This is a genomic window from Cellulomonas aerilata (assembly GCF_007991755.1).
Taxonomy (GTDB): Bacteria; Actinomycetota; Actinomycetes; order Actinomycetales; family Cellulomonadaceae; genus Pengzhenrongella; species Pengzhenrongella aerilata.
In genome coordinates this window covers 228,269-341,418 of the sequence record NZ_BJYY01000001.1, presented here as the reverse complement: position 1 = coordinate 341,418, position 113,150 = coordinate 228,269, and the positions used below count along the sequence as shown (strand labels likewise).

Genomic DNA, 113,150 nt, shown 5'->3' with positions numbered 1-113,150 from the left:
GGCGAGCTCGCCGGCCAGCGCTGACAGCACGGACGGGGCGTCACTGCCCCTGTGCCGTCCGGTCCAGCATGCCGGACGCGAGCCTCCGCCGCCGCCGCAGCGGCCGCACCGGGGCGCCACCGCGGCGGCTGCGACGGCCCGGCGCCGGTCACTCGTCCGGGTGAGGACCCGTCCACCGGCGCCTCCGCTGCGAACCACCCCCGACCGCAGCACGACACCGAGCGCGCGACCCGTCGCGCGGACTGGAGACCTCCATGCGCACCACCACCCGCCGCCTCGCCCTCGCCGGCGTCGGCGCCGCCCTGCTGCTCCCGGCCGGGATCGGCTCGGCGCTCGCGGCCGACGGCGACACGAACGCCAACCTCGCCCCCGTCGCGCTCAACGGCGTGCCCGCCAGCGGCACCGCGATGGCGTCCGTGCGCGGCACGACGCTGACGGTCACCATGGCCGCGAACGGCCTGCTCGCCGACGCCCCCCACGCCGCGCACATCCACTTCGGCGCCGAGGCGCGCAACGAGTGCCCGGCCGCCTCCGACGACGCCAGCGGCGACGGCACCCTGAACACCTCCGAGGGTGTCCCGGCGTACGGTGGCATCGTCGTGTCGCTGACCAAGACCGGCGACACCAGCCCGGCCAGCGGCCTCGCCGTCGACCGGTACGACACCGCCCCGGGCGGCGCGATCGCCTACCAGCGCGGGAGCATCGAGGTCGCCCCCGAGGTCGCCCAGGCGATCGTCGACGGCAAGTCCGTCGTCGTGATCCACGGTGTCGACCACGACGGCAACGGGACCTACAGCGGCTCGACCCCGTCCGACCTCGACCCGTCGCTGCCCACCGAGGCGACGGACCCCGCCCTGTGCGGTGTCCTCGCCGCCGCGCCGTCGGGCAGCGTCGCTGCCGGTGCCGGAGGCACCGCGGTCGGCGCCGGTGCGCAGGACGGCCTCATGCTCCTCGGTGGCGGCCTGCTCGCCGCCGGCGTCGGCGCGGCCGGCCTGGTCGCCCGTCGGGCCCGCGCCTCGGCCTGATGTCCGACCGTCCCCAGCACGACGGCCGCCGCCGGCTCACCCCGGTGGCGGCCGTCGTGGCGGCCGCCGCGACGGCACTCACCGGGGCCGCGGTCCTCGCCGTCGGCCTGCGCGGTCCGGACGACGGGCCACCCGCGGCGCCGGAGCGGACCGCCGTCGTGGCGGCACCCGACCCGTCCGCTGCCCCGCCGAGCCCGGCGGCGCCCGCGGCACCCGACCCCGGCCCCGCACCGCCGGTGGCGGCGGGTGCTCCGGCTGCCGACCTCGGGCCCGTCCTGCCGGCCTCCGACCCGGTGGCGCTCAGCATCCCCAGCATCGGCGTCGCGAGCGACGTCCTCGAGCCGCTCGCCCTCGACGCGGCCGGGGTGCTGCCGGCCCCGACCGACTACGCCCTGCCGGGCTGGTACACCGGCGGACCACGGCCCGGCCAGTTCGGCCCCGCCGTCGTCGCCGGTCACGTCGACGGGCCGGACGGTCCGGCGGTCTTCTACCGGCTCGGGGAGCTCGCGGTCGGTGCGAACGTGGAGGTCACCCGGGCCGACGGCACCGTGGCGACGTTCGTGGTCGACGCCGTCGAGCGCTACGCCAAGGCGGAGTTCCCCACGTCGCGCGTGTACGGCAACACCACCGACCGCGCCGAGCTGCGCCTGATCACCTGCGGCGGCGCGTTCGACCGGACGACCGGCCACTACGTCGACAACATCGTGGCGTACGCCCACCTGGTCTGAGCGGGCCGCCGCCCCGGGCCGGCGGGGACGCGGAGGTCGGCCCGGCAGGCGTCACGGGGCGCTGGCGTAGCGTGAGCCGGGTGAACCACGTCCCGGCCGCGCTGGTCGACCGCTTCGGCCGGGTGCACCGCGACCTGCGCATCTCGCTGACGGACCGCTGCTCGCTGCGCTGCACGTACTGCATGCCCGCCGACGGCGTGCCGTGGCTGGCGGCGTCGACGATGCTCTCCACCGACGAGCTCGTCCGGGTCGCGGCCGTCGCGGTGGGCCTGGGCGTCACGGAGATCCGGCTGACCGGGGGCGAGCCCCTGCTGCGGGCCGACGTCGTCGACGTCGTGCGGCGGATGGCGGCGCTCACCGGCCCCGCGGGCTCCCCGGAGGTCTCGCTCACCACGAACGCGCTGCGCCTGCCACGGCTCGCCGCCCCGCTCCGCGACGCCGGCCTCGCGCGGGTGAACATCAGCATCGACACCCTCGACCGCGAGCGCTTCCGGACGCTCACGCGCCGCGACCGCCTCGACGACACCCTGGCCGGGATCGCCGCCGCCAAGGCCGCCGGGTTCTCCCCGGTCAAGCTCAACGCGGTCGCGATGCGGGACGTGAACGACGACGAGGTCGTGGACCTGGTGCGGTTCGCCGTGGACGGCGGCTACGAGATGCGCTTCATCGAGCAGATGCCGCTCGACGCCGGCCACACCTGGGAGCGCACCCGGATGGTGACCCAGGCGGAGATCCTCGACGCGCTGTCGGCGGCGTTCACCCTGACCGAGGTGCCCGGCCGCGGGTCGGCGCCGGCGGAGCTGTGGTTCGTCGACGGCGGCCCGGCGACGGTCGGGGTGATCGCGTCCGTCACGGCGCCGTTCTGCGGGGCGTGCGACCGGGTCCGGCTCACCGCCGACGGGCAGCTGCGCTCGTGCCTGTTCGCCCGGTCGGAGACCGACCTGCGCACCCTGGTGCGGTCCGGCGCCGACGACGACGCCGTGGCCCAGGCGTTCCGTGACTGCCTGGCCGGCAAGCGGGCCGGGCACGACATCGACGACCCGACGTTCCTGCAGCCGCTGCGCCCGATGAGCGCGATCGGCGGCTGACGGCCTGCGCTGCCGCCGGCGTCCCGGCGGCGACCCCGCCGGCCGGATGCCGGGGTGGCCCCGGGCCGTCCGGCTCAGGCGTCGGGGTGCGCCGCCGCCCAGGCGGCCGTCGCCTCGGCGACCCGCGCCGCGGCGGCGTCCAGCGCCGCCCGGTCCCGCCCGCCGGAGCCGACGGCGACGCCCATGAGGAAGGTGGTCAGCGGGACCGCGGGCCGGGTCACGACGTGCGCGACGTCCCGGGTCAGGTCCAGCACGAGGTCGCGGTCCAGCACGCCGGGGTCGACCCCGAGCGCGGCCGCCACGAGGACGACCCATCGGTCCAGGTCAGCGGGGGTCGTGGCGGTCATGGCGGCTCCTCCTGCCGAGCACGGACTCCAGGCGCGCGACATCGTCCCACGTGTCCGCGTCCGCGCTCAGGCCGTCGTCGTCCGGCACGGGCGCCATCCGCAGCCGCGCGTGCAGGGCACGGACCGCCACCCCACGCACGCCCGTGCCGTCGTGCCCGGCGGCCCGCCCGCCCGCCTGCCCGAGGGAGGCGAGGGCCACCCGCAGCGCGGCGGGCCGGTGGACCGCGACGAGCTGGGCGTGGCCGTCGCGCACGAGGTGCGCACCGTCGACGCCGGGGTCCGCGAGCGCGGCGAGCAGGGCCGGGACGGCGCCGGCCGCGGCGGGGATGTCGCAGGCGAGGACGAGGACCGGGAGGTCGGGGCCCCGTTGGGTGTCGGGGTCGGTGCCGGCCGCGGTGCCGGCGCGGGCGCGGAGCCGGTCCAGCGCCGCGAGCCCGGCGTCGATCCCGGCGACCGGGCCGCCGAACGGCGGGTCCTCGAGCACCGCGACCACCCCGGGTCGAGCGAGCCGTGGCGGGCCGACCACCACGACGTGCCGCGCGCCGGCGGTGGCGTCCAGCGCCCGGTCGAGCAGCGAGCGGCCGGCCACCCGGACCTCCGGCTTGCTGACGCCGCCCAGCCGGCTGCCCCGACCGCCGGCGAGGACGATCGCGTCGAACGTCCGCGCGTCGGACGCTCCGGGGTCGGACGTCATCCGCGGCCCAGCCGCAGCACCGGCAGGACGTCCGCGGGCCGGACCTCCTCCACGTCCGCGGCGACCACCGCCAGGCCGTGCGCCCGCGCCAGCCCCGCGACCAGGTGCGAGCCCGAGCCGCCCGGCACGGCGCGCCGCGCGACCAGCCCCGCCCCGCCCGCGGCGCCGTGCACGCCGCGGGTGAGCGTGACGGGCATGTACTGCTCCCGCGCGGGGGGCGTGCGCCAGCCGTCCGCCACGACGGCCGTCTCGCGCTCCGCGTCGGGGTCGGGGTCGGCGAGGCCGCGCAGGCGCCGCAGCAGCGGCACCACGAAGACGTGGAAGGACACGAGCGCGCTGACCGGGTTCCCGGGGACCGCCACGACGGGTGTCCCACCGGGCAGCCGCCCCAGCCCCTGCGGCTTGCCCGGCTGCATCGCCACGGACACGAACTCCATGCCGGCGTGGTCGGCGAGCAGCTCCTTGACGACGTCGAACGCGCCCATGCTGACGCCGCCGGAGGTGAGCACCAGGTCGGGGCGGTCGTCCGGGGCCGCCCCGTCCCAGTCGGTGAGCACGCGGCGCAGGACGTCCACGTCGTCGGGCACGGCGCCCACCCGCAGCGCACGGCCCCCGGCGGCCCGGACCGCGGCGGCCAGCCCGAACGAGTTCGAGTCCGGGATCTGGCCGCGGCGCAACGGCTGCCCGGGCGGGACGAGCTCGCTGCCCGTCGACAGGACCGCGACCCGCGGCGCCCGGTGCACGAGCAGGTCGCCCGCGCCGACGGAGGCGGCGGCGGCGATCTGCGGCGCGCCGAGCAGGGTGCCGGCGGGGAGCACCAGGTCACCCGCGCCGACGTCCTCCCCGGCCCGGCGGACGTGTGCGCCCCGGCGCGGCGGGACGTCGATGCGGACGGTGTCCGTGCCGCCGTCGGTGGCCTCGACCGGCACGATGCTGTCGGCACCGGGCGGCAGCGGCGCACCGGTCATGATCCGCGCGGCCGTCCCCGGGACGACGTCGGGCTCGGCGTCGCTGCCGGCGGGCAGGTCGGCCAGGACGCGCAGGACCACCGGTCCGTCCGGGGCGCCGGCGACGTCCTCGGCGCGGACCGCGTACCCGTCCATCGCGGAGTTGTCCCAGCGCGGCAGGGCGGCGTCGGCCCGGACGTCCCCGGCCAGGACGCGTCCCTCGGCGGCGTCCAGCGGGACGCGCTCGGACGGCAGCGGCGCGACCAGCGCGAGGGCGGCGCGGCGGTGCTCGACGACGGTGCGCACGGTGGTCCTCCGGGTCCGGGTCGGGTGGGTCGGTCAGTACGTGGGCAGGGTCGGGTCGACGTCGGCGACCCAGGCGAGCACCCCGCCGCCCACGTGCCGCACGTCCGAGTACCCCGCGTCGAGCAGGGCGCGCCCGGCCTGCGCGGAGCGCACCCCGCTGTGGCAGTGCAGGACGACCGGGACGTCGCGCGGCAGGTCCGCGGTGCCGGCCAGGACGTCACCGAGGGGGATGCTCACCGCCCCGGGGATCGCGACCAGGGCCCGCTCGCCGGGCTCGCGCACGTCCACGAGCACGAACCGGTCACCGCCGCGGTCGCGGGCGGCGAGCCGCTCGGCCAGCCTCCGGGCGGTGACGGTCGGGACGTCCTCGGCCGGGGGTGGGGCGCCGTCGGGCGTGTGCGGCCCGGGACCCGGCACGCTCCCGTGCGAGCCTCCCCGCGACGCCGGCGGCGCGGGACCGTCCGCCGGCGCACCGGACAGCGGGACCTCCGACCAGCGGCCCGCGAGCGCGTCGAGGACGAGCACACGACCGAGCAGCGGCTCCCCGGCGCCGGTGAGGAGCTTGACGGCCTCGGTCGCCATGACGGACCCGACCTGCCCGCACAGTGCGCCGAGGACGCCACCCTCGGCGCACGACGGGACGCTGCCCGGCGGCGGTGCCTCGGGGAACAGGTCCCGCAGCTGGACGGCCGGGACGCCGTCGGGGGGCCGGCCCCAGAACACCGAGACCTGGGCGTCGAACCGGAGGACGGAGCCCCACACCTCCGGCAGGCCGAGGCGGACGCACGCGTCGTTCACCGCGTACCGCGTGGGGAAGTTGTCGGTCCCGTCCACGACCAGGTCGTACCCGGCGAGGATCTCCTCGGCGTTCGTGGCCGTGAGCCGCACGGGGTGGGCGACGACCCGGACGCCGCCGTCGATCGCGTGCACCGCGTCCCGGGCGCTGTCGACCTTGGGGCGGCCGACGTCGGCGGTGCCGTGCAGCACCTGGCGCTGGAGGTTGCTCAGCTCGACCTCGTCCGGGTCGACGATGCCGAGCGTGCCGACCCCCGCTGCGGCGAGGTACTGCAGCACCGGCGCACCCAGCCCCCCGGCGCCGACGACGCAGACCCGGGCGTTGGTCAGCCGGCGCTGCCCGACCTCGCCCACCCCGGGCAGCAGCAGGTGCCGCGACCAGCGGGTGACCGCCGCCGCGTCGAGCGGCGGACCCGGCTCGACCAGCGGGGGGACGCGCACGCCGCCCCGGGCGGGGCTCATCCGGGCTCCGGCGTGACCCGCAGCCAGACGACGCCGTGCGGCGGGAGCGTCAGCCCGTCCCCGATCCGCACCTCGCCCCCGGTGAGCAGGTCCTCGGCGACCGGCGGCAGCCCGGACAGCGTCCGGGCGTCCACGGTCTGCCCGTCGTCGGCCACGTTGGCGACCACGAGCACCACGGTGCGGCGCCCGTCGTGCCTCCCGGGTCGCTGGTAGGCCACCAGGTGCGGGTTGTGCGTGTCGAACGTGACCAGGGTGTTCCCGGCGAGCTCGGGGGTGGCCCGCCGGACGTCGACCAGCCGCCGCAGCCGGGCGTGCACCCGGCCCGCGTCGGTGGACGGGTCCAGCCGCTGGGCGTAGTCGCGGGCGGGGTAGCGCGGGCGGTGCACCCACCGGCTGTCGCCCGCGTGCCCGGGCTCGTCGGCGTAGGCGAGGTCGTTGAGCTGGCCGACCTCGTCGCCCAGGTACAGCAGCGGCACGCCTCCGGTGGACAGCACGATCGCGTGCGCGAGCACGATCCGGTCGACGGCGCCGGGGTCCCCCGCCTCCAGCCCCGCCAGCGACGCCGTCGTGCCGGCGATGCGGCAGTCCCCGGTGCGCGGGTTGTCGGCGAACGGCACCCCGCGGGCGAAGGACCCGGGGAACCGGTTGACGAAGAACTGGTTGAGGAACCGCCGGTGCGCGTACCCGTCGATGCCGAGCTCGGCGGCGTCCTCGTCGGCGAACGTCCAGCCGATGTCGTCGTGGCTGCGCACGTAGTTCACCCAGGCGGTGCCCGGCGGCAGCGCGTGACGGCGCTCGAGGGCCTGTTGGAGCAGCCGGGCGTCGCGGGTCGCGAGGCTGTTCCAGATCAGCGCCATCTGCAGCGGGTTGTAGGACAGCTGGCACTCCCCCGGAGACACGTACCGGATCACCTCGTCCGGGTGGACGATCGCCTCGGACTTGAAGAGCACCGCCGGGGCGGCGATCCGGCACACCGCGTTGAACGCCTGCAGCAGCACGTGCGCCTCGGGCTGGGACTCGCACGAGGTGCCCAGCCGCTTCCAGATGAACGCGACCGCGTCCATCCGCAGGATGTCCACGCCCCGGTTCGCGAGGAACAGCATCTCGCCGGCCATGGCCCGGAACACCGCAGGGTTGGCGTAGTTGAGGTCCCACTGGAACGAGTGGAACGTCGCCCACACCCACCGCACGCCCTGGCCGTCAGGCGTGGGGACCGGGACGAAGGAGCCCGGGTGGTCGTCGGGGAAGATCTCCCGCACCGTCCGCTCGTACGCGTCCGGCATGGTCCGGTCGGGGAAGAACCAGTAGAAGTCCTCGTGGTCGCGCTCCCCCGCCGCGGCACGCCGTGCCCACTCGTGCTCGTCGGACGTGTGGTTGAAGATGAAGTCGACGACCAGCGCGATGCCGTTCGCCCGCAGCTCGGCTGCCAGGTCCGTCAGCTGCGCCATGGTCCCCAGCGCGGGCGCGACGTCCCGGTAGCTGGAGACGGCGTAGCCGCCGTCGGAGTTCTCCTCCGGTGCCGCGAACAGCGGCATGAGGTGCAGGTAGGTCAGGCCGAGCTCGGTGAAGTACGGGATCCGGGCGCGCACCCCCTCCAGGTCCCCGGCGTAGCGGTCGACGTAGAGCACCCCGCCGAGCATCCGGTTGGACGTGAACCAGGTGGGGTCCGCCTCGCGGGCCGCGTCGAGCGCCCGGAGGTCGGCGGGACGCTCCTGCCAGCTCGTGGCCAGCTGCCCGGCGAGCAGGGCGAGCTCGGCGACGCTGCGCTCACCGGTGCCGTAGACCTGCTCGAACAGCCGCTCCAGCCGTGGCCACTCCCGGTCCAGCCGGGTCAGCAGCGTCGACCAGTCCGCGTCCGTGGTCCCGGGCAGGCGTGCGGCGGCGACCGCCACTCCGGCGGGGAAGGCGCCGCTCATGTCGCTCCTCGTGGTCGCGCTCCTCGTGGTCGTGCGGCCGGCTCGCCCGCGACCGAGCGGTCGCCCGTCGCGCGCCCCAGCCTCGTCCAGGTCCCCGCCGCGCGCATCCGTGGGGCCGGACGGCGTCGCGCGGGCCGACGCCGTCGCACCAGCGCCGGACGGCGTCATGCCCGGGCCCGGGCGACGTCGGCCAGCACGCGCTCCACGGTGCGGACCGCGAGCGCCGCGAAGGCCGGGTTGGTGTCGCGGTAGTACGGGACGATCAGCGCCGCCTGGTGCAGCGCGATGCCACGCGCCCGCTCCCACGTGCCGTCGTCCGCCTCCAGCGCCTGCCGGAGGACCTGCCGCCCGCGGAGCCCGAGCACCGCCCACGCCGCGAGCAGGTCGGTGGCCGGGTCCCCGCCGCCGACCCCGCCGAAGTCGATGACCGCGACCAGTCGTCCGTCACGGACCAGCAGGTTGGGTCGGAGCAGGTCACCGTGGATCCACACCGGGGCACCGGTCCACGGGGGGGCGTCCAGCGCGCGGTCCCACGCCGCGATCGCCGCGCGGGCGTCGAGGAGGTCCGGGACGGACGCGATCGCCGCGCGGGTCTGCGCGTCCAGCTCGCGCAACGGGCGCCTGCCGGCGACCGGGGCGCCGGTCGGGTCGATGCGCCGCAGCGCCGTGACGAACCCGGCCAGGGCCCGCGCCGCGGCCGCCTCGTCCGCGACGACGTCGTCGGCGTAGGTCTCGCCGTCGATCCACCGCAGCACCGCCCAGGGCAGCGGGAAGGTGTCGTCCGGGGTGCCCCACGCCACCGGCTCGGGGATCGCGAGCGGCAGGTGGGGGCCCAGCAGCGGCAGCCAGCGCCACTCCCGGTCCAGGCTCTCCGCCCAGTCCGGGACGCGCGGCACCCGGACGCACAGGTCGTCCCCGAGCCGGAACACGGCGTTGACGGTCCCCAGGGACCGGACCGGCCGCACGGGCAGCGACGCCAGGGCGGGCTGCTGGGCGGCCAGCAGCCGGCGGACGGTGTCCACGGTGACGACGATCTCCGCCGCTCGCGTCGTCATCGTGGGGGGCGCCCGCGGGTGGTCATGGCGTCGTTCTAGCAGAGCGCGGGCGCGCGATGCCGCGGCGGCGAGGCGCGGATCCGGCCCCTGCGCGCTCACGCGGCTCCCGTGCGTGGGGCTAGGCGGTCTCCAGGGCGCCGGGCCGGTCCGCCCGGCCGTCGCCGGCGAGGCCGCGGCGGTCGGTCCGCATCGCGCCGGCGAGCAGGACGAGCGCCGGCAGCAGCAGGAGGGCCGCCGCGACGTTGACCCCGCGGAAGCCACCGGCGGCCAGGACCGGCCCGGCCAGGGCCGCGGCGGCCGCGCCGGCGTAGCTCATCCCGGCGTCCGTCACGCCCTGCAGGGGCAGCCGGATGTCGCCAGGTGCGGTCGCCAGGATCGCGGACGACGCGATGACACCGGCCGACCAGCCCAGACCGAGGACCACGAGGGCCGTCGCGGTCACCGTGCCGCTGCCCGGGGACGCCGCCGCGACGAACCCCAGCGTCACCGCCACGGCCAGCACGCCCAGCCCGCCGGCGGCGAGCCGCAGCGGTCCCCAGCGGTCCGCGAGCCAGCCGAGCACCGGGCTCAGCGCGTACATGCCGAGCACGTGCAGGCTGATGACCACGCCGACGAGCTCGAGCGACATCCCGCCGTGCTGCATGTGCAGCGGCGTCATCACCATGACCATGACCATCACCGCGTGCGAGATCGCCAGCAGCCCGACGCCCAGGCGCATCACCGGGTCCGCGGCGGCCCGGCGCAGGGCGGTGAGCGCGCCGACGCGGGGCGGCGGCGTGCCGGGCGGCACGGGCGAGGGCGCCACGGTCGGCGGGTCCCCCACCGGGGACGCCGTGAGCGGGGTCGTCCCCGCCGGCAGGTCACCCGCAGGGTCGGACGCGACCGGCAGCGGGCGGAACAGCAGCGCCACCGCCACGGACGCGCCGGCGAAGGCCACGACGGAGAACAGGTACGGGCCGGCGAGGGCGGGCACCCCGACGCCCTCGCCCACGCGTGCACCGACCGCGGTGAGGTTCGGGCCGGCGACCGAGCCGATCGTCGTCGCCCACAGCACGACCGACATGACGCGTGCCCGGCCGGCCGGGGCGATGCCGTCCGCGGCGGCGTACCGCGCCTGGAGGTTGACGGCCTGGGCGACGCCGAACAGACCGAGCCCGACGAACAGCAGGACCAGCTGGGACAGCACCGCCGACGTGACCACGACGACCGCGCCCAGCACCGCGACCGCGTAGCCACCGGCGAGCGACCACCGGCGTCCGCGGCGGGCGGCGAGCGCGGCCAGCGGGACCGCCGCGACGGCGGCACCCAGGACGCCGGCCGCCTGCCCGAGCCCGGCGACGGAGGTGCCGCCCAGCCGCTCGGCGAGCAGACCACCGACCGCGATGCCGGACGCCACCCCCACCCCGCCCAGCACGTTGCTGGCGACGAGGACACCGGTGCTGCGCGCGTCGATCCGCGGGTGCCGGCCCATAGGGCCGAGGGTAGCGCCGGCCCCCGACGGCCTCCGCGGACGTCGCTGCGTCCGCGTCCGGTCCGCCCGCGGTCCGCCCGCGTGCCCGCCGCTCGCGGCACGATGGGCCGGCAGACCGACCGGCGACCGGGCCACCGGCACGCCGGCGCACCACCCGCAGAGGCAGGAGCAGACATGACCGACACCTCCGCGTTCGACGACGTCCAGGTGGAGGCGCTGCGCCGCACCGGCGGCCTCAAGTGGTCCCTCTACCCGGACAAGCTGGGCGCGTTCGTGGCGGAGATGGACTTCGGGACCGCCCCGCCGGTCGTCGAGGCGCTGCACGCGGCGGTGGACACCGGAGCCTTCGGCTACCTCACCCCGACGATGGCCGCGACGATGTCGCACGCCTACGCCCGGTGGGCGCAGGACCGGTACGGCTGGCCCGTGGCGCCGGACGACGTCCGTCCCGTGGCCGACGTCGTCCAGGCGCTCCAGATCGCGATCGAGCACTTCTCCCGCCCGGGCAGCGCGGTGATCGTGCCGGTCCCGTCCTACATGCCGTTCCTCACCGTCCCCCTCGCCCAGGGTCGGGAGATCATCCGGGTGCCGATGGTGCCGTCCGGCGACCGGCTGGGCTACGACCTCGACGCGCTGGACGCCGCCTTCCGGGCGGGCGGTGACCTGCTGGTCCTGTGCAACCCGCACAACCCGATCGGTCGCGTGCTGGAGCGGGCGGAGATGGTGGCGGTCGCCGAGGTGGTCGACCGGCACGGCGGGCGGGTGTTCTCCGACGAGATCCACGCGCCGCTGGTCTTCCCGGGGCACCGGCACGTGCCGTACGCGTCGATCGGCGAGGTCACGGCCGGGCACACCCTCACCGCGACGTCGGCGTCCAAGGCCTGGAACCTGCCGGGGACGAAGTGCGCCCAGGTCGTCCTGTCGAGCGACCCCGACCGGGCCCGCTGGTCGCAGATCGCGATGATGGCCGAGCACGGGGCGGCGAACCTGGGCGTCGTGGCGAACGCGGCGGCGTACTCCGCGGGCGCGCCGTGGCTCGCGCAGGTGCTGGGCTACCTGGACGGCAACCGTCGGGCGCTGACGGACCTCGTCGCCGAGCACCTGCCCGGCGTCGGTTACCGCCCGCCGGAGGGGACGTACCTCGCGTGGCTGGACTGCCGCGACGTCGGGCTCGCGGATCCCGCGGCCTTCTTCCTCGAGCACGCCGGCGTGGCGCTGGTCGACGGCGCCCTGAGCGGCGCCCCGGGGTTCGTCCGGTACAACTTCGCGACGCCGCGGCACCTGGTGGTCCGGGCGATGGAGCAGATGGGGGCGGCGCTGGCCCGGGGGTGAGCCGGGGCGGGCGCAGGGTCGGGGTGCGCCGGGGTCGGGTGGGCAGGTCCGGGTGCGCGCGATCAGGTGCGCGAGGTCACGGTGCGCTCCGTCAGGGTGCGCAGCAGCCGGCCCGGTCGTCGGCAGGTCCCGGCGTCCGCGCCGCGACGTCGAGGACCAGCTCGGCGACCCGGCCCCCTCCCGGCAGGCCGCTCGCGAACCCGCGCGCGGGCACGCCCACGGGCAGCAGCCGGTGCGCACCCACCGGCACCGCGGGGGTGTCGACGCCGGACGGGGCACCGCAGCACCCGCCGGACGCGGCCGTGTCCCTCCCGCTCGCGTCGACCGAGCAGACGCCGGTCTGCGGCAGGACGAGCCGGACGTCGTCGGCGGCGGCCAGGTCCCCGGCGAGGGCGGCCACGACGCTGCGCACCTGCTCGTTGCCGGTGGTGAGGAGGAACGTCGGCGCGCGGCCGTAGGACTTCATGCCGACGACGTAGAACCCCGGCTCGGGGTGCGCGAGGTCGCGGTGGCCGTGCGGTGGCACCGTCCCGCAGCTGTGGAAGGCCGGGTCGATCAGCGGCCCGAGGGTGCGCGGGGCCTCCAGCCCGGGGTCGAGGTCCAGGCGCAGCTCGGCGAGCACGGTCAGGTCCGGGCGGAAGCCCGTCGCGGCCACGACCTGGTGGACGCCGGCGAGCCGCACCGGTCCGGCGTCCGTGGTCCCCACCACGGTGACGGTGTCGCCCTGGCGGACGAGCTCCGTGGTCGCGAACCCGGTCACCAGCTCGACCACGCCGGACCCCACGAGCCCGCGCAGGTCCGTCCCGAGCCGGCCGCGCGCGGGCAGCTCGTCGCCGGCACCGCCGCCGTAGACGCGCCCCGGGTCCGCCGCCCGGATCGCCCAGAGGATGCGGGTCCCCGCCGCCTCCTCCGCCAGGCGGCCCAGGGCCAGCAGCGTGGACGCCGCGGAGTGGCCCGCGCCGACGACCAGCGTCGTCCGACCGGCGAAGCGCGCACGGTCCGTGCCCAGGACGTCCGGCAGCGGGCCGGTCAGCAGGTCGGCGACGTCGGCCTCACCGGTCGCCGGCAGCCCCGAGGCGCCGAGCGGGTTCGGGTGGTCCCAGGTGCCCGAGGCGTCGACGACCGCCCGTGCCCGCACCTCGCGGACGACGCCGGCGCCGTCCTGCACGCGCAGCACGAACGGACGCCGCTCACGGCCGACGCTGCGACTCTTGTCCATGCCGTCGCGGGCGACCGCGACCACCCGGTGGCCCAGGAGCACGCGGTCCCCCAGGAGCCCGGCGAGCGGCTCGAGGTAGTGCCGGACGATCTCGGCACCGGTGGGCGGCACGGGCGTGCTCGGCACCGACCAGCCCGTCGGGGCCAGGAGCACCGCAGCGGTGGGGTCGACGACGTACCGCCACGGCGTGAACGTGCGCACGTGCGCCCACTGCCGGACCGCCGCACCCACGGCCGTGCCCGCCTCCAGGACGACGAACGGCAGCCCACGGTCGGCGAGGTGCGCCGCCGCGGCGAGCCCGATCGGTCCGGCGCCGATCACGGCGACGGGCAGGGGCGCCGGCGTGCCGGCACCGGCGACGGCCGCGGGTGCGGTCGCGACGGTCGACGCGGTCGAGGTGGTGCTGCGGGCCATGGCCGTCCTCCCGGGGGATGAGCGTGACGTCGGGTAGTATCGATGTCTGTCGATGCTCGACCCTGGACCCGGCATCGACGATTGTCAATGTCTGGTCCCGAGGAGGTCCCGTGACCGTCGTCCGCGAGCTTCCGGTGCTGGCCATGCCGGCCGTCGAGCCGTGCTGCGCCCCGCTGCAGGACGTCCCGCTCGGGTCGGCCGACGCCGCCGAGCTCGCGCGCCGGTTCGCGGCCCTGGCGGATCCCGTCCGGCTGCGGCTGCTGAGCCTGCTGGCGACCTCCAAGGACGGCGCCGTGTGCGCGTGCGACCTCGTCGAGCCGGTCGGCAGGAGCCAGCCGACGGTCAGCCACCACCTGAAGATCCTGCGCGAGGCGGGACTGGTGACGAGCGAGCGGCGCGGCACCAACGTCTGGTACGCCGTCGTGCCGTCGGCGCTGGAGTCGCTCCGCCTGGCCCTGGGGTCCCCGCAGGTCTGAGGCGGGGTCGCGACCACGGCCGTCGCGGCCGGGTGCCTCCCGCCGCTCTCAACCTATAGCGCACCCCGGGCCTTGCGGCAACGCCGGGTCGGCGCGGGACAGTACTCCGGCGAGGCGCCGACCGGGGACCTCGGCGCCCCCGGAACGGGCGACGCACGTCGACGTCGTCGCCCGCCCGGGGCCGGTCCGCGCCCCGAGGGCGGCCCTCCGGTCCTCGTCCGCGCCCGGTGCGCGCGGCGAGCGACGTCGTCCGGCGGAAGGGAAGGGGCACTCATGATCGACGTGGTCGTCGCCGGTGGTGGACCGACGGGCCTGATGCTGGCGGCCGAGCTGCGGCTGCACGGCGTGCACGTGGTCGTCCTGGAGAGGGACGCGGAGCGGACCAGGCGCCCCGGCGCGCTCGGGCTGCACGCGCGCAGCGTCGAGGTCCTGGACCAGCGCGGGCTGCTGGAGCGCTTCCTCCCGCTCGGGACCCGGTACCCGGTCGGTGGCTTCGCCGGCATCGTCAAGCCGCCACCCACCGGGCTCGACACCGCGCACGCGTACGTCCTGGGCATCCCGCAGGACGTCACCGAGCGTCTGCTGGGCGACCGCGCCGCCGAGCTCGGCACGGAGGTCCGGTGGGGGAGCCGCCTGGCCGGGCTGACGCAGGACGACGACGGCGTGACCGCCGAGCTCGACGACGGGACGACCGTGCGTGCCCGCTACCTCGTCGGGTGCGACGGCGGCCGCAGCACGGTGCGCGCGCTGCTCGGCGTGGACTTCCCGGGTGAGCCGGCGTCCGCCGAGTGGCTGCTCGGCGAGGTCGAGCTGACCGCACCGCCGCAGACCGTGACCGCCGTGGTCACCGAGGTCCGCCGGACCCAGCTCGGGTTCGGCGCCGGCCCGCTCGGCGACGGGCTGTACCGGGTGGTCGTCCCTGCCGACGGCGTGACCGGCGACCGGTCGGTCCCACCGACCGTCGACGAGCTGCGCGAGCGGCTGCGGGCGGTGGCCGGCACCGACCTGGGCGCGCACTCACCGCGCTGGCTCTCCCGGTTCGGTGACGCGACCCGCCTGGCCGAGCGCTATCGCGTGGGTCGCGTCCTGCTGGCCGGTGACGCCGCCCACGTGCACCCGCCCCTCGGCGGTCAGGGCCTGAACCTGGGCCTGCAGGACGCGTTCAACCTCGGCTGGAAGCTCGCCGCCGCGGTCGACGGCTGGGCCCCGGAGGGGCTGCTGGACACCTACGGCACCGAGCGGCGACCGGTCGCCGCCGCCGTGCTGGACAGCACCCGCGCGCAGTCGGAGCTGCTGTCGCTCGAGCCCGGCGCGCAGGCGGTGCGACGGCTGCTCTCCGAGCTGATGGACCTGCCCGAGGTGCACCGGTACCTGACCGCCAGGGTCGCCGCGATCGATGTGCGGTACGACGTCGGCGCGGGGCACCCGCTGCTCGGCCGGCGGCTCCGGGACGTCCCGCTCACCGGTGGGCCGCTCTACGGGCTGATGCACCGCGGCCGCGGGCTGCTGCTCGACCGGACCGGACGGCTGTCCGTCGCGGGCTGGGAGGGCCGGGTCGACCACGTCGTCGACGGCAGCGAGGAGCTCGACGTGCCCGCGGTGCTGCTGCGCCCGGACGGGCACGTGGTCTGGGTCGGTGACGACCAGGAGGGCCTGGGCACCGGGCTCGCCGCGTGGTTCGGGGTGCCCGGCCGTCGTGGTCACCCCAGCGCGCGTCCGGGGCCGGTGGGGGCGGCGGTCGTCAGGCCACCCGCCCCAGCGCGATCGCGGCGTACATGAGGGCGGCCACCGTCTCGCCGTCCGTGATGGTGCCGTCGCGCACCATGTCGATCGCCCGCGCCCACGGCACCGTGCGCACCGCGGTGATGCCCTCCTCGGCCTGGTGCCGGCCGCTCCCGGCGGCGGGCCGCAGCCCGCGGGCGACGAACACGTGCTCCGGCGCGTGGCAGACCCCGTTGAGCGCGAACATCGACCCGACCTGCTGCCACTGCCGCGCCTCGAGCCCGGTCTCCTCCCGCAGCTCGCGCCGCGCAGCGGCGAGCAGGTCCTCGCCGTCCGACCCGCCCGCGGGGACCTCGAGCGACGCAGCCCCGGTCGTGTACCGGAAGACCTCGACGAGCACGACCTCGTCGTCGTCGGTGACCGGGACGACGAAGACCGCGGCGTGGCGCACCTCCATGACGCCGTAGATGCCGCGGCTGCCGTCGGGGCGGTCGACGTCGTCCTCCCGCACGCGGATCCAGCGGTTCTCGTAGACGACGGTCGACTCGTGCGTGCGCCACAGGCTCATCGGGTCAGCCTCCCAGAGGTGCCTCGCCCCGCCCCGCTCACCGGTCGTCGTCGCGCTCCGCCCACAGCGGGAAGACGTCGACGTAGACGCGCACCCGCTCCGGGCCCGGTTCCGCGCCGCCGCTCGGTGCGTCGTCGCCTGCGGCGTCGGGCGGGACCCGGTCCCCGTGCCCGCCCGCCTCGCGCCCGCGGCCGAGCTCGGCGAAGCGCTCGAGGACGGCCAGCACCTCGGTGTGCAGGTCGCGCGCCTCCTCGGGGGTCAGGCGCAGCGTGCTCTGGCTGTGCAGCGCCGCCTCCATCCACTCCGGCGGCGCCTGCTGCGCGACCGCCATCCAGCGGTCGAGCGCCTCGCTGCGGCTCTGCGCGACGGAGCTGAGCACCGCCTGCGCCGCCGGTCCGAGCGCCGGGTCGCCGGAGAGCTGGGACGCGTGGACCTGGAACGACCGGGACCGCCACCACCGCTCCCGGCCCGTGCCCCGACCCGGGTCGTCCTCCACCAGGCCGTGCCGGGCCAGCTGGCGCAGGTGGTAGCTGGTCTGCCCGGTGCTCTCCCCCAGGTGCCGTGCGAGCTGCGTGGCCGTGGCCGGTCCGTGGTCGTTGAGGTACCGGATCATCTGCAGCCGCAGCGGGTGCGCGTACGCCTTGAGACCCGACGCGTCCAGCTGAGGGGGCCCGGCCGACGCAGGTTCCGACCCGCTATTGCCAACAGACATCTGCATACCTATCTTTGCAAAGGAGGTTCTGCATAGGTTCCGCTGCCTACAGTACTGGAGCGCGTCATGGTCGATCACCCGGTCCTCGTCGCGTCGTCGCGCCGACCCTTCCACCACCTGCTGGGCCTCACGGGGCTGTCCAACCTGGCGGACGGCGTCCTCCAGGTCGGCGTCCCGCTGCTGGCCGTGACGATGACCCGCTCGCCCGCCCTCGTGTCGCTCCTCAGCGCCGCCGCCACGCTGCCCTGGCTGCTGCTCGCGATGCACGCGGGTGTGCTGGTCGACCGGCATGACCGCGTCCGCATCCTCGGCGTCGCGACGGCCGCACGGACGCTCGTGCTGGCCGCCGGGGTCGGCACGGCCGTGGCCGGCGTGCTCACCGTCCCGGTCGTGCTCGCGCTGCTGCTGGTGCTCGGCGTGGCCGAGGTCTTCGCCGACTCCGCCGCCGCCGCGCTGGTCCCCGCCGTGGTCCCGCGCGACCAGCTCGCCGCGGCCAACGGCCGGCTCCTGGGGGTCCAGCAGGTCGCCAACGCGTTCCTCGGTGCCCCGCTGGCCGGGGTGCTCGTGGGCGTGGGCAGCGCCGCCGTGCTCGGGCTCCCCGCCGCGCTGCTCGGGATCGCCACGCTCCTGGCCCTGCGTGGGCTGCGCGGCGTCACGGCCGGCGCCGTCCCACGCCGGCGCCCGCCGACGTCGATGCGCACCGAGCTCGCGGAGGGTGTCGCCTTCCTGTGGCGGCACCGGGTGCTGCGTCCCCTCGTGCTCACCGGCACGGTCCTGAACTTCGCCAGTGCCGGCTACTTCGCCGTCTTCGTGCTGTGGGTCGTCGGGCCGGGGTCGGCGGTGGGGCTCGACGCGGCGCTGTACGGCCCGCTCGCCGCCGCCCTCGCGGTCGGCGCGCTGGTCGGGGCCGCCGTCGCGGACCGGCTGCGGCGGTGGGTCGGCGAGCTGCGCCTCATCACGTCGGTGTGGCTGCTGGGCACCGTCCTGCTGGTGGTCCCGGTGGTGGTGCCGCACGTGGCCGCGATCGCGGTGACGTTCGCCCTCGTGGGCGGCACGACCATGGTCGGCAACGTCGTCGGCCAGACCATGCGCCAGCGCCTGGTCCCGGACGGGCTGCGCGGGCGGGTGGCGGGGGTGTCCCGGACGCTGTCCTTCGGCTCGATCCCGGTGGGCGCCGCGCTCGGCGGCGTGGTCGGGGAGGCGCTCGGGCTGCCGGCGGTGTTCCTCGGGGCGGTCGGGCTCTCGCTCGTCCTCGTCGTCTGGTTGGCGCGGACCGTCCCGGGTCGGGCGGTGGACGACGAGGCCGGCACGCGGCCGGAGGGTTCGGCGGACGCCCGGGACGCGACGGCGGACACCGCAGCCGGCCCCGCAGCCGATGCCGCGGCCGACCCGGCGCTCGCCCCGGCCGGGTGAACGCCGGGCGGGTGGCGTGTCGCTGCCGGGGAGCGCACGCCGCCCGGACCTACCCTGACGCGGCGCAGGCCCCTCGGAGTAGGCGTCCGAGGGGCCTCGCGTCACCGCACCCGCCGTCGACGCTTGGCCCGTCCGACCGGTCTGCCCGTCCGCAGGAGCCAGGTGCTCCGCGGACCTCAGGTGGCTCGGCGCCGCGGCCCCATCTCGATCGGGCGCCGACCTCGTGCCGGTCCCCCGGTCCCGCTCGTGCACAGGCTTGTCCACAGCATGTGTACGTCCACCCGGGGTGGGCGCACAGGTCTGTGGACAGCGGGTGTGCACGCGGCTCAGGCCCGGACGTCGTGCAGGTGGTGGACGACGTCGTGCAGGTAGTAACGCACCAGCGTCCGCACCGTGAAGACCGAGCCGTTCGACCGGCGCCCCGGACACCCGAGCTGGTCGGGCGTGACGTGGTCGAGGGCGTGCGCCAGGTCAGCGGCGGCGCTCCCCAGCTCGTCGGCGACCACCGCGGGGTCCTGCTCGCGGTACCGCTCCGCGACGGCGGTCGCGTCCTGGTCCCAGTTCTCGAACAGCGGGTCGTCGAGGTCGACCATGGCGCGCAGGCGTCCGAGGAACACCCGGTTCACGTCGCGCACGTGCGCCGCGTACTCCAGCGGGGACCACACGCCGGGCGCCGGCCGGTCCCGGGCTCCGGGCCGCGCCAGCGCCTCGCGCCACCGCGGGGTCAGCGAGCGCACGACCCCGGGGACGTCCCGCGGGTCGACGTCGGCCGCCACGAAGCCGCACTCGGGGCAGGGGCGCTCGAGCACCCAGGTCCAGTCCTTGGTGTCCGGCTCGACATCCGCGGGGTCGGCGGGGACGGCGCCGGCGACGTCCCGGGAACCGGTCGGCCCGTCCCCCGCGGGACCGGCGTCGGTCGGGTCAGCGGGTGCGGGCAGCGGTGCGTCGTCGGCCATGGCGGCAGGCTAGCGAGGCCGCCGGCGGGCGGGTGTGCGGGTTCACCCCGCCCAGGCCCGCGTGATCTGACACATCGTGTGAGACTGTCACCATGCCCAAGATCATCGGCGGGTCCCTGCACGAGCACCGTGAGCAGACACGCCAGCGCCTGTTCGCCGCGCTGTCGACGCTGATGGCCGAGAAGGGCTTCGACGCGATCAGCCTGGCGGACATCGCCGCCCATGCGGGCATGGGCCGGACCGCCGTCTACAACCACTTCCCCGACAAGGAGTCCCTGCTGCTCGGGTTCATCTCGCACGAGACCGAGCAGTACGTGGCGACGCTCGAGCAGGCGCTGCGGGGCGTGGAGGACCCGGTGGAGCAGCTGCGGACCTACGTGCGCCAGCAGACCCAGCTCACCCGGGTGTTCCACCTCGCGCCTGGCCCGGACCTGCGCACCGTCCTGTCGCGCGGGACGCAGCACCGGCTGCGCGAGCACGTCGCCGGCGTCGAGGGGATCCTGCGGCGCATCCTCCTGGCGGGCATCGACGCCGGCGTCCTCCCGCCGCAGGACATCGACACGACGGTGCCGCTGGTCCACGCGTGCCTGTCCGGCCGCGGCGTGCCCGACGGCGCGGACCGCGAGCGCGCGGTCCACGCCACCGAGACGTTCGTGCTGCGCGCCGTCGGCGCGCCCGCGCCCGCGCTGGTCTGACGGGCCGGGCCGGGCCGACCCGCCCGGCCCGCTCCCGTGGTCAGCCGAGCAGCGGCAGCGTCAGCGACGCCGCGGCGCCGGGGACCACCCGGACCGGGACACCCCAGTCCTGCGCGTTCAGGTGGCAGGCCGGGTACTCGATCGCCGGGTCCGCGTCGCAGCTGGCGGCGTGCGCCGTCACGTGGAGCACGCCCTCGGTCACCTCGGGGTTGATCCGCAGCTGCCGGACCAGGTCCACGCCGTCCCCGGTGCCGTCCAGCAGCAGCTCGGGCGGGGTCGAGGAGACCTGGAGCCGGGTGGAGGGACCGTAGCGGTCGTCGTACTTCTGCCCGGCCGCGGGCGTGAAGACGACGTCGAGCGCGAACGTGCCCGGGGCGACGTCGGTCACCGGCCGCTGGGTGCGGTGCGCCCCGGCGTCCAGGATCTCCCCTGCGACGTCCTTGGGCAGGCGCAGGCGCGTGAGCCGGTGCGCGGCGGACTCGACCACCAGCAGCTCGATGCCGTCCGGCGACGGCAGGACGACGAGGCCGCTGGGCTCGGCCAGGTCCCGCGCGAGCGTGGTGACCTGTCCGCCGTCGGCGCCGGGCGCGTAGCGGCGCACCGCCCCGTTGTAGGTGTCGGCGACGGCGATCGACCCGTCGGGCAGGACCGCGACGCCCAGCGGGTGCTGCAGCAGCGCCTGGTCGGCGGCGCCGTCGCGCAGGCCGAAGTCGAACAGCCCGGCACCCACGGCGGTCCCCGCCGCGCTGCGCTCGTCGCCGGCGCGGGAGACGGTGACGGCCAGGTAGTCGTCACCGACGGCGTCGTCGGCGGGCGCGAGGTCCAGGTACCGCAGCGCGGACACCTCGGAGTCGGCCAGCCACAGCCGGCCGTCGGGACCGGCGGCGAGCCCGGACGTCTGCGCGAACCACGCCTGGCCCAGCGGGCCGTCCTGCAGGCCCTCGTTCATCGTCCCGGCGAGCTGCTCGACCCGGCCCTCCCGCGGCTCGTACGCCCAGATCGTGTGGTTGCCGGCCATCGCCACGGCCACCGCCTGCGCCTGCGGCCACCAGGTGACGTCCCACGGCGAGGACAGCTTGGTCCCGCGCGGTCCCTCACCGGGTGAGTTGTCGGCGGCCCCGACCATGTACTGCTCCCCGGTGCCGGCCAGCGTCACGACGGACCCGTCCACCAGCCGCACGCCGCGCAGCGCGTGGTTCACGGTGTCGGCGACCACGACGTCGTAGCCGACCTGCGCCGCGACGTCGTCCGGCAGGAGCGCCAGGCCGTTGGGCTCGCTGAAGCGCGCCTCGTCGGGGCCGCCGTCGACCAGGCCGCGCTCACCGGAGCCGATGCGGCGGAGCAGGGTCTCGCCGTCCGCGTCGACCTCGGCGAGGGAGTGGTGGCCGGCGTCGGCGACCAGGAACGTCCCGCCCGGCAGGGCGAGCGCCTTGGCCGGGAAGCGCAGGGTGCCCGACGTCGGGGCGGGCGGCACGTACGGGCCGTCGCCCCGGTGCAGGGTGCCCTTGGCGTCGTGCTCGGTGACGAGCCCCTCGACGAGGATCTCCAGGTTGCGGGCATGCCCCTCGCCGGCCATCTGGGCGACGATGTAGCCCTCGGGGTCGATGACGACGAGCGTGGGCCACGCGCGGGCGGTGTACGCCGACCACGTGACGAGCTCGGGGTCGTCAAGGACCGGGTGGTGCACCTCGTAGCGCTCGACAGCGGCCGCCAGGGCGACCGGGTCCGCCTCGTGCACGAACTTCGGCGAGTGCACGCCGATGATCACGAGCTCGTCGCGGTGCCGCTCCTCGAGCTCGCGCAGCTCGTCCAGGACGTGCAGGCAGTTGATGCAGCAGAAGGTCCAGAAGTCCAGGACGACGACCTTGCCCCGCAGGTCGGCCAGGGTGATGGACCGGCCCCCGGTGTTGAGCCAGCCGCGGCCGACGAGCTCGGAGGCGCGGACGCGGGGCAGCTGCGCGGTCTTCTGTGTCACAGCGGTAGTGAACACGAGGGGGGCGCCGGGTATGCCGGGCCGTCCGCCGTGCGGTCAGGACGAGCCGCCGCCGCGTGCCCGGCGGCTCGCGGGGAGGCCGTAGCGCAGCAGTCCCACCAGGGTGCCCAGCACGAATCCCACGGTGGCGCCGGACAGCACCCGACCGGCGTCGCTGAACGCCTCGATCATCACGTTCCCGACGACGAGCAGCACCACGCCCCCGGCGAGCACGGTGCGGCCGGCGCGGCCGCCCAGCCAGAACGCGAGCCGCGCGACGAGCGCCGCGGACGCGGCGGCGATCAGCAGGGCGGCGACGACGACCGGGTCACCCATCGGTGGGCGGGTCAGCCGCCGGCGCGGATGGTGCCGCTGACGCGCACGTCGACGGGGACGCCCTCGACCTGACCGGGCACGCCGGTGCGGTCCGACTCCCGCTCCAGGTTGACCCGGACGTGGTACCCGTCAGCGCCTCGGGCGATCCCGACGCCCGAGACGCCGGAGCGTCCGGCCAGGTCGCTGCGGAGCCGTGCCTTCGCGGCGCGTGCTCGGTCCAGGTCAGCCATGTGCGCACCTCGCGTCGGTCGCCCGACGCGAGGTCCGCACCGGACACCTCAGCCCGCCAGCTCGGCTCCCAGGGCGTCCAGGACGGCGCCGATCGGGTTGAGGTAGGTCAATCCGTTGCCATTGTCGCCCCCCGCCTCGCTCCCGGCAAAGAGCAACCCGATCGCCACACCGTCGGTGCGGTACACGAGGGACCCGCTGTCACCCCCGCGGGAGAACGGCCGGGGGCCGTTGCTCTGCACCTCGACCTGGTTGTCGAAGCGCAGCTCGCCCATCTCGTCGCCGTACCCGACGACGACGTCGTCGAGCTCGATCGCCGTCACGTGCCCCTGGGTCAGCCCGGTCGTGCGCCCGATCTTGGCGACCTGCTCGGTCCCGTCGACCTCCGCGGTCTCGGTGACGAGGCCGACCGGGTAGGCGAGGTCGACGTCGGTGTCGTCGAGGCGGGCGATCGCCGCGTCGACGAGGTGGTCCTCGCCCGCCTGGAGCGGCACGAACCCGGCGAGGGTCCCGACCCGGTCCTGCGGGTCCTGCCCGCCGTCGGCCGGTCCGGGCTGCAGCACGGGGTCACCGGCCTTCGCGGACGGCGAGCCGACCAGCACGTGGAAGTTCGACAGCGCGTGCAGCACGCCGTCCACCCGGACGAAGGCGCCGAGCGTGCCGGCGCTGACGTCGACGTGGGCGATCGAGACGCCCGGGCGCAGCGGGCGGACGCGGTCGGTCTCCCCCAGGGCCTGGGCGGTGACGACCGGCGGCCGAGGCCCGGTCCCCTGCCGCGGGACGACGCTGATCCGACCCGTGCGGCGCACGTCCGCGACCGGGCCGACCTGCTCGGCCACCTTGCGGGCCACCATCCGGGCCGTCGGCACACCGAGGCGGTAGCGGACCGCCAGCCCGTACCCGCCGTCCGGCAGCGGCCGCAGCCCCAGACCCACCGCCGGGACCTGCGGACCGACGCTGCGCGCGTCGATCCGCTCCGCCAGCAGCTCCTCCACGTACCCCGCGATCTGGCGCTTGGTCTCGCGCGCCTCGTTCCTGTCCATATGGCCCCCCTGCCACCGTTCCGTGCCCGTGGTGCGAGTGTGCAGGACGCCACCCACACGGATCGGGCGTTCGGCGACGCACGTGGCGGGCAGGCGTCGCGGGACGGACGGCCGACCGGGCCAGCGCCCGGGGGGCACGCGGGCGGACGGTCCGGAAGGCAGGCGGCGTCAGTACGCGGGCGGCGGCGCCGGGGGCCGGCGGTCGTCGTGCCGCTCGATGACCTCGCGGTGGGTGGTGTTGGTGCGCTGGGCGTTGAGGACCAGCGAGATGATCAGCGCGAGCACCCCGGCGGCCATGCAGATGTAGCCGATCATCGCCAGGTCGATCGCGTCCACGCTGTCGCTGACGGCGAACGCCAGGATGGCGCCCACCACGATGAGGAAGATCCCTCCGCCGATACCCATGGCTCGCGTCCCTTCATCGGGGCCCGGTCCCCACCGGGCCTACGGGGAGCAGTCTGTCGGGCCGGTCGACCCGCCGCCCGCCGACGTGCGCCGGACCGGCGCAGGACGACCCGGACGGGTGAGCGTCCGGGTCGCCCGCGCAGGTCGGGCGGACCGGTCGGGCGTCAGCCCAGGACCTCCGGCAGCGTCCGCTCCTCCCCGAGCACGTGCTGGGCCAGGTAGGCCGACACCACCTCGTACCAGACGATCGCGTGCTGCGGCGTGAGCACCCAGTGGTTCTCGTCGGGGAAGTACAGGAACCGGTGCGGGGTGCGGCCCTCGTCGTCGGCCGGCAGCCCGGAGCGGCTGAGCAGCTCGTACCAGAGCCGCAGACCCTCGCCGATCGGGACGCGGTAGTCCTTGTCGCCGTGGATCACGAGCATGGGCGTGACGATCTGCTCCACGAACCGGTGCGGGGAGCTCTCCAGCGCCATGGCCTCGGTCATCTCGCGCGCCCAGTAGTACCCGGCGTCCGTCGTCGGGCCGAACTGGTCCAGCGCCCACAGGCTCGCGTGCGTGACGATCGCCCGGAAGCGGTCGGTGTGCCCGGCCACCCAGTTGGCCATGTACCCGCCGAACGACCCTCCCATCGCCGCGGTCCGGGTCTGGTCGATGTCCGGGCGGGCGCAGACGGCGTCGGTGATCGCCAGCAGGTCGGTGTAGGGCGCGCCGCCCCAGGCGCCCCAACCGCGCTGGACGAAGTCCTGCCCGTACCCGGTCGACAGAGCGGGGTCCGGCAGCAGCACCGCGTACCCCTGCGCGACCAGCAGCCACGGGTTCCAGCGCCACGACCACGCGTTCCACGACCCGAGCGGCCCGCCGTGGATCCACAGCAGCAGCGGCGCGGGCTCGCTCTCGCCGGCGCCCTCCGGGACGGCGAGCCAGGCGCGCACCCGCGAGCCGTCCTCGGCGGTGGTCTCCACCTCGGTCAGCAGCCCGGGCAGCTCCGGCAGCGGTGCGGGCGCCGGCAGGGCGACCGCCTCGACCGCACCGGCGGCCGCGGCGGCGAGGTCGATCCGCACCGGGTGGGCCGGCTCGAGGTAGGAGGTCCGCAGCGCGTACGCGGCGGAGCCGTCCGGGGCGACCTGCAGGTCGGTGAACGCCGCGTCGTCGCTGGTCACGCGCGCGACGTCGCCGGTCGCGACGTCGATGCGGAACACCGGCGACCGGCCGTCGTCGTCGGCGACCACCAGGACCGCCGAGGAGTCCGGCAGCCACTGGGCGCCGTGCGGCCAGCGGTCCCAGTCGGCGGCGAGCTCGCGCCAGTCGCCGCCGCCCAGCGGCACCAGCGCCAGGGTGACCCGCGGGGCGGCCTGCGGCGTGCTGATCGTCTCGCGGACGAAGGCGACCCAGGCGCCGTCCGGCGAGATCACGGGGGACGAGGCGTCGGCGTGCGGGTCGTCGACCAGGGTGCGGCGCTCACCGGACGCCACGTCGACGGCGACCAGCACGGTGCGCAGCGCGCCCCGGGCGGCCGGGCGGTTCCAGGCGGTGACCAGCGTGGCGCCGTCGGGCGAGAGGGACGACGAGGTCTCGCGCAGCGCGGACCCGGGCGCGGGGGTCAGGTCGCGCAGGTCCAGGCGAGGCTCGGCCTGCCCGGCGACGGGGGCGACGAGCTCGCCGGTGACGGGCGCGGTGAGCAGGTGCGGCTCGGCGGGGCCCAGGTCGTGGTCCCAGTACCGCACCGGGTAGCCGCTGTGCAGGATCGCGGCGACCTTCTTGTCCTTGCGGGCGGTGCGCAGGGCGTCGTCGTGCGCGGTGTCCCGCGCGGTGGGCAGGACGTCGGAGGTCACGACGACGACGTCGGCGTCCCGGGCGGTGACCGGCGCGCTCACACCGCCGGGGCGGGCGGCGACCACGCGGGCCTCCGCGCCGTCGGCCGGCAGCTGCCACAGGGCGGACGGTGCCTGGTCGTCGCCCTCGGCGCCGTCCGGGTCCGGGCGGGCCGAGGTGAACAGCAGGTCACCGGCCGCGGTGAACGCCGCGCCGGACTCGCCCTTGCGGGAGCGGGTCAGCCGGCGCGCCGCACGCTGACCCGCCGGGTCCACCTCCCACAGCGCGGACACGTAGCGGACGCGCTTGTCGTCCAGCGTCGACACCGACGTGACGAGTCGCGTGCCGTCGGGGGACAGCGTGAGGCCGCTCGTGCGGGGCAGCGCGACGTACTGCTCGAGGTCGTGGAACGGGGTGGCGGGGTCACCGGCCGGCGCAGCGCTCGGCGTCGTCGCCCCGCCGGTGGGTGAGGCGTCGGGCGCGGTCGGGGTCTCGGACGTGGTGGAGGTGTCGGAGGTCACGCCTGAGTCCTACCACGCGCCGCTGTCAGTCCCGGGCCGCGTCTCCACCGGGGGACCGCGCTGCGTCGCCGGCGGTCGCGCGTCCCGCCGGGTCCTTCGCCAGCCGGGCGAGCATCGCGTTGTACTCGTCCATCTCCACGTCCCCGTCGCGGTCGACCCGGCGGTCGCGCCGCCGGGCGACGCGCTCGTCGTCGCGCGACCAGGACAGCGCGACGATGATCGCCAGCGCGATGGTCGGTGCCTCCCCGATGCCCCAGGCGATCGCCCCGCCGCGCTGCTGGTCCTCGAGCGCGGACGGGCCCCAGTCGCGTCCCAGCACGCCGAACCAGTCCGGGACGAGCAGCACCTCGCCGCTCATCAGCGTGACGCCGAAGAACGCGTGGAACGCCATGGTGCCCAGCAGCAGGAGCAGCCGCTGCGGGTACGCCGGCCGGTGCGGGGCGGGGTCGACGCCGATCAGCGCGTTGACGAACAGGTACCCGGCGACGGTGAAGTGCACGACCATCGCCAGGTGCCCGACGTAGTGGCGCAGGGACAGCTCGAACAGGCCGGTGTAGTAGAACGCGAGCATCGAGACGACGAAGTTCGCGGCCGCGACCAGCGGCAGCGACAGGAACTGCGCGACGCGGCTGTTGACCAGGGTGAGCACCCACTCGCGGGGCCCGCGGGAGTCGTCGCGGCGCCCGGGCAGCGCCCGCAGGGCGAGCGTCACGGGCGCCGCGAGCGCGAGGAAGATCGGCGCGACCATCGCCAGCACCATGTGCTGGACCATGTGCACGCTGAACAGCACGTGGCCGTACGTCGCCAGGCCGCCCGACGTCGCCCACGCGATCAGCACCATGCCGGCCACCCACGAGGCGGTGCGCGCCCACGGCCACGCGTCGCCGCGACGGCGCAGCCGCAGCACCCAGCGCACGTAGACGACCACGGCGGCCAGGCACCCGGCGGCGAGCAGGATGTCCCAGCGCCACTGCGTCCACCAGGCGGTCCCGACCGGCTCCGGCGGCAGCGGGTGCCCCGTGACGATCTCGGCCGGGGTGGGGTCGGTGACGGGGTCGTCCGGTACCGGCGGGGCGGTGGACGCCAGCGCGACGGCGACCCCCGACACCAGGCCCATGAGCACCAGCTCGAGCGCCACCAGCCGCCACAGGAGCCCGGTCGCGCCGGGTGCGCGGTCGCCGTCCGGCCCGGTCAGCCGGGGGATCACCGAGCGCCGGTAGGACCACCCGGCGGCGCCGAGCATCACCAGGAGCACCACCTTGGCGACGAGCAGGGCGCCGTAGACGGAGCCCAGGCCGTCCCAGCTGCCGACCCGCAGGGCGGCGTTGACGACCCCGGACAGCGCGACGGCGGCGAAGCACCAGGCCGCGACCGGGGAGTAGCGCGCGACGGCGGGGCCGACGTCGGCGCCGAGCCGGCGGTTGAGCACGGCGAGGGCGGCGAGCCCACCGACCCACACCGCGGCGCCGACCAGGTGCAGGAAGAGCGAGGACACCGCGAGCTCGTGGTTGGACGCGCCCGACGCGTGCCCGGTCTGGGACTGCAGCACGAGGGCGACCAGCGCGAGCAGCGCGGCCCAGGCGGCGCCGGTCGGCGTGGCGACGAGCAGCGCGAGCGCGCTGGTCAGGGCCGCGACGATCGTGATGCCGAGGAGGGTCCGCCCCAGGGAGACCTGCCCGACGAACAGCGCGAGCTCGGAGCCGAAGGTCGGCCCGCCGAGCGGGCGCCCGGCGATGCGGGCGTAGCTCAGCACGAGCTGCACGACGCTCAGGGCGGTCCAGGCCGCGGCGGCCGCACCGGCGAGCGTGAGCACCGCGGGGTACGCACGGCCGTCGACGACGGCGCCCGACGTGGCCCGGCGGGCCGCCCGGCGGGCCTCGGCCGAGGCGGGGGCGTCGACCGGCTCCCGGCCGAGGTCGGCCCGTCGGGGCAGGATCCCCACGGCGAGGACGAGGGACCCGAGGGTGAGCGCGGCGGCCAGCTCGACGAGCGTCTCGGTGACCGGCAGCCCCCACCGGACCAGGGCGCCGGGGTCGCCGAGGACCGGGCGACCGGCCGCACCGGAGACGAGCAGGCCGACGACGACCGCCGCGACGCCCGCGACCGCGAGCAGGCCGAGCCGGGGCAGGTTCCAGCGCGTCAGCACACCGTCCAGGGTAGGCCGGTGCCGGCTCCGCCGAGGCCGCCGCGGGCTCGGCGGCGGGGTGGTGTGCAGCACGTCCGCGGCGCCGCCGGCGGAGGTCCGGGCCGGTCGGCCCGCGCCGGTCCGCGCGCCGTCGGCGCCCGGTCGCCCGCGCTCAGCCCCAGACCAGGCCCTGCGCCGGGTTCGCCAGCACCGCGGCGACGTCGGCCAGCACGCGCGAGCCGAGCCCGCCGTCGACGAGGCGGTGGTCGAAGGACAGCGCGAGCTGGGTCACCCAGCGCTTCTTGATCTTGCCCTTGTGCACCCACGGCTGCTCCCGGATCGCCCCGAGCGCGAGGATCGCGGCCTCGCCCGGGTTGAGGATCGGGGTACCGGTGTCGATGCCGAAGACGCCGACGTTCGTGATGGTGATCGTGCCGCCCGACATGTCCGCGGGGGTGGTCCGGCCGGCGCGCGCGGTGCCGGTGAGCTCCGCGATCGACTCCGCGAGCTCCTTGAGCCCGAGCCGGTGCGCGTCCTTGATGTTCGGCACGACGAGTCCGCGCGGGGTGGCGGCCGCGATCCCGAGGTTGACGTAGTGCTTGTAGACGATCTCCTGCGCCGCGTCGTCCCAGCTCGCGTTGATCTCCGGGTGCCGCCGGACCGCGAGCATGAGCGCCTTCGCCGCGATCAGCAGCGGGGTGACGCGCACGTCGGCGAACTCGCGGTCCTCGCGCAGCCGGGTCACCAGGTGCATCGTCTTGGTGACGTCGACCGTGTGGAAGACGGTCACGTGCGGGGCGGTGAAGGCGCTGGCGACCATCGCCTCGGCGGTCCGCTTGCGGACGGACTTCACCGGGACGCGCGTCTCGCGGCCGTCGGGCGAGACGGCGCCGGACGCGAGCCACGGCGAGTCGTCGCCGGGGTAGGTGGCGAGCGTGCGGGGCTCGGTCTCGGCCCCGTGGGCCAGCACGTCCTCGCGGGTGACGATCCCGCCGGGGCCGGTCGCGCTGACGCTGTCCAGGTCCACGCCGAGGTCCCGCGCGAGCTTGCGGACCGGGGGCTTGGCCAGGGCGTGCCGGGCCGGGCGTCCGGCGTCCGGGGCCGACGGCGGCGTCGCCGGGGCCTGCGGCGCGGCGACGGGGGCCGGCGCCGGGGCGGACGCGGGCGCGGCGGCGGGGCCCGCGGCAGGTGCCTCGGCCGACGACGAGGCCGGGGCGGCGCCCGCGGACCGGCGGGTCCGGCGCGCCGCGTGACCGCCGACGCCGTACCCGACGAGCACCGCACCGCCCGCGTCGCCGTCGCCCGCCGGGGCCGGCGACGTCGTGCCGGTCGTCGTCGTGCCGGTCGTCGTCGTGCCGGTCGTCGTGCCCGTGGGCGTGCCGGACCCGGCCGCTGCCGTCGCGGCAGGCGCGGCGGGCGCCGGGGCGGGCGTCCCGGTCGGGTCGACGTCGATGACGATGATCGGGGTGCCGACCTCCACGGTCGTGCCCGGCTGGGCGAGCAGCTCGGTGACCACGCCGGTGAACGGGCTGGGCAGCTCGACCAGGGACTTGGCCGTCTCGATCTCCACGATCGTCTGGTTGACGGTGACGGCGTCGCCGACCGCGACGTGCCAGGCGACGATCTCGGCCTCGGTCAGGCCCTCGCCGGCGTCGGGGAGGCGGAACTGCTCGAAGGTCGGCACGGGTGCTCCAGTCAGGGGGAGGTCGAGGGGGCGCGGTGGCCGCGCGGCGTCGGGACGCCGGGCCGTCAGAACGACATGGCGCGGTCGACGGCGTCGAGCACCCGGTCCACCCCGGGCAGGTAGTCGTGCTCGATCTTGTTGACCGGGTACGGCGTGTGGAACCCGCCGACCCGCAGCACCGGCGCCTGCAGGTGGAAGAAGCACTCCTCGGTGACCCGGGCCGCGATCTCCCCGCCGGTGCCGTAGAAGACCGGCGCCTCGTGCACGACCACGCAGCGCCCCGTCCGGCGCACGGACGCCACCAGCGTCTCGGCGTCCAGCGGGGAGACGCTGCGCAGGTCGACGACCTCGACGCTGACGCCGTCGGCCGCTGCGGCCTCGGCCGCCCGCAGCGCGGTGGCGACCGACGCGCCGTACGCGGCGACGGTCACGTCGGTCCCGGCCCGCGCGACGCGGGCCCGGTCCATCGACGCGACGTCGTCCGCGGTGGCCGTGATCCCCAGGTCGACGTCGCCCTTGTCCCAGTACCGGCCCTTGGGCTCGAAGAAGAGCACCGGGTCGGGCGAGGCGACGGCCTGCTGGATCATGACGAACGCGTCGGCGGGCGTGGCCGGGGTGATGACCCGCAGGCCCGGGGTGTGCGCGAACAGCACCTCGGGGGACTCGCTGTGGTGCTCGATCGCGCCGATGCCACCGCCGTAGGGGACGCGGATGACGACGGGCAGGGTCAGGCGGCCGCGCGACCGGTAGTGGATCTTGGCCAGCTGCGTCGTGATCTGGTCGAACGCCGGGAAGATGAAGCCGTCGAACTGGATCTCGCAGACCGGGCGGTAGCCGCGCATCGCGAGCCCGATCGCCGTGCCGACGATGCCCGACTCCGCGAGCGGGGTGTCCACGACCCGGTCGGAGCCGAAGTCCTTCTGCAGCCCGTCGGTGACCCGGAACACCCCGCCGAGGGCACCGATGTCCTCGCCCATCAGCAGGACCTTCGGGTCGGTCTCCAGCGCGCGGCGCAGGCCGGCGTTGATCGCCCGGGACAGCGTCAGCCGCTGGACGCCCGTGGCGGGGGGCGTGGCGAGGGGCGGGGCGGCGGGACGGCCGGCCGGCTGTGCGACCTGCTGCTCGGTGTGCTGGCTCACAGGGCCACCTCTCCGACGGTCGGGCGCTCGTCGGCGCGGTCCAGGGCCTGGGCCTGCTCGGTCGGCTCGAAGGAGGCCTCGTACTCGGCGAACCACGCGCGCTCGGCATCCAGGGTCGCGTGCGGCGTCGCGTACACGTGGTCGAACATCGTGGTGGCGGACGGCGCGCCCATCGCGCGGACCGTCGTCCGGACCCGCCGGCCGAGCTCGGCGGACTCGGCGTCGAGCGCGGCCACGAAGTCGTCGCCCAGCTCGCCGATCGAGGTCAGGTACGCGCGCAGCCGGTCGATCGGGTCGCGCTGGCGCCAGTACTCGTCCTCGGCGGACGTGCGGTAGCGCGTCGGGTCGTCCGAGGTGGTGTGCGCGCCCATCCGGTAGGTGAACGCCTCGACCAGCGTGGGGCCGCCCCCGGACCGGGCCCGCTCGAGCGCCTCGGACATGACCGCGTAGGACGCGAGCACGTCGTTGCCGTCGACCCGGACCCCCGGGACGCCGAAGCCGTCGCCGCGGCGGGCCAGCGGGACGCGGGACTGGCGCGACGTCGGCTCGGAGATCGCCCACTGGTTGTTCTGGCAGAACAGCACCAGCGGGGCGTTGGCGACGGCGGCGAAGACGAGCGCCTCGCTGACGTCGCCCTGCGAGGTCGCGCCGTCACCGAAGTAGGTCACCACGGCGGTGTCCCGCGCCGGGTCCCCGGTGCCGACCAGCCCGTCGCGCTGGACGCCCATCGCGTACCCGGTGGCGTGCAGCGTGTGCGAGCCGATGACCAGCGTGTACAGGTGGAAGCGCAGCGCGTCGGAGTCCCAGCCGCCGTGGTCGACGCCGCGGAAGAGCTTGAGGATGTCGGGCAGGTCGACGCCGCGGGTGTGGGCGACGCCGTGCTCGCGGTAGGACGGGAAGACGTAGTCCTGCGGGGCCAGCGCGCGTCCGGAGCCGATCTGCGCGGCCTCCTGCCCCAGGCTCTGCGCCCACAGGCCGAGCTCGCCCTGGCGCTGCAGGGACGTCGCCTCGTTGTCGAACGCGCGGACGAGCACCATGTCGCGGTACATCCCGCGCAGGTCCCCGGCGTCCAGGTGCGCGATCCGCGGGGAGTACTCGGGGTGCTCGCGCAGCTCGCCGGCCGGGGTGAGCAGCTGGACGAGGTCGACGTCCGGGGCGGGTGTGCTCACGCGGGTCTCCTTCGCTGGGACGAGCGCGGGCTCGCGGTGGCGAGCGCGGTCCCGCGGCGCGGGTCGGTAACCTACGAAAGCGTAGGCTACGCAACCGTAGGTTAGGCCGTGAGCGCGTACAGAACGTCCCGGGACGTCGTTGTAGACATCCTCAGACCCGGGTGTGCCGCCACTCCGCGGTGACGCCCAGCAGCAGGTCCGTGGCCTCCGGCTCCCCCACGCTGACCCGGACGCCGTCGCCGGGGAACGGCCGCACGAGCACCCCCGCCGCGGCGGCGTCGGCGGCGAAGTCGGCCGCACGCGGGCCCAGCGGGAGCCACACGAAGTTCGCCTCGCTGTCCGGGACCGTCCAGCCCTGGGCGCGCAGCCCTGTGAGCAGCCGGGTGCGCTCCTCGACGATGGCGTCCACCCGCTCGAGCAGCTCGCGCTCGGCGGCCAGGGACGCGACGGCGGCGCGCTGGGCGACGTGCGACACCCCGAACGGCGTCGCGACCGCGCGGATGCCGGCGGCGAGCCGGGGACGCGCGACGGCGTACCCCACCCGCAGACCGGCGAGCCCGTACGCCTTGGAGAACGTGCGCAGCAGGACGACGTTGCGACGGTCGCGCAGGACCGCGAGGCCGTCCGGCACGCGGGGGTCACGGACGAACTCGACGTAGGCCTCGTCCAGGACGACCAGCACGTCGGACGGGACCGCGTCGAGGAACGCCTCGAGCTCGTCGGACCGCACCGCGGGGCCGGTCGGGTTGTTCGGGGTGCACACCAGGACGGCGCGGGTCCGCCGGGTCACGGCCTTCGCCATGGCGGGCAGGTCCAGGCGGCTGTCCTGGCCGAGGGGCACCGGCACCGCGGTGGCGCCCGCGACGGCCACCGCGATCGGGTAGGCCTCGAAGGACCGCCACGGGATGACGACCTCGTCCCCGGCGCCGCAGACCGCCGACAGCACGTGCCCCAGCACCGCGACCGACCCGGTGCCGGCGACCACGCCGGCGGGGTCGAGGTCGAGCCGGGCCGCGAGCGCCTCGGTGAGCTCGGTGGCGTACATGTCGGGGTAGCGGTTGAGGTCCGCGGCCGCGTCGTCGATCACCGCGAGCACCGACGGCAGCGGCGGGAACGGGTTCTCGTTGGAGGACAGCTTGTACGCCGCCGCGCCGACCGGGACGCGTGCCCCGGGGACGTAGGCCGGCAGGTCGGCGACGGCCGGACGGAGGGGCACGCGGGGCGGTGTCACGCGGCCCAGCATGCCATCGGCGCCGGGGTGGGAGACCGTCGGGACGGTGGGCCGACGGGTGCCGGTCCGGTGCGATCATCGCGCCATGGGGTTCGTGCAGCGTGTCGTCGTCAACGGGATCGCGATCTGGCTCGCCACCGTGCTGCTGGCCGGCATCACGGTCGTCGGCGGCGCCACCACGCTGGAGCGGCTGGGCGTCCTGGCGGTGGTCGCGCTCGTATTCGGCCTGGTCAACGCCGTGGTCAAGCCGGTGGTGAAGCTCGTGGCGTTCCCCCTCTACATCCTCACGCTGGGCCTGTTCACCCTCGTGGTGAACGCGCTCATGCTCATGCTCACCGCCTGGGTCACCGAGCTCACGACCTGGGGCCTGCGCGTGGACGGCTTCGGCAACGCGGTCGTCGGGGCGCTGATCATCTCGGTGGTCGGCGTCGTGCTGGGGCTGGTCGTCCGGCGCCCGGACCGCCACCGGGACTGACCCGTCATCGGCCCGGGTCCGGCATGGGCAGCCGGGCCGGCACCTGGCCCGGCTGCTGGGCCGGCTGGTGGCCCGGCTGCGGGGCGGGCCCCAGGCCGGGGGCCGGGTGCAGCGACGACCCGGGTGGTCGCGGCGGCATGCGCTCGCCGGTGAACTCCCGGTGGTGGGCGACGGTGCCCGGCCCGCCGAGCACCTGCGCGGCGGCGCGCTCCCAGCCGCGCACCGACGGACCGCCGACGTCGTGCACCGCGGCGGCGGTACGGACGTAGGCCTCGACCTCGTGCGCCCCGCCCGGCGACCGCGCTGCCCACCGGTCCACGGGTGCGGGCGACGCCGCGAGGTCGCGCACCGCCGTCGTGCGGTGCGGCTGGTCGGGGTTGCGCCACCCGTCCAGCGCCGGGACCAGGTCCTGCCGGTGCTCCAGGTGCAGGGCCGGGGTACCGGCCGGGACGGTGTGCGTCGCCACCGGCGACCCGGCGGTGAGCACCGCCGCGACCGGGTGCCGTGCGGTGAACGCGGCACTGCCGGCGAGCGCCGCGGCCACCATCCCGCCCTGGCTGTGCCCGGCGAGCAGGACCGGCTCGTGCGGGCGGGCCCCGGCCTGGTCCAGCGCCCGTGCCACGAGCTCGGTGCCGTCGTCCGCGGCGGACGCCATGAGCCGGACGTTGGTCAGCATGTCCATCGGGTTGCCGGACGTGCCCCACGACGTGGCCTGCTGCGTCCCGGGGATCGTCACGACCCAGCTGCGGGTCCCGTCCCGGTGGTCGAGCCGGTCGACGCCGACCGTGCCCGCCGCACCGCCGCCGCGGGGGTACAGCGCCCCGACGCCGGCGAGCACGTCGGCCGCGTCCCGCGGGGGCGTCACGGTGCCCGACGCACCCAGGCGTGCGGTGACCCGCAGCGGGCGCCGCCGCAGGGCGGGCACCGCCACGCCACCGAGCTCGGTCCCACCGGCGGCCATCCGGGAGGCCCGGACCGCGGGCACCCCGGTCGGTGGCGGCAGGCCGGGTGCCAGGCCGCCGGCCACCCCGGCGAGGAGCTGCACGCCGTGCTCCGCACCGTCGACCGTGAGCCGCGGCACCGCGGGTCGGACCCCGGCCGCCCGCAGCGCCGCCAGGGCGAGCACCGCGCGCGGCAGCAGGACACCGGCGGCCACGAGCGAGCGGGTCAGCGCCGCGACGGGGTGGCTCCCGGCCTGGTGACCCACCGAGGCGAGCAGCACGCGCATCAGGTCGCCCGCCGACGCCTCCGCCTCCTCGTAGGCCGACGCGGCCCGGCGCAGGGCCGACACCAGGGACCGGAGCGCGTCGGCGAGGGCCCCCGGGGAGGCCGGGCCGCGCAGCAGCGGCTCCGTCTGCGCCCGGGCGGCGTGCGCCGTCCGGGGAGACACGACCGTGGACGCCGGGCCCTGGGAGCCCGCCGCCCAGGCCACGGACGACGCGGCGTCGTCCAGCAGGTCCGCGCCGGCCGACAGCGCCATGGCGCCTCGCCTCAGGTCCTCGACCACCGCCCGGGTCCCGCCCGGCCCGCCGCGCACCACGATGTCCCCGCTCACGGGTCACCGACCCTCGGGCCGCCGCGGGGCTGCCCCGCGCCGAGCCCCTGGCCACCGCCGCCGGACGGCGTGCTCCACGGGGACGGTGACCAGCGGTCCGCGAGCGTCGGGGGCGCGGCGAGCGTGAGCGCCCCCAGCAGCCGGACCGCCCGGGCGTGCTCCTCCGCGGCTCGGACGGCGTCCGAGAGGCACGCGCGGGCCGTGCGCGTCCGGGCGGCGACGTCCTCGAGCTGGTCCCGGTACCGCGCCGCCGGGCCGCCGACCCACTCCACGTCGGCCGCCTCCCCGATCCGGCGCAGCGCCGCGGCGACGGCCTCCCCCGCACCGTCGAGGGCACGCGCGGCCGCCTCCTCACGCCACGACTCCCGCAGCATGGAGCCGTGGGCCGGGGCGAGGAGGGATCCGGGCTCCACGGTCATGTGCCGGGACGCTAGGCAGGGACGCCGGCCGGACCGGACCCGTGCACCGCGACCCGGGGACGGGGCGCCGGGACGACCGGGCGGGGGTCGGGCGGACGACGTCGGCCTCGTCCGGCCTGCACCACTAGCCTCGGCGCGTGACCGCCACCCCCTCTGCGCACGCGACCGGCCGGGCAGCGACGCTGGGGGTCCTGGCCGTGGTGCTCGCGTCGGTGCTGTTCGCGGTCAACGGGACGGTCGCGAAGCTCGCCATGCAGAGCGGCATCACCCCGACCCGGCTGGTGGAGCTGCGCTCGCTCGGGTCGGCGCTGGTCCTCGTCCCGGTCGCCCTCGTGCTGCGCCGCTCCGGGATGCGGCTGCACCGGCGGGACCTGGCGGTGATGGCCGTCCTCGGCGTCGTCGGCATGGCCGCGGTCCAGTGGCTGTACCTCGTCGCCATCTCCCGGCTGCCGGTCGGCCTGGCGCTGCTGATCGAGTACACGGCGCCGCTGCTCATCGCGGTGTGGGCCCGGTTCGTCCTGCACGAGCGGGTGCACCCCCGCGCGTGGTGGGGGCTCGCGGCGAGCCTGACCGGGCTGACGCTCGTGGCGCAGGTCCGCCGCGGGGTCGAGCTGGACGCCGTGGGTCTGGCCGCGGCGGGCGGTGCGGCGATCGCCCTGGCGACCTACTACCTGCTCGGCGAGCGCCTGGTCGCGCACCGCGACCCGCTCTCGACCCAGGCCTGGTCCCTCGGCTTCGCGGCGCTGTTCTGGGCGGTCCTGCAGCCCCTGTGGACGTTCGACCCCGCCGTCCTCGGCACCACGACGGACCTGCCCGGTCTGCTCGACGGCGCGCGGGCGCCGGTGTGGCTGCTCGTCGCGTGGGTCGTCGTCCTGGGGACGGTCGTGCCCTACACGCTCGTGCTGTCCGGCATGAAGGCGATCGGCGCCGCCCGGGCCGGGCTGCTCGGCATGATCGAGCCGGTCGCCGCCGCTGCTGCCGCGTGGGTGGTGCTCGGGGAGTCGATGAGCGGCGTCCAGGTCCTGGGCGCCGGGGTCGTGCTGGCCGGGGTCGCGCTCGCCGAGACGGCCCGCGGACGTGGCGCCGCGGTGCTCCCGGACGCCGTGCCGCCCGAGGCCGCGCTGCCGGACGCCGCACCGACGGACGCCGTGCTGCCGGACGCCGTGCTGCCGGAGGCGGCACGGCTCGAGGCCGCGCGGGACGCCGTCGGGCAGCCCGCCGGTCCGCGACCGGCCGCCTGCGGGGATGAGCCGTTCGCGTGGGACCATGGAGCACGTGCCCGAGCTGACCCCTGACCTGCCGTCCGTCCCCGCCCGCGTGAGCCTGGCCGACGTGACGCCCCCCGTGGCCCTCGGCCCGCTCGACGGCCGCTACCGCGGCGCCGTCGCCCCGCTGGTGGACCACCTCAGCGAGCCGGCGCTCAACCGCGAGCGGCTGCACGTCGAGGTCGAGTGGGTGATCCACCTGGCCCAGCACGGCGTCGTGCCCGGCGCGCCGCGCCTGTCCGACGCCGAGCAGGCCTACCTGCGCTCGGTCGTCACGGCGTTCGACGCGGACGCCGTCGCGCGGCTCGGCGCGATCGAGAAGGTCACCGTCCACGACGTCAAGGCGGTGGAGTACTTCCTCAAGGAGCACCTGGCTGCCGCGCCGGAGGTCCTCGGCGCCGACACCGTGCTGCCGGACGTCTCCGAGCTCGTGCACTTCTGCTGCACGAGCGAGGACGTCAACAACCTCTCCTACGCGCTCATGGTCCGCGGCGCGGTCACCGCGGTGTGGCTGCCGGCCGCGCGGGCGCTGGTCGGCGAGATCGCCGCGATGGCACGCGAGCACCGCGACGCCCCGCTGCTGGCGCGCACGCACGGCCAGCCGGCCACCCCGACGACGCTCGGCAAGGAGCTCGCCGTCCTGGCCCACCGCCTGGGACGGCAGCTGCGGCGCATCGAGGCGGCGGAGTATCTCGGCAAGCTCAACGGGGCGACCGGCACGTACGGCGCCCACGTCGCCGCGGTCCCGGACGCCGACTGGCAGCACGTCTCGCGGACGTTCGTCGAGCACCTGGGCCTGACCTGGAACCCGCTCACCACGCAGATCGAGTCGCACGACTGGCAGGCCGAGCTGTACAGCGACGTCGCGCGGTTCAACCGGGTCCTGCACAACCTCGCCACCGACGTGTGGACGTACATCTCGATGGGCGTCTTCATCCAGATCCCGGTCGCGGGCGCCACCGGGTCGTCGACGATGCCGCACAAGGTCAACCCGATCCGGTTCGAGAACGCCGAGGCGAACCTCGAGCTGTCCAGCGCCCTGCTGGACACCCTCGCCTCCACGCTGGTCACCAGCCGCCTGCAGCGCGACCTGACGGACTCCACCACGCAGCGCAACATCGGCCCCGCGTTCGGGCACTCGCTGCTCGCGGTCGACAACGTGCGCCGCGGGCTGCGGGCCCTCGCGGTGGACCGCGGGGTGCTCGAGCGGGACCTCGACGCGAACTGGGAGGTGCTCGGCGAGCCGGTGCAGTCCGCGATGCGCGCCGCCTCGGTCGCCGGCGTGACCGGGATGGAGAACCCCTACGAGCGGCTCAAGGAGCTCACCCGCGGCAAGCGGCTGACCGCCGCCGACATGCGCGAGTTCATCGGCGGCCTCGGCCTGCCCGACGACGTCGCGGCACGCCTGGCGGCGATGACGCCGGCGACGTACACCGGGCTCGCGGCGGAGCTGGTCGACCACCTGGAGGGCTGAGCCCGTCCAGGAGCGCCACGCCGGATCAGCGGGCGCGGTCGCCGACCCGCACGCCTGATCGCCCGGCACTGTCGTCGGCGGCGTCGGCGTCGTGCAGGACGGTCCCGCTCGCTGCGGTCGCGCCGTCCGGGTCGGTCACGGGAGGGGCGCCCGGCGGCACGGGCACGGGCGGGGCCGGGATCGCCTCCAGCTCGGCGAGGGCGGCGCGGTAGGCGCGGTCGTCGCCGGCGCGTGCGGCGACCCGGGCCCGGACGGTCGGCGGGTGCAGCTGGGCGCGCGTGCGCCGGCGCAGGGACCGGACCAGCCGTTCGTGGTGCGCCGGGTCGTGCGCGTCGGTCCCGTCGCTCGCCCCGTCGCCCGTCGTGGCTGCCGGCGCACCGCCGGACGCGGGGGCCGGGCCGTCCGGCGCCGGGGTGCCCGACCCGTTCGCGGCACCCGCCTCGCGGATCCGGCGCGCCTCGGCCTCCAGCTCGCCGAGGACCCGGCGACGCTCGGCGATCACCGCCACCTCCAGCTCGCGGGCCCGGTCGGCGGCCTCGAAGTCCGTGACGGCCGCGGCCACGAGCTGGTGCGCCTGCTCGACCGGCGCCTTCTGCTCCTCGGGGGCGTTGCGCCGGATGGTCTCGAGGTTGATCAGGCGCACACCCGGCAGGGTGCCCACCGCGGGGTCGACGTCGTTGCGCAGCGCGAGGTCGACGACGACCAGGGGCCGCCCGGTCGCCGCCCAGGACCGTGCCACCATCTCGGCGTCCAGCACGCGCCCGACGGTGCCGCTGCACGCGACGACCAGGTCCGAGGTGCGGATGGCGCCGGCGAGGCCGCCGTCGTGCACGGCCTGCAGGCCACGGGACGCCGCGAACGTCGCCGCGCGCCCGGACGGGGAGAACACCCGGACGTCGTGGCACCCGCGCCGCCGCAGCGCCGCCAGGCTCGCGCCGGCGTACGAGCCGGTCCCGACGAGCAGCGCGCGCAGCTGCGGCCAGGCGGGCAGGCGCGGCTCGGCGAGGTCCAGGGCCACCCCGACGACGGAGCGCCCGGTGGCGCCCAGGCCCGTGCGCGCGCCGACGTCGCGCGAGGCACGGGAGGCGGACTGGAAGAGGCGCTCGAGGCCGGACGACGTCGTCCCCTCCTCGCGCGCGGTCGCGAGGGCCCGGCGGACCTGCCCGGTGATCTCGCGCTCGCCGATCACCATGGACTCCAGGCCGGAGGCGACCGCGAACAGGTGCTCGGGCACCGCCAGGCCCTCGAGGACCTGCAGGTTCTCGGCGACGTCGGGCCCCGGGATGCCCGACGCGTCCGCGATGACCTGGGTGGTGGCGGCGACGGCGTCGGGTGCGTCCTCGGGGCGGTCGACCTCGAGGTAGACCTCGAAGCGGTTGCAGGTGGCGAGCACGACGGCCCCCGTGGGGGCAGCAGCGGACGCCGCGACGGTCCGGCCCACCGACTGCGCCCCGGCACTGAGCCGTTCGAGCACGTCGAGGTCGAGGTCGCGGTGGCTCGCGATCAATGACATCAGCACCACAGCACCCCGATTCAACCAGCCCCTGCAAAGGTGGGCACAATTGCCCGGTGACCCTGCCTGCCGACCACCCCCTCCTCGACGGCCGCACGACCCATTCTGCGGTCGTCCGCGCGTTTTCCGCTGACCGCCCCGACACCCCTCCGGTGTGGTTCATGCGACAGGCGGGCCGGTCCCTGCCCGAGTACCGCGCCGCGCGCGAGGGCGTCGGCATGCTCGAGTCGTGCCTGCTGCCCGAGCTGGCCAGCGAGATCACGCTGCAGCCCGTCCGCCGTCACCGGGTGGACGCGGGGATCTTCTTCAGCGACATCGTGGTCCCCCTGCGCCTCGCCGGGGTGGACGTGGACATCGCCCCCGGCGTCGGTCCGGTGCTGGGTGCGCCGGTGCGCACGGCCGCGGACGTCGACCGGCTCGCCGCCTCGGGGCCGCTCACCGCCGAGACGCTCGCGCCGATCACCCGGGCCGTCGGGCTGACCGTCGCGCAGCTGGGCTCCACGCCGCTGCTGGGCTTCGCCGGGGCCCCGTTCACCCTCGCCGCGTACCTGGTCGAGGGTCGCCCGTCCCGCGACCACCTCGCCGCGCGCACCCTCATGCACGCCGACCCGGGCGCCTGGCGCGCGCTGACGGAGTGGGCGGCCGACCTCACCGGGTCGTTCCTGCGCGCGCAGGTGCTGGCCGGGGCGAGCGCGGTGCAGCTGTTCGACTCCTGGGCCGGGTCGCTGTCCCGCACCGACTACGTCACCCACTGCGCACCGTCCAGCGCCCGCGCGCTGTCGCACGTGGCGGACCTCGGCGTGAAGGTCGTGCACTTCGGCACCGGCACCGAGCACCTGCTGACCGCCCTGCGCGACGTCGGCGCCGACGTCGTCGGGGTGGACTACCGGACCCCGCTGGACGAGGCGAACCGCCTGCTCGGCGGCCGCACGCCGCTGCAGGGCAACATCGACCCGGCGCTGCTCGCGGCGCCGTGGCCGGTGCTGGAGGCGCACGTGCGCGACGTCGTCCGGCGTGGCGCCGACGCCCCCGGGCACGTGGTGAACCTCGGGCACGGCGTGCCGCCCACCACCGACCCCGACGTGCTCACCCGGGTCGTGGAGCTCGTGCACACGCTGGGGTCGTGACCGCGGTGGACGACGTGCCCGACGTCGCGCCCGCCACGCGCGACGGTGCGGCCGACGCGCGGGGCGACGCGCTGGACGCCGTCGTGGTCGGCGCCGGCGTCGCCGGCCTCGTCGCGGCGCGCGACCTCGCGGTCGCCGGCCTGCGGGTGCTCGTCGTCGACGCCGCCACGGCGCCCGGCGGCGCGGTCACGCGGCACACGGTCGCCGGCCTGGACCTGGACGCCGGTGCCGAGTCGTTCGCGACCCGCGGGGGGACGGTGGCCGCGCTGGCCGGCGAGCTCGGGCTCGGTGCCGCCGTCACCGCGCCGGCGCCCCTCGGCGCCTGGGTGCAGCTGCCGTCCGGCGCGGGCACGCTGCCGCGGGCCGGGCTGCTCGGCGTCCCGGCGGACCCGTGGGCGCCTGACGTCCGCCGCACGATCGGCCTGCTGGGCGCCCTGCGGGCCGGGGTGGACCGGCTGCTCCCGCCCGGCGTCGGCGTCCACCCGGCGACGACGTTCGGATCCCTGGTCCGGGTCCGGATGGGCCGCCGCGTGCTGGACCGCCTGGTGGCGCCCGTGGTGGGTGGCGTGCACGCCGCCGACCCGTCCGACCTCGACGTGCGCACGGTCGCACCCGGCCTGCTCCCGGCGCTGGCCGAGCACGGGTCGCTCGGCGCGGCGGTCGCGTCGCTGCGCGCGCTGGCACCGGCGGGCGCCGCCGTCGGCGGGCTGGTCGGTGGCATGCACACGCTGCCCCGGGCGCTGGAGCGGGACCTGACGGCCCGGGGCGGGCACGTCGCCGCGGGCACGCGGGCGGTGTCCGTGACCCGCACCGGCACGGTCTGGTCCGTGCGGGTCGCCGGTCCGGACGGCGACGGCGAGGTGACCGCACCGCGGCTCGTGCTGGCGACGCCGGCCACCGCCACCGTCGGGCTGCTGGCGCCGGTCCTGCCCGCGCTGTCCGGACTGCGCCCCGACCCGGGCGCGGACGTCGTGCTGGTGACGCTGGTCGTGGACGCGCCCGCGCTCGACGCCGCACCCCGCGGCACCGGGGTGCTCGTCGCCCCGGCGGCGCAGGGCACCGGTCCGGACGGGCCGCGCGCGAAGGCGCTGACCCATGCCACCGCCAAGTGGCCCTGGCTGGCCCGGGCCGCCGGTCCCGGCCGGCACGTGCTGCGGCTGTCCTACGGACGGGCCGGCGACGCCGGCCTCGCCGACGTCGCGGACCTGCCGGACGCCGACCTCACCACGCTGGCGCTGCGCGACGCCTCGACGCTGCTGGGGGTGCCCCTGACGCCGGACCAGGTGGTCGGGTCGGCGCGGGTGCGCTGGTCCCAGTCCCTGCCCCAGCCCAGCGCCACCCATCGCGCCGCCGCGGACGCCGTCCGCACCCAGGTCGCCGCGGTCGACGGCCTGGAGGTCTGCGGCGCGTGGGTCGCGGGCAACGGGCTGGCCGCGGTGGTCCCCCACGCACGGGCCGCCGCCGGGCGCCTGACCGCGCCGCTACCGACTTCCTGACAATTCGTCAGGAAAGGCCGGTCGATATCCCGTGCAGCCGCCGGGAAAGTGACCCGCGCAACAGCTCGCCGACTCGACCTGACACATTGTCATCACGGGCGTGTGGGGTTTGTCACCCCTTTCGACATCGCGTCCTCGGCGGTCGCAAGATGGACGTATGCGCGACCTGACCGGCAGCCGAGCCGACACCGAGGAGCTCCTGTCGACGGTCCGGATCGGCACCCGTGCCAGCACCCTCGCACTCACCCAGACCGGCATGGTCGCCGACGCCCTGGCCCTCGCCGGGGACCTGCGCACCGAGCTGGTGCGGATCACGACCGAGGGCGACCGGCTCACGGGCTCCCTGGTCGCGCTGGGCGGCACCGGCGTGTTCGTCACCGCCTTGCGCGAGGCGCTGCTGGACGGCCGATGCGACGTCGCGGTGCACTCGCTCAAGGACCTGCCCAGCGCCCCCGCCGAGGGCCTCGTCATCGGCGCCGTCCCCGAGCGCGAGGACCCGCGCGACGCGCTGTGCGCCCGGGACGGGCTGACCCTGGCGACGCTGCCCGCGGGGTCCCGCGTCGGCACGGGCTCGCCCCGGCGGGCCGCCCAGCTGCGCGCCACCCGCCCGGACCTCGCGGTCGTCGACATCCGCGGCAACGTCGACACGCGGCTGCGCCGGGTCGCGCCGGGCGACCTGGACGCGGTGGTGCTCGCGCGCGCCGGGCTGGCACGCCTCGGCCGGCTCGACGCGGTGACCGACGCGCTGGCGCCCACCACGATGTCCCCCGCGCCCGGCCAGGGCGCGCTGGCCGTCGAGGTGCGGGCGGACGCGGTCACCGACCCCGGCACGCCGCTGGCCCGGGCACTGGCTGCGGTCGACCACCTGCCGTCCCGCCTGGCCGTCACCGCGGAGCGGGCCCTGCTGGCGCGGCTCGAGGCCGGCTGCGCAGCCCCGATCGGGGCGCACGGGCGCCTGGACGGGGACCTCCTCCGCCTGGACGTCGTGGTGGTGCGGGTCGACGGGTCCGCGCAGCTGCGTCGGAGCCTGTCCGTGGAGCTGCCGCCCGCGGCGGACGTGCCCGGCCGGCTGGCCGCGGCGGCCCGGCTCGGGGTGGACGCGGCGGAGAGCCTGCTGGCCGGTGGCGCCGGGGACCTCGCGGAGCTCGGCGCCGCGCGATGACCGGCGCACCGGCCGGTGCCGGCCCCCTGGCCGGCCTGCGCGTCCTGGTCCCGCGCGCCCCGGAGCGGGCGGGCGCGCTGGTCGCCGCGCTGCGCCGCGCCGGGGCCGAGCCCGTCACCGCGCCGCTGGTGCGCATGGGCCCGCCGGACGATCCTGCCGCGCTCGCGGACGCCCTGACCGCCGTGGCCCGCGGGGACCATGCCTGGGTCGCGGTCACCAGCGGCTTCACGGTCGACTCGCTGGACGCGGCGGCGCACGGCCTGGGCCGCACGCTCGCCGACGTGGTCGCGGCCGGCCGGGCCACGGGCCACGGCAGCACCCGGGTCGCCGCGGTCGGGGACGCCACCGCTGCCGCGCTGCAGCGCGCCGGTGTCGAGGTCGACCTCGTCCCGACCGGCGAGCAGTCCGCGCGCGGGATGCTGGCGGAGTGGCCGCCCGCTCCCTCGTCGGCGGCACCGTCGTCGTCGGCACCGTCGTCGTCGGGCCTCTCCGTGCTCGTCCCGCAGGGTGACCTGGCCGAGCCGACGCTCGCCGAGGGCCTGGCCGCCCGGGGGTGGCGGCCGCACGTCGTGGTCGCCTACACCAACCGGCCCGCCGCACCGCTGGCGCCCGAGGTCGTCGCCGACCTGGGGTCCGGACGCCTCGGCGCCGTCGTCCTGACCTCCGGCAGCACCGCACGTCGTCTCGCCGAGCAGGTGACCCTGCCGTGGACGACCCTGGTGTGCTGCATCGGCCCGCGCACCGCGGAGGTCGCCGCGTCGCTCGGCCTGCCCGCCGGGACGGTCGCCGCGGGCCCCCACCCCGGCGCCGTCGTCGACGCCCTCACGACCGCACGCTCCGCCGCGAGCACCGCCGCACGCACCGCCTCAGGCACCGCCTCACCCACCGACCCGACGCCCGTGGCCACCGCCACGCCGTCGACCCGCCCCACCACCCCGAGGTGACCCGCATGTCCCCCACGCACGACCGCCGGATCCGTCCCCGCCGCCTGCGCTCCACGCCCGCGATGCGCCGTCTGGTGACGGAGGTCCGCCTGCACCCCGGCGACCTCGTCCTCCCGCTGTTCGTCAAGGAGGGACTCACCGAGCCCGTCGCGATCGCCTCCATGCCGGGCGTCCTGCAGCACACCCGGGCGAGCCTGCGCGAGGCCGTGCGCGAGGCCGCCGACGCGGGCCTGGCCGGGGTCATGCTGTTCGGCGTGCCGCTGGTGCGCGACGCCGTCGGCTCCGGCGCGACGGACCCGGACGGCATCCTCAACGTCGCGATCGCCGACGCGGTGGAGGCCGCCGGCGGCCGTCTGGTCGTCATGGCGGACCTCTGCCTGGACGAGTTCACCGACCACGGCCACTGCGGCGTCCTGACCCCCGGGCCGGGCGGGGAGCCGGTCGTCGACAACGACGCGACCCTGGAGCGGTACGTCGACATGGCGCTCGCCCAGGCGCGGGCCGGCGCCCACCTGCTCGGGCTCAGCGGGATGATGGACGACCAGACGGCGGCCGTCCGCGACGCGCTGGACGACGCCGGCTTCCACGACGTCGCCGTGCTCGCCTACGCCGCGAAGTACGCCTCGGTGTTCTACGGGCCCTTCCGGGACGCCGTCGAGTCGACCCTGCAGGGCGACCGCAAGAGCTACCAGATGGACCCCGCCAACCGCCGCGAGGCCGGCCGTGAGGTCGCGCTGGACGTCGCCCAGGGCGCCGACGTGGTCATGGTCAAGCCCGCGCTGCCCTACCTCGACGTGCTGGCCGACGTCGCCGCCACCAGCCCGGTGCCGGTCGCCGCGTACCAGGTGTCCGGCGAGTACGCGATGATCGAGGCCGCCGCCGCCAACGGCTGGATCGACCGTCGTCGGGCGATCGAGGAGTCCGTCCTCGCGATCCGCCGCGCCGGCGCCGACCTGGTCCTCACCTACTGGGCCGCCGAGCTCGCCGGGTGGCTGACCGCACCCGCCGCACCGGCCGCGCCTGCTGCGCTCGTCGCACCAGCGGCACCCGCCGCACCCGTCCCCGCACCGTCCGGCACGACCACTCCCGGGAGCCCCGCATGACCGCACCGACGCACGCCCAGTCCGGCCCGACCGCCGCAGCCGGCGCACCGGCGGACGTCGGCGGCAACGACGGGCTGTTCACCGCCGCGCAGGGCGTGCTGCCCGGCGGTGTCAACTCCCCGGTCCGCGCCTACGGCTCCGTCGGCGGGACCCCGCGCTTCCTCGTCTCCGCGCGCGGCCCCTACGTGACCGACGCCGACGGGCGCGAGTACGTCGACCTGGTCAGCTCGTGGGGCCCGGCGATCCTCGGTCACGCCCACCCCGCCGTCGTCGACGCCGTCCAGCAGGCCGCCGCCCGTGGCCTGTCGTTCGGGGCGCCGACCCCCGGCGAGACGGCGCTCGCGGAGGAGATCCGGCGCCGCGTCCTCGCCGCGGAGCGCGTGCGCCTGGTGTCCACCGGGACCGAGGCCACCATGACCGCGGTCCGGCTCGCGCGCGGGATCACCGGTCGCGAGCTGATCGTGAAGTTCGCCGGCTGCTACCACGGCCACGTGGACTCCCTGCTGGCCCAGGCCGGCTCCGGCGTCGCGACCCTGGCCCTGCCCGGGTCCGCCGGCGTGACGGCCGCGATCGCCGCCGAGACGATCGTCGTGCCCTACAACGACCTGGCCGCGGTCGAGGCCGCGTTCGCCGAGCGCGGGGACCGGATCGCCGCGGTGATCACCGAGGCGGCCCCGGCGAACATGGGCGTCGTCCCGCCGCTGCCCGGGTTCAACGCGGCGCTGTCCCGGATCGCGCGGGAGCACGGCGCGCTGCTGATCCAGGACGAGGTGCTCACCGGCTTCCGGGTCGGTCCGGGCGGCTGGTGGGGTCTGGAGGGTCGGCTCGAGGGCTGGGCGCCGGACCTGCTGACGTTCGGCAAGGTCGTCGGCGGCGGCCTGCCGGTCGCCGCGATCGCCGGACGCGCCGAGCTCATGGACCACCTCGCACCGTCCGGGCCCGTGTACCAGGCGGGCACGCTGTCGGGGAACCCGGTCGCGACCGCGGCCGGCCTGGCCACGCTGCAGGCCGCCGACGCCGGCGTCTACGCCCGCCTGGACGCGGCCGCCACCGCGTTGTCGTCGCAGGTCTCGGCGGCGTTCACCGCGGCCGGCGTCGCCCACCGGGTGCAGCACGCGGGCAACCTGTTCAGCGTGATGTTCGGCGAGGCGGCGGCCGCGGACGGCGTCCGGGACTACGCCGGCGCCCAGGCGCAGGACACCTTCCGGTACGCCCCGTTCTTCCACGCGATGCTCGACCAGGGCGTGAGCCTGCCGCCGTCGGTGTTCGAGGCGTGGTTCGTCTCGGCGGCGCACGACGACGCCGCGCTGGACCGGATCGTCGCGGCGCTCCCGGCGGCGACCCGAGCCGCGGCAGCGGCGCGACCCGCCCGGTAGCGCGCCCGCGCTTCGCTCCCCACCGCCCCGTCCCCTCCCGCTCGCCACCTCCCGCCACCCCGTCCCCTTTCGCTCCCTGCCCCCGCCGAGTGCGACGTCCTGGACCTGTGCCGTCGTCCCACGGGTCCGAGACGTCGCACTCGGCGGGGAACGGGGGTGGTCTGGGGACGCGCTGGCTGGACGGAATACCCCTAGGGGGTACATGGTTGTGACGGAGGACGGCAGCGACGGACGGAGAGCGCCATGACCGGGTACGCGGGCACGAAGGACGACTACCTCAAGCGGCTGCGCCGCATCGAGGGGCAGGTCCGCGGCATCGCGCGCATGGTGGACGAGGACACGTACTGCATCGACGTCCTCACCCAGGTCGCCGCCGTGACCAAGGCGCTGCAGGCGGTCAGCCTCGGGCTCGTCGAGGACCACCTGTCGCACTGCGTCGTCGAGGCCGCCCGGTCGTCCGACGACGCCGGGCAGGACAAGGTCCGCGAGGCGGCCGACGCGATCGCCCGCCTCGTGCGCAGCTGACCCCCGACCAGCGCCGCTCCACCCGAACGCACCACCCCACCCCGCACCACTCGCAGCACGACGGAGGACACCCATGAGCACCCAGACCACCACGTTCGAGGTCACCGGCATGACCTGCGGCCACTGCGTCCAGTCGGTCACCACCGAGCTGTCCGCGCTGCCGGGCGTCACCGACGTGTCGGTCGACCTCGTGGCCGGCGCCGCCTCGCAGGTCACCGTGGTCTCCGACGCGGCGCTGGACGCCGACGCGGTCCGTGGCGCCGTCGACGAGGCCGGCTACACGCTCGTCCCCTGACCGCACCTTCCCCCGGCGAGGCCCGCCCGACGCCTCACCCGCCGACCCTCCCGAGGAACCCATGTCGTCCGACACCCAGCAGCAGCCGGTCGCTCCGCCGCACCCCGTCGTCACCGTCGACCTCGCGGTCGAGGGCATGACGTGCGCGTCCTGCGTCGCGCGCGTGGAGAAGCGGCTCAACCAGGTCCCGGGGGCCACCGCGACGGTGAACCTGGCGCTGGAGTCGGCGCACGTGGAGCTGACGGTGCCCGACGACGCCGGGCCGGGCCCGGCCGCGGACGACGACCTGCTGGCGGCCGTCCGGCGGGCCGGCTACGAGGCCCGCGTGACCGCGCGCCGCGGTGACGCGGCGACGCCCGGTGCGCCGGTCGCCGTCCTCGGCGCTCCCGCCGACGCCGGATCTTCGCGACCGGGGACCGGTGCGACGCCGTCGGACGACGCGTCCCCGATCCCGGTGCCGCGCCACGGGGACGCGGACGACGACGCCGACCTCACCGCTCCCACCCCGGACCGCGGGGCGGACCTGCGACGGCGGCTGCGTGTGGCGGCGGTGCTCACCGTGCCGGTCCTGCTGCTGTCGATGGTCCCGGCGCTGCAGGTCGACGGGTGGCAGTGGGTCGTCGCCGCCCTCGCCCTGCCGGTGGCGACCTGGGCGGCGTGGCCGTTCCACCGCGCCGCCGCCCGGGCCGCACGGCACGGCGCCTCGACGATGGACACGCTCGTGTCCATCGGCATCGTCGCGGCGACGGCGTGGTCGCTCTGGGCGCTGGTGCTCGGCGGGTCCGGGCGCATCGGCGTGACCATGGAGCCGACCCTGTGGCCACGCGCCGGGGCTCACGCGGCGATGGCCGTGCCCGAGCTCTACTTCGAGGTGGCCGCCGTCGTCACCACGTTCCTGCTCGCCGGACGGTACGCCGAGCACCGCTCGCGACGCCGCGCCGGGGACGCCCTGCGTGCTCTGCTGGACCTGGGCGCCAAGGACGCCACCCTGCTGACCACCGACGCCTCCGGCCGTCGCACCGAGCGGCAGGTCCCGGTCGGCGACCTCGCCGTCGGGGACCTGTTCGTCGTGCGTCCCGGGGAGAAGGTGGCCACCGACGGCGTCGTCGTCGAGGGACGCAGCGCCGTGGACGCCTCCCTGGTCACCGGTGAGCCCGTCCCCGTCGACGTCGCGCCCGGGTCGCCGGTCACCGGCGCGACGCTCAGCACCTCCGGGCACCTCGTGGTGCGCGCCACCCGGGTCGGCGAGGCGACGATGCTCGCGCAGATCGGCCGGCTCGTCTCCGCCGCGCAGACCGGCAAGGCGCAGGTCCAGCGGCTCGCCGACCGGATCTCCGCGGTGTTCGTGCCCGTCGTGCTGGTGCTGGCGCTCGGCACGCTCGTCGCCTGGCTCGCGACCGGGTCCGGTGCGCAGCCCGCCTTCACCGCGGCCGTCGCGGTGCTGATCATCGCCTGCCCGTGCGCCCTGGGTCTGGCGACGCCGACCGCGCTGCTCGTCGGCACCGGCCGCGGCGCGCAGCTCGGCGTGCTCATCAAGGGCCCGGAGGTCCTCGAGGGGACCCGCCGCGTGGACACCGTGGTCCTGGACAAGACCGGCACCGTGACCGAGGGCCGCATGGAGGTGGTCGACGTCGTCGCCGCGCGGGGCACCACGCGCGACGAGGTCCTGCGGCTGGCGGGCGCGGTCGAGGGGCTCAGCGAGCACCCGATCGCGCGGGCGATCGCGGCTGCGGCTGCTGTGCGGGCGATCGCGGCTGAAGCTGTGGCGCACGCGTCGCCGGACGGGCCCGCGCTCGCCGCGACGACCGGCGCCGACAGCGTCGCGGCCGGCGCCGACGGCGTCTCGGCCGGCGCCGACGGCGTCGCGATCGGCTCGGACCAGGTGCTCGACTTCCGCACCGACGCCGGCTCGGGCGTGAGCGGTGTCGTGCGCACCGCGCACGCCGGCCTCGGCCTGGGCACCCGCGTGCTCGTCGGCCGCCCGGGCTGGCTCGAGGGGCAGGGCGTCGTCACGTCACCCGACCTGCGCGAGGCGTTCCGCGCGGCCGAGGCGCAGGGCGGGACCGCGGTGGTCGCCGCATGGAACGGGTCGGCCCGAGGAGTCGTCGTGCTGCGCGACCCGGTCAAGGCGACGTCCGCTCAGGCCGTCGCCGAGCTGCGGGCGCTGGGTCTGCGTCCGGTGCTGCTGACCGGGGACAACGCCGGGGCCGCGCACCGGGCGGCCGACGCGGTGGGGATCGCACCCGACGACGTCGTCGCGCAGGTGCTGCCGGCCGACAAGGTCGCCGTCGTGCAGCGCCTGCAGGCGGGGGGCGCGCGGGTGGCGATGGTGGGCGACGGCGTGAACGACGCCGCCGCGCTCGCCGCGGCGGACCTCGGTCTGGCGATGGGCACCGGAACCGACGTCGCCATCGAGGCCGCCGACCTCACCCTCGTCCGTGGGGACCTGCGCTCCGCCGGGCAGGCGATCCGGCTGTCCCGGGCGACGCTGCGGATCATCCGGCAGAACCTGTTCTGGGCGTTCGCCTACAACGTCGCGGCCCTCCCGCTCGCCGCGCTGGGGCTGCTCAACCCGATGATCGCCGGTGCTGCGATGGCGGCCAGCTCGGTGATCGTCGTCGGCAACTCGCTGCGGCTGCGCCGCTTCGCCTGACCGACGGTCCGGCGCGGTGGTGCCGCGCTCTCCGGTAGGTACGGACCGCCCGGCGGCCTGCGGCGCTGTGCCGAGCGGTTGCGCCGGGTCCGGTGCCGCGTGGTCCTCTGGCCGCGCAAGATCTCGTCGCTGACGGCTCGGGTATGTACCGCAAGCAATCGTCCACAGATCCGCTGCACCAGGGCATCGTGTCAGAGGCGGTCGGTAAAGTTCGAACAGACGTTCGACGATGGAGGTGACGCTGTGACCACCACGATGTTGGGTGCTCCCGCGGCCCTCACTCCGCCAGGTGCGTCGATTCCCAGGGCGGCTTCGGTCAGCGGCACGGCGGCACCGGGCGTCTCGCTGTCGCAGGTGGCGGTCCTGTGGGCGGCAGTCGTCGGGTTGTCCGCCGCGGTGGCACAGGCAGGTCGATGGTCGGCGGCGGAGCGTCACCCGGTGCTGGCGGACGTCGATCGCGCGGTGAACGCACTGGCGGCAGTGCGGGCGGCCGTCCTGGTGGCGGAGAGGGACGCCGGCACGTGGCAGGGCTCCGGTGACCGCTCGATCGTGGGGTGGTGGGCGCGAACCAGCCGTTCCGGGCAGCGCGCCGCTGCGGCGCAGATGCGGCAGGCCGAGCACCTCGATGCCGCGCCGGCCGCCACGGCCGCCGTTGCCGAGGGCCGGATCGGCTTGGAGCACGCGGCGGTCATCGGCCGGGTCGTCAGTGCCGGCTCACCCGCGCAGCGGGAGGCCGCCGCGTCCCCGGCCGGCCAGCAGCACCTGCTGAGGATGGCCGAGTCTCACGACGCAGGCACGTTCGCCACCGCCGCCGCGCGCTGGGCCGCGACGGTCGACCCTGCGGCGCTGCAGCGCGATCACGACGCCCAGCGGGCCGAGCGATTCCTGCACCTGACCACGACCCCGCAGGGCACGGTCATCAGGGGACGGGTCGACTCGATGGCCGGACACCGTCTGACCCTCGCGCTCGAGGCGCTCTCTCCACGGCCCGGCGCCGACGACGACCGCGACCCCGGACAACGCTGCGCCGATGCACTCGATGCCATGGCGGTGCGCACCCTGGCCGACGGCAAGCCAGGCGCCCATGCACCCCAGCAGGTCACGTTGATCCTCAGCGAGCAGACCTGGCTCGCCGCCCGGGCCGAGCGCGACCGGCGCCGTGCGAAGGCAGGCGGCGCCAACGGCGCCGCGGGCGCAGGCGCGGACGGTGAGGCGACCGGGACCGAACGCACAGGCACCGCCGAGGCGAGCGCCGGTGTCACGAGCTACCCGCCCGCGACGCTGGAGGACGGCACGCCGGTCCCCGTCAGCGAGCTGGCCTCGGCCATGTGCGACGGCGAGATCAGCCGCCTGGTCGTCGACGCCGACGGCGTCCCGCTCGACGCCGGTCGCGCGCGGCGGCTGTTCACCGCCCCCCAGCGCCGAGCCATCGCGGCCCGCGACCGCGGGTGCGGCTGGCCGCAGTGCCACGCGCCCGCCCGTTGGTGCGAGGTCCACCATGTGCAGTGGTGGGACCGGGACGCCGGGCCCACGTCCGTCGACAATGGCGTCCTGCTCTGCAGCTTCCACCACCACGAGGTGCACCGCCGGGACCTCGTGATCACCCCGATCCTGGCGCCGCCTGGCGATAGGGCGTCGACGTCCGACGCGTCCGACACCATCACGCGCGTGACCTACCGGTTCGTGGACTCCGCCGGGCGGGTCGTGGCACCGCGCGGACCTGCGCCGGCGGCGACGACGGGGGCGACGGGGGCGGTGCCGGCGGCGAGAGCGGCGGTGCCGACGAAAGCGGCGGTGGCGACGGCGGTCCGTGCAGCATGCGCGCAGGGTCCGCCGGGGACGTCCCCTCCGGCCCGCCCCCCTGCGCACCTCGAGCCGCGGTCCGCGCCCACGCCCACGGCCACGCCCACGCCCACGCAGGACCTTCCGCGACTGCGGGCGGCAGCCGACGCGCGCGACGTCCCCGAGCTCGACTGGGTGGACGACCCGGTGACCGGGATGAGGGTGCCGGCGTACTTCGTCGACCCGTGACGGCTCCCGGCGCGCCGTCGTCGGTCGACGTGGGCATCGAGCCGGGCTTGTCGCCGGCGACCCTGCCGCACCGACGCCCGGGCGGGTGCGTCTGAGACGACGCCGGCCGGACGAGGGTCAGTGGAAGCGCCGGCCCTCGTCCCGGCGGTAGGCCCAGACCACGAGCGCGGCGAACAGCACGCCCCAGCCGACGAGAACCGGCAGCGCGGTTGCCGGCGCGGCCTCGCCGGTGAGCGCCTGGACGAGCAGGTCACGTCCGGCCCGGCTCGGCAGCGCCCGGGAGATCGCGTCGAGCCACCCGGGGAAGAACTCCGGCGGCATGAACATCCCGCCGGCGAACGCCATCGGGAAGAGCAGGACCTGGACGACCGGCAGGGCGGCCTTCGCGGACAGCGAGTAGCCCACCGCGAGGCCGAGCAGCAGGAACGGCAGCGCCGACGCCGCGATCACCACGACGCTGAGCAGGAGGCGGCCCAGGGTCACCGCCGCGTCCGTGAACAGCCACCCGATGATCACCAACGGCAGCAGGCCGAGCAGCGCGAACGCCGCACCGTTGACGACGCGGCCGACCATCCGCGGACCGGCGCCGGCGGGCAGCGAGCGGAGGTACGGGTCGAAGGGCTGCTGCCGGTCCTCCGAGACGCCCGCCCCGTAGGTGAACAGGCACGTCGACATCACCGCGAACATCCCCAGCTGCCCGACGGCGGCCGTCGCGGCGACCGGGTCGGACGCCACCGCGCGCTGCGGCACCACGAAGAAGAACATCGCCAGGGCGGGGAACACCGTGTTGCCGATCACGGCGATCGGCACCCGGACGGTCTCCAGGAACTGGTAGCGGGCGTGCAGCCCGGCCAGCCGGAGGGTCGGTCGGACGAGCGGCCGCGCGTCGTCGGGCCCCGGGTGCGGGGTGCGGACGGACGTCGCCCCCACCGGGGCGGGCCGGGTCGGCACGGGGTCGGAGGTGGGCAGGGTGGTCATCGGGCCATCTCCTCGGTGGGTCGGGGCGGCGGTGACGTGACGGCCGGCGTGGAGCCGGTGAGGGCGAGGAAGGCCTCCTCGAGCGACGCGCCGCGGACCTCCAGGCCCGTGAAGGCGACACCGTCGGCGACCAGCGCACGGACCAGCGCGTCCGCGTCCGACGCGAGCACCTCCACCCGGTCCCCGTCACGCCGGCTGCCGACCACACCGGGCAGGCGCCCGACGACGTCGCCGGCGTCCCCGGCGGCCCGGCCGTCGGCAGCGACCGAGAACCCCACCCGGCGCACCTGCACGCGGGCCAGGACCGCGGCGATCGCGTCGTCGGCGAGGACGACGCCGCCCCCCATGACGACCACCCGCTGGGCGAGCGCCTCGATCTCCTCCAGGTAGTGGCTGGTCACCAGGACCGTCGCGCCGCTCGCGTGGTACTCGCGCAGCGCCGCCCACAGCAGGTGCCGGGCCTCGACGTCGAGCCCGGTGGTCGGCTCGTCGAGGACGACCAGGCGGGGGCGGCCGACCAGGGCCAGCGCGACCGCCAGCCGCCGACGCTGCCCGCCGGACAGCGCGCCGGTCTGCCGGCGCGCCTGGTCCGCGAGGCCGAACCACTCGAGCACCTCCCCGCGCGGCATGGGGTCGGGGTAGTGGCCCGCGACGAGGTCGACCACCTCGCCCACCCGCAGGGTCGCCGGCAGCCCGGTCTCCTGCGGCGTCAGGCCGAGCCGGACGCGGCTGGCCGGGTCGCGCGGGTCGCCGCCGAACAGCCGCACGGTGCCCAGGTCCGGCCGGCGCAGCCCGGTGACCAGGCTGAGCAGCGTCGTCTTGCCGGCGCCGTTGGGACCCAGCAGCCCGACGAGCTCGCCGGCCCGCACGGTGAGGCTCACGTCGTCCAGGGCCAGGGTGGCGCCGAAGCGGCGGGTCACGTGCTCGGCCTCGAGCACGGCGGTGGACGACGTCATGCGCTCGTCCCCTTCGACGGTGCAGGCTCGCCGCGAGTGCCGGCGGGCGGGGTCAGGAGCGCCGCCAGCTGGGCGACGTAGTCCTCGAAGGCCCGCCGGCCGGCGCGCGTCGCCTCCACGTGGGTGGCCGGCACCCGGCCGATGTGACCCTTGGTGACGGCGACGTACCCCGCGTCCTCGAGCCGGCGCAGGTGGGTCGACAGGTTCCCGGCGGTGGCGTCCAGCAGCGACTGGAGCCGGGGGAACGTGAGCCGGTCCCCGGGGGGCAGGGCGGTCAGCGTGGTCATGATGCGCAGCCGCGCCTGGGTGTGGATGACGGGGTCGAGGTCGCCGGGGGCGGGCATCAGGACCGCCGCCGGACGGCTTCGGCGACCGCCGCGGCCAGCATCCCGCCGCCACCCGCGAGCGACATCACCGCGAGCATCCCGGGCGTGCCGACGAACGACGCCACGATCGTGACCACGAGGATCCACGCCCCCAGGGCGAACTGCGCGCGGTCCCGCCAGATCGCGGCCCCGGCCATGTACAGCACGCCCACCAGCAGCGGCGGCACCAGGGTCATCGCGACCTGGACGACGCCGGCGCCGGCGCCGGCGCGGGTGAGCCCGGAGGCGAGCGCGAACACCGCGACGAACCCGAGGAACCACGCCCACCCGTACATGGCCCCCTGGAGGCTCGAGGTGCCGTGCACCCCCGACGTGCGGCGGGCGACGTGCACCGAGGTGACGACCATGGCCGCGACGAGCAGGCCGGCGAACAGGACCCCGGCCGCCGCCGGCGACCAGCCCAGCGCGGGCCGGTCGCCGGCGACGGCCCAGAGCGCGCCGAACCCGAGCAGCCACGCGGCGCCCCACACCCCGAACAGCAGCCGACCGTCGACGTCCGTCTCGGCGGCGACCCGTGCGCGCTGCGCCGCGATGAGCGCGGCGCTGCCGGCGGGGTCGAGCGGCGGGTCGTCGTCGGGCATCACGGCGGCCCGGGGGCGGTCGGCGTCGTCTCGCACGGGGTGACTCCTCGGCAATCGGTACTGGCTTTGTCCTGCAAACTACTTTGTCCAACCTGGGAGGACAAGGGCCGTCGCAGTGGCAATCGCCGTCGCCGTCGTCCCGGGCCGACCACCGCGCCCCCGTCCGGGGCCGACCGTAGGTTGAGCGCCATGACCCTCGACGTCCCGGCACCGAGCGCCGCGGCCCTCCGGCAGCGGTGGACGGCCGAGGTGTGGATCGTGCTGGGGCTGTCGCTCGGCCAGTCCGCGCTGTACTCGGTGGTCAGCATCGTCGCGCGGCTGACGGCACTGACCCCGCTCGGGGAGCAGTCGACCGCGCTCAACGTCAGCAGGTCGCCGCGGCCCTACGTCGACCTCACCTACCAGCTGCTGGGCATCGCGTTCGCCCTCGTGCCGGTCGCGCTGGCGCTCTACCTGCTGTCCGCCGACGGGCGCAGCGCCGTGCGCCGGATCGGCCTGGACGGCCGGCGGCCCGGCCGCGACCTGGCCGTCGGTGTCGGGCTGGCCGCGCTCATCGGCCTTCCGGGGCTCGGCCTGTACGCGTTCGGCCGCGCGATCGGGATCACCGTCGACGTCCAGGCGTCGGGGCTCGACGCGCTGTGGTGGACCGTCCCGGTGCTGGTCCTGTCCGCGCTGCAGAACGCGCTGCTGGAGGAGGTCGTCGCCGTCGGCTACCTCATGGAGCGGCTCGACTCGCTGCGCTGGTCCCCGGTCCTGATGGTCGCGGCCAGCGCGCTGCTGCGCGGCTCGTACCACCTCTACCAGGGGTTCGGCCCGTTCGTCGGCAACGCCGTGATGGGCGTCGTCTTCGCCGAGTACTACCGGCGGCGGCGGCGCGTCATGCCGCTCGTCGTCGCGCACACGGTGCTCGACGTCGTCGCCTTCGTCGGCTACGCGCTCGTCCCGGCCGAGTGGCGCAGCGCGCTGGGTCTGAGCTAGCTGCGGCCGAACAGTGAGCCGGAGTGCTTGCGGTGCACCGCCTGCCGGCTGACGCCGAGCAGGGTGGCGATCGCCGCCCACGACAGCCCACGCACGCGGGCACGGCGCACCACGAGCTCCTCCTGCCGGTCGATCTGCCGGCGCAGCTCGGCGAGCGCTGCGAGCGCCCGGATCGGGTCGTCGTCCTCCGCCCGGCTCGCCAGGACCGCCAACGTCACCGCCTCCACTCCGCGCCTCCGCACCACCCGGGTCACCTCGTGCGACCGCAGTCGTCAACCTAGGTTGACACGCACAGCGTGTCAACTCAGATTGACAATTCTCGGCGTGACCTGGACCTAGACTCGCGCCATGCAGGAGCAGCTCACCGCCCCGCCAGGCGCGGGGCACGAGCGCCGCGGGTCTCCCGCGCACGGGGTGCAGATCATCGACACCCCGACCGTCCGGGTGCACCATCCCAGCGACCTGCTCATGCTCGTGCTCTCCGCGCTGGGTGTGGCGCTCGTCCTGCTGCTCGCCGTGTACGCACACGCGACCACGACCGGCGTCGCGGAGGACGTCCGCGGCGTCGGCGGGCTGCTGCGGCAGCTCTTCACGGTGCCCGTCGCGCTGCTGGAGGTGCTGGTCACGTTCATCGCGCCGGCGGCGGTGCTCATCGAGCTCGGTGTGCGCCGCCTGGGCCGGCAGGTCCTGGACGCCACGGCCGCCGCCCTGGGCGGGCTGATCCTCAGCGCAATCGTCGTCGGCGCCCTCGGCGCGTTCGGCAGCCCGAACCTGGTCGCCGCGCTCTCGACCACCGGGGTCTCCGGTCGGTCGGCCCTGACCGTCCCGGCCTACCTCGTCGCCGTCGTCGCGCTGCTGACCGTGGCCGGGCCCCGCGGCCGGCGGCGCACCGTCACGTGGTCCTGGAACCTGGTGTGGGTCACCGTCGGCGTCGCCCTGATCACCGGCACGACCGCCCTCCCGGGTGCGGGCGTCGCGGTGCTGCTGGGCCGGGTCGCGGGCCTGGCCACGCGCTACGCCTCCGGGGTGAGGTCCGAGCGCGCCTACGGGTCCGCCCTGGTGGACGGCGTGCGGCGGGCCGGCTTCGACCCCGTGCGGCTGGAGCGCGTGCACCGGCCCGACCCCTCGTCCGCCCCCCCGGCACCGGCGGACCCCGCGGAGGCGGTGACGGTCCCGATCCCGGTCGCGGCCGCCGGTGGGACGGCGACCTCCGGCCCGGTGGCCCGGACCGGCTCGACCGCGATGGCTCGCGACGGCATCGTCACGACGCACACCGCCGCGCCGGCCGCCGAGGCGATGACCCGGATCTCCGACGACCGGGTCTACGACATGACCACGCTGGACGGTGGCCGGTACACGGTCGTGGTGCTCGACGGCGACCGGCAGGTCGTCGGCGCCCTCGCGCGGTCGTGGCGATCCCTGCGCCTGCGGGGCCTGCAGGGCCGCTCCTTCGTCTCGCTGCGGCAGGCCGCGGAACGGGCCGCGCTGCTCGCCTACGCCGCGCACGCCGCCGGCGTCCGGACCCCCGCGCTGCTCAGCGTCGCCGAGGCGGACGACTCCATGCTGCTCGTCCAGGAGCACCTCGACAGCGCCGTCCCGCTGCGGGACCTGGACCTCGCGGAGCTCACCGACGCGCACCTGCGGGCGATCTGGGCCCAGCTGCACCTCGCGCACGACGCCGGCGTCACGCACCGCGCGCTGACGTCCGACGTCGTGCTGGTGGAGGCCCGCACCCCCGACCCGGTCGTGTGGATCACCCGCTGGGAGTCCGGCGACGTCGCGTCCAAGCTGCTGTCGAGGCGCATGGACCTGACCCAGATGCTCGCACTGCTCGCCGTGCGGGTGGGGGCGCACCGCGCGCTGGAGTCCGCGGTCGCCGTCCTGCCCGAGGAGGACATCGCCGCGATCGGCCCGCTGCTGCAGACCCCCGCGCTGCCGCACCGCACGCGCGAGGAGATGCGGGCGCGCCCGCACGTGCTCGCCGACCTGCGCGGCGCCCTCGTCGAGCGCATGCCGGACGCCGACGTCGAGCCCGAGCAGCTCGTGCGCTTCGGCGCCCGCACCCTCATCACGATCCTGCTCACGGTCGCCGCGGTCATCGTCGTCCTGACCCGGATGAACGTCGAGGAGATCGGCGAGGCCCTCGCCGCCAGCGACTGGCGCTGGAGCGTGGTCGCGTTCGTCCTGGGCCTGGTCACGTTCCTCGGGGCCGCCCTGGCGTTCGTCGCGTTCTCCCCCGTCCGGCTGCCGGTGTGGCGGGCGACCCTCGTCCAGGCGGCCGGCGCGTTCGTCGCCCTCGCGGCCCCGGCCGGCATCGGACCGGCCGCGCTCAACCTGCGGATGCTCACCCGGCGCGGCGTGACGGCGTCGCTGTCGGTCGCGACCGTGGCGCTGGTCCAGGTGTCGCAGTTCGTCGTCACGGTGGTGCTGCTGCTCCTGCTGTCCGTCATCTCCGGGACCGGCACCACGCCGCGGCTCTCCGGGCCGAGCGTGAGCATGCTCGTCGTCGTCGGCATCGTGGCGGCGCTGATCGCCTCGTCGCTGCTGGTGCCGGTGGTGCGGCAGTGGATCGCCCGCAAGACCCTGCCGACGGTCCGGCAGACCTGGCCGCGGCTGATCGCCGTCGTCGGGCACCCGTGGCGGATGGGGCTCGCGGTGGGCGGCAACGTCGTCATGACCATGGGCTACGTGCTGGCGTTCGACGCGTGCCTGCGCGCGTTCGGGCAGGACCTCACCCTCGTGCAGGTCGCGCTGATCTACCTCGTCGGCAACGCCGCGGGTGCCGCCGTCCCGACACCGGGCGGCATCGGGACCATCGAGATCGCCTTGACCACCGGCCTGACCGCCGGTGGTCTGAACCCGGGTGTCGCGGCGTCCGTCGCGATCCTCTTCCGCGTCATGACGTACTGGCTGCGGATCCCGGTCGGGTGGGTGGCCATGCGGTTCCTGCAGCGCGTCGGGGACCTGTGACGGTCGACGGGTGGAGCGCGCGCACCGCGGACGCGCCCCACGGTGGTGACCTCGGCGGTGGTGAGCCCAGCGGTGGTGAACGCCGCGACGACCCGCCCGCGGAGCTGCTGGCGTCGTGGACCCGCCGGGTGCTCGCGACGCTCCTCGACCACGCGCTGCTGGCCACCGTCTTCTTCCTCGTCTTCCCGGTCCAGCCGGTGGCCGTGCCGTCCCTCGCCATCACGGGCGACCAGCTCGACGGCACCGTCCCCGTCTCGTGGTGGTCGAACGGGTGGGCCGTCGGCGCCGTCGTCCTCGGACTGGCGCTGCAGGCCTACCTGGGCTCCACGCCGGGCAAGCTCGTGCTGGGGGTCGCCGTCGTCCGCCGTGCCGACGCCCGCCCGGCCGGGCTGCTGCTCACGGTCGCCCGCCAGCTCGCGCACGTCCTGGACGCCGTGCTGCTGATCGGCTACCTGCGGCCGCTGTGGCACCGTCGCCGTCAGACGTTCGCCGACTCGCTCGCCGGCACGGTCGCCCTCGCGACGCGCCGGCCGCGGCCGTTCCGGCTCGGAGGGTCCGGCGACCGGTCGCTGCCGCCGGGGACGCCGGCCTGGGAGGTGTCGCGCGAGCCGCGGTGGCGTCGTGCGGTGGTCGGGGTGGCCACGGCGGCGTGCGCCGTCGCGCTGGCCTTCCAGGTCTCGTCGACGACGACGTCGTCGGGTCCGGAGCACCGCACCTGCAGCGTGCCGACCGCGGGGGCGTTCACCGGGGGCGAGGTGGAGGTCCACCGCGCGACCGGCACCGTGCGGCGCCTGTGGGTCGAGCGCCCGCAGCGCGCCGCGGACCCGGGCGTGGTCGTGGCATGGCACCTGCAGGACGGGGCCGCGGCGGGCCGGACCAGGGCGCCCGGCTCTGCCGACACCGTCCTGCGCGTCACGCTGGCCGCGGCGGACGGGACGCCGTCCCGCACGGTGGAGCGCACGGTCGTCGAGGGGCAGGTCCAGGCGACGGGCGAGGTGCTGTCCGAGGGGCAGGTCGCCGTCCCGGACGAGGTGCTGGTGGACGGGCGGACCGGCATCCGGCTGCCGCTGGCCGTGGTCGCCGACCTCGGCGACGACTGGACCGCCGAGCTCTCGGTGGTGACCGGCGGCCAGAGGTCCGGGCGGTGCACGGTCCGCTGAGCCGCCGGCTCACCCGAAGGTGAACGAGTAGGCCGCCATCCCGGCCGGCACCTCGACCTCCACCGTGCCGGTCACCTGCTCGGCCGCCTCGAGCAGCGGGTACAGCGTCGGGGCCCCGGACACCTCGACGTCCCGCTCCTCGACGACGTCGCCCTCCTCGTCCCGCACGACGGCGTGCACGGTCCCCTCGCCGCCGAGGACGAGGAAGACGTCCGAGGCGCTGAAGGTCAGCCGGATGCGCGCGTCCTCGCCGGCGGTGGCGGCCTGGTAGTCCGTGGTCCACGCGCCGTCGAACGCGAACGTGTCGCGCGGCTGGTCCGCCGGGAAGCGGTAGGTCGACGCGCCCTCGTCGTACTCGCCGGCAGCGTTGAACCGCTTGCCCACGCTGAGGTAGGTCTCCGGGGTGATCCCCTCGCCCCGCGGGGTGGTGTCGACGACCGTGGTGGGTTCGGGCAGCTCAGCCCTGGGGTCCGCCCGGGTGAGCAGCTCGCGGATCATCGCCTCGGTCGCCTCGTAGCCGCCCTCGCCCTGGGAGATGTGCCGGACGACGCCGTCGGCGTCGATCAGGTAGTGCGCCGGCCAGTACCGGTTCCGGTACGCGGTCCAGGTGGAGTAGGAGTTGTCCTGCGCGACCGGGTACTCGATGCCGAGCCGGTCGCCGCCGGCCACGACGTTGCGGGTCTCGCGTTCGAACGCGTACTCCGGGGTGTGCACGCCGATGACCGTCAGGCCGGCGTCGCGGTACGCCTCGTCCCACGCGGTGACGTGCGGGACGGAGCGCTGGCAGTTGATGCAGGAGTACGCCCAGAAGTCGATCAGCACGACCCGGCCGCGCAGGCTCTCCAGGGTCAGCGGGTCGCTGTTCAGCCACGTGTCGATGCCGCGGATCTCGGGGGCCGGTCCGCACTCCTGGAGCTCGGCGGCGTTGTTGGTGCAGCGTGCGAGCCCCTCGTTCTCCGCGGTCACGAGGCCGCCGAGGTCGAGCTGCTGCTGCACCGTCTCGTTCTCCGCGACGCGGCTCTGCAGCGACTCGGTGTAGCCGGGCAGCGCGCGCTGCAGCGCGTCGGTGACGTTGAAGGCGAGCGCCAGCGCGAGGGCCAGCATCAGCGCCCCGCCGGCCGCGCGGATCCCGCGCTGGTGGGCACGGAAGGCCTTGACCCGCTCCGCGACCCGGCGGCCGGCGAGCGCGAACACCAGCAGCGGCAGGGCCGCCCCGAGGGCGAAGGACACGGTCAGCACGACGGTTCCGACGCCGACCTCCCCGGTCGCGCCGGCGACCGTGATGGCGGCGAGCACCGGGCCCGCGCACGGCACGTACACCGCGCCGAGACCGAGGCCCAGCACGAAGCCGCCGCGGTCCGCGGTCCGGCTCGTCCGGGGCGCGAGCCGCGCGAACGGCCGCTCGAGGACCTCCTCGAAGCGCGGGAACAGCAGACCGAGCCCGAGCAGCGCCAGGACCCCGATGCCCGCCCAGCGCAGCAGGTCCAGCGGCAGGTGCAGCAGCGCGAGCACGAGCGAGCCGACGAGTGTGACGACGGTGAAGCTCGTGACGAGCCCGGCGATCACCAGGTACGGGCGCCACGCCTCGGCCCGGCCGGCCCGGCGACGCCCGGGCGTGGCGGGCGGGTCACCGGCGCCCTGGGAGCCGGGTCCGTCCAGCAGGGCCGTGCCCGCGGTCACGGGGCCGCCGGTCACAGGGCCGGTGGTCACGGGGCCGACAGTCGCAGAGCCGACAGTCACCGAGCCGGCGGTCGCCGCGCGGGCGGCCGCGCCGAAGGTCGGCTGCGGCAGCGCACCGACGCGGACCGGTCCGGCGGACGTCCGGGTCACCGCGGGCAGCGTCCCGGTCGACCCGCCCCTCGGCGTGCCGGCACGGCCGGCGCGGCGCGCGGTCGTCGGCGCGGCACCGCGGGCGCTCTGCACCCCGCCGGAGAAGAAGATGACCGGGAGCACCGGCAGGATGCACGGCGAGATGCCGGTGATCAGGCCGCCGACCAGTCCGATCAGGGCGAGCGTGAGGAGGTCCATGGCCGGGGTTCGGCGCCGGACCTGCGCCGGACGGGTGCCCTCACCCGCCCGGGGGTGCGGGCACGGCGGTGCGGGCGGACCCGGCCGTGGATGCGGTGCCCGGCCGGACGGTGGCCAGCAGCAGCCCCGCGACCAGGCAGAGCCCGCCGGCGGCGGCGATCGGCGCCGGCCTCTCCCCCAGCACGACCAGGCCGAGCACGGTGGCGGTCAGCGGCTCGGCGAGGCTCAGGGTCCCGACCGTGGCTGCGGGCAGGTGGCGCAGCCCGCGCGCGAACAGCAGGTACGCGGCGCCGGTGGCGGCCAGCCCCAGCCACGCGACCATAATTAGCGCCCGGCCGCCCGTCAGCTCCCCCAGGCCGCGCAGCCCGAACGGCACCAGCAGGACCGCACCCCCGCCCAGGGTCGCGGCCATCGCGTTGACCACGGGCACCCCGCGGTCCAGCAGGACCTTGGCCGCCGAGGTGTACAGCCCGTAGGCGGCCCCGGCCACCAGCGCCAGCACGACGCCCGTGGGGCGCACGTCGGCGGCGCCGGACCCGCCCGCGGTCACCAGGACCACGCACCCCACCACCGCCAGGACCGTCGCGGCCACCCACCACCGGGTCGGACGCTCACCGAACAGCACCAGCCCGCACACGCCCGTGGCCACCGGCGCCGTCCCCAGGGCCACCACGGTGCCGGTGACGACGCCGGTGCCGGCGACCGCCGAGAAGAACGCGCCCTGGTAGACGGCGGTCGCGACCGCCGCCAGCACGGTCCACCGGACCAGGGGCGCGCGCAGGCAGGCGAGCAGCGCGGCGGGCTGCGTCGCGAGCCCGATCACCACCAGCGCGGCGCCGCCGACGGCGAGCCGGGCGGCTCCGACGGCGAGCGGGTCCTGCGCCTGCCCGAGCGCCTGCGAGGTCCCGGACGTCCCCCACAGCGACGCCGCCAGCAGCACCAGGAGAGCCGCGACCCGCGACGTCGTCCCGGTGGCCCCTGTCACCCCTGTCGGCCCGGTCGTCCGGCGTCGCGGCGACGTCGGCCCGGCGATCGCTGCCCTGTCCGGCTCCGGCACGGTGCTCCCCCTCAGCGCGGCCCCCTCAGCGCGGCCCCCAGTCGTCCGGCCGGCGACGTCAGCATGTCCGAGATCCCGCCCATCCACCCGGCGCACCGCTCCGAATCCCCCTCGAAGGTCCCGCTCCGGCGGGACGGCATCCCGGCCGGGCGATCCGGCCGGACCTGACGAGGGAGAGAACGATGACGAGCACGAAGCGCACCCAGATGGCCGTCCTGAGCCTGGTCACCGCCGCGACGCTGGGGCTGTCCGCGTGCAGCGGCTCCGACGCCGCGGAGGACACCGCGGCCGGCGGCGCCGCTGCCGCTGCCGAGGCCCCCACCATGACGCCCGAGGCCGAGGAGACGCAGGACGCGATGACCGCGGACCCCGCCGCCGACCTCGTCGGCCCGGGCTGCGCCGCCTACGCCGAGGCCGTGCCGGACGGTCCCGGCTCGGTCACCGGCATGTCGCAGGACCCGGTCGCGGTCGCCGCGTCCAACAACCCGATGCTCAAGACCCTCGTCGCGGCGGTGTCGGGCAACCTCAACCCGGACGTGAACCTGGTCGACACCCTCAACGGGGACGAGTTCACGGTGTTCGCGCCGGTCGACGACGCGTTCGCGAAGATCGACCCGGCCACGATCGAGTCGCTCAAGACCGACTCCGCGACCCTGTCCAGCATCCTCACGTACCACGTGGTGCCCGGGCAGCTCTCGCCCGACATGGTCACCGGCTCGCAGACCACCGTGCAGGGCGGCGCCGTGGAGGTCACCGGTGAGGGCGACGCGCTCATGGTCAACGGTGCCAACGTCATCTGCGGCGGCGTGCACACCGCCAACGCGACCGTGTACCTCATCGACTCGGTGCTGATGCCGGCGAGCTGACGCCGTCTCCCGGGCCGCGCCGTCGGCCCCGCACGAGGCCCCGCTCCTCCTCGAGGAGCGGGGCCTCGTCGCGTGCGGGCGGGCGGAGCCGGGTCGCGTCGGGCGGCGCCGGCTCGACGGCAGCCGACCGTGTCGGTCCGCGGCACCGCGCCGGCCCCCGTGCCCATGCCGCCCCGGTCCGCGCCGACCGGGCCGGCCACCGCGGCCGCGAGCGGCCCGGCCGGCGCGTTGCTCAGCCCGCGTCGGGTCGCGGGGCCAGCGCTGTGATCCGGTCCCGCCGGAAGCCGGACCAGTGCACCGACGGGTCGCCGTCCACGACGACCACCGGCGCGGTCGAGTGCCCCAGCACCTGGGTGACGTGCCGGCGGGCCGCCGCGTCACGGCTGAGGTCGACCACGGCGTAGCCGATGCCGGCCTGCTCGAGCGCGAGGTACGTCATCCGGCACTGGACGCAGTCCGGCGTGCTGTAGACGGTGACCGTGACCACGGGTCGCCCGGTACCGTCGGCGTCCGCGGTCAGGACGCGACCGGCGCCAGCACGACGACGGGCTCGGACGTCGGGCTCTGCGACCCGGACGCCGGCTCGACGGTCACCGCGAGCGCGTCGCCCGCCTGGTACCCGTCCGTCACGGCCTGCACCGCCCCGGCCTCGTCCTGCATGACGGCGTCGGGCAGCGCCTCACCGTCGCGGATGACCCAGAGCTGGTACTCCTGCCCCGCGCCCGGCTCGTCCAGCCCGGTCGCCGTGAACAGCGCGCGGTCGCCGGCCAGGACGCCGACCGCCGTCCCGCCACCCTCGACGTCCGCGCGGACGACCTCGGCCCGGGGGTCGGCGAGCAGGTCCGCGACCGCCTGCGCCTGCAGCTCGGCACGCCGGCCCTCCTGCGCCTGCTGGATCGCCAGGGCGCTGGGGATCGCGGCGGCGCCGACGGCGGTCGCGGCGATCGCGAGCCACGTCGTGGTGCGGCGCGGCCGCCGGGTGGACAGATCGGTGACGGTGCCCGGCGCGGTGGCCGGAGCAGGGGTCGCGGGAGCAGGGGTCGCCGGAGCGGGGGTCGCCGTCGTTCCGGCGTCGGGGACCGCGAAGGACGGGATTGGCGGCACGGCCGCGGGCACGGCTGCGGGAGCGGCTGCAGGACCGGTCCGGGCGGTCGTCCCGGTCGCACCGGCCTGCGGCACGCGCCGGATCGCGTCCAGGACGCCCGCGCGCAGCTCGAGCGGCGGCGGGGTCGCGACCGCCGAGCCGAGCAGGGCCGCGGTCGCCCGCAGCCCGGCGAGCTCGCCGGCCGCCTCCGGGTCGTCCGCCACGAGGCGCTCGACAGCACGGCGCTCGACGTCGTCGACCGCGTCCAGCGCGTAGGCGCCGATCAGGTCGCGGGCGTCGGAGCCGTCGCCACGGGTCAGGTCGTCGGTGCTCACGCCGCCACCACCCCCAGGCAGTCGCGCAGGCGCAGCAGCCCGTCGCGGATCCGGGTCTTGACGGTGGTCAGCGGCGCGGCCAGCTGCTCGGCGACCTCGCGGTACGTCCGGCCGCCGTAGTAGGCCAGGACGACAGCCTCGTGCTGGGTCGGGGTCAGGCCCTCCAGGCAGTGCCGCACGCGTTCGCGGTCCATGGAGTCCTCCACCTCCTCGGCGACGACGTCGAAGGGCCGCTCGCCCTGCTCGTCGAGCACCCGCTGGTCGCGGGTGCGCTGGGACTGCACCGCGCGGACCCGGTCGACGGCGCGTCGGTGGGCGAGGGTCAGCGCCCACGTGCGGGCCGAGCCACGGCCGGCGTCGAACCGCGTCGCCGTGCGCCACACCTCCACCATGACCTCCTGCGTCACCTCGGCCGCGTGGTCGCGGTCCCGCAGCACCGCCAGGCACGTGCCGAACACACCGGACGCCAGCAGGTCGTAGAGCCGGGCGAACGCGTCCTCGTCGCCCGCGGCGACCCGGGCCAGCAGCGCGTCGGCGCCGACCGGCTCCTCGGCCTCCGGCACCAGCGGGACGCCGCCGGGGGATGTGGTCACCCGCGACAGTCTGCCGTAGGCCGCGCGCGCAGCGGTGCCACGCGCGGGCGCGGGTGCGGCGCAGGTGAGGGACATGGGGATCCTGACAGTCCGGTCCGGTGGGTCGACGGTGGTTCGGAACGGCGGACCCGGCGGACGGGTCCGGGCGCGCGGCGTCCCCCGAACGGGGGGTGGGAGCCCCTGCGCGCACGGTGGCCTAGCGTGGCCCGGTGACCGGACGCCGCCGACCCGCTCCCGCCGTCGCCCTGGCCCTCGCGGTGGCCACGGTCCTGGCCGCCTGCACCGGCGCCGACGGCCGACCCGCGCCGGACCCGGTGCCGGACGCCACCGCCACCCCGAGCCCGTCCGCGCAGGTGCGTGCGACGGACACGACGAGCCCCACGGCCCCGTTCACCCTGGTCGCCGAGGCGACCGACGTCGAGGCCTCCCTGCGCACCAGCCGTGAGCTGTTCGCGGCCGCGCCGGTCGTCGTCGTCGCCCCCAGCGGGCAGCCCGCCGCGCAGGAGGTCGCCGCCCGCGCAGCCGTCGAGCTGGGCGTCCCGCTGCTGGTCGGCCCGGCGCCCGCACCGGCGGCAGCGAGCACGGACGGCTCGGCCGCCACGCCGTCCGCACCCCCGCCCGACGGGTCCACGGAAGCCGCCGACCCGGCACTGAGCGGCGAGCTGGACCGGCTCGGCGCCACGACCGTGGTCGCCGTCGGGGACGTCGGTGGCCTGGGCGAGGGGAGCGCCGGGGGGAGCGCCGACGACGGCCCCGAAGCCGGGACGCCGGGCCGTCCGGAGGTCCGGCGCGCCGCCGCCTCGGTGGCCGCGGTGGCCGACGCGACCGGTCTGAGGCTCGGCGCACCGGCGTCCACCGACCCGTCCACCTTCGCCGCCGGCGTCGCGGCGCTGGGGCCGGGGACGCTCACCCCGGCCGCCGACCTGACGCTCGCCCGGGACGCACCCCTGGACGACGTCGTCGCCCTGGCCGTCGACACGCCGGAGCAGCTCGCGTCGATCGCCACGGCGCGCGCCGCCGCCGTCCCGGTGCACCTCGTGCCGGCGTCGGCGCCGAACCCGCAGGCCACCGCGTCCGTCGTCGAGGCGCTGCACACCGCCGCCCGCCCCCGGACGCTGGCGCTGGGAGCGGCGTTCGCCGCGGAGCCGGCCCTGGAGTGGAAGGTGCGATCGGCCGCGACGGGCGTCCAGCTGCCGGCCGGTGGGCAGCTGCTCTTCCCGCGCCACCAGTTCGTGGCCCTCTACGGAACGCCGGCGACGACGACCCTGGGCGTGCTCGGCGAGCAGGACGCCGCCGCCTCGGTGCAGCGCGCCCGCGAGGTCGCCGCGGGCTACACCGGTCTGACCGACCGCACCGTCGTGCCCATGTTCGAGATCATCGCCACGGTCGCGGCCGGCAGCGCCGGCGCCGACGGCAACTTCTCCAACGAGCAGAGCGTCGCGGCGCTGCGCCCGTGGGTGGACGCCGCCGCGGCGGCCGGGGTGTACGTCGTCCTCGACCTGCAGCCCGGCCGGTCGGACTTCCTCAGCCAGGCGCGGCAGTACGAGGAGCTGCTCCGCCTGCCGCACGTGGGCCTCGCGCTGGACCCGGAGTGGCGGCTCGGCCCCGACGAGCAGCCGCTGCAGCGGATCGGCTCGGTCGACGCCGCGGAGGTCAACGAGGTCGGCCGGTGGCTGGCCGACCTGACCAACGCCCACGCGCTGCCGCCGAAGATCTTCCTCGTGCACCAGTTCCGCCTGGACATGATCGGCAACCGCGCCGCGCTGGACACGTCCAGGCCCGAGCTCGCCGTCGTGCTGCACGCCGACGGCCAGGGCTCCCAGCCCGCCAAGCAGGCCACGTGGCGCACGCTGCACGGTGACGCACCGGCCGGCGTGGCCTGGGGGTGGAAGAACTTCCTCGACGAGGACCTGCCGGTGCTCACCCCGGAGCAGACGGTGCGGGACGTCTCCCCGGTCCCGGACCTGGTCACCTACCAGTAGCCGACCCGTGGCCGACCTGTAGCGGACCCGCGGCCGGTCGCGGGGACGCCCCGCGGGTGCCAGCATCGTCGGCGATCGCGCCGGTGGCTCCACCGGCCCGCACCCGAGCCCGGAGGTCCACGCGTGCCCCGACACACCGGAGCCCGGGTCGTCATCATCCTGGGCGCGTCCAGCGGCATCGGACGCGCCACCGCCCACGCCCTCGCCCGCCGGGGCGACACCCTCGTCCTGGCCGCACGCTCGGTCGAGGGGCTGGCCGAGGTCGAGCGCGAGTGCCTCGCGCTGGCCGAGCGCGCCGGTCACCAGCCGGGGCCGGGCGAGCCGCGGGTGCTGACGGTCCCGACCGACGTCAGCCACCGCGACGCCGTCGAGCGCCTGTTCACGGCCGCGTCCGCGCTCTACGGACGGGTCGACGCCGTCGTGCACGCACCCGCCGTCGTGGCCTACGGGCGGTTCGAGGAGGTGCCCGCGGACGTCTTCGACCACGTCGTCGCGGTCGACCTGACCGGGACGGCGAACGTCGCGCGTGAGGCGCTGCGCCACTTCCGTGCGGGCGACGGCGGGCACCTCGTGGTGGTCGGCTCGCTGCTGGGCAAGGTCGTGACCCCGTGGATGAGCTCGTACGTCACCAGCAAGTGGGGCGTGCACGGGCTCGTCCGCACCCTGCAGGCCGAGGTCCGCCACGTGCCGGGCATCGAGGTCTCCCTGGTCTCGCCCGGCGGGGTCGACACGCCCATCTACGCGCAGGCGGCGAGCTACGCGCGCCGCGAGGGCCGCCCGCCGCCGCCGGTGGACCGGCCCGAGAAGGTCGCCCGCGCCATCGTGCGGCTCCTGGGGCGTCCCCGGCGGGAGACGTCGGTCGGCCCGGCCAACCACCTGTACACCTTCGGCTTCCGATTCGTGCCCGGCGTCTTCGACGTGATCGTGGCGCCGGTCATGTCCCGGTTCGGGCTCTCCGGGACGCCCAGCCCCGAGCCGCACACCGGCAACGTCTTCGCGCCCCTGCCGCTCGGTGAGTCGGTGCACGGCAAGTGGGGCCGGCACTGGCAGCGGTGGGTCGTGTTCGCCGGCTCGGTGGCCGGGACGGCGGCGACCGTGGCCGGCGTCCGGCGCGCGGCGCGCGGGTCGGGGTCCGGCGGCCTCTAGGTCGACGTGGGTCCGGGGTCGATGCGCGCCCGGTCGAGGTCGCCCCGGCCGCTCGGCGCGCGCTGGCACGATGCGGTCGTGAGCGACGTGGGGCACGGACCGGAGCGGCCTGCCGACGTCGTCGCGACGGAGGTCCGGCCCGTGGCGTTCCTGCGGGTGCAGGCCGCGGTGCAGGTGCTGCTCCTGCTGATGTGGGGCACGCAGGCCCTCACCGAGCGCGACCCGTTCCACCTCCTCCTGGCGGGCCTCTCCGCCGTCGGGGTCGCGCTGCTCGGCCGGTCCCTCGTCTCCGGCGCCCGCACGCGGCTCGTCCTGAGCGGCGACACCCTGGAGCTGCGACGCCGGCTGCGACCCGTGGCGCTGGCGCGGGCCGACGTCGTCGCCGTGCGCGGCGACGTGCGCGGCCGTCCGACGTGGAGCGGCCAGGTCCTCGTCGAGACCCGGACCGGGACCCTGCGGCTGCCCGCCCTCGAGCCCGGGCCGGGCCGGCTGATCCCGCTCCTGCAGGAGTGGGCAGGCGTCGGGGAGGACCCCGGCCCGCTCACGTGAACAGGATCCGGCGCGCGGCGGCTTGGCCGAGCGGGGTGCGCAGCCCGACGAACGCCGCCGTCGCCAGGGCGGGGGTCCGCACCTGGGCCAACCCGCGGCGCAGGAGCAGCCGCCCACGGAAGCGCGCCCGCAGCGCCGCGCCGTCGTAGTGGGTCAGCGCGTACGGCCGTCCGGCGTGCTGGGCGTCGTCCAGGGCGGACGCCGCGATCTCGGACAGCCGCAGGCACGGGTCCAGCCCGCCGGCGGTGAGCGGGGAGACGGCGCCGGCCGCGTCGCCCACGAGGAGCCCCTCGGGGCAGCTGATCCGGCGCAGCAGGCCGCCCACGGGGATCGGTCCCCCGCGGCGCTCGACCTCCGCGGGCCGCTCCACGCCGGCCAGCCCGGGAGCCGCGGCACCGAACCGCTCCAGGGCGTGCCGGACGCCGCGCGGGAACCGGGCGCCGTAGCCCGCGACGCCCACGTGGGCGTGGCGGCCGTCGTTGACGACCCAGGCCAGGTACCCCGGCGCGAGCGACGGGTCGACCACGCAGTGGAACGTCGGGGGACCGTCCCCGGCCGGGACCGCGAACACCTCCTCGGCGCCGACCAGCAGGTGGCGGTTGCGGTCCAGGCCGAGGTCCCGGGCGACGCGGGACCGGGCCCCGTCGGCGCCGACGACGAAGCGGGCCCGCACGGACCGCGCGCCGTCGTCGTCCACCAGGACGTAGCCGTCGTCGAGCCGGCCCACGTACCGGGTGCCCAGCACCACCCGCACCCCCGCGGCGGCGGCGTCAGCCGCGGCCGCGACGTACAGCGGCCCCATGTCGCCGACCCGGTACTCGTCGCGCCGGCTGACCAGGGTCACCGGGCGCCGGAGCGAGGGCGGGTAGAGCGCGACGTGACGGATGGGTGGGCCGAGGCAGTCGTCCGGCAGCGCGAACTCCTCCAGGGTCCGCCGGACGAAGATCCCCGTGGTGCGGATGGTGCCCGCCAGGTTCGACCGGCGGTCGACCAGCAGCACCTCGCGCCCGCTCCGGGCGAGCAGCGTCGCCGTGTGCAGCCCCGCCAGGCCGGCGCCCACGACCAGCACGTCCACGCTCTCCATCGGTTCCTCCTCGGTCGGGTCGGCCACGGGACGCCCCGACGAGCGGGCGCCCCGGAGCTGTGTCGTGCCGACGGTCAACCGAAACACATCGAGATTCGATAGGCAGCGAGACGGTGCGGGTGTGCAGGGATCTCCGGCGGACGGACACACTTCCCCCACCTGGCGTCACCCGCGCGGGCGCCGCGACGCAGGCCGCGCGGACCTCGCCGGGGAGCGCGCCGTGACGCTCCTGGGCTGGGCCAGGCCGCGTGGTGACGCCCCCGGCCAGGCCGCGCTGTGACGCCCCTGGTCAGGCCGCAGGACGCGGTGGCCTACCCGCCCCCGAGGACCCGCTCCCAGGCGGTCCGGGTGAGCGCGCGGCGCACCGCGCCCGTCCGCCCCGCGGCACCCAGGGCCGCGCGGGCGGCGTTCCACCCGCAGGCCCCGTGGACGCCGCCGCCCGGGTGCGCGGACGCGGACGCGAGGAACAGGCCCGGCACCGGCGTCTCCGGACGCCCCAGCCCCGGGACCGGGCGGAAGAACAGCTGCTGGTGGATCGCCGACGTCCCGCCGTTGACCGCACCGCCCCGCAGGCTCTCGTTGGCCGCCTCCAGGTCGCCCGGCCTCTGGATGCTGCGGGCGACCACCGCGTCACGGAAGCCGGGCGCGACCCGCTCGACGGCCGCCTCGATGCGCTCGACGTGCGCGGCGACGGCGTCGTCGGACCACACCGTGCCGTGCGGCACGTGCGTGTACGCCCACGCCGACTCGGTCCCGGCCGGGGACCGGGACGGGTCCGACGTGGTCATCTGGCCGAAGAGCATGAACGGCCGCTCCGGCACCCGCCCGACCGACAGGTCCGCCGAGGTGTCCACGAACCCGTCCAGGTCGACCCCCAGGTGGACGGTCCCGGCCCCGCGGGCCCCCGGGGCGGTCCACGGGATGGGCCGGCCGACGGCCCAGTTCACCTTGAAGGTCGGGTGGTCCCACTGGAACCGGTCCAGGTCGCGGCGCATCCGGTGCGGCAGACGGGCCAGGCCGACCAGGTCGCGGAACAGCGCCGGCGCCGTGACGTCGGCGAGCACCCCGTGCCGCGCCCGCACGCGGGACCCGTCCTGCGTGCGGACGCCCACCGCGCGACCGCCGACGACCTCGACCGCCTCGACCCGGGTGCCGGTCTCGATGTCACCGCCCCCGGCCACGACGCGGGCCGCGAGCGCGGCGGCGAGCTGTCCGGCACCGCCCTGCGGGACGGGGAAGCCGACGTCCTGCCCGAGCATGGCCAGCAGCCAGCCGAACACCCCGCTGCCGGCGGCGTCGGGCGGGACGTCGGCGTGCATCGCGTTGCCGGTCAGCAGCAGCGGTCCCCCCTCGCCGCGGAACCGCTCGTGCCCCAGGCGGCGCACCGGCGTCACCGCCAGCCGCGCGAGGTCCAGCGACCCGGCCACCCCGGACCGCGCCAGCAGCCGGACCCCGGACCGCACCGGCGGGAACGGGGTGAACAGGGCGTCCAGCAGGGGGTCGCGGATCCGCTGCCAGCCGCGCACGAGCTCCAGCCAGGCGTCCCCGTCGCCCCCGGCGAACTCGTCCAGCCCGGCGGCGGTCTCCGCCGGGTCGTGGTGCAGCACCGCCGCACGGCCGTCGTCCAGCGCGTGGGCGAGGACGTCGGGCGCGCGCAGCCAGTGCAGCCCGTGCTGCTCCAGCTCCAGGCCGCGGATCACCGGGGACGCCGCCGCCAGCGGGTAGAAGGCGCTGAACAGGTCGTTGCGGAACCCCGGGGCGGTCACCTCGGCGGTCCGGACCGCTCCCCCGACGGTGTCCTGCGCCTCCAGGACGAGGACCTCCCACCCGGCGTCGACCAGGGCGTTCGCCGCGACGAGGCCGTTGGGGCCGGCGCCGATCACCACGGCGTCCACGGTGCGCGTGCTCACGCGGTGTCCTCTCGTCGGGGTCGGCCCCACGGTGGCACCGGCCCTCGCCCGGGGCAACCGGTTGACGTCCGGTGCCGGGTCCGGACCGGGCGACGGCCCGGGCGTGCCTGCTGGCCGCCACGACGGGCACCGACCATGCTGACGCGATGCGAGCACTCGTGGTGCGGTTCGACATCCAGGACGCCGACGCGGCCCGGCGGTTCGACGAGCTGACCGAGGAGGCGGTGGTGGCGATCACCGCGCACGAGCCCGGGACGCTGGTCTACGCCACCCACGCCGTGCACGGGGAGCCGCTCGCGCGGGTGTTCTACGAGGTCTACGCCGACGACGACGCGTTCGCGGCCCACGAGGCGGCGGCGCACGTCGTCGCCTTCCACGCGCGGAAGGACCCGCTGCTGTCCCGCCCACCGCGGGTGGAGCACCTCACCCCGCAGCGGACGAAGGGCGGACCCGCGTGACGACGCGGACGCAGCCGACCAACTGGTCCGGCACGGTCGCGTACCGCGCCCGCCGGGTCCACGCCCCCACGTCGGTCCAGGAGCTGCAGGCCCTGGTGGCCCGGTCGCCGCGCATCCGCGCGCTGGGCACCCGCCACTCGTTCAACGAGGTCGCCGACACCACGGCGGACCTGGTGTCCCTCGCCTCGATGCCGCCGGTGGTGGACGTCGACCGGGCGGCCTCGACCGTCACCGTCGCGGCGGGCGTGCGCTACGGCGCGCTGGCGACCGCCGTGCAGGACGCCGGCCTGGCGCTGCGCAACATGGGCTCCCTCCCGCACATCAGCGTGGGCGGCGCCTGCGCCACCGGGACGCACGGGTCGGGCGTCGGCAACGGCAACCTCGCCTCGTCGGTCCGGGCGCTGCGGCTGGTGACCGCCGACGGCGACCTGGTCACGCTGTCCCGCGACGACGACCCGGAGCGGTTCCCCGGCGTGGTCGTCGCCCTCGGTGCCCTCGGCGTCGTCGTGGACCTGACGCTGGACCTCGTGCCGACCTACGACGTGCGGCAGGTCGTCTACGAGGGGCTGCCGCCCGAGCAGCTCGTCGACGGCACGTTCGGCGAGGTCCTCGCGGGCGGCTACAGCGTCAGCCTGTTCACGCGGTGGAGGTCGCCGGGCGTCGACCAGGTGTGGCTCAAGCGGGCCGTGCGCCCGTCGTCGGCCGGGCGCCGGGAAGGGCAGCCCGGTGACCTCCCCGACGACGCCGCCGGTGACTACCCCCCGACGTGGCGAGGGGCGCGGCTCGCCGACGGGCCGCGGCACCCGCTGCCCGGCATGCCGACGGAGAACTGCACGCCGCAGCAGGGCGTCGTCGGCCCGTGGAACGAGCGGCTGCCGCACTTCCGGATGGAGTTCACGCCCAGCAGCGGCGACGAGATCCAGTCGGAGTACTTCGTCCCGGCGGAGCACGCGGCGGCGGCGATGGCTGCGCTCGCGCCGATCCGGGACCGGATCGCCCGCGTCCTGCACGTCTCGGAGATCCGCACGGTCCGGGCCGACGACCTGTGGCTGAGCGGGAGCCACGAGCGCGACTCGGTGGCCCTGCACTTCACGTGGCAGAAGGACCCCACCGGCGTCGGCGCTGTCCTGCCCGAGGTGGAGGACCTGCTCGCCCCGTTCGGGCCGCGGCCGCACTGGGGCAAGGTCTTCACGATCGACCCCGGCGCGGTCCGGGCGCAGTACCCGCGCGCGGACGACTTCGCTGCGCTCGCCGCGTCGATGGACCCGGGCGGGAAGTTCCGCAACGAGTTCCTGGACCGGTACCTGCCGGCGCCCTGAGCGGTCCGGTGCCCGGCCACCGCTTGCGGCCCCCCGGTGCGCGGTTAGCGTGGACGGATGACCAGCCAGCCCAGCGACAAGCCCGGCAACCTGCCCACCGACCCCGACCCGGAGAACACCCCCGGTCTGGAGCCGGGCAACGGCGTCAACCCGGGCGACACCCCTCCGGGAGAGGCCAGCACCTCCGGCAACACCTTCCGTGAGCCCAAGCTCCCGTCCTCGGGTGCGAACAAGGCCGTCTACGTCGGCATCTTCGCCGTCGTGGCGCTCGTCATCGTCATGCTCGTGGGCTACGGGCTCGGCATCGGCTGACGACCCGGGCGCGTCAGGGCCGCGGGTCCCGGCGCGTCCAGGGGCGCTCGTCCCGGCGCGCGCCCATCCCCGCCGCGCAGCGCGGGCACACCCGTCCGACCTCGTCGGCGTGCCGGCCCGTGGCCGGCTGCACGTCCTGCCAGTCCACGTGCGGGAACCTCTGCAGCTCGGCACGGCTGAGCGGCAGCCCGCAGACCGTCTGGTTGGTCCCCCGCTCCCAGGCGTGCACCTCGCCGGCCGGCATGCGGATGCCGTCGGGGTCCGTCCACCGGCTCGAGGCGGCCACCGCCGCCCGTGCCACCTTCTTCGCCACCTGCTCCTCCGCCCGTCGGTCCGGCGTCCAGCATGTCCCGGTGGCCCGGCGGCCGCGACGCGTCCGCGGTCACCCGCGGGTCACACCGACGGGTGCTGGCCCTCCTCGCGCAGGCGCGGCTCGGTGCCGTCCTGCGGGTGGATGCCGGACTTGTCGGCGTAGAAGGCGCGGATCCGGTCCATGTCGGCGGCGACGTCCCCGGAGGGCCGAAGCGTGGGACCGAGGCCGGCCGTCATCGTCCGGCGGTCGACGTAGCCGAGGGTGATCGGCAGGCCGGTGTCGCGGGCGATCCGGTAGAACCCGGACTTCCAGTACTCGGCCTTCCCCCGGGTGCCCTCCGGGGTCACGACGAGGTAGAACCGCTCCCCGGCCCTGACCCGCGCGACCACCTCGTCGACGAGCCCGACGGGGTTGGTGCGGTCGACCGGGATGCCGCCGAGCGCGCGCATGAGCGGGCCCATCGGGCCGGCGAACAGCGAGCGCTTGCCCAGGAACCGGCTGTGCAGGCCGAGCTCCCACGTCACCGCCAGCATGAGCACGAAGTCCCAGTTGGAGGTGTGCGGGGCGCCGACGAGGATGCCCGTGCCGTCCGGGGGGATCGGCTGCGACCGGTGGGTCCACGGGCTCACGGTCCAGTAGGCGCGGGCCAGGGCACGGCGGATCATCGGCTGCTCACGGCGTGACCCTACGGCCGACGGGCGCATCGGTGGCGCACCGGCGGTCAGGCGGCCGCACCGCGGAGGAACGCGTCCAGCAGCGGCCCGGCGGTGGTGGTCCCCAGGTCGCCGTCCTCCACGAAGACCGACACCGCGAGGTCGCCCTGCACCGCGATCATCCACGCGTGGTTCCGGGGCGGGTCCTGCGTCCCGTACTGCGCGGTGCCGCTCTTGGCGCCGACCGGCTCGCCGGGGACGTCGGCCAGGAAGCCGGCGGACCCCTCGGTCACCACGCCGCGCATGAGGGTCGCGAGCGTCGCGGCCTCGTCGGCCGAGAGGGGGACGCGCGCCCCGGTCGTCGCGCCGGGCACGTGGTCCCCGGTGACGACGAGCACGGGGCGCACGGTCCGTCCGGCGGCGACCGACGCGGCCATGACCGCCATCGCCAGCGGCGACGCCTCGATGCGGCCCTGCCCGATCATCGAGGCGGCGTGGTCGGTGCCCTCGGCCTCGGCCGGCACGGATCCCAGGAAGGCGGGGAACCCGACGTCGTCGCTCTGACCGAGCCCGAGCGAGCCCGCGGCGTCCGCGAGCGCCGCCTGCCCCACCGTCTCGCGCGCCCCGATCATCGCGGTGTTGCACGACCAGGCGATCGCCCGCTGCAGCGTGATGTCACCCAGCTGGTCGGCCGGGTAGCCGGGGTAGTTCTGGAACGTCCGCCCGTCGGCCCCGACGGTCGGCGGGCACGCGATCGGGCTCTGCGGCGTCATCCCGGCCCGCACGAGCGCCAGCGACGTCGCCACCTTGAAGGTCGACCCCGGCGGATACTTCCCCAGGGTCGCGGTGGAGTACCCCTCACCGCCCGGGCCGCTGGCCACGGCCAGCACCTCGCCGCTCGAGGGACGCACGGCGACGATCGCGCTGGCCGGACCGACGCCGGCCAGGGTCGACTCGGCCAGCTGCTGCAGCCGGACGTCCAGCGTCGTCTGCAGCGGCGTGCCGGGGACCACCTCGGTGCGGAACAGGTCACGCGTCCCGCCGCCGGGGGCGCCGGTCGTGGCGATCGTCAGCCCCGGCGTGCCCCGCAGCAGCGCGTCGTACTGCTGCTGCAGCCCGGAGAGCCCCGCCTGGTCGCCCGCGGCGACGGCTCCCTCGGACGCCTCGACGATCTCGGCGGTCGCCTCGCCCACGGTCCCCAGCACGGAGCGGGCGAACTGCCGGGTCGGCGCGAGCGGGATCTCGTCGGAGAGCACGCCCACCCCGGGCACGCCGCGCGCGGCCTCGACGTCGACGTCGAACGGCGGCACGTCCCGCACGACGATCGCCTCGACGAAGGCCTTCGGCCCGGCGGCGGCGACGCGACCGGCGAACGCCTCGGGGTCGATCCCGGCGATCGCGGCCAAGGCCCGCGCGGACGCGTCCTGGCCGGCCGGGTCGACCTTCGTCTTGTCGACGCCCAGGCGCAGGACCGGGCGGGGCTGCACGATCGGCTCCCCACCGGCCCCGAGGACGACACCCCGCTCGGCGGGCGTCCGCTGGACGGTGAGGAGCTCCCCCTCGGCGAGTCCGGGCGCGAGCAGGGCTGGTGACCAGCGCACCTGCCAGCGTCCGTCCCCGTCCTCCGGCTCGACGTACTCCAGCGGCGCCTGGGTCGTGTAGGTCCAGTCCTTGTCGGTCGGGTCGACGTCCCAGGTGACGTCGAGGTCCGCGGTCGCGCTGAGGCCGTCCTCGGCGACGGCGATCTCGGCGACCTCCACGGTCGGGTGCCAGGGGTCCAGCCCCGCGACCGCGGCGGTGACCTGTGCGGTCGCGTCGTCGCCGGTAACGCCCTCGAGCGGGACGTCGCCCAGGTCGAAGGCGGCCAGCCCGTCCGCGAGGGCCTCGGCGGTCGCGTCCGGGGTCGGACGGTCAGGGGTGCAGGCGACGAGCGTGCCCAGGGCCAGCGCCGACAGCGTCAGCCACGCCACCGGCCGGGCGCCCCGGGTCGCGCCGGCGGAGGGCGCGCCGACGGAGGTGCCGGCGACAGTGGTCCCGCCGGAGGTACCGGCGGCGGAGGTGCCGGCGACGGTAGTCCCGACCGCGGTGCCCACGATCGTGCCGGCGGTCGTGCGAGCGGTCGCGCCGGTCCGAGGCGTCCGGCGTCGCGGTCCTGGCGCCCCGTCCGTCCCCGTGCACGTCGTCCGCTGTGCCACCGGCCTCATCCCCTGCGTCCCCCTCACGTCCCGCACCCACCGCGGACCCCGGGCAAGCCTGCCCTGTCCCGTCCACGCCTCGCGCCCACCGCAGACTCCGGGCGAGCCTGCCCAGCCTCGTCCACGTCCCGCGCCAGCCGCGGACCCTGGGCAAGCGTGCCCTGTCCCACCCATGTCCCGCGCCAGGCGGAGGCGGTGTCGCCCGACCGGGCGAGGCCGACGGGCGTGGAGGGGGCGAACGGGCCGACGACGGCCGCCACGGCTGCGACGGCACGGCACGCCGGCGATACCCGGGGACGGACGCCGCACGACCGACGACGTGGGGTGGCCGGCAGCCCCCGCGTGCGCCCCGGCCGGCGTCGGCCCACGATGAGCCGGCTGCAGCCGGCTCGACCCACGACGCCCCCGCCGCGGACGACCACCCGACCACCGACGACCCACTGACCCGCCGACCACGAGACCGGGAGAGGACCGACATGAGCGACGCACCCGAGGACCTGGCCCCGCTGGGCAGCCCCGCCGAGGCGGAGGTCCCGCAGCACACGCTCGACCCGGACACCGTCCTGCCCGACGACGCAGCAGGCGCACCGCCGGAGCAGACGCAGGGCTACGTGCTGGCGGTCGAGGACGGCGCCCCGCTGCCGCCCGACGGCACCCAGGACCCGGGAGCCGGTGAGCTCGCACCCGAGTTCCGGGCGCCGGGCGAGGGGTAGCGCGGGGCCGCCGACGACCCGCCGACGACCCGGGCGATCAGACGACGTCGACGACGACCCGGTCGCGCCCCGCACGCTTGGCCGACAGCAGGGCGCCGTCGGCCGCGAGCAGGGAGACGCTCGAGGTGCCGTCGAGCAGGCCGACGCCCACGGACACCGTGACCGACAGGCCCGGCGCCACCCGACCCCACGAGTGACCCCGTACCGTGCGGTGGACGCGGTGCGCGAGCTCCGCGGCACCCTCGACGCTCCCGCGGCACAGGACCAGGAACTCGTCCCCGCCGAACCGGATGAGCTGGTCGTCCACCCGTGACACGTGCCGCAGGATCCCGGCGACCTCGCGCAGCACCCGGTCACCGACCGCGTGCGAGAAGTCGTCGTTGACGTGCTTGAAGTCGTCGACGTCGATGAACACCGCGGCCACCAGCTCGGCGGTGCCCCCCGTGGGACCGTCGAGCACGCGCCGGTTGCCCAGGCCCGTGAGGGGGTCCTCCACGACGGCTCGGCCCATCCGGTCCGTCCGGTCGGCGAGCTCGCGCAGGTGGTTGCGGTCACGCAGGGCGGCGAAGCGTCCCTCGCGCTCGGACCAGCTGCGGTCGAGCGCCGTCCGCGCCACCGCGCGCCACAGCTCGAGCCCCTCGTGCGGGCCGGCGACCAGCTGGTGGACGTCGGCGAGCGCCGCCGTGGCGGCGACCGACCACACCTCACGTCCGGCCTGGGTCGCGCGGGTCTCCACGGCGGCGAGCAGGTGGCGGGCCTCGTCCAGGCGCCCGGCGGCCACGGCCGCGCGACCGAGCACGAGGTGCATCAGGTAGGTCTCGACGAGCTCCAGGCGCGCGCTGAACCGCTCCGAGGCGGCCCGGGCACGGGCGGCGGCGAGGTCGAGCAGCCCCAGGTTCATCGTCGCGTACGCCTCGAGGACCTCGGCGCGGGCCACCATCTGCTCGAGCCCCTCGTCGGCGGCCATCCGGCGGGTGCGCACGGCGCGCTGCGCCGCCAGCGCGAAGTGGACCGCGGCCTCGCGCTCGCGGTCGATGACCTGCAGGGCGGTCCCCCAGTAGGCGCTGAGCAGCCCCCACTCCAGGCAGAGCAGGACGTTCACCTCGGCCGGCCCGGTCCCCTGGAGGTCGAGCAGCAGGACGTCGGCCTGCTCGAGCAGGTTCAGCGAGCGCATCGCCAGGGCGACGCCCATGGTCGCCGACAGGCGTCCGTAGGAGCCGGAGGGCATCGCCGTCACGAGCCAGTCGGCCTCCGCCATCGCCGCGATGGCGCGACCGTGCTCACCGAGGCGGGCGCACGACTCCGCCACGACCGACAGCGCCTTGGCGCGCCACACCGGGTCCGGGTCGTCGCCGAGGTCGGTGGTCAGCTCGGTCGCCTGGTCGACGGCCTCGGCGTGGCGGCCGAGGTCCTGCAGGGCGATGGCGGCGATGTACTGCAGGTAGCGGGTCGTCACGACGTCGTCGGCAGCGCGGCTGAGCGTGAGCCAGGTGCGGCACAGGTGCAGGGCGCGCTCGGAGAACCCGTCGATGTACAGGGCGTAGGCGTCCTCGGCCAGGGCGTCGAACGTGCCGAACTCGCTCACCGGGACGAGCGCGCCGCGGGACGCAGGGGTCGGCGCACGCAGGCCGCTGCTCATCGTCGTCCCTCCCCGGGGTCCGTCGGGCTCCGGCGCGTCCGCCGGGTCGCCGTGCTCATCGGCAGCCGCCGGCGCCGCGTGAGACGACTCGTCCGGGCTGGTCAGCTCGCCATGTCGACGAAGCGCGAGTAGTGCCCCTGGAACGCGACCGTGATGACGTCCGTGGGGCCGTTGCGGTGCTTGGCGACGATGAGGTCCGCCTCGCCCGCGCGCGGCGACTCACGCTCGTAGGCGTCCTCGCGGTGCAGGAGGATCACCATGTCGGCGTCCTGCTCGATGGACCCGGACTCGCGCAGGTCGCTCATCGCGGGCCGCTTGTCGGTGCGCTGCTCGGGGCCACGGTTCAGCTGGCTGATCGCGATGACGGGGACCTCGAGCTCCTTGGCGAGCAGCTTGAGGGCACGGGAGAACTCCGAGACCTCCTGCTGGCGGGACTCGACCCGCTTGCCCGAGGACATCAGCTGCAGGTAGTCGATGACCACGAGCTTGAGGTCGTGCTTCTGCTTGAGCCGCCGGCACTTGGCGCGGATCTCCATCAGCGACATGTTGGGCGAGTCGTCGATGAACAGCGGCGCCTCGGAGATCTTGCCCATCGTCCCGGCCAGCTTCTGCCAGTCGTCCTCGCCCATGGAGCCGTTGCGCATCTTCTGCAGGTGGATGCGGGCCTCGGCGGACAGCAGGCGCATCGTGATCTCGTTGCGGCTCATCTCCAGGGAGAACACGACGCTGGTCTGGCCGTGCTTGATGGACGCCGAGCGCGCGATGTCCAGGCCGAGCGTCGACTTGCCGATGGCGGGGCGCGCGGCCAGGACGATCATCTGCCCCGGGTGCAGGCCGTTCGTCAGGCGGTCCAGGTCGGCGAAGCCCGTAGGCACCCCGATCATGCCCTCGCCGCGGTTGCCGGCCGCCTCGATCTCGTCGACGGTCCCGCCGATGACCTCGCCCAGGCGCAGGTAGTCCTCCGCGGTCCGGCGCTCGGTGACCGCGTAGACCTCCGCCTGGGCGTTGTTGACGATGTCGTCGACGTCGCCGCCGTCGGTCGCGTACCCGAGCTGGACGATCCGCGTCCCGGCCTCCACGAGCCGGCGCAGCACGGCCCGCTCGCGCACGATGCGCGCGTAGTACCCGGCGTTGGCTGCCGTCGGCACCATCGAGATGAGCGTGTGCAGGTACGGGGCGCCGCCCACCCGGCCCATCTCGCCGCGCTTGACGAGCTCGGCGGAGACGGTCACCGCGTCGGCGGGCTCGCCGCGCCCGTAGAGGTCGAGGATCGCGTCGTAGATCACCTCGTGCGCCGGCCGGTAGAAGTCCGTGCCGCGCAGCTGCTCGACGACGTCCGCGATCGCGTCCTTGGAGATCATCATGCCGCCGAGCACGCTCTGCTCGGCCGCGACGTCCTGCGGAGGGGTCCGGTCGAACCCACCGGCGTTGGCCGCCGGCCGGTATCCCTGCTCCAGCTCGTCGATCGACATGCCACTCCAGCCTTCGGGTTCGGGTCGTGCAGACGTTCTACCGGCGGGCACCCACATGCTGGTGCCGCCGCGACCCGGCCCCCCGGCCCCGCGCCTCGGCGAGGCTATGGGGTGCGCGGACGGCCACCAAACGGCCCTGTTGACCGGCTTGGGGACCGGCTGTGGACGCCCCGCGCGGCCTGTGTGCACAGGCGGTGGACAGCGCTGTGGATAAGGTGGACGGCGCCGTCGGACAGCGCACCTGAGCGGCGCAGACGCAGGACACACGCTGTGGACGGGAGAAAGTGTGGCGGACGATCCAAGGCGTGGACGCCCCGACCGCGCACTCGATCGCCGCATCCTCGCCCTGGCCGTCCCGGCGCTCGGTGCCCTCGTCGCGGAGCCGCTGTTCGTGCTGGTCGACTCGGCCGTCGTCGGCCGGCTGGGGACGGCGCCGCTGGCCGGGCTCGCGCTGGCGTCGACCGTGCTGCTCACCGTCGTGGGGCTGTGCGTCTTCCTCGCCTACGCCACCACCGCGGCGGTGGCGCGGCGGCTGGGTGCCGGGGACGTCCGCGGCGCGCTCACCCTCGGCGTGGACGGCATGTGGCTGGCTGCCGGCCTGGGGACCGTCCTGGCCGTGGCCCTCGTGCTCACCGCCCCGTGGGTGGTGACCGCCCTGGGCGCGCGGGGCGACGTCACCGGCCAGGCCGTCGCCTACCTGCGCTGGTCGGCCCCCGGGCTGCCCGGCATGCTGCTCGTCCTCGCGGCCACCGGCGCGCTGCGCGGCCTGCAGGACACCCGCACCCCCCTGTGGACGGCGGCCGGCGGCGCCGTCGTCAACGCCGTCCTCAACGTCGCGCTCGTGCTGGGCGCCGGCCTGGGCATCGCCGGGTCGGGACTGGGGACGGCCCTCACCCAGCTCGCGATGGGGGCCGTGCTGACCGTCGTGGTCGTCCGCGGTGCGGTGAGCGCCGGTGCCTCGGTGGCCCCGGCCCTGGGCGGCGTCGTGGCGGGCGCGCGGGCCGGTGCGCCGCTGCTGCTGCGCACGCTCTCCCTGCGCGCCGCGATCCTGCTCACGGCCGTGGTCGCCACGGGCCTGGGACCCGCGGCGCTCGCCGGGCACCAGGTCGTCGCGGCGGTCTGGGGCCTGACCGCGTTCGCCCTGGACGCCCTGGCCATCGCCGCGCAGGCGCTCGTCGGGCGCTCGCTCGGCGCCGACGACGTGACGGCCACCCGCGCGGTGCTGCACCGCACGCTGCAGTGGGGCACGGGCACCGGCGTCGTCCTGGGGGTCGCGGTCGCCGCCTCCGCCTGGGCGCTGCCGGCCGCGTTCACCGACGACCCCGCGGTCCGGTCCGCCGCCACCGCCGGGCTGCTGGTCGCGGCCCTGTTCATGCCGGTCGCGGGCTGGGTCTTCGTGCTCGACGGCGTGCTCATCGGCGCCGGCGACGGCCGGTACCTCGCCGCGGCCGGGATGGTCACCCTGGTCGCGTACGCGCCCGCGGCCTGGGCGGTCGCGGTGTGGGCGCCGGATGCGACGGCGGGCGCGACGACCGGGGGGACCACGGGGCTGGCGTGGCTGTGGGTCGCGTTCGCGGGCGTCTTCATGGCGGCGCGCGCGGTCGCCACGGGCCTGCGGGCGCGCGGCTCGCGCTGGATGGTCACCGGCGCGTGAGAAGCCGCGGGACCGGGCCGGAGCCGGGACCACCGGTCGGGCCCGAGCAGCGCCTGCCGGGAGCCGGCATGGGCGGCGCCGTGCGGGTGGGGTCGACCGTCCGCCGCACCGCCGGGCCGTGGAGCCCCACCGTCCAGCGCTGCTGGCGCACCTGCGCGCCCACGGCGGCACCGGGGTGCCGGCGCCGCTGGGGTCTGACGAGAAGGCCCCGACCGCGTCGAGCACCTGCCCGGCGTCGTGCCGCAGTACCCGCTCCCGGACCGGGTCGGGGCCGAGGAGGTGCTGGCCGCCGCCGCTCGCCGGACCGCAGCGCTGCACGACGCGGCGCGCGGGCTCGACCGGTCCGGCGCCGTCTGGCAGCCCCGCGGCCACGAGCCCGCGGAGGTCGTCTGCCACAACGACCTGGCACCGGACACCATGGTGCTCGACGGCGGGCGGCTCGTCGGGATCATCGACTGGGACACAGCCTCTCCTGGTCCGCGGGTGTGGGACCTCGCGTACCTCGCCTACCGCCTGGTACCGCTGTCCCACCCGGACCACGACGGCCTCCGCCTCGACCGCGTCGCCCGCGCGCGGCGTCTGCGCGTGCTGTGCGACGCCCTCGGCCACGACCTGGCGCCCCCAGAGGTGCTCCGGGGCGCCGTCGTCCGGCTGGAGGACCTCGCGGCCTGGACGCTGGCACGCGCCACCGCGGACGACGACGACCGGCTGCGCGGCCACGTCGACCTGTACCGGCGCGACGCCCGCTGGATCGGCGCGTCCTGCGGCGTCCTGGCCGAGGATCGCGCGTCCGACTGAGTCCCGGGCGGGGGCCAGGTCCGCCGCGCCCCCGCGTGCCCGGTCGACCGCCCGGCCCGGGACGCGGAAGGACCCGGCCCCCACCGGGGACCGGGTCCTTCTCAGGCGTGTCGTGCCGCGGTCACGTGGACCTCAGAGCGAGACGACCTTGACGTCGATGCGCGCGGTGACCTCGGGGTGCAGGCGGACCTGCACCGTGTAGTCGCCGAGGGCCTTGATCGGCTGACCGACCTCGACCTTGCGCTTGTCGACCTCAGGAGCACCGGCGGCCTTGACGGCGTCGGCGATCTCGGTGGTCGTGATCGCGCCGAACAGGCGGCCGGCCTCGCCGGACTTCGCGCGGACGACGACGGGCTTGGACTGCAGCGCGTCGCGGATCGCCTTCGCCTCGTCGAGGGTCGCGATCTCGCGGGCCTTGCGGGCCTTGCGGATCGAGGTGACCTGCTTCTCGGCGCCCTTGGACCACGTCGTGGCCAGGCCGCGCGGGACGAGGAAGTTACGGGCGTACCCGTCCTTCACCTCGACGACGTCCCCGGGGGTGCCGAGGCCGGTGACCTCGTGGGTCAGGATGAGCTTTGCCATGGTCGACCTCCCTCTCAGCGAGCCGACGACGAGTACGGCAGGAGTGCCACCTCGCGCGCGTTCTTGACGGCACGCGCGATCGCGCGCTGCTCCTGCACGGACACGCCGGTCACCCGGCGCGCACGGATCTTGCCCCGGTCGGACACGAACTTGCGCAGCAGCGCGGTGTCCTTGTAGTCGACGACGTCGATCTTCGCCGCCTTGAGCGGGTTCTGCTTCTTCTTGGGCTTGCGGACAACGGCCTTGGCCATCGCGGTGCTCCTCGTGATGAAGTCCTGGAGCCCGGGGCGGTGCCATGCCCCGGGATGGGTGATGAGTGGTGCTGGGCTGCCCGAGCGGGTGCGTCAGCGGTGAGGCGAGGTGCCGATCAGAACGGCGGCTCGTCGGAGTACCCGCCGGACGACCCGCCCTGGGCCGGCGTGGCCCACGGGTCGTCGGCCGGACCGGACGACGACCCGCCGCCGAATCCGCCACCGCCACCACCGCCGCCGAAGCCGCCACCACCGCCGCCGCCGCGCTGCGTGCGCGTGACCTTGGCGCTGGCGTAGCGCAGCGACGGGCCGACCTCGTCGACCTGGAGCTCGACCACGGTGCGCTTCTCGCCCTCACGGGTCTCGTAGGACCGCTGGACGAGGCGACCGGTGACGATCACCCGGGTGCCCTTGGTGAGCGACTCCGCCACGTTCTCGGCAGCCTCGCGCCAGATCGAGCAGCGCATGAACAGCGTGTCGCCGTCCTTGAACTCGTTGCTCTGGCGGTCGAACGTCCGCGGCGTCGAGGCCACGGTGAAGTTGGCGACGGCGGCACCCGACGGGGTGAAGCGCAGCTCCGGGTCCCCGGTCAGGTTCCCGATCACCGTGATGACGGTCTCACCAGCCATGCCAGCTCCCTGTGAACGTGGTTGTGTCGGATCGGGACGACGCTCAGGCGTCGGTGCGCAGGACCTTGGTCCGCAGCACGGCCTCGTTCAGGCCCAGCTGACGGTCGAGTTCCTTGGCCGTGGCCGGCTCCGCGTGGAAGTCGATGACGGCGTAGATGCCCTCGGACTTCTTCTGGATGTCGTAGGCCAGACGGCGACGACCCCAGATGTCGACCTTGTCGACGGTGCCGCCGTCGGTCTTGACGACCGACAGGTACTTGTCGAGCGAGGGGGCGACGGTGCGCTCCTCGATCTCGGGGTCGAGGATGATCATGATCTCGTACTGACGCATGTGGGGACCCACCTCCTGTGGACTAGTGCGGCCACGGTCTCTCCGTGGCAGGAGGGCTGTTGCGTCGCGGTGCCCGCGGACGGCGTCGATGGCGACTCCGACCGATGCGGGCACAGCAACCGACCACGATACCCGGTCGCGGCGACGGTCCGGACCGCGCGGGGTGGGTGGTGGATCACACCCGTGCGCGCCTCGACCCGGTCTCCCGGCCGGGCGGCCGGTCGGCGACGATCAACCGGGCGGCGGGACCGCGGGCGCCGCCGCACCCGTCGTCGCGGCCGGCGTCGGCGTCGCGGGGGGCGCCGCGGGGCCGGACGAGACGACCAGCGTCACCGCGGTCCCCGCCGGGACCTCGCCCGCCGGGTCGGCGCTGATGACCCGGCCGGCCGGGACCGTGTCCGACGGCTGCTCGGTCACGTTCGCGGTCAGGCCGGCGTTGACCAGCGCGGCCTCGGCGTCGGCCCGCGTGCGCCCGGCCAGCCCACCGGGGACGGCGATCGTCTGGGGCTGCGGGGGCGCCGTCTCGGTGGGGGTGGGCGTCGGCGTCGGGGTCGCCGTCGGCGTGGGGGTCGACGTCGCGCTCCGGCGGTTGACGTTCGCACGCTCGGGGAACTCGTCCGCGGGGGCGTACTTCTCCACCGCGAAGACCTGCTCCATGTACTGCGCCCACAGCGCCGACGGCCAGGTGCCGCCGGTGACCTCGCGGACGCCGCGCCCGAACGGGGTGATGGTCTCCTGCCCCGGCGTCCCGTCCGCCGGCGGCTGGTAGAAGCCCACGGCGGTGGAGATGCGGGGCGTGAAGCCGACGAACCACGCCGACCGGTTCTCGTTCGACGTCCCGGTCTTGCCGGCGATGGGTCGGTCGAGCGGGCCGACCCAGCGCGACCCCGACCCGCTGGTGACCACCCGGGTCATCGCGTAGGTCGCGTCGGCGACGACCTCCGGGCTGAAGACCTGCTCCCGGGCCCCGGCGCCCTGGTAGGCGACGCTGTCGTCGATGATGTAGGTCGCCTGGCGCACGATGAACGGCGTTGAGTGGAACCCCTGTGCGGCGAAGGTGGCGTACGCCGACGCCATGTCGAGCGGGTGCACCGTCGAGGACCCCAGGACGTTCGCGGCGTTGACCTCGACCGGGGTCGTGATGCCGGCACGCTGGGCGACCTGGGCCGTCTTCTCCGGCCCGATCTCGATGTTGAGCTGGGCGTACACCGTGTTGACCGAGTCCTCGGTCGCCTGCACGAGGTCGATGCTGCCGAAGCTCTGGTTGCCGAAGTTGCGCAGGCCCGGGCGCTCCCACCCGGGCAGCGGCATCGGGCTGAAGCCGGGGTAGCGCTTGGTCAGCGGGATCCCGTTCTCCAGCGCGCCGACCAGCGTGAACGGCTTGAACGTCGAGCCGCCCTGCGCCTCGCCCTGGGTCGCGGAGTTGAACGACTGGGAGATGAAGTCGGGGCCGCCGTACAGCGCGACGATCGCGCCGTCGGCCGGGTCGACCGAGACGATGCTGGCACGCAGGTTGGGTGCGGGCGCCTCGCCGGCGAGGGTGCCGTCCATGAGCGCGGCCGCCGAGGTGACGGCGGCGTCCTGCAGCGGCTTCTCGATGGTGGTCACCACGGACAGGCCCGCGGTGTCGATCTGCTCGTCCGTGAACGACGCCCGGTCGCGCAGCTCGCGCCGGACCATGTCGAGCAGGTAGCCCTGCGGGCCGGCGTACGTCTGGCCGGTGCTCAGCGGGATCGTCTCGGGGAAGACCTGCGCGGCGCGGTCCGCCTCGGTGATCCACCCGTCCTCGACCATCAGGTCCAGGACCCGGTTCCAGCGCTGCTCGGCCCGCTCGGGGTCCACCAGCGGGTCCCAGTTCGACGGCGACGGGATGATGCCGGCGATCATCGCCGCCTGGGAGACCGTCAGGTCCGCCGCGTTCACCCCGAAGTAGGCCTGCGAGGCGGCCTGGATGCCGTAGGTGCCGCGGCCCAGGTAGATGGTGTTGAGGTAGTTCCCCAGCACCTCCTCCTTGTCCTCGCTCTGGCCGATCTTCACCGCGAGCAGGGCCTCCTTGGCCTTGCCCACGTAGTCCGTCGTCGTCTGGCCGGCGTAGTACCGCTCGGCGTACTGCTGGGTGATCGTCGACCCGCCCTGGGTGGCGCCCCCGCGCAGGTTGTTGATCAGGGCGCGCGTCATGCCGGTCGGGGAGATCCCGGCGTTCTCGTAGAACGTGCGGTCCTCGGAGGCGACGACGGCGTGCCCGACGTGCTCCGGCAGCGTGGCGATGTCGACGATCTCGCGCGTCTGCGTCGCGAAGGTCCCCATGACCGTGGCGCCGTCGGCGTAGTAGACGGTCGTCGTCTGCGCCTGGGTGAACTCGTCCGGCTCGGGGATGGTCGTCATGGCGTAGGCGACCGCCACCGCCCCGATCCCGAGGAACCCGAGCGTCAGCAGCGAGCCGAGGACCAGCCGCCACGACGGCAGCCACCGCCGGATCCCGGTGCGCCGCCACTGCGGGTAGCCGAGCACCTGGCGCCGACCGACCGTTCGCTGGCGCTCCTTCACCGAGGTGCGCCGAACGCGTCCACGGGGTGCCGATCCACGACCCCCGGAGTCTCCGCCTGCCACGTGCTGCCCTTCGCCGACCTGCTCGAGTGGGGCCGCGGCGACGTGCGCGCGTCGACCCGTGCCGCCTCAGTATGCGGGACCGTCCGGTGCCGCCGGGGGGCGGGACCGGACCACCCGGGGGCCTTCACACCATCCCCACGTCGCCGCCCCACCGCGCCCCGGAGCGGCGTCTTGCCCCGTCACCTCCCGCGGACCTAACCTCCCGATGTATCAGGTCGATACATCGAATCGCCTCCGATCGCGGGCACACCCGGCGGACGAGCGACCGAGCGGGCGGAGGGCGGGGTCGATGCGCGCACGGTCCGACGTCCTCGAGGCGGCGATTCTCGGCCTCCTGGACCGGTCCCCGATGCACGGCTACGAGCTGCGCAAGCGGCTCAACCTCGTGCTCGGGTCGTTCCGCGCGCTGTCGTACGGATCGCTGTACCCGTGCCTCAAGGGGCTGGTGGCGAGCGGGTGGATCACCGGGACCGAGTCCCCCGCCGCTCCGCCGCACGGCCTGTCGGGCAAGCGGGCCCGGATCGTCTACCGGCTGACCCCCGACGGCAAGGAACGGTTCCAGCAGATCCTGGCGTCGTCCGGCCCGGCGGCCTGGGAGGACGAGAACTTCGGCGTCCGGTTCGCGTTCTTCGCGCAGACCGACCCGGCGACGCGGCTGCGGATCCTGGAGGGTCGGCGCACCCGGCTCACGGAGCGGCTGGAGACGATCCGTCAGTCGTTCCAGCGGACCCGCGAGCGCATGGACGAGTACACCCTCGAGCTGCAGCGCCACGGCCTGGAGCAGGTCGAGCGCGAGGTCCGGTGGCTCGACGGCCTCATCGACAACGAGCGCGGCGCCCGTCGCTCTCGGCCCACCGGCAGCGGCCACCCGGCCGACGCCGATCCCGCCGGGGACGCCACGCGTCCCGGCACTGAGAAATGAAGGAGCGAGGATGACCTCCATCCGCGTCGCCGTCGTCGGCGTCGGCAACTGCGCCTCGTCGCTGGTCCAGGGAGTGCACTTCTACGCGGACGCCGACCCGGCCGGCCGCGTCCCGGGACTCATGCACGTGAAGTTCGGCGACTACCACGTCTCGGACCTCGAGTTCGTCGCGGCGTTCGACGTCGACGCGAAGAAGGTCGGCTTCGACCTCTCCGAGGCCATCAACGCCAGCGAGAACAACACGATCAAGATCGCCGACGTCCCGCCGCTGGGCGTGACGGTGCAGCGCGGCCCGACGCTGGACGGCATCGGCAAGTACTACGCACTGACCATCGAGGAGTCCGAGGCCGAGCCGGTCGACGTCGTCCAGGTGCTGCGCGAGGCACAGGTCGACGTCCTGGTCTGCTACCTGCCGGTCGGCTCGGAGGACGCCGCGAAGTTCTACGCGCAGTGCGCCATCGACGCCGGCGTGGCGTTCGTCAACGCGCTGCCCGTGTTCATCGCGTCCGACCCGGAGTGGGCCGCGAAGTTCGAGGCCGCCGGTGTGCCGATCGTCGGCGACGACATCAAGTCGCAGGTCGGTGCCACCATCACGCACCGCGTGCTCGCCAAGCTCTTCGAGGACCGCGGCGTGGTGCTGGACCGCACGTACCAGCTCAACGTCGGCGGCAACATGGACTTCAAGAACATGCTCGAGCGCGAGCGCCTGGAGTCCAAGAAGCTCTCCAAGACGCAGGCCGTCACCTCGAACATCGACGAGGGTCCGCTGGCCGGCAAGAAGGAGGACCGCAACGTCCACATCGGCCCGTCGGACTACGTGGCCTGGCTCGACGACCGCAAGTGGGCCTACGTGCGCCTCGAGGGCCGCGCGTTCGGCGAGGTCCCGCTGAACCTGGAGTACAAGCTCGAGGTCTGGGACTCCCCCAACTCGGCCGGCATCATCATCGACGCCGTCCGGGCCGCGAAGATCGCCAAGGACCGCGGCGTCGGCGGCCCGATCATCTCCGCCTCGACGTACTTCATGAAGTCGCCGCCGGTGCAGATGGAGGACACCGCGGGTCGGGCGCAGCTGGAGGCCTTCATCGCCGGGACCAACGAGCGGTAGCCACACGCTGTCGAGGGCCCCGGGTGCTCGCCCCGGGGCCCTCACCCTTCACCACTCACCGCCCGCCCCGCCTCCCCGCCCGGCCCGCGTCACCCCCCCGCCTCACCACCCGCCCAGCCGAGTGCGACGTCGTGGACCGATCCGGTGTCGCCGGAGGTCCGGGACGTCGCACTCGGCGGGGAAACGCGCTGGGCGTGGACGTCCCGCTCGGCGCGGGACGTCGGGCTCGGCGCGGGTGGGCGACCCGGGCGGGTGGGACCCGGCCCGGGCACCCGCCGGTAGCCTCGGGGCGTGCGCGTCATCGCCGAGCTCCGCCGGCTGCTGGGCCTGAAGGACTTCCGGCGGCTGTTCGCCGTCCGGCTCACCAGCCAGGCGGGCGACGGGATGTTCCAGGTCGGGCTCGCGACCCTGTTCTTCTTCTCCCCCGAGAGCGCCGGCACCGCGACCGGGGTCGCCACCGCGTTCGCCGTGCTGCTGCTGCCGTTCACCGTCGTCGGTCCGTGGGCCGGGGTGCTGCTGGACCGCTGGCGCCGGCGGCAGGTCCTCCTCCTGGGCAACCTTGTCCGGGTCGCGATCACCGTGGTCCTCGCGGTGCTGCTCGTGGTCGACGGCGTGGGCCCCGCCGTGTACGTCCTGGCGCTGGTCAACCTCTCCGTCAACCGCTTCCTGCTGTCGGCGCTGTCCGCAGGACTGCCGCGGGTGGTCGAGGGGCCGCTGCTGCTCACCGCCAACTCGCTGACCCCGACCCTCGGCGCCGGTGCGGCGTTCGTGGGCGGCGGCGGCGGGCTCGCCGTCGGGCTGCTGCTCGAGCCCGGGCGGTCCAAGGACGCCACCGTCCTGCTCGGTGCGGCGGTCCTGTTCGCCGCCGCGTCGGCGCTGGCCTCCCGGATGCCGCGCGGGCTCCTGGGCCCGGACGCTCCGGCCGACGGCACCGCCCTGCGGCGTGAGGTGCGCGACCTGGCCCGCGGCCTCGTGCAGGGCGCGCGGCACCTGGCCGAGCGCCGGACCCCGGCGCGCGCGCTCGGGGTGATGGCGGTGCACCGCTTTCTCTACGGCGTCGTCTTCATCGCCGGGATCCTCATGTCGCGCAACCTGCTCGCCGCCCCCGGCCAGGACGGGCTCGCCGCGTTCGGCCTGATCCTCGGGGTGCTGGCGGCGGGATCCGCGGTCGCCGTCGTGCTGACCCCGGTCCTCGCGCCGCGCACCGGACCCCACACGTGGATCGTGCTGTCGCTGCTGCTCGCCGCGGTCAGCCAGGGGCTGCTGGCCGTGAGCGTCACCCTGCCGTCGGTGCTGACCGGCGCCGGACTGCTCGGGCTCGCGGTGCAGGGGTCGAAGATCGCGATCGACACGATCGTCCAGCGCGACACCGCGGACGCCTTCCGGGGCCGGGCCTTCGCGCTCTACGACGTGCTCTACAACGCCGCCTTCGTGGGCGCGGCCGCGCTGGCGGCGCTCGCCCTGCCCGACACCGGGCACTCCCCTGCGGTGTTCACCGGCCTCGCCGTCGCCTACGTCGCCACGGCCGCGGTCTACCGGGCCGGATCGCGGCGCGACGGGGCGCTCAGGTCGCCGGCGGCGCCGGGTCCGCTCCCGGCTCGTCGCTGACGGTCACGATCTCCCACTCCGCGAGCGGCCCGGGCACGACCCGGAACATGGGGTGCGGCTCGGCGACGACGACGTCGCGCCACCGGGCGAACACGTCGGGGCTGCGCACGGCGAGCTTGGCCCGCAGGTGCTCCCACTCGTAGGCAACCTGGGTGTCGGTGACCTCGAGCCGCAGCTCGTGCACACGCCGGCCGAGGACCAGCGCGCGGTCGAACCGGTACCCGCGCCGCATCGCCTCGTCCACCAGCGCGTGCAGGTAGGTGGAGATCGCCGCACCGGCCCCGACGTCGGGGACGACGTCGACCGTCGTCCCGGGCGCGTGGTGGCCCGGCTGCAGACCGGGCGCCGGCGCGACGTGCGCCCCGGAGCCCGTGCCGAGGCTGCCGTCGTCGCCCGGCGTGCCGGCGTCGATCCCCATCGCGGCCCCGTCGCCCGCGGCGCGGAACCGTCGCAGCTGTGGGTGGTTGCGGTACCCCTTCGTCGTCCCGGTGAGGACCTTCTGCGCGAGCAGACCCTCGCGCCACCCGGCCGCCAGCCCCTGACGGTCGAGGTACTGCGGGTGCAGCGACCAGATCCTCATCGCGGACGGCTCACCGGGTCCCGTCGGCCTCGGGCTGGTCGGCCCACCAGGCGAGCAGCGCCTCCCGGGCGGCGTCCTCGTCGAGCGGGCCCCGGTCGAGACGGACCTCGAGCAGGTGCTTGTACGCGCGACCGACCAGCGGGCCCGGGGAGACCCCCAGGATCGCCATGATCTGCTGGCCGTCCAGGTCGGGGCGGATCGCCGCCAGCTCCTCCTGCTCGCGCAAGACGGCGATCCGCGCCTCCAGGTCGTCGTACGCACCGGACAGCCGCTGCGCCTTGCGACGGTTGCGGGTCGTGCAGTCCGACCGGGTCAGCCGGTGCAGCCGCTCCAGCAGCGGCCCGGCGTCGGTGACGTAGCGGCGCACGGCCGAGTCGGTCCACGCACCCTCGCCGTACCCGTGGAACCGCAGGTGCAGCTCGGTCAGCCGGGACACCGCCTGGACCGTGTCCTTGTCGAAGCGCAGGGCCTTGAGGCGGCGCGCGGCGAGCTTGGCGCCGACCACCTCGTGGTGGTGGAAGCTGACGCCGCCGCCCGCCTCGAACCGGCGGGTCGCCGGCTTGCCGATGTCGTGCAGCAGGGCCGCCAGCCGCAGCACGAGGTCCGGGGCGGGCACCGGCCCGTCGGACCCGGTCTCCAGCGCGATCGCCTGGTCGAGCACGGTCAGCGAGTGCTCGTACACGTCCTTGTGCCGGTGGTGCTCGTCGATCTCGAGCCGCAGCGCCGGCAGCTCGGGGAGCACGTGGTCGGCGAGACCGGTCTCCACGAGCACCCGGATGCCCGGACGCGGGGCCGGCGCCAGCAGCAGCTTGACGAGCTCGTCCCGCACGCGCTCCGCGGAGACGATCCTGATGCGCTCGTGCATCTCCTCGATCGCCGCCCGCGCCTCGGCGTCCACGGCGAAGCCCAGCTGGCCCGCGAAGCGTGCCGCGCGCATCATCCGCAACGGGTCGTCGTCGAACGACTGGCGGGCGGTGACCGGCGTCCGCAGGGTCCGGCCGGCCAGGTCCGCCAGCCCGTCGAAGGGGTCGACAAACACCAGGTCCGGCAGCCGCACCGCCATCGCGTTGACGGTGAAGTCCCGGCGGGACAGGTCCCCCTCCAGGGAGTCGCCGAAGACGACCTCCGGCTTGCGTGACGTCGGGTCGTACGCGTCGGTGCGGTAGGTGGTGACCTCGACGACGACCTCCGCGCCGCCCCGGCCCTCCCGCCGCATGGCGCCGATCGTCCCGAAGGCCCGGCCGATGTCCCAGTGGGCGTCGCCCCAGCGGGCGAGCAGCCGCTCGGACTCGTCCGGCGTCGCCGAGGTGGCGAAGTCCAGGTCGGCGCTGACCCGCCCCAGGAACGCGTCGCGCACCGGGCCACCGACCAGCGCGAGCTCGTGCCCGGCGGCGCGGAACAGCTCGCCGAGCTCCAGCGCCGCGGGGGCGAGCTCGGTGAGGACCCCCAGCGCACGGCGGCGCAGGGCCGCGAGCGCGGGCGGGTCGGCGGCCTCCGCCACCTCGTCGGTCGGCCGGTCGGTCGGCCGGTCGGTGGGCCGGTCGGTGGGCGTGGAGGCGGGGGCAGAGGCGGCGCCGGCAGCGGCGGCTGCGTCGGCGTCGGGGTGGTCCGCGGTCGGTGGCACGACGCCCAAGCGTGCCAGACGCCGGCCGCGGCACCCCCGGCGCGACCGGGCCGGTGCGGTCGCGGGTCACGCCGGGCGGGGCACGTGCCTGTCGTTACAGTGGCCGCATGTCCAGCCCCGCACCGAAGCCGCGCCCGCCCGGCGTGCCTTCACCGCCGGGCGGGCACGCGTTGCGGATCGACCCGCTCGCCACCCGGCCCGCCACGCCGCCGCTGCCCGTGGTGGACGAGACGTCCGCCGGCGGGCTGGTGGTCAGCCTGCAGGGCGGCGTGCACCACGCCGCGGTCATCGCCCGCCGCAACCGCGCGGGACGGCTCGAGTGGTGCCTGCCGAAGGGTCACCTGGAGGGCGACGAGACGCCCGAGGAGGCCGCGGTCCGGGAGATCGCCGAGGAGACCGGCATCGAGGGCCGGGTGCTGCGGCGCCTGGGCGTCATCGACTACTGGTTCACCGGCGACGACCGCCGCGTCCACAAGGTCGTCCACCACTTCCTGCTCGGGGCCGTCGGCGGCGTGCTGACCGTCGAGGGCGACCCGGACGGGGAGGCCGAGGACGTGGAGTGGGTGGCGGTCAGCGACCTGCCCCACCGGCTGGCCTACCCCAACGAGCGGCGGCTGGCCGAGGCGGCCCGGCTGGTGCTCGTCAGCGGGGCATGAGCGCGCGCCGTCCCCCCTGGTCCACCGCCACGCGAGCGTCCGTCGCGACCGTCGTCGCCGTGGTGCTCGGGGGTCCGCTGACCGGCGCCGCCGTGCCCGCCGCCGTGCCGGTCGCCGTGCCGGTCGCCGTCCTGGTCGACGTGCCCGCCCAGCCCGCCGGGGTGTCGACGGCGCAGGTCCGCGCCACCCCGAGCCCGGCACCCACCCGCCCCACCGGGCCGGAGCCCACCGACGAGGTGGACGAGGACGCACCCGACGTCGACGTCGCGGTCACCGAGGTCTCCCCGCAGGTGCTGCGACCGGCGGACGAGCTCGTCGTGCGGGCGACGGTCCGCAACACCGGTGACCTGGAGCTGGCCGAGCCCCGCGTCAGGCTGCGCATCAGCCGGTTCCTGCAGTCCACCCGCGGGTCGCTGGAGCAGTGGAGCGAGCAGGCGCTGGACGACACCGCCGGCACACCGGTCGGCGTGCCCCTCGCGCTCGACGAGCCGCTCGCCGCCGGCGCGTCGGTCGACGTCGAGCTGCGGGTGCCGGCGGCCGACCTGCGGCTGTCCACCGCGGACACGGCGTGGGGGCCGCGCGGCATCTCCGTCGAGGTGACGGACGCCGGCCGACGGCAGGGCATCGAGCGCACGTTCGTCCTGTGGCGGCCGACGGAGCAGGTCCTGACGCCGACCCGCCTCAGCGTCCTGGTGCCGCTGACCGGTGGCCCGGTCGACCCGACGGCGTCCGGCACCTCCGGTCCGGTCACCCCTGAGCCGGACGCGTCCGGACCGGGCACGGCGGCACCCCCGGACGGCACCCGCGCCACCCCGGTCCCCGGTGCGCTCACGGAGGCCGTGGTGGACCGCCTGGACGACGTCCTCGAGGTCACGGCGGGCATCCCGGCGGTCTCGTGGGCCCTCGACCCCGCCCTGCTCGGTGCCGCACGCGCGCCGGGCGCGGGCTCCGGCGCCTCGGGCTGGGTGTCGGACCTCACCGCCGCGGCGACCGGACGCGAGGTGTTCCCGCTGCCCTCGCGGGACCCGGACCTCGCCGCCCTGGCGCACGGCGCCGGCGGGGAGCTGGCCGCCCTCGCCACCGCGACGTCGGCCGCGGTCACCGACCCGGTGCTCGGCTCGCCGGTCCGACCCGGCCTGGCCTGGCCCGCGGTCGACGTCCCGGACCTGGCGACCGTCGCCCTGGCCTCGAGCACCGGCGCGGCGTCGGTCGTGGTGGGCGGGGACGGCCTCGCGCCGGACGGGCTCACCTACACCCCGACCGGGCGTGCCACGGTGACGACGCCGGACGGGCCGGTCGCCGCGCTCGTGGCGGACGACGTGCTCAGCGACCAGCTCGACTCCCCGCGCGACACCACCCCCGCTGCCGCGGCGCAGCGCGTCCTCGCCGAGACCGCCGTCGTCACGATGGAGCGACCGACCGAGCAGCGGCACCTCCTGGTGACCGCCGACCGGGGATGGGCACCCGACCCGGCCGTCGCCGCGGCGCAGCTGACCGCGCTGGAGGCCGCCCCGTGGGTCGACCTCGCCCCGCTGTCCGCGCTGCTCGGCGCCCCCGACCCCGAGGTCGACCGCGACGTGCTGCCCGAGCGACGCGTCGACGAGGGCGAGATCGCCGCGTCAGCCCTCCAGGAGCTGCTGCGGGCCCGCGCCCAGCTCGCCGTCTTCTCCAGCGTCGTGGCCGACCCGTCCGGGCTGGTCGACGGCACGGACGACGCCGTCCTGGCCGCCACGTCCGTCGCCTGGCGCTCCGACCCCGAGCAGCGCCGGACCGTCGTGCGCGCGGTGGTCGACGACCTCACCGCCCGCCGCTCCGGCGTGTCCATCGTGCTGGGCAGCTCCCTCAACCTCATCTCCCAGTCCGGACGCTTCCCCGTGGGCCTGCGCAACGACCTGACGCAGGACGCCACCATCCAGGTCGCCGTCGCCCCCACCCGGTCCCGGCTGGTCGTGGAGGGGACCGAGACGGTCACCGTCCCGGCCGGCTCCGAGACCCAGGCGAGGATCCCGTTCCGGGCCGTGGGCAGCGGCGACGTCGTGGTGGAGGTGACGCTGCTGACCCCCGAGGGGGTCCCGCTCGCCGCGCCGCAACGGTTCACCGTCCGCGTGCACGCCGACTGGGAGAACGTCGGGACCGCCGTCGTCGCCGGGCTGCTGGGCGTGGCCTTCGTGGTCGGCATCGTCCGCACCATCCGGCGTGGGCAGACGTCCACCCGCGGTGCCGGGAGCACCCCGGTCGCCGAGATCGCCGCACTCCCGGGGGACGACGCATGAGCACGGTGCCGCCGACCGGTGCGACGTCGGGCAGCACGCCCGGCGGCGCGTCGGGCCAGACGTCCGGCGGCACGTCAGGCGGGACACCGGACGGCGCCCCCGGCGGCGCGCTGCCCGACGGCGTCTCCCCCGCGACGCCGACCGGCACGCCGACCGACGGCACGAGCACGGGGACCGGCACGGGCACGGGCACCGGGACGGACGCCGGGACCGGTGCCGCCGCCCCGACGGAGCGGTCCGGCCTGGGACGCGGCGCCGCCGTCATGGCCGCCGGCACCGCCGTGTCGCGCGTCCTGGGGATCGTCCGGACCGCGATGCTGGTCGCCGCCGTCGGCAGCACCGGCCTCGCGGCGAACTCCTTCGACCTGGCCAACAAGCTGCCCAACATCGCGGTCATGCTGCTGGCCACCGGCGTCCTCAACGCCGTGCTCGTCCCCCAGGTGGTGCGCGCCTACCGGCACTCCGACGGCCAGGAGTACGTCAACCGCGTGGTCACGCTCGGGGCGGCCCTGCTGCTCGCGGTGACGGTCGCCCTGACGGTCGGCTCCGCCGTCCTCGTCCGGCTCTACAGCGACGCGGCGAGCGGCCCCGAGCTGCGGACGCTGGCCACCGCGTTCGCGCTGTGGTGCCTGCCGCAGGTCTTCTTCTACGGGATGTACACGCTGCTCGGCCAGGTGCTCAACGCCCGGGGCAGCTTCGGGCCGTACATGTGGGCCCCCGTGGTGAACAACGTCGTCGCGATCGCCGGCCTGGCGGTCTTCCTCGGGCTGTTCGGCCCGTTCCACGCCGACCTCGCCCCCGCGGACCCCGCCTGGTGGACCCCCGGCCGGATCGCGCTCCTCGGCGGCACCGCCACCCTCGGCGTGCTGGCGCAGGCGGCTGTCCTGGTCCTGCCCCTGCGGCGCATCGGGTTCCGCTACCGCCCGCGGTGGGGGCTGCGCGGGTCGGGGCTGCGCAGCGCCGGCCGGGTCGCGGGCTGGACGTTCGCCGCGCTCGCCGTCGGGCAGGTCGGGTTCCTGGTCGCCACCCAGGTGATGACCGCGGCGGACCGCACGGCCCGGGAGCTCTCCGGGGACGGCGTGGTCGTCGCCGGGAACGCCGTCTACACCGCCGCCTTCGGCCTCTACATGCTCCCCCACTCGCTGGTCACCGTGTCCCTGCTGACGGCGCTCTTCACCCGGCTGTCCGGCCACGCTGCGCACGACGACACCTCCGCCGTCCGCGCCGACTTCTCCCACGGCGCCCGGACGATCGGCGTCTTCACCCTCTTCGCCACCGCGGTGCTGGCCGTGCTCGCGCTCCCGCTGCTGCGCGTCGTGCTGCCCCCGCAGTCCGCCGCGGAGGCCGCCGCGACGGCTCCGGTCGTCGTCGCCCTGACGCTCGGCGTCGCCGCGCTGGGCACCTGGTCGCTGTGCCAGCGGGTCTTCTACGCCTACGAGGACGCGCGCACCCTGTTCTGGATCCAGGTCGTCATGGCGGCCGTCGTCGCCGGCGGCGCACTGGCCTCCCGCGCGCTGCTCGACCCCCGCTGGTGGGTGACCGGCATCGCCGCGGCGATGTCGCTGTCCCACGTGGTCGGCACGGTCCTGGCGGTGGCCGGTCTGCGTCGGCGCCTGCACCACCTGGGCACCGGCCGGGTGCTGCGCCTGTACGTGCGCGCCGGTCTCGCCGCCGCGGTCGCCGCCGGCGTGGGCTGGGGGGTCGTCCACCTGGTCGGCGCGCTGCCGCCCGACGGCGTCCCGCTCCCGGTGGGCATGCTGCGCAGCGCCGGGCTGTGCGTGGGGACCGGCCTGGTGATGACCGCCGTCTACCTCGGCCTGCTGCGGCTCATGCGCGTGCGCGAGCTCGGCGACCTGGCGGCGCCGCTGCTGCGCCGGGTCCGCCGGGGCCGCTGAGCAACCTCCCCGACGCGTCCGCGCGCGGCCCGCCGCGTAGCATGGCGGACCGACGGTGGGCATCGCCGCGGGACCACGGAACACGCTGCGCCGCGGAGCGGGCAGGAACGGGAGGCTCGGTGGACGGGGTCGTCGGACGCGGCACTCTGCTGGCCGGGCGCTACCGCACCCAGCAGCCCATCGCCTCGGATCTCCCCGGAGCGACCTCCTGGGAGGCGACCGACCAGATCCTCGACCGTCCGGTCCGCGTGACGATCCTGCACGACGGCGCCGTCCCCCAGGCCCTGGACGCCGCCCGCCGGGCCGCCCTGGTGACCGACCCCCGGCTGGTCCGGGTGCTCGACGTCGGCGAGCACGAGGGCGTCGCGTACACGGTGACCGAGCAGGTCACCGGCCCGTCCCTCGCCGAGCTCGTCGCCCGCGGCACGCTGCCCGCCGACCAGGCCCGCGCCGTCGTCGGTGAGGCCGCCGCTGCCCTGGAGGCCGCTCGGCGCCGCGGGGTGCACCACCTGGCGCTGCGACCGTCGGTGATCCACCTGACCGCGGACGACCGGGTGCTCGTGACGGGTCTGGCGGTCGACGGCGCCCTGCTCGGACGTGGGTCCAGGTCGGCGGCCGACGCGAGCCGCACGGACACCGTCGCCCTGGTCGCCCTGCTGTACGGCGCGCTGACGGGCCGGTGGCCCACCTCGGTGCCGACCGTCCCCGGGGACACCGGCCCGGCCGCGATGCGCCTGGCCCCGGCGCCGGTGCTCCAGGGGGCGCCCGTCCCTCCGGCCGAGCTGACCTCCGGCGTCCCCAACGACCTCGACACCCTGTGCGCGGTCACGCTCGGGGTGCACGACGACGGCCCGCACAGCCCGGCCGAGCTGGTCGCGGAGCTCGAGCCGTGGGGGGACATCCGCTCCACCGACCTGTTCGCGGCGACCCAGGCGCTGCCGGCGGTGACCGCCACGCCGACCGCCCCGGTGCCCGCGGCGCCGGCGGCCCCGGCCGCGCCGCCCCGCGTGCAGCGGACGTCCGTCCGGTCCGCCTTCGCGGGGACCGCGACCGCGGCGCGCCCGGGGACGCCGCCGCCCGCGGTCCCCCGGGGCAGCTCGGCGCTGTCCACACCGGCCGCGGGTCGTCCCGCACCGGCCACCGCTCCCGTCCCCACGCCCGCCCCCGCCCGGGTCGACGGCCGCGCCGCGCGAGCCGGTGCGGGCAGCTCGGCGGCAGGCACCACGGCGCCGGCTGCCGCCGCGGCGGGCGCAGCCGCTGCCGGAGCGGCGGGGGCTGCCGGAGCCGCAGGTGCTGCCGCAGCGGCCGCTGCCGCCGGTCCGCGCCCCGCCCCCGCCACGACGCCGACCACGGCGTCCCCACGTCCAGCCGCCGCCACGACGCCGACCGCGGCGTCCTCCCGGCCCGCCGCCGGGCCCGACGCCGCGACGACGGCTCTCCCGCGCCCGGACTCCTCGGCGCGGACCCAGGCGATGCCGGCCGCCCGCACGGACGCCCCGACCGTCGCCACCCCTGTCCCCTCGGCGACGACCGAGCGCCGCGTCCCGGGACCGGCGGACCCCCCGACCGACGCCACGGCCACCCGCGTCGTCGCCCCGGCGCCTGCGCCGGCCACCGCACCCGTCCAGCCCCAGCCCCAGCCCCAGCCCCAGCCCCAGCCCCAGCCGAGCGTCGCGCGCGTGAGCGCGCCGACCGCCTCGGCACCCACCACTACCTCCTCGCCGTCGTCGACCGCGACCCCCACCACCCCGGCGCCCCCTGCTCGCCAGGCCGGTGCGCCGACCTCCGCCGTCCCGGTCGCCTCGTCTCCCGCGGCGTCCCGGCCCGCCGGGACGGCGACCGCGACGGTCACGGTGCCGGTCGCCGACGAGAGCACCGCGACCACCCCGCCGCGCGGGTCGGACCGCGTCCGACCGGCCGTCCCCCCGACCAACGTGGACGCCCCCGCACCGCCTGCGGCCCGGTCGTCGGTCCTGCCGCTGCTCGGTTCCGACGACGAGCTGCCCGGTGCCCGCGAGGCGATCGCCGCGCACCGCTTCGACCCCACCCGGCTCGTGCTGCTCCTCGTCGTCGTCGCGATCCTGGTCGGGCTGTTCACCGCGTACCGCTCGTTGACGCGGCCGGTGGACTTCACCGTCGACGGCCCGGCCGCGGACGTGAGCGAGTCCGCGCCACCGGCCGCGGAGGAGCCGGCGGCCGAGCCCGCGCCGGCACCGGCCCCCGAGCCGGCCGCCCCCGCCGTCGCACCGGCGATCGCGTCGGCGGCGCAGCTGGACCCGCCCCCCGGCGGCGACGAGAACGAGCACCCCGAGCTCGTCCCCCTCGCGATCGACGGCGACCCCGGCACGACGTGGAACACCCGGACGTACAACCGTCCGGACTTCGGCGGCCTCAAGCCCGGGGTCGGCTACGCGGTCACCCTGGCGCAGCCCGCGACGGTCACCACGGTCACGCTGAACGTGCTGGGCACCGGCGGCAACGTCGAGGTGCGTGCCACGGACCCCAGCACGCCGACGGCCGGTGACGTCCTGGCGCAGGGCGCCCTCGGGCCCGACACGGTGCTGACCCTGTCCGCGCCGACGCAGACCCAGAACCTGGTCCTGTGGTTCACGCAGCTGCCGCAGACGGCCGACGGCTCCAACCGGATCGAGCTCGCCGAGGTCACCGTCTCCTGACCCCTCGACCGCGCGCGCACCGGTGCCCGGCACGCGTGGACGGGTCCGGTCGCGGGAACACATCGGTCCTAGGATCGGTTCGGCAGATCGACGGCGCGACACCGCGCCGGACGAGGACGAGGACGAGGTAGCGCGTTGACCGAGCAGACCACCCCACTCCGTGACGTGATCATCGTCGGCTCCGGACCGGCCGGTTACACGGCCGCCGTCTACGCCGCACGTGCCGGACTGGCACCTCTCGTGATCGCCGGCTCCGTCACGGCCGGCGGTGCGCTGATGAACACCACCGAGGTCGAGAACTTCCCCGGCTTCCCCGACGGCATCCAGGGCCCCGAGCTCATGGAGGCCATGCAGAAGCAGGCCGAGAAGTTCGGCGCCGAGGTGCTCTGGGACGACGTCGTCGAGATGGAGCTCACCGGCGAGGTGAAGACCCTGCGCACCGGTGGCGGCGAGGTCTTCACCACCCACGCCGTGATCCTGGCGACGGGGTCGGCGTACCGCGAGCTCGGGCTGCCGGACGAGAAGCGCCTGTCGGGCCGGGGGGTCTCGTGGTGCGCCACCTGCGACGGGTTCTTCTTCCGCGACCAGGAGATCGTCGTCGTCGGGGGCGGGGACTCCGCCGTCGAGGAGGCGACCTTCCTGACCCGGTTCGCGTCCAAGGTGACGATGGTCCACCGCCGCGACCGCCTGCGGGCGTCGCGCATCATGGCCGACCGCGCGGCGAAGGACCCCAAGATCGAGTTCGCCTGGAACAGCGAGGTCGTCGCGATCCACGGTGAGAACAAGGTGTCCGGCGTGACCCTGCGGGACACGGTGACCGGCGAGGAGCGCGAGCACCCGGCCGGCGGCGTCTTCGTCGCGATCGGTCACGTGCCGCGCACCGAGCTGCTCGGCGGCCAGGTCGACCTCGACGAGAACGGGTACATCCAGGTCGTCGGCCGCACGACGCTGACCAACATCCCCGGCGTCTTCGCCTGCGGCGACGCGGTCGACAACGTCTACCGCCAGGCGATCACCGCGGCCGGCTCCGGCTGCGCCGCGGCCCTCGACGCCCAGCACTACCTCACCGGTCTCGGGGACGTCGGCACCGAGGGACCGGTCCTGCCCGAGGCTGCCGCTGCACTCGCCGCACTCCAGGAGGCCTGATGTCCGCCCCGACCGCTCCCACCACGCCGGTGCACGTCACCGACGCCACCTACCGCGCCGAGGTGCTCGAGTCCGAGCTGCCCGTCGTCGTCGACTTCTGGGCCCCCTGGTGCGGGCCGTGCCGGATGGTCGCGCCCGTGCTGGACGAGCTCGCGCTCGTGTACGCGGGCCGCGTGAAGATCGTGAAGGTCAACACCGACGAGAACGGCCAGGTCGCCGCCGACTACGGGATCGTCTCGATCCCCACCATGCACTTCGTCAAGGACGGCGAGCTGGTCTCCAGCGTCGTCGGCGCACGGCCCAAGCCGGCGCTCGTCCAGGAGATCGAGACGGCGCTGCTCAGCGCCTGAGACGCCTTCTCCCGACCTGGATCGGGACGGGGCGTGGTCGCACGCCGGACGACCCGGTCCGGCGTGCGACACTCGGGGCATGACCTCCAGGACGCCCGGGGCAGGTGCGCTGCCCCCCACCGGGGCCGCCGCCACGCCGGCCGTCCCCCCGACCGACCCGACGACGACACCGAGCCCCACGGCGAGCACGCACGGGACCCGGCTCGACCCCTGGCTCGACGCCTACGCCGACCGCGCCCACGGCATGCGCGCGTCGGAGATCCGCGCGCTGTTCGCCGTCGCCAACCGCCCCGAGGTCGTGTCCCTGGCCGGCGGCATGCCGTACCTCGAGGGCCTCCCCCTGGACGTCCTCGCCGACATGACCCGCCGGGTGGTCGCCACCCGCGGGACCGTGGCGCTGCAGTACGGCTCCGGGCAGGGCGACGAGACGCTCCGCGAGCAGATCCTCGAAGTCATGCGACTGGAGGGCATCGACGCCCACCCCGACGACGTCGTCGTCACGACCGGCAGCCAACAAGCTCTGGACCTTGTGACGCGCATCTTCGTCAATCCCGGTGACGTCGTCGTCGCCGAGGCGCCGAGCTACGTCGGGGCGCTCGGTGTCTTCCGCGCGTACCAGGCCGACGTCGTCCACGTGCCGCTCGACGAGCACGGCCTCGTCCCCGCCGCGCTGGACGAGACGCTCACGGCGCTCGCCCGCCAGGGGCGCACGGTCAAGCTCCTCTACACCGTCCCGAACTTCCACAACCCCGCCGGGGTGACGCTGTCCGCGGAGCGGCGGCCGCAGATCCTGGCGATCGCCCGTCGGCACGGCGTCCTGGTCCTCGAGGACAACCCGTACGGCCTGCTCGGGTTCTCCGGCGAGCCGCTGCCGGCGCTGCGGTCGCTGAGCTCCGACGGGGTGATCTACCTGGGCTCGTTCTCCAAGACGTTCGCGCCCGGCTACCGCGTGGGCTGGGCCGTCGCCCCGCACGCGGTCCGCGAGAAGCTCGTCCTGGCCAGCGAGTCGTCGATCCTCAGCCCCTCGAACGCGTCACAGCTGTCCATCTCCGCCTACCTGTCGACGTGCGACTGGCGCGGGCAGATCAAGGCGTTCCAGGAGCTGTACCGCGAGCGGCGCGACGCGATGGTCGGCGCCCTCGGGGAGCACCTGCCCGACGCCTCGTGGACCGTGCCGGACGGCGGCTTCTACACCTGGGTCCGGCTCCCGGAGGGCCTGGACGCCAAGGCCATGCTGCCGCGCGCGGTCACCGCTCGGGTCGCCTACGTCCCGGGGACCGCGTTCTACTTCGACGACCGCGGGCACGACCACATGCGGCTGTCGTTCTGCTTCCCGACCCCGGAGCGCATCCGGGAGGGCGTCCGGCGGCTCGCCGGGGTCGTCGCCGGCGAGACCGAGCTCGTGTCGCTGTTCGGCACCTCCGGCGCGCGGCCCGGTGACGACGTCCAGGCGCCGTCGCCCGACCTCGCCTGACGCCGACGTCCCCACCCGTTGCTCCAGGAGGACCATCCGTGACCACCGCTGCCGCCCCGACGACGCCCTCCCCCGGTGCCGCGCCCCACGTGGCGCCCAAGCCGCGCGTGGTCGTCCTGGCCGGCGGCCTGTCGCACGAGCGGGACGTGTCGCTGCGCTCGGGACGCCGGGTCGCGGAGGCGCTGCGCGGGGCCGGCATCGAGGTCACCGTGCACGACGTCGACTCCGACCTCATCCCCGCGCTCACCCAGGCCCGGCCGGACCTCGTGTGGCCGCTCCTGCACGGTGCGACGGGTGAGGACGGGTCGGTCCGGGACGTCCTGGAGATGCTGGACCTGCCGTACCTGGGCACGGACCCACGCGCGAGCCGCGTCGCATGGAGCAAGCCGGTAGCCAAGACGGTCGTCGCCCGTGCCGGCCTGCGCACTCCGGACTTCGTCACGCTGCCGCAGAGCCTGTTCCGCGAGCTCGGGGCAGGACGGGTCCTGGAGGCGATCGTCCAGCGGCTGGGCCTGCCGTTGGTGGTCAAGCCGTCCCGTGGCGGCTCGGCGCTGGGCGTGACACTCGTGCGCGACGCCGCGGAGCTGCCGCGGGCCATGGTCGACGCGTTCGCCTACGGGGACACGGCCCTGGTCGAGCGTGCGGTGGAGGGCCGGGAGATGGCCGTCAGCGTCGTGCAGAGCCCGGACGGTCTGCGTGCTCTGCCGGCGGTCGAGGTGGTCACCGATGGGCCGTACGACTACGACGCCCGCTACAACCCCGGCCGCACGGAGTACTTCGCCCCGGCGCGCCTCGACGCCGCGACGGCGCGAGCGGCCGCGGACATGGCCCTCCAGGCGCACCGCGCGCTGGGACTGCGACACCTGTCCCGCACGGACCTCGTCCTGACCGACGACGGCGTCGCGCACTTCCTCGAGGTCAACGTCGCCCCGGGCATGACGGAGACCTCCCTGTTCCCGCAGGCCGCGACGGCCGCCGGGCACGACCTCGGGACGCTGTACCGCGAGCTCGTCCAGCTGGCGTTGCGGGACGCCGCCGCGACTGGGGTCTGAGAGCGGTCCGAGCACCCGTTCGGCGTCCCGAGCGCCGGTTCGGCTCCCCTCCACGTCCGCCGATCACCGCCAGCGTTTCGATATCGATTTCTATGCGCTTCCCTTGCCGAACGGTGGGCTCTCGTTCACCCAGCTGGGCGGGCACGACGTTGCCTGCGACAGCGCGTGCGCAACGGCGAGCTGATGCCCGGCGCCGTCCCCGTGTAGGGCGGCGCTGGAGATCGGCAGTCGGCGGCGCCTCAGGGCTTCAGCAGTCCGGCGTCCTCGGGGGACAGGGTCGCCAGGATCCGGTTGAGGTCCTGCACCGACGCGAACTCGACCGTGATGCGGCCCTTGCTCTTGCCGAGGGCGACCTTCACCCGGGTCTCGAAGCGGTCGGAGAGCCGGGCGGCGAGATCCTCGACCGCCTGGAGACGCGGACTGCCCACCGCACGGCGCGCCGGCGTCGTCGGACGAGGGGTGTCACCGCCCAGCGCGACGATCTCCTCGGTCGCGCGGACCGACAGCCCCTCGGCGACGATGCGCTGGGCGAGTCGCTCGATCGCCGCACCGTCGGCGAGACCGAGGAGCGCTCGGGCGTGGCCCGCGGAGAGCACCCCGGCGGCGACCCGGCGCTGCACCAGCGGGGGGAGCCGCAGGAGCCGCAGCGTGTTCGAGATCTGCGGGCGGGACCGGGAGATCCGGGCGGCCAGCTCGTCGTGCGTGCAGCCGAAGTCCTCCAGGAGCTGCTGGTACGCGGCCGCCTCCTCGAGCGGGTTGAGCTGGCTGCGGTGCAGGTTCTCCAGCAGCGCGTCCCGCAGCAGGTCCGCGTCGTCGGTCTCCCGGACGATCGCCGGGACGACCGACAGGCCGGCGAGCTGCGTCGCACGCCAGCGGCGCTCCCCCATGATGAGCTCGTAGCCCGGCTCCCCGTCCCGGGCTGCCCGGACGACGACCGGTTGCAGCACACCGATCTCCCGGATCGAGCCGGCCAGCTCTTCCAGGGCGTCCTCGTCGAACTCCGTCCGCGGCTGGCGGGCGTTCGGGCGGATCGCGCCGACCGGGATCTCGGCGAAGTAGGCACCCGGCACCGGCACCAGCTCGTCCGTTTCACGTGAAACATCGGTTCGCGGCGCCGGGTCGAGTGCCGGCGGGCTCGCCACGACCGCCGCGCCCTCCCGGAAGATCGTCGACGCGCCGTCCGCCGTGGTGGCCGCCGCCGCAGCAGCGTTCCGAGCACCCTCGACGTCCGGGAAGAAGACGTCCACCGGACGCTGCCCGTCCGATGCCGTCGGGATCAGGGCGCCGAGGCCGCGCCCGAGCCCCCGTCGCTTCTCGCTCATCGTGTGTGCTCTCCGTCCGTGGCGGCGTGCGCCACTGTTGCTGCCCCACGCTCCGCCAGCTCGCGCGCAGCCTCGAGGTAGGCCAGCGCACCGCTGGACCCGCTGTCGTAGCTCATGACCGTCTGCCCGTATCCCGGCGCCTCCGACACGCGCACCGAGCGCGGGACCGTGGTCCGCAAGGTCACCTCGGGGAAGTGCTCGCGCACCTCGGCCGCCACCTGCTGCGCGAGATTCGTGCGGGCGTCGTACATGGTCAGGAGGATGGTGCTGACCCTCAGCTCCGGGTTGAGGTGCGCGCGCATCAGCTCGATCGTCTTGAGCAGCTGGCTCAGCCCTTCGAGCGCGTAGTACTCGCACTGGATGGGGATCAGGACCTCGCGGGCGACGACGAAGGCGTTGACCGTCAGCAGTCCGAGGCTCGGGGGACAGTCGACGAACACGTAGTCGAGGCGCTCGAGTCCGTCGCGCTCACGCGTGACCACGTACTCGTCCAACGCTCGGCGCAGCCGTGTTTCACGTGAAACGAGCGACACGAGCTCGATCTCCGCGCCGGACAGGTCGATCGTCGCCGGCAGGCACCACAGCCGCGGGAAGTCGGGGCACTGCTGGACGGCCGCGCTCATCGGGGCGTCGTCGACGAGCACCTCGTACACCGACGGAGTGCCGGCGCGGTGCTCGATCCCGAGAGCGGTCGACGCGTTGCCCTGCGGGTCGTTGTCGATCACCAGCACGTTGAGCCCGCCCTTGGCGAGCGCTGCAGCCAGGTTGACGGCTGTGGTCGTCTTGCCGACGCCACCCTTCTGGTTCGCGACCGTCAGAACCCGCGTGGTGCCCGGCTTGGGGAACCGGCGCCCGCGCAGCTGGATCCGGCGCCGCGCGTCCCGCGCGAGCTCTGCCATGAGGGGAGTCGACTCATCGCCCGAGGGGAGGCTGTCGACGAGTGCGGCTCGACGCCGGTCGTCCACCGACGCCGTACCCGCCGATGTTTCACGTGAAACGTCGGTCCTCGCCTGGCCTGATCGGGCCGTTTCACGTGAAACATCGACGTCACCGCTCGCCGGCGACCCGGTCGCCGCGTCCACGAGCGCCGCACCGTGACCTGCTGTCCCGTCGCTCATGCCGGTCCGTGGAGCCCCGTCGAACTCCGCCGCCACGGCGTTCATGGCTTTGCTCCGCTGATCACGCCGAGGAGCCTAACCCGCGCTGACCAGGAGTCCTGACCGCCCACGCCGGGGGCGCCGTGCTCGACGAAGAGCGCCCTCGGTGCGTCGCTGGACCGAGCCAGTGGGAGGTCCATGACCCGCTCCGTGCGACGTCGAAGCCGCCAGCCGCCCTCGAGGCACCAGTCTTCCGAGAGGACCTCCCTGCTCCGCCGTGGACACCGGCGCCCTCGCGGACACCGACGCTCTGCCGCGGACCCCCGCGCCCTGCCACCGACACCCGCCGTCGGTCGGGACGTCAGCATCGCTCACTTGCAACTTCTGCCCACCGGCGTGAGAGCGCTCCCACCTGCCGCCGAGGCCGAGGTCGAGGACGAGCCCGAGTAGAAACTTCCCGGGGGCACCCAGAGCGACGCAACGGAGCACATCATTCCGACCACGTCGGACCCACTGACCCAGGCACGACCGCCGCGTTTCGAGCATGCGTGCACTCAAGCGGATGCCGAGCGGTCCGGAACGACACAGCGCCTCGCCTGTCGCCAGCATCGTCCTGCGTCCTGAAGCAGACGGCGCTCGATGATGAACCGGAGCACCGCGGGCGCCTGGATCGATCTGGCTGACGCACCGTGGCCATCGCCGGCCCTGTGCAGATGGGCACACCTGACGCAGCGGTGCGATGTCGAAGGCCACCGACAGCGCGACCGTCAGCGGTTCGCCTGCGACCGGGACGGACGAGCGATCGGGCGGCGACTGACGCAACACGTCACCGCGACTGGTCCGTCCGTCGCCTCCGACCACGTACCGCGGCCGAACGACCCATGCTCGCGGGTCCAGCGCACGCATCGGTGCTTGCCACAGGTCGCCACCACCGCGGCCGCGCGCTGTGGACGCGGCCACCCGCTCGCCTTCTCGTCCGCGCGGACGACCCGTCGCTTCGACGCAGGTCTCACCCCCCGACCGCCGACGGGACGGCTGGCACCCACGTCCGTGACGAGCGCACACCTGGATGCCGGTCACCGTGCCGGCACGTCGACATCTCCGCAGAGGGCTTCACGTCCCGCACCGGTTCCGCCGACCCGTGACCCGAAGGGTCCCAGGTTCGCCTCCGTGCGCTGAGCCGACCGACGTGCACCTGGCAACCCCGTCCCGCCGCGCGCCGGCGGTCGTCAGCGTCGGCGGGCAGCGTCCTTGACGACCCGCACGACCGTCGTCGTCTCCAGCCCCTCGACCGTCCCTGCCTCGAGGACCTGCGTCGCGCCACCGCCGAGCTTGCGCAGCACGTGCCTCGCCGCCTCCACCTCATCGGCAGCCTGCCGGCCCTTGAGCGCCACCAGGACGCCACCCGGCACCAGCAGGGGGAGGGTCCACCGCGCGAGGCGGTCCAGCGGCGCCACGGCACGCGCGGTGACGGCCTCGGCCTCGACGGCGCCGTGGAACTCCTCCGCCCGGCCGCGCCGCACGACCACGTTGTCCAGCCGGAGGCGGGCGACCACCTCGGAGAGCCAGTCGACCCGCCGCTCCATCGGCTCGACGAGGACGACCTCGACATCCGGCAGCATGGCCGCGAGGACGACGCCGGGGAGGCCGGCTCCGGAGCCGACGTCCACCAGTTGCCCCGTGCCCGGCAGGTGCTGAGCCACGGCAGCGCTGTTGAGGAGGTGCCGCTCCCACAGCCGCGCCACCTCACGCGGGCCGATCAGACCGCGGAGGACGCCCTCCTCGGTGAGCATCGTGTGGAACGCGGACACCACCGGGAACGCCGGTCCCAGGTAGCTCTCGACCCGCGGGTCGCCAGCCAGCCGGTCCACGGGCGCCTCGGTCGGCGCCTCACGACCCACCGAGCCCGCAGCCGCTACGTCCTCGCCGTCACGCCCGGCCGAGGCAGAGCCACCTCCGCCGCTCACCTCGGCAGCCGCACCGCCGGCTCGTTCCACGTGAAACCACACCCGCCTACTCATTGACGCTTCAACCACTGAGCGACGCGGCGACACCCGGAAGCCGCGCGCTGCCTCACGCGGGGTGGATCACCACGTGCCGTGCCGGCTCGACGCCCTCGGAGTCGCTCGTCAGCCCGGCGGCGGCGACGGCGTCGTGCACCACCTTCCGCTCGAACGGGTTCATCGGCTCCAGCGCCAACCGCGTGCCGGAGGACCGCACGGTCGCGATCGCCGCGGCGGCGACCGCCAGCAGCTCCGTCCGGCGACCGGCGCGGAACCCGGCGATGTCTAGCATCAACCTGCTCCGGTCGCCGGTCTTGGCCTGCACGGCCAGCCGCGTGAGCTCCTGCAGCGCGTCGAGCACCTCACCGTCCTGACCGACCAGACGTGCGAGCGCCCGCTCGGAGCCGGCCTCCGCCACGATCTCCACGGCCGCCCGCCCGTGGTCGATGTCGATGTCGATGTCGCCGTCCAGGTCGGCGATGTCGAGCAGCTCCTCGAGGTAGTCGGCGGCGATCTCGCCCTCCTCCTCCAGCCGCTTCATCGCGGTGGGCTCGGCCGGCACCTGCTGCTCTGCGGATGTCGTCATGACTGCTCCCTCTCCAGGAGATGCCCCGAGGGCACGGTCAGTTGGTCGGCTTCGTGGTGGGGGAGGCCGCGGCGTCGTCGCCGGACCCCGCCGGACGCTGGCGTCCGCCACCGTGCTGGGTGCCCTTCGGCTCCGCCGCGGGACGCATGGCGGTCGCGCCCCCGGGCCGGGCGGCTGCGCCGGGCCCCGACTTCGCGGTGCCGCCGGGGGTCCCGCCACCACCGGGCTTGGTGGTCGCCGCCGGCTTCGATCCCGGCGCGGGTGCCTTCTTGGCGCGCTCCTTGCGGACCGGCTGCTGACGCTGACCCTTGGGGACCACCGGGTCGAGGGTCGTCGAGCCGCCGGCCGCGGATCCCGCGCTGTCAGCACCCACCACGCCCTGGCCCTTGCGCGCCTTGCGGGCCTCGAGCCGCTTGGCGGCCTCGGACCCCGGGGTCGGCATGCGCCGGATCGTGTAGAACTGCTGGCCCATCGACCACAGGTTCGTGGTCGTCCAGTACAAGAGCACGCCGATCGGGAAGTTGACGCCCGAGAACGCGAAGATCAACGGCAGGACGTACAGCAGCACCTTCTGCTGCTGCGCCATCGGGCCCTGCAGCGCCGACGGCGGCATGTTCTTCATCGTCAGCTGGCGCTGGGTGAGGAACGTCGTCGCTGACATGGCCACGATCAGCAGGATCGTGACGATGCGCGTGCTGCCCGCGGCCGCACCTTCGGCGGCGGCCTGCATGAACGTCGACGACAGGGGTGCACCGAAGATCGTCGAACGCTCGGCCTGCTCGGCGACCGCC

99 protein-coding genes (1 of these 99 cut by a window edge) are annotated in these 113,150 nt (G+C 75.8%); 45 read left to right on the top strand and 54 right to left on the bottom strand.

Annotated features, from left to right (window positions below; genetic code table 11):
• The first annotated feature begins 254 nt into the window (after positions 1–254).
• From CAE01nite_RS01490 to moaA, 3 genes are all read left to right on the top strand, one after another.
• Entirely contained in the window at positions 255–1,025 is a 771-nt protein-coding gene (locus CAE01nite_RS01490; RefSeq protein ID WP_146898874.1) for a CHRD domain-containing protein, read from the top strand.
• Entirely contained in the window at positions 1,025–1,753 is a 729-nt protein-coding gene (locus CAE01nite_RS01485; RefSeq protein WP_222595786.1) for a class F sortase, read from the top strand. The genes CAE01nite_RS01490 and CAE01nite_RS01485 overlap by 1 nt, the downstream gene beginning before the upstream one ends.
• 80 nt (positions 1,754–1,833) lie before the next feature.
• Positions 1,834–2,841, top strand: coding sequence for a GTP 3',8-cyclase MoaA (moaA, locus tag CAE01nite_RS01480; protein WP_246130935.1), 1,008 nt, complete (start codon positions 1,834–1,836; stop codon positions 2,839–2,841).
• A gap of 74 nt (positions 2,842–2,915) precedes the next feature.
• Here moaA and CAE01nite_RS01475 read toward each other — a convergent pair whose 3' ends face one another.
• The 7 genes from CAE01nite_RS01475 to CAE01nite_RS01445 all read right to left on the bottom strand — a co-directional run bounded on the left by CAE01nite_RS01475 (position 2,916) and on the right by CAE01nite_RS01445 (position 10,834).
• Complete coding sequence (locus tag CAE01nite_RS01475) at positions 2,916–3,188, bottom strand: DUF6457 domain-containing protein (RefSeq protein WP_186816364.1); 273 nt, start codon at positions 3,186–3,188, stop codon at positions 2,916–2,918.
• On the bottom strand, positions 3,166–3,882 hold the full coding sequence (gene mobA / locus CAE01nite_RS01470; RefSeq protein WP_146898869.1) for a molybdenum cofactor guanylyltransferase: 717 nt from the start codon (positions 3,880–3,882) through the stop codon (positions 3,166–3,168). Before mobA ends, CAE01nite_RS01475 begins: the two co-directional genes overlap by 23 nt.
• Complete coding sequence (locus CAE01nite_RS01465; RefSeq protein WP_146898866.1) at positions 3,879–5,135, bottom strand: molybdopterin molybdotransferase MoeA; 1,257 nt, start codon at positions 5,133–5,135, stop codon at positions 3,879–3,881. Before CAE01nite_RS01465 ends, mobA begins: the two co-directional genes overlap by 4 nt.
• Positions 5,136–5,168: 33 nt before the next feature.
• On the bottom strand, positions 5,169–6,392 hold the full coding sequence (locus CAE01nite_RS01460; RefSeq protein ID WP_222595785.1) for a ThiF family adenylyltransferase: 1,224 nt from the start codon (positions 6,390–6,392) through the stop codon (positions 5,169–5,171).
• Positions 6,389–8,308, bottom strand: a complete 1,920-nt coding sequence (locus CAE01nite_RS01455) for an amylosucrase (protein ID WP_146898862.1) — start codon at positions 8,306–8,308, stop codon at positions 6,389–6,391. The genes CAE01nite_RS01460 and CAE01nite_RS01455 overlap by 4 nt, the downstream gene beginning before the upstream one ends.
• A 164-nt stretch (positions 8,309–8,472) precedes the next feature.
• The gene (locus tag CAE01nite_RS01450) at positions 8,473–9,363 is read right to left on the bottom strand and encodes an aminoglycoside phosphotransferase family protein (protein WP_146898859.1); all 891 of its coding nucleotides are present in this window, start codon (positions 9,361–9,363) and stop codon (positions 8,473–8,475) included.
• A gap of 118 nt (positions 9,364–9,481) precedes the next feature.
• On the bottom strand, positions 9,482–10,834 hold the full coding sequence (locus CAE01nite_RS01445; RefSeq protein ID WP_146898856.1) for an MFS transporter: 1,353 nt from the start codon (positions 10,832–10,834) through the stop codon (positions 9,482–9,484).
• Between the two features lie 174 nt (positions 10,835–11,008).
• On the opposite strand from CAE01nite_RS01445, the gene CAE01nite_RS01440 reads away from it, so the two are divergent.
• Entirely contained in the window at positions 11,009–12,166 is a 1,158-nt protein-coding gene (locus CAE01nite_RS01440) for a MalY/PatB family protein (protein ID WP_146898853.1), read from the top strand.
• Between the two features lie 91 nt (positions 12,167–12,257).
• On the opposite strand, the gene CAE01nite_RS01435 is transcribed toward CAE01nite_RS01440, so the two are convergent.
• The gene (locus CAE01nite_RS01435) at positions 12,258–13,799 is read right to left on the bottom strand and encodes an NAD(P)-binding domain-containing protein (protein WP_146898850.1); all 1,542 of its coding nucleotides are present in this window, start codon (positions 13,797–13,799) and stop codon (positions 12,258–12,260) included.
• Between the two features lie 110 nt (positions 13,800–13,909).
• On the opposite strand from CAE01nite_RS01435, the gene CAE01nite_RS01430 reads away from it, so the two are divergent.
• Both CAE01nite_RS01430 and rox read left to right on the top strand, forming a co-directional pair.
• Positions 13,910–14,275, top strand: coding sequence for an ArsR/SmtB family transcription factor (locus tag CAE01nite_RS01430; protein WP_246130934.1), 366 nt, complete (start codon positions 13,910–13,912; stop codon positions 14,273–14,275).
• A 273-nt stretch (positions 14,276–14,548) separates the two neighbouring features.
• Complete coding sequence (rox, locus tag CAE01nite_RS01425) at positions 14,549–16,054, top strand: rifampin monooxygenase (RefSeq protein ID WP_146898847.1); 1,506 nt, start codon at positions 14,549–14,551, stop codon at positions 16,052–16,054.
• On the opposite strand, the gene CAE01nite_RS01420 is transcribed toward rox, so the two are convergent.
• Positions 16,017–16,565, bottom strand: coding sequence for an NUDIX domain-containing protein (locus CAE01nite_RS01420; protein ID WP_146898837.1), 549 nt, complete (start codon positions 16,563–16,565; stop codon positions 16,017–16,019). The genes rox and CAE01nite_RS01420 overlap by 38 nt on opposite strands.
• 37 nt (positions 16,566–16,602) lie before the next feature.
• A complete protein-coding gene (locus CAE01nite_RS01415; RefSeq protein WP_146898834.1) occupies positions 16,603–17,283 on the bottom strand; it encodes an ArsR/SmtB family transcription factor in 681 nt (226 codons plus the stop codon).
• A 60-nt stretch (positions 17,284–17,343) separates the two neighbouring features.
• Between CAE01nite_RS01415 and CAE01nite_RS01410 the strand changes: the two genes are divergently transcribed.
• Positions 17,344–18,690 (top strand): MFS transporter, encoded by a 1,347-nt coding sequence (locus CAE01nite_RS01410; RefSeq protein WP_146898831.1) that lies wholly within the window; start codon positions 17,344–17,346, stop codon positions 18,688–18,690.
• Positions 18,691–19,016: 326 nt separating this feature from the next.
• Here the strand turns inward: CAE01nite_RS01410 and CAE01nite_RS01405 are convergent, their stop codons facing one another.
• A complete protein-coding gene (locus CAE01nite_RS01405) occupies positions 19,017–19,646 on the bottom strand; it encodes a DinB family protein (RefSeq protein ID WP_146898828.1) in 630 nt (209 codons plus the stop codon).
• A 92-nt stretch (positions 19,647–19,738) separates the two neighbouring features.
• Between CAE01nite_RS01405 and CAE01nite_RS01400 the strand changes: the two genes are divergently transcribed.
• Complete coding sequence (locus CAE01nite_RS01400) at positions 19,739–20,341, top strand: TetR/AcrR family transcriptional regulator (RefSeq protein WP_146898825.1); 603 nt, start codon at positions 19,739–19,741, stop codon at positions 20,339–20,341.
• A 40-nt stretch (positions 20,342–20,381) separates the two neighbouring features.
• On the opposite strand, the gene CAE01nite_RS01395 is transcribed toward CAE01nite_RS01400, so the two are convergent.
• From CAE01nite_RS01395 to hisC, 11 genes are all read right to left on the bottom strand, one after another.
• Positions 20,382–22,316, bottom strand: a complete 1,935-nt coding sequence (locus CAE01nite_RS01395; protein WP_146898822.1) for an NHL domain-containing thioredoxin family protein — start codon at positions 22,314–22,316, stop codon at positions 20,382–20,384.
• A 54-nt stretch (positions 22,317–22,370) separates the two neighbouring features.
• Positions 22,371–22,649 carry a hypothetical protein gene (locus CAE01nite_RS01390; RefSeq protein ID WP_146898819.1) on the bottom strand — a complete coding sequence of 93 codons (279 nt, stop codon included), beginning with the start codon at positions 22,647–22,649 and terminating at the stop codon, positions 22,371–22,373.
• Positions 22,650–22,660: 11 nt separating this feature from the next.
• A complete protein-coding gene (locus CAE01nite_RS01385; RefSeq protein ID WP_146898816.1) occupies positions 22,661–22,879 on the bottom strand; it encodes a hypothetical protein in 219 nt (72 codons plus the stop codon).
• A 48-nt stretch (positions 22,880–22,927) separates the two neighbouring features.
• Positions 22,928–23,920, bottom strand: coding sequence for a chymotrypsin family serine protease (locus CAE01nite_RS01380; RefSeq protein WP_146898813.1), 993 nt, complete (start codon positions 23,918–23,920; stop codon positions 22,928–22,930).
• A 168-nt stretch (positions 23,921–24,088) separates the two neighbouring features.
• Complete coding sequence (locus CAE01nite_RS01375) at positions 24,089–24,325, bottom strand: DUF6458 family protein (RefSeq protein ID WP_146898811.1); 237 nt, start codon at positions 24,323–24,325, stop codon at positions 24,089–24,091.
• Between the two features lie 164 nt (positions 24,326–24,489).
• On the bottom strand, positions 24,490–26,520 hold the full coding sequence (locus tag CAE01nite_RS01370) for a S9 family peptidase (RefSeq protein ID WP_246130970.1): 2,031 nt from the start codon (positions 26,518–26,520) through the stop codon (positions 24,490–24,492).
• Between the two features lie 163 nt (positions 26,521–26,683).
• Entirely contained in the window at positions 26,684–28,804 is a 2,121-nt protein-coding gene (locus CAE01nite_RS01365; protein ID WP_246130933.1) for a bifunctional copper resistance protein CopD/cytochrome c oxidase assembly protein, read from the bottom strand.
• Between the two features lie 151 nt (positions 28,805–28,955).
• Positions 28,956–30,467: a dihydrolipoamide acetyltransferase family protein gene (locus CAE01nite_RS01360; protein WP_146898806.1), complete on the bottom strand. Its 1,512-nt coding sequence runs from the start codon at positions 30,465–30,467 to the stop codon at positions 28,956–28,958.
• 65 nt (positions 30,468–30,532) lie between these two features.
• A complete protein-coding gene (locus tag CAE01nite_RS01355) occupies positions 30,533–31,513 on the bottom strand; it encodes an alpha-ketoacid dehydrogenase subunit beta (RefSeq protein WP_146899817.1) in 981 nt (326 codons plus the stop codon).
• Between the two features lie 89 nt (positions 31,514–31,602).
• Entirely contained in the window at positions 31,603–32,775 is a 1,173-nt protein-coding gene (gene pdhA / locus CAE01nite_RS01350; protein WP_146898803.1) for a pyruvate dehydrogenase (acetyl-transferring) E1 component subunit alpha, read from the bottom strand.
• A 151-nt stretch (positions 32,776–32,926) separates the two neighbouring features.
• Complete coding sequence (gene hisC, locus CAE01nite_RS01345) at positions 32,927–34,018, bottom strand: histidinol-phosphate transaminase (RefSeq protein WP_146898800.1); 1,092 nt, start codon at positions 34,016–34,018, stop codon at positions 32,927–32,929.
• A 73-nt stretch (positions 34,019–34,091) separates the two neighbouring features.
• Here hisC and CAE01nite_RS01340 point away from each other — a divergent pair, with 73 nt between their 5' ends.
• Positions 34,092–34,481, top strand: coding sequence for a phage holin family protein (locus CAE01nite_RS01340; RefSeq protein ID WP_146898797.1), 390 nt, complete (start codon positions 34,092–34,094; stop codon positions 34,479–34,481).
• 4 nt (positions 34,482–34,485) lie between these two features.
• Here CAE01nite_RS01340 and CAE01nite_RS01335 read toward each other — a convergent pair whose 3' ends face one another.
• Together CAE01nite_RS01335 and CAE01nite_RS01330 are read right to left on the bottom strand one after the other, a co-directional pair.
• Entirely contained in the window at positions 34,486–36,036 is a 1,551-nt protein-coding gene (locus tag CAE01nite_RS01335) for a hypothetical protein (RefSeq protein ID WP_146898795.1), read from the bottom strand.
• Entirely contained in the window at positions 36,033–36,455 is a 423-nt protein-coding gene (locus tag CAE01nite_RS01330) for a hypothetical protein (protein ID WP_146898792.1), read from the bottom strand. Before CAE01nite_RS01330 ends, CAE01nite_RS01335 begins: the two co-directional genes overlap by 4 nt.
• A gap of 137 nt (positions 36,456–36,592) precedes the next feature.
• Between CAE01nite_RS01330 and CAE01nite_RS01325 the strand changes: the two genes are divergently transcribed.
• Both CAE01nite_RS01325 and purB read left to right on the top strand, forming a co-directional pair.
• On the top strand, positions 36,593–37,750 hold the full coding sequence (locus CAE01nite_RS01325) for a DMT family transporter (protein WP_146898789.1): 1,158 nt from the start codon (positions 36,593–36,595) through the stop codon (positions 37,748–37,750).
• The gene (purB, locus tag CAE01nite_RS01320; protein ID WP_146898786.1) at positions 37,722–39,194 is read left to right on the top strand and encodes an adenylosuccinate lyase; all 1,473 of its coding nucleotides are present in this window, start codon (positions 37,722–37,724) and stop codon (positions 39,192–39,194) included. The genes CAE01nite_RS01325 and purB overlap by 29 nt, the downstream gene beginning before the upstream one ends.
• A gap of 25 nt (positions 39,195–39,219) precedes the next feature.
• Here the strand turns inward: purB and CAE01nite_RS01315 are convergent, their stop codons facing one another.
• Positions 39,220–40,707 carry a glutamyl-tRNA reductase gene (locus tag CAE01nite_RS01315; RefSeq protein ID WP_246130932.1) on the bottom strand — a complete coding sequence of 496 codons (1,488 nt, stop codon included), beginning with the start codon at positions 40,705–40,707 and terminating at the stop codon, positions 39,220–39,222.
• Here CAE01nite_RS01315 and hemE point away from each other — a divergent pair.
• From hemE to CAE01nite_RS01265, 10 genes are all read left to right on the top strand, one after another.
• On the top strand, positions 40,701–41,834 hold the full coding sequence (gene hemE, locus CAE01nite_RS01310) for a uroporphyrinogen decarboxylase (RefSeq protein WP_146898782.1): 1,134 nt from the start codon (positions 40,701–40,703) through the stop codon (positions 41,832–41,834). The genes CAE01nite_RS01315 and hemE overlap by 7 nt on opposite strands.
• Positions 41,831–43,330: a protoporphyrinogen/coproporphyrinogen oxidase gene (locus CAE01nite_RS01305; RefSeq protein ID WP_307724964.1), complete on the top strand. Its 1,500-nt coding sequence runs from the start codon at positions 41,831–41,833 to the stop codon at positions 43,328–43,330. The genes hemE and CAE01nite_RS01305 overlap by 4 nt, the downstream gene beginning before the upstream one ends.
• A gap of 157 nt (positions 43,331–43,487) precedes the next feature.
• On the top strand, positions 43,488–44,492 hold the full coding sequence (hemC, locus tag CAE01nite_RS01300; protein ID WP_146898779.1) for a hydroxymethylbilane synthase: 1,005 nt from the start codon (positions 43,488–43,490) through the stop codon (positions 44,490–44,492).
• Positions 44,489–45,436 (top strand): uroporphyrinogen-III synthase, encoded by a 948-nt coding sequence (locus CAE01nite_RS01295; RefSeq protein ID WP_146898776.1) that lies wholly within the window; start codon positions 44,489–44,491, stop codon positions 45,434–45,436. The genes hemC and CAE01nite_RS01295 overlap by 4 nt, the downstream gene beginning before the upstream one ends.
• A 5-nt stretch (positions 45,437–45,441) precedes the next feature.
• Entirely contained in the window at positions 45,442–46,539 is a 1,098-nt protein-coding gene (gene hemB, locus CAE01nite_RS01290; protein ID WP_146898773.1) for a porphobilinogen synthase, read from the top strand.
• Positions 46,536–47,915 (top strand): glutamate-1-semialdehyde 2,1-aminomutase, encoded by a 1,380-nt coding sequence (gene hemL / locus CAE01nite_RS01285; RefSeq protein ID WP_146898770.1) that lies wholly within the window; start codon positions 46,536–46,538, stop codon positions 47,913–47,915. The genes hemB and hemL overlap by 4 nt, the downstream gene beginning before the upstream one ends.
• 243 nt (positions 47,916–48,158) lie before the next feature.
• A complete protein-coding gene (locus CAE01nite_RS01280; RefSeq protein WP_146898767.1) occupies positions 48,159–48,440 on the top strand; it encodes a metal-sensitive transcriptional regulator in 282 nt (93 codons plus the stop codon).
• 73 nt (positions 48,441–48,513) lie between these two features.
• Positions 48,514–48,735 carry a heavy-metal-associated domain-containing protein gene (locus CAE01nite_RS01275; protein ID WP_146898764.1) on the top strand — a complete coding sequence of 74 codons (222 nt, stop codon included), beginning with the start codon at positions 48,514–48,516 and terminating at the stop codon, positions 48,733–48,735.
• 61 nt (positions 48,736–48,796) lie between these two features.
• A complete protein-coding gene (locus CAE01nite_RS01270; RefSeq protein WP_146898761.1) occupies positions 48,797–51,388 on the top strand; it encodes a heavy metal translocating P-type ATPase in 2,592 nt (863 codons plus the stop codon).
• 438 nt (positions 51,389–51,826) lie between these two features.
• Complete coding sequence (locus CAE01nite_RS01265) at positions 51,827–53,419, top strand: HNH endonuclease (RefSeq protein WP_186816362.1); 1,593 nt, start codon at positions 51,827–51,829, stop codon at positions 53,417–53,419.
• Between the two features lie 117 nt (positions 53,420–53,536).
• Here CAE01nite_RS01265 and CAE01nite_RS01260 read toward each other — a convergent pair whose 3' ends face one another.
• The 4 genes from CAE01nite_RS01260 to CAE01nite_RS01245 are packed head-to-tail and all read right to left on the bottom strand — an operon-like array spanning position 53,537 to position 56,356.
• The gene (locus tag CAE01nite_RS01260) at positions 53,537–54,397 is read right to left on the bottom strand and encodes an ABC transporter permease (protein ID WP_146898755.1); all 861 of its coding nucleotides are present in this window, start codon (positions 54,395–54,397) and stop codon (positions 53,537–53,539) included.
• Positions 54,394–55,353, bottom strand: a complete 960-nt coding sequence (locus CAE01nite_RS01255) for an ABC transporter ATP-binding protein (protein ID WP_146898752.1) — start codon at positions 55,351–55,353, stop codon at positions 54,394–54,396. Before CAE01nite_RS01255 ends, CAE01nite_RS01260 begins: the two co-directional genes overlap by 4 nt.
• The gene (locus tag CAE01nite_RS01250) at positions 55,350–55,697 is read right to left on the bottom strand and encodes a transcriptional regulator (RefSeq protein WP_146898749.1); all 348 of its coding nucleotides are present in this window, start codon (positions 55,695–55,697) and stop codon (positions 55,350–55,352) included. The genes CAE01nite_RS01255 and CAE01nite_RS01250 overlap by 4 nt, the downstream gene beginning before the upstream one ends.
• Complete coding sequence (locus CAE01nite_RS01245; protein WP_146898746.1) at positions 55,697–56,356, bottom strand: hypothetical protein; 660 nt, start codon at positions 56,354–56,356, stop codon at positions 55,697–55,699. Before CAE01nite_RS01245 ends, CAE01nite_RS01250 begins: the two co-directional genes overlap by 1 nt.
• 153 nt (positions 56,357–56,509) lie before the next feature.
• Between CAE01nite_RS01245 and CAE01nite_RS01240 the strand changes: the two genes are divergently transcribed.
• On the top strand, positions 56,510–57,298 hold the full coding sequence (locus CAE01nite_RS01240; RefSeq protein WP_146898743.1) for a CPBP family intramembrane glutamic endopeptidase: 789 nt from the start codon (positions 56,510–56,512) through the stop codon (positions 57,296–57,298).
• On the opposite strand, the gene CAE01nite_RS01235 is transcribed toward CAE01nite_RS01240, so the two are convergent.
• Complete coding sequence (locus CAE01nite_RS01235; protein WP_246130930.1) at positions 57,295–57,516, bottom strand: hypothetical protein; 222 nt, start codon at positions 57,514–57,516, stop codon at positions 57,295–57,297. The two genes, CAE01nite_RS01240 and CAE01nite_RS01235, sit on opposite strands and share 4 nt — an antisense overlap.
• Positions 57,517–57,646: 130 nt before the next feature.
• Here CAE01nite_RS01235 and CAE01nite_RS01230 point away from each other — a divergent pair, with 130 nt between their 5' ends.
• Entirely contained in the window at positions 57,647–60,268 is a 2,622-nt protein-coding gene (locus CAE01nite_RS01230) for a lysylphosphatidylglycerol synthase transmembrane domain-containing protein (protein WP_146898741.1), read from the top strand.
• Entirely contained in the window at positions 60,265–61,428 is a 1,164-nt protein-coding gene (locus tag CAE01nite_RS01225) for an RDD family protein (protein ID WP_186816361.1), read from the top strand. Before CAE01nite_RS01230 ends, CAE01nite_RS01225 begins: the two co-directional genes overlap by 4 nt.
• 9 nt (positions 61,429–61,437) lie before the next feature.
• On the opposite strand, the gene CAE01nite_RS01220 is transcribed toward CAE01nite_RS01225, so the two are convergent.
• Together CAE01nite_RS01220 and CAE01nite_RS01215 are read right to left on the bottom strand one after the other, a co-directional pair.
• Positions 61,438–63,456 (bottom strand): cytochrome c biogenesis protein DipZ, encoded by a 2,019-nt coding sequence (locus tag CAE01nite_RS01220; RefSeq protein WP_146898738.1) that lies wholly within the window; start codon positions 63,454–63,456, stop codon positions 61,438–61,440.
• Positions 63,457–63,496: 40 nt separating this feature from the next.
• Complete coding sequence (locus tag CAE01nite_RS01215) at positions 63,497–64,441, bottom strand: DMT family transporter (protein WP_146898736.1); 945 nt, start codon at positions 64,439–64,441, stop codon at positions 63,497–63,499.
• Positions 64,442–64,695: 254 nt separating this feature from the next.
• On the opposite strand from CAE01nite_RS01215, the gene CAE01nite_RS01210 reads away from it, so the two are divergent.
• Complete coding sequence (locus CAE01nite_RS01210; protein ID WP_186816360.1) at positions 64,696–65,379, top strand: fasciclin domain-containing protein; 684 nt, start codon at positions 64,696–64,698, stop codon at positions 65,377–65,379.
• Positions 65,380–65,611: 232 nt separating this feature from the next.
• Here CAE01nite_RS01210 and CAE01nite_RS01205 read toward each other — a convergent pair whose 3' ends face one another.
• The 3 genes from CAE01nite_RS01205 to sigK are packed head-to-tail and all read right to left on the bottom strand — an operon-like array spanning position 65,612 to position 67,391.
• A complete protein-coding gene (locus CAE01nite_RS01205; protein ID WP_281285539.1) occupies positions 65,612–65,866 on the bottom strand; it encodes a glutaredoxin family protein in 255 nt (84 codons plus the stop codon).
• A gap of 29 nt (positions 65,867–65,895) precedes the next feature.
• Positions 65,896–66,798, bottom strand: coding sequence for an anti-sigma factor (locus CAE01nite_RS01200; protein WP_186816359.1), 903 nt, complete (start codon positions 66,796–66,798; stop codon positions 65,896–65,898).
• Positions 66,795–67,391, bottom strand: a complete 597-nt coding sequence (sigK, locus tag CAE01nite_RS01195) for an ECF RNA polymerase sigma factor SigK (protein ID WP_281285538.1) — start codon at positions 67,389–67,391, stop codon at positions 66,795–66,797. The genes CAE01nite_RS01200 and sigK overlap by 4 nt, the downstream gene beginning before the upstream one ends.
• Before the next feature lie 209 nt (positions 67,392–67,600).
• Here sigK and CAE01nite_RS01190 point away from each other — a divergent pair, with 209 nt between their 5' ends.
• From CAE01nite_RS01190 to CAE01nite_RS01180, 3 genes are all read left to right on the top strand, one after another.
• Positions 67,601–69,373, top strand: a complete 1,773-nt coding sequence (locus CAE01nite_RS01190) for a hypothetical protein (RefSeq protein ID WP_146898730.1) — start codon at positions 67,601–67,603, stop codon at positions 69,371–69,373.
• 123 nt (positions 69,374–69,496) lie between these two features.
• The gene (locus tag CAE01nite_RS01185) at positions 69,497–70,519 is read left to right on the top strand and encodes an SDR family NAD(P)-dependent oxidoreductase (RefSeq protein ID WP_146898728.1); all 1,023 of its coding nucleotides are present in this window, start codon (positions 69,497–69,499) and stop codon (positions 70,517–70,519) included.
• Positions 70,520–70,597: 78 nt separating this feature from the next.
• The gene (locus tag CAE01nite_RS01180) at positions 70,598–71,068 is read left to right on the top strand and encodes a hypothetical protein (RefSeq protein WP_146898726.1); all 471 of its coding nucleotides are present in this window, start codon (positions 70,598–70,600) and stop codon (positions 71,066–71,068) included.
• On the opposite strand, the gene CAE01nite_RS01175 is transcribed toward CAE01nite_RS01180, so the two are convergent.
• Both CAE01nite_RS01175 and CAE01nite_RS01170 read right to left on the bottom strand, forming a co-directional pair.
• A complete protein-coding gene (locus CAE01nite_RS01175) occupies positions 71,061–72,152 on the bottom strand; it encodes an FAD-dependent oxidoreductase (RefSeq protein ID WP_146898724.1) in 1,092 nt (363 codons plus the stop codon). The two genes, CAE01nite_RS01180 and CAE01nite_RS01175, sit on opposite strands and share 8 nt — an antisense overlap.
• 311 nt (positions 72,153–72,463) lie before the next feature.
• Entirely contained in the window at positions 72,464–74,062 is a 1,599-nt protein-coding gene (locus tag CAE01nite_RS01170; protein ID WP_146898721.1) for a phytoene desaturase family protein, read from the bottom strand.
• A gap of 146 nt (positions 74,063–74,208) precedes the next feature.
• On the opposite strand from CAE01nite_RS01170, the gene CAE01nite_RS01165 reads away from it, so the two are divergent.
• From CAE01nite_RS01165 to CAE01nite_RS01155, 3 genes are read left to right on the top strand one after another with little or no spacing between them, the layout of a single operon-like run.
• Positions 74,209–74,520, top strand: a complete 312-nt coding sequence (locus tag CAE01nite_RS01165) for an antibiotic biosynthesis monooxygenase (protein WP_146898718.1) — start codon at positions 74,209–74,211, stop codon at positions 74,518–74,520.
• Positions 74,517–75,839 carry an FAD-binding protein gene (locus tag CAE01nite_RS01160; protein WP_146898715.1) on the top strand — a complete coding sequence of 441 codons (1,323 nt, stop codon included), beginning with the start codon at positions 74,517–74,519 and terminating at the stop codon, positions 75,837–75,839. The genes CAE01nite_RS01165 and CAE01nite_RS01160 overlap by 4 nt, the downstream gene beginning before the upstream one ends.
• Positions 75,840–75,896: 57 nt before the next feature.
• Complete coding sequence (locus tag CAE01nite_RS01155; RefSeq protein ID WP_146898712.1) at positions 75,897–76,151, top strand: DUF6480 family protein; 255 nt, start codon at positions 75,897–75,899, stop codon at positions 76,149–76,151.
• A 13-nt stretch (positions 76,152–76,164) separates the two neighbouring features.
• On the opposite strand, the gene CAE01nite_RS01150 is transcribed toward CAE01nite_RS01155, so the two are convergent.
• The 3 genes from CAE01nite_RS01150 to CAE01nite_RS01140 form a co-directional block, all read right to left on the bottom strand.
• Complete coding sequence (locus tag CAE01nite_RS01150) at positions 76,165–76,464, bottom strand: hypothetical protein (RefSeq protein ID WP_146898709.1); 300 nt, start codon at positions 76,462–76,464, stop codon at positions 76,165–76,167.
• 80 nt (positions 76,465–76,544) lie between these two features.
• The gene (locus tag CAE01nite_RS01145) at positions 76,545–77,129 is read right to left on the bottom strand and encodes a 1-acyl-sn-glycerol-3-phosphate acyltransferase (protein ID WP_146898706.1); all 585 of its coding nucleotides are present in this window, start codon (positions 77,127–77,129) and stop codon (positions 76,545–76,547) included.
• 56 nt (positions 77,130–77,185) lie between these two features.
• A complete protein-coding gene (locus CAE01nite_RS01140; RefSeq protein WP_246130929.1) occupies positions 77,186–79,087 on the bottom strand; it encodes a penicillin-binding transpeptidase domain-containing protein in 1,902 nt (633 codons plus the stop codon).
• A 701-nt stretch (positions 79,088–79,788) separates the two neighbouring features.
• Here CAE01nite_RS01140 and CAE01nite_RS01135 point away from each other — a divergent pair.
• Positions 79,789–80,025, top strand: a complete 237-nt coding sequence (locus CAE01nite_RS01135) for a hypothetical protein (protein ID WP_146898700.1) — start codon at positions 79,789–79,791, stop codon at positions 80,023–80,025.
• A gap of 37 nt (positions 80,026–80,062) precedes the next feature.
• Here CAE01nite_RS01135 and CAE01nite_RS01130 read toward each other — a convergent pair whose 3' ends face one another.
• Positions 80,063–81,664, bottom strand: a complete 1,602-nt coding sequence (locus CAE01nite_RS01130; RefSeq protein WP_146898697.1) for a GGDEF domain-containing protein — start codon at positions 81,662–81,664, stop codon at positions 80,063–80,065.
• Between the two features lie 101 nt (positions 81,665–81,765).
• Positions 81,766–83,136, bottom strand: a complete 1,371-nt coding sequence (dnaB, locus tag CAE01nite_RS01125) for a replicative DNA helicase (RefSeq protein WP_146898694.1) — start codon at positions 83,134–83,136, stop codon at positions 81,766–81,768.
• 286 nt (positions 83,137–83,422) lie between these two features.
• Here dnaB and CAE01nite_RS01120 point away from each other — a divergent pair, with 286 nt between their 5' ends.
• Both CAE01nite_RS01120 and CAE01nite_RS01115 read left to right on the top strand, forming a co-directional pair.
• Positions 83,423–84,790, top strand: a complete 1,368-nt coding sequence (locus CAE01nite_RS01120) for an MATE family efflux transporter (RefSeq protein ID WP_246130928.1) — start codon at positions 83,423–83,425, stop codon at positions 84,788–84,790.
• 237 nt (positions 84,791–85,027) lie between these two features.
• Positions 85,028–85,588 (top strand): phosphotransferase, encoded by a 561-nt coding sequence (locus tag CAE01nite_RS01115; RefSeq protein WP_186816358.1) that lies wholly within the window; start codon positions 85,028–85,030, stop codon positions 85,586–85,588.
• 132 nt (positions 85,589–85,720) lie between these two features.
• On the opposite strand, the gene rplI is transcribed toward CAE01nite_RS01115, so the two are convergent.
• The 5 genes from rplI to CAE01nite_RS01090 form a co-directional block, all read right to left on the bottom strand.
• Positions 85,721–86,170 (bottom strand): 50S ribosomal protein L9, encoded by a 450-nt coding sequence (rplI, locus tag CAE01nite_RS01110; RefSeq protein WP_146898686.1) that lies wholly within the window; start codon positions 86,168–86,170, stop codon positions 85,721–85,723.
• Positions 86,171–86,184: 14 nt separating this feature from the next.
• Complete coding sequence (gene rpsR, locus CAE01nite_RS01105) at positions 86,185–86,421, bottom strand: 30S ribosomal protein S18 (RefSeq protein WP_146898683.1); 237 nt, start codon at positions 86,419–86,421, stop codon at positions 86,185–86,187.
• Between the two features lie 116 nt (positions 86,422–86,537).
• Positions 86,538–87,050 (bottom strand): single-stranded DNA-binding protein, encoded by a 513-nt coding sequence (locus CAE01nite_RS01100; RefSeq protein ID WP_146898680.1) that lies wholly within the window; start codon positions 87,048–87,050, stop codon positions 86,538–86,540.
• Positions 87,051–87,093: 43 nt separating this feature from the next.
• Entirely contained in the window at positions 87,094–87,381 is a 288-nt protein-coding gene (gene rpsF / locus CAE01nite_RS01095) for a 30S ribosomal protein S6 (protein ID WP_146898677.1), read from the bottom strand.
• Positions 87,382–87,612: 231 nt separating this feature from the next.
• Positions 87,613–89,928 (bottom strand): penicillin-binding protein, encoded by a 2,316-nt coding sequence (locus tag CAE01nite_RS01090; protein ID WP_146898675.1) that lies wholly within the window; start codon positions 89,926–89,928, stop codon positions 87,613–87,615.
• 352 nt (positions 89,929–90,280) lie between these two features.
• Between CAE01nite_RS01090 and CAE01nite_RS01085 the strand changes: the two genes are divergently transcribed.
• The 3 genes from CAE01nite_RS01085 to CAE01nite_RS01075 all read left to right on the top strand — a co-directional run bounded on the left by CAE01nite_RS01085 (position 90,281) and on the right by CAE01nite_RS01075 (position 93,626).
• Entirely contained in the window at positions 90,281–90,913 is a 633-nt protein-coding gene (locus CAE01nite_RS01085; RefSeq protein ID WP_146898672.1) for a PadR family transcriptional regulator, read from the top strand.
• Between the two features lie 10 nt (positions 90,914–90,923).
• Positions 90,924–92,018 (top strand): inositol-3-phosphate synthase, encoded by a 1,095-nt coding sequence (locus CAE01nite_RS01080; protein ID WP_146898669.1) that lies wholly within the window; start codon positions 90,924–90,926, stop codon positions 92,016–92,018.
• A gap of 291 nt (positions 92,019–92,309) precedes the next feature.
• The gene (locus CAE01nite_RS01075; protein ID WP_146898666.1) at positions 92,310–93,626 is read left to right on the top strand and encodes an MFS transporter; all 1,317 of its coding nucleotides are present in this window, start codon (positions 92,310–92,312) and stop codon (positions 93,624–93,626) included.
• Here CAE01nite_RS01075 and CAE01nite_RS18895 read toward each other — a convergent pair.
• On the bottom strand, positions 93,583–94,206 hold the full coding sequence (locus CAE01nite_RS18895) for a pyrimidine dimer DNA glycosylase/endonuclease V (RefSeq protein WP_146898663.1): 624 nt from the start codon (positions 94,204–94,206) through the stop codon (positions 93,583–93,585). The genes CAE01nite_RS01075 and CAE01nite_RS18895 overlap by 44 nt on opposite strands.
• Positions 94,207–94,216: 10 nt before the next feature.
• Complete coding sequence (locus CAE01nite_RS01065) at positions 94,217–95,707, bottom strand: CCA tRNA nucleotidyltransferase (RefSeq protein WP_146899805.1); 1,491 nt, start codon at positions 95,705–95,707, stop codon at positions 94,217–94,219.
• 230 nt (positions 95,708–95,937) lie between these two features.
• Between CAE01nite_RS01065 and CAE01nite_RS01060 the strand changes: the two genes are divergently transcribed.
• From CAE01nite_RS01060 to CAE01nite_RS01025, 8 genes are all read left to right on the top strand, one after another.
• Positions 95,938–96,486 (top strand): NUDIX hydrolase, encoded by a 549-nt coding sequence (locus CAE01nite_RS01060; protein WP_146898660.1) that lies wholly within the window; start codon positions 95,938–95,940, stop codon positions 96,484–96,486.
• Between the two features lie 59 nt (positions 96,487–96,545).
• Positions 96,546–98,759 (top strand): DUF6049 family protein, encoded by a 2,214-nt coding sequence (locus CAE01nite_RS01055; protein WP_146898657.1) that lies wholly within the window; start codon positions 96,546–96,548, stop codon positions 98,757–98,759.
• The gene (murJ, locus tag CAE01nite_RS01050; protein ID WP_246130927.1) at positions 98,756–100,654 is read left to right on the top strand and encodes a murein biosynthesis integral membrane protein MurJ; all 1,899 of its coding nucleotides are present in this window, start codon (positions 98,756–98,758) and stop codon (positions 100,652–100,654) included. The genes CAE01nite_RS01055 and murJ overlap by 4 nt, the downstream gene beginning before the upstream one ends.
• 119 nt (positions 100,655–100,773) lie before the next feature.
• Positions 100,774–103,329, top strand: a complete 2,556-nt coding sequence (locus tag CAE01nite_RS01045; protein ID WP_146898654.1) for a hypothetical protein — start codon at positions 100,774–100,776, stop codon at positions 103,327–103,329.
• A gap of 135 nt (positions 103,330–103,464) precedes the next feature.
• Positions 103,465–104,475 carry a thioredoxin-disulfide reductase gene (gene trxB / locus CAE01nite_RS01040; RefSeq protein ID WP_146898651.1) on the top strand — a complete coding sequence of 337 codons (1,011 nt, stop codon included), beginning with the start codon at positions 103,465–103,467 and terminating at the stop codon, positions 104,473–104,475.
• A complete protein-coding gene (gene trxA / locus CAE01nite_RS01035) occupies positions 104,475–104,825 on the top strand; it encodes a thioredoxin (RefSeq protein ID WP_146898648.1) in 351 nt (116 codons plus the stop codon). Before trxB ends, trxA begins: the two co-directional genes overlap by 1 nt.
• 244 nt (positions 104,826–105,069) lie before the next feature.
• Positions 105,070–106,299, top strand: a complete 1,230-nt coding sequence (locus tag CAE01nite_RS01030) for an aminotransferase-like domain-containing protein (RefSeq protein ID WP_246130967.1) — start codon at positions 105,070–105,072, stop codon at positions 106,297–106,299.
• Positions 106,300–106,388: 89 nt separating this feature from the next.
• Positions 106,389–107,351: a D-alanine--D-alanine ligase family protein gene (locus tag CAE01nite_RS01025; protein WP_146899799.1), complete on the top strand. Its 963-nt coding sequence runs from the start codon at positions 106,389–106,391 to the stop codon at positions 107,349–107,351.
• A 239-nt stretch (positions 107,352–107,590) separates the two neighbouring features.
• On the opposite strand, the gene CAE01nite_RS01020 is transcribed toward CAE01nite_RS01025, so the two are convergent.
• The 5 genes from CAE01nite_RS01020 to yidC all read right to left on the bottom strand — a co-directional run.
• Positions 107,591–108,673: a ParB/RepB/Spo0J family partition protein gene (locus CAE01nite_RS01020; RefSeq protein ID WP_146898643.1), complete on the bottom strand. Its 1,083-nt coding sequence runs from the start codon at positions 108,671–108,673 to the stop codon at positions 107,591–107,593.
• The gene (locus tag CAE01nite_RS01015; RefSeq protein WP_146898640.1) at positions 108,670–109,572 is read right to left on the bottom strand and encodes a ParA family protein; all 903 of its coding nucleotides are present in this window, start codon (positions 109,570–109,572) and stop codon (positions 108,670–108,672) included. Before CAE01nite_RS01015 ends, CAE01nite_RS01020 begins: the two co-directional genes overlap by 4 nt.
• A gap of 1,427 nt (positions 109,573–110,999) precedes the next feature.
• Positions 111,000–111,641, bottom strand: a complete 642-nt coding sequence (gene rsmG, locus CAE01nite_RS01010; RefSeq protein ID WP_246130926.1) for a 16S rRNA (guanine(527)-N(7))-methyltransferase RsmG — start codon at positions 111,639–111,641, stop codon at positions 111,000–111,002.
• Positions 111,642–111,843: 202 nt separating this feature from the next.
• Positions 111,844–112,359, bottom strand: a complete 516-nt coding sequence (locus CAE01nite_RS01005; RefSeq protein WP_146898634.1) for a Jag family protein — start codon at positions 112,357–112,359, stop codon at positions 111,844–111,846.
• Between the two features lie 37 nt (positions 112,360–112,396).
• On the bottom strand, positions 112,397–113,150 hold the 3' portion of the coding sequence (gene yidC / locus CAE01nite_RS01000; protein WP_146898631.1) for a membrane protein insertase YidC. It continues 443 nt past the right edge of the window; 754 of the gene's 1,197 nt are visible here — the last part of the coding sequence; its start codon lies off the right edge, out of view; it ends in the stop codon at positions 112,397–112,399.

Excerpts from the sequence above, each read along its gene's own strand:
- CAE01nite_RS01250 (WP_146898749.1), bottom strand. The coding sequence starts at position 55,697 with ATGCCCGCCCCCGGCGACCTCGACCCCGTCATCCACACCCAGGCGCGG.
- rpsF (WP_146898677.1), bottom strand. The coding sequence starts at position 87,381 with ATGCGTCAGTACGAGATCATGATCATCCTCGACCCCGAGATCGAGGAG.
- CAE01nite_RS01445 (WP_146898856.1), bottom strand. The coding sequence starts at position 10,834 with ATGGGCCGGCACCCGCGGATCGACGCGCGCAGCACCGGTGTCCTCGTC.
- CAE01nite_RS01270 (WP_146898761.1), top strand. The coding sequence starts at position 48,797 with ATGTCGTCCGACACCCAGCAGCAGCCGGTCGCTCCGCCGCACCCCGTC.
- hisC (WP_146898800.1), bottom strand. The coding sequence starts at position 34,018 with ATGCTGGGCCGCGTGACACCGCCCCGCGTGCCCCTCCGTCCGGCCGTC.
- mobA (WP_146898869.1), bottom strand. The coding sequence starts at position 3,882 with ATGACGTCCGACCCCGGAGCGTCCGACGCGCGGACGTTCGACGCGATC.
- CAE01nite_RS01030 (WP_246130967.1), top strand. The coding sequence starts at position 105,070 with ATGCGCGCGTCGGAGATCCGCGCGCTGTTCGCCGTCGCCAACCGCCCC.
- CAE01nite_RS01220 (WP_146898738.1), bottom strand. The coding sequence starts at position 63,456 with ATGGACCTCCTCACGCTCGCCCTGATCGGACTGGTCGGCGGCCTGATC.
- CAE01nite_RS01145 (WP_146898706.1), bottom strand. The coding sequence starts at position 77,129 with ATGATCCGCCGTGCCCTGGCCCGCGCCTACTGGACCGTGAGCCCGTGG.
- murJ (WP_246130927.1), top strand. The coding sequence starts at position 98,756 with ATGAGCACGGTGCCGCCGACCGGTGCGACGTCGGGCAGCACGCCCGGC.
- rox (WP_146898847.1), top strand. The coding sequence starts at position 14,549 with ATGATCGACGTGGTCGTCGCCGGTGGTGGACCGACGGGCCTGATGCTG.
- CAE01nite_RS01135 (WP_146898700.1), top strand. The coding sequence starts at position 79,789 with ATGAGCGACGCACCCGAGGACCTGGCCCCGCTGGGCAGCCCCGCCGAG.
- CAE01nite_RS01100 (WP_146898680.1), bottom strand. The coding sequence starts at position 87,050 with ATGGCTGGTGAGACCGTCATCACGGTGATCGGGAACCTGACCGGGGAC.
- CAE01nite_RS01255 (WP_146898752.1), bottom strand. The coding sequence starts at position 55,353 with ATGACGTCGTCCACCGCCGTGCTCGAGGCCGAGCACGTGACCCGCCGC.
- CAE01nite_RS01450 (WP_146898859.1), bottom strand. The coding sequence starts at position 9,363 with ATGACGACGCGAGCGGCGGAGATCGTCGTCACCGTGGACACCGTCCGC.
- CAE01nite_RS18895 (WP_146898663.1), bottom strand. The coding sequence starts at position 94,206 with ATGAGGATCTGGTCGCTGCACCCGCAGTACCTCGACCGTCAGGGGCTG.
- CAE01nite_RS01020 (WP_146898643.1), bottom strand. The coding sequence starts at position 108,673 with ATGAGCGAGAAGCGACGGGGGCTCGGGCGCGGCCTCGGCGCCCTGATC.
- hemE (WP_146898782.1), top strand. The coding sequence starts at position 40,701 with ATGACATCAGCACCACAGCACCCCGATTCAACCAGCCCCTGCAAAGGT.
- CAE01nite_RS01080 (WP_146898669.1), top strand. The coding sequence starts at position 90,924 with ATGACCTCCATCCGCGTCGCCGTCGTCGGCGTCGGCAACTGCGCCTCG.
- CAE01nite_RS01275 (WP_146898764.1), top strand. The coding sequence starts at position 48,514 with ATGAGCACCCAGACCACCACGTTCGAGGTCACCGGCATGACCTGCGGC.
- CAE01nite_RS01240 (WP_146898743.1), top strand. The coding sequence starts at position 56,510 with ATGACCCTCGACGTCCCGGCACCGAGCGCCGCGGCCCTCCGGCAGCGG.
- hemB (WP_146898773.1), top strand. The coding sequence starts at position 45,442 with ATGTCCCCCACGCACGACCGCCGGATCCGTCCCCGCCGCCTGCGCTCC.
- purB (WP_146898786.1), top strand. The coding sequence starts at position 37,722 with ATGGAGCACGTGCCCGAGCTGACCCCTGACCTGCCGTCCGTCCCCGCC.
- CAE01nite_RS01415 (WP_146898834.1), bottom strand. The coding sequence starts at position 17,283 with ATGCAGATGTCTGTTGGCAATAGCGGGTCGGAACCTGCGTCGGCCGGG.
- CAE01nite_RS01490 (WP_146898874.1), top strand. The coding sequence starts at position 255 with ATGCGCACCACCACCCGCCGCCTCGCCCTCGCCGGCGTCGGCGCCGCC.
- rpsR (WP_146898683.1), bottom strand. The coding sequence starts at position 86,421 with ATGGCCAAGGCCGTTGTCCGCAAGCCCAAGAAGAAGCAGAACCCGCTC.
- hemL (WP_146898770.1), top strand. The coding sequence starts at position 46,536 with ATGACCGCACCGACGCACGCCCAGTCCGGCCCGACCGCCGCAGCCGGC.
- hemC (WP_146898779.1), top strand. The coding sequence starts at position 43,488 with ATGCGCGACCTGACCGGCAGCCGAGCCGACACCGAGGAGCTCCTGTCG.
- CAE01nite_RS01280 (WP_146898767.1), top strand. The coding sequence starts at position 48,159 with ATGACCGGGTACGCGGGCACGAAGGACGACTACCTCAAGCGGCTGCGC.
- CAE01nite_RS01375 (WP_146898811.1), bottom strand. The coding sequence starts at position 24,325 with ATGGGTATCGGCGGAGGGATCTTCCTCATCGTGGTGGGCGCCATCCTG.
- CAE01nite_RS01410 (WP_146898831.1), top strand. The coding sequence starts at position 17,344 with ATGGTCGATCACCCGGTCCTCGTCGCGTCGTCGCGCCGACCCTTCCAC.
- CAE01nite_RS01475 (WP_186816364.1), bottom strand. The coding sequence starts at position 3,188 with ATGACCGCCACGACCCCCGCTGACCTGGACCGATGGGTCGTCCTCGTG.
- CAE01nite_RS01005 (WP_146898634.1), bottom strand. The coding sequence starts at position 112,359 with ATGACGACATCCGCAGAGCAGCAGGTGCCGGCCGAGCCCACCGCGATG.
- CAE01nite_RS01015 (WP_146898640.1), bottom strand. The coding sequence starts at position 109,572 with ATGGCAGAGCTCGCGCGGGACGCGCGGCGCCGGATCCAGCTGCGCGGG.
- CAE01nite_RS01435 (WP_146898850.1), bottom strand. The coding sequence starts at position 13,799 with ATGGCCCGCAGCACCACCTCGACCGCGTCGACCGTCGCGACCGCACCC.
- CAE01nite_RS01155 (WP_146898712.1), top strand. The coding sequence starts at position 75,897 with ATGACCAGCCAGCCCAGCGACAAGCCCGGCAACCTGCCCACCGACCCC.
- CAE01nite_RS01165 (WP_146898718.1), top strand. The coding sequence starts at position 74,209 with ATGCGAGCACTCGTGGTGCGGTTCGACATCCAGGACGCCGACGCGGCC.
- CAE01nite_RS01485 (WP_222595786.1), top strand. The coding sequence starts at position 1,025 with ATGTCCGACCGTCCCCAGCACGACGGCCGCCGCCGGCTCACCCCGGTG.
- CAE01nite_RS01315 (WP_246130932.1), bottom strand. The coding sequence starts at position 40,707 with ATGTCATTGATCGCGAGCCACCGCGACCTCGACCTCGACGTGCTCGAA.
- CAE01nite_RS01060 (WP_146898660.1), top strand. The coding sequence starts at position 95,938 with ATGTCCAGCCCCGCACCGAAGCCGCGCCCGCCCGGCGTGCCTTCACCG.
- CAE01nite_RS01085 (WP_146898672.1), top strand. The coding sequence starts at position 90,281 with ATGCGCGCACGGTCCGACGTCCTCGAGGCGGCGATTCTCGGCCTCCTG.
- CAE01nite_RS01420 (WP_146898837.1), bottom strand. The coding sequence starts at position 16,565 with ATGAGCCTGTGGCGCACGCACGAGTCGACCGTCGTCTACGAGAACCGC.
- CAE01nite_RS01130 (WP_146898697.1), bottom strand. The coding sequence starts at position 81,664 with ATGAGCAGCGGCCTGCGTGCGCCGACCCCTGCGTCCCGCGGCGCGCTC.
- rplI (WP_146898686.1), bottom strand. The coding sequence starts at position 86,170 with ATGGCAAAGCTCATCCTGACCCACGAGGTCACCGGCCTCGGCACCCCC.
- trxA (WP_146898648.1), top strand. The coding sequence starts at position 104,475 with ATGTCCGCCCCGACCGCTCCCACCACGCCGGTGCACGTCACCGACGCC.
- CAE01nite_RS01455 (WP_146898862.1), bottom strand. The coding sequence starts at position 8,308 with ATGAGCGGCGCCTTCCCCGCCGGAGTGGCGGTCGCCGCCGCACGCCTG.
- CAE01nite_RS01340 (WP_146898797.1), top strand. The coding sequence starts at position 34,092 with ATGGGGTTCGTGCAGCGTGTCGTCGTCAACGGGATCGCGATCTGGCTC.
- CAE01nite_RS01390 (WP_146898819.1), bottom strand. The coding sequence starts at position 22,649 with ATGGGTGACCCGGTCGTCGTCGCCGCCCTGCTGATCGCCGCCGCGTCC.
- CAE01nite_RS01385 (WP_146898816.1), bottom strand. The coding sequence starts at position 22,879 with ATGGCTGACCTGGACCGAGCACGCGCCGCGAAGGCACGGCTCCGCAGC.
- CAE01nite_RS01175 (WP_146898724.1), bottom strand. The coding sequence starts at position 72,152 with ATGGAGAGCGTGGACGTGCTGGTCGTGGGCGCCGGCCTGGCGGGGCTG.
- CAE01nite_RS01460 (WP_222595785.1), bottom strand. The coding sequence starts at position 6,392 with ATGAGCCCCGCCCGGGGCGGCGTGCGCGTCCCCCCGCTGGTCGAGCCG.
- dnaB (WP_146898694.1), bottom strand. The coding sequence starts at position 83,136 with ATGTCGATCGACGAGCTGGAGCAGGGATACCGGCCGGCGGCCAACGCC.
- CAE01nite_RS01405 (WP_146898828.1), bottom strand. The coding sequence starts at position 19,646 with ATGGCCGACGACGCACCGCTGCCCGCACCCGCTGACCCGACCGACGCC.
- CAE01nite_RS01440 (WP_146898853.1), top strand. The coding sequence starts at position 11,009 with ATGACCGACACCTCCGCGTTCGACGACGTCCAGGTGGAGGCGCTGCGC.
- CAE01nite_RS01380 (WP_146898813.1), bottom strand. The coding sequence starts at position 23,920 with ATGGACAGGAACGAGGCGCGCGAGACCAAGCGCCAGATCGCGGGGTAC.
- CAE01nite_RS01330 (WP_146898792.1), bottom strand. The coding sequence starts at position 36,455 with ATGACCGTGGAGCCCGGATCCCTCCTCGCCCCGGCCCACGGCTCCATG.
- CAE01nite_RS01260 (WP_146898755.1), bottom strand. The coding sequence starts at position 54,397 with ATGACCACCCTGCCCACCTCCGACCCCGTGCCGACCCGGCCCGCCCCG.
- CAE01nite_RS01295 (WP_146898776.1), top strand. The coding sequence starts at position 44,489 with ATGACCGGCGCACCGGCCGGTGCCGGCCCCCTGGCCGGCCTGCGCGTC.
- CAE01nite_RS01400 (WP_146898825.1), top strand. The coding sequence starts at position 19,739 with ATGCCCAAGATCATCGGCGGGTCCCTGCACGAGCACCGTGAGCAGACA.
- CAE01nite_RS01230 (WP_146898741.1), top strand. The coding sequence starts at position 57,647 with ATGCAGGAGCAGCTCACCGCCCCGCCAGGCGCGGGGCACGAGCGCCGC.
- CAE01nite_RS01210 (WP_186816360.1), top strand. The coding sequence starts at position 64,696 with ATGACGAGCACGAAGCGCACCCAGATGGCCGTCCTGAGCCTGGTCACC.